The 113,977-nt window shown below is 60.0% G+C and carries 108 protein-coding genes, 1 tRNA gene and 1 pseudogene (1 of these 110 cut by a window edge); 80 read left to right on the top strand and 30 right to left on the bottom strand.

The genetic code is table 11. The annotated features are described in order from the left end of the window. A protein-coding gene (locus tag AAEZ10_RS20860) for an efflux RND transporter periplasmic adaptor subunit (protein WP_071174527.1) crosses the window boundary here: on the top strand, positions 1–232 show its 3' end. It extends 869 nt beyond the left edge of the window; the window shows 232 of its 1,101 coding nt (coding positions 870–1,101); its start codon lies off the left edge, out of view; it ends in the stop codon at positions 230–232. 6 nt (positions 233–238) lie between these two features. Further along, entirely contained in the window at positions 239–3,307 is a 3,069-nt protein-coding gene (locus AAEZ10_RS20855) for an efflux RND transporter permease subunit (RefSeq protein ID WP_350570800.1), read from the top strand. Positions 3,308–4,053: 746 nt separating this feature from the next. Here the strand turns inward: AAEZ10_RS20855 and AAEZ10_RS20850 are convergent. The 3 genes from AAEZ10_RS20850 to plsB all read right to left on the bottom strand — a co-directional run bounded on the left by AAEZ10_RS20850 (position 4,054) and on the right by plsB (position 7,790). Beyond that, positions 4,054–4,743, bottom strand: coding sequence for a DUF4197 domain-containing protein (locus AAEZ10_RS20850; RefSeq protein ID WP_110645885.1), 690 nt, complete (start codon positions 4,741–4,743; stop codon positions 4,054–4,056). 27 nt (positions 4,744–4,770) lie between these two features. Beyond that, entirely contained in the window at positions 4,771–5,169 is a 399-nt protein-coding gene (locus tag AAEZ10_RS20845) for a YbaY family lipoprotein (protein WP_282384473.1), read from the bottom strand. Between the two features lie 119 nt (positions 5,170–5,288). Beyond that, positions 5,289–7,790 carry a glycerol-3-phosphate 1-O-acyltransferase PlsB gene (plsB, locus tag AAEZ10_RS20840; RefSeq protein WP_350570797.1) on the bottom strand — a complete coding sequence of 834 codons (2,502 nt, stop codon included), beginning with the start codon at positions 7,788–7,790 and terminating at the stop codon, positions 5,289–5,291. Between the two features lie 236 nt (positions 7,791–8,026). Between plsB and AAEZ10_RS20835 the strand changes: the two genes are divergently transcribed. Beyond that, positions 8,027–8,236 (top strand): cold-shock protein, encoded by a 210-nt coding sequence (locus tag AAEZ10_RS20835; RefSeq protein ID WP_016771489.1) that lies wholly within the window; start codon positions 8,027–8,029, stop codon positions 8,234–8,236. A gap of 91 nt (positions 8,237–8,327) precedes the next feature. On the opposite strand, the gene AAEZ10_RS20830 is transcribed toward AAEZ10_RS20835, so the two are convergent. The 4 genes from AAEZ10_RS20830 to AAEZ10_RS20815 form a co-directional block, all read right to left on the bottom strand. Further along, positions 8,328–8,705 (bottom strand): hypothetical protein, encoded by a 378-nt coding sequence (locus tag AAEZ10_RS20830; protein ID WP_016771488.1) that lies wholly within the window; start codon positions 8,703–8,705, stop codon positions 8,328–8,330. Between the two features lie 75 nt (positions 8,706–8,780). Further along, positions 8,781–9,590: a putative RNA methyltransferase gene (locus AAEZ10_RS20825; RefSeq protein WP_350570794.1), complete on the bottom strand. Its 810-nt coding sequence runs from the start codon at positions 9,588–9,590 to the stop codon at positions 8,781–8,783. Further along, a complete protein-coding gene (gene dapE, locus AAEZ10_RS20820; protein ID WP_071174532.1) occupies positions 9,590–10,741 on the bottom strand; it encodes a succinyl-diaminopimelate desuccinylase in 1,152 nt (383 codons plus the stop codon). Before dapE ends, AAEZ10_RS20825 begins: the two co-directional genes overlap by 1 nt. A 242-nt stretch (positions 10,742–10,983) precedes the next feature. Beyond that, positions 10,984–13,575, bottom strand: coding sequence for a glycosyltransferase (locus AAEZ10_RS20815; RefSeq protein ID WP_056783195.1), 2,592 nt, complete (start codon positions 13,573–13,575; stop codon positions 10,984–10,986). 214 nt (positions 13,576–13,789) lie between these two features. Between AAEZ10_RS20815 and tcdA the strand changes: the two genes are divergently transcribed. Next, entirely contained in the window at positions 13,790–14,608 is an 819-nt protein-coding gene (gene tcdA / locus AAEZ10_RS20810) for a tRNA cyclic N6-threonylcarbamoyladenosine(37) synthase TcdA (protein WP_039762445.1), read from the top strand. An 89-nt stretch (positions 14,609–14,697) separates the two neighbouring features. On the opposite strand, the gene AAEZ10_RS20805 is transcribed toward tcdA, so the two are convergent. The 4 genes from AAEZ10_RS20805 to AAEZ10_RS20790 form a co-directional block, all read right to left on the bottom strand. Continuing rightward, positions 14,698–15,102, bottom strand: coding sequence for a SufE family protein (locus tag AAEZ10_RS20805; protein ID WP_323167475.1), 405 nt, complete (start codon positions 15,100–15,102; stop codon positions 14,698–14,700). Continuing rightward, positions 15,099–16,304 carry an aminotransferase class V-fold PLP-dependent enzyme gene (locus tag AAEZ10_RS20800; RefSeq protein ID WP_350570791.1) on the bottom strand — a complete coding sequence of 402 codons (1,206 nt, stop codon included), beginning with the start codon at positions 16,302–16,304 and terminating at the stop codon, positions 15,099–15,101. The genes AAEZ10_RS20805 and AAEZ10_RS20800 overlap by 4 nt, the downstream gene beginning before the upstream one ends. Before the next feature lie 126 nt (positions 16,305–16,430). Further along, positions 16,431–17,465 (bottom strand): 2,3,4,5-tetrahydropyridine-2,6-dicarboxylate N-succinyltransferase, encoded by a 1,035-nt coding sequence (gene dapD / locus AAEZ10_RS20795; protein WP_073476070.1) that lies wholly within the window; start codon positions 17,463–17,465, stop codon positions 16,431–16,433. Positions 17,466–17,496: 31 nt separating this feature from the next. Then, on the bottom strand, positions 17,497–17,859 hold the full coding sequence (locus AAEZ10_RS20790; RefSeq protein ID WP_350570788.1) for an ArsC family reductase: 363 nt from the start codon (positions 17,857–17,859) through the stop codon (positions 17,497–17,499). A 292-nt stretch (positions 17,860–18,151) separates the two neighbouring features. Between AAEZ10_RS20790 and AAEZ10_RS20780 the strand changes: the two genes are divergently transcribed. Further along, a complete protein-coding gene (locus AAEZ10_RS20780) occupies positions 18,152–19,783 on the top strand; it encodes a Na+/H+ antiporter (RefSeq protein WP_016771480.1) in 1,632 nt (543 codons plus the stop codon). A gap of 45 nt (positions 19,784–19,828) precedes the next feature. On the opposite strand, the gene dapC is transcribed toward AAEZ10_RS20780, so the two are convergent. The 3 genes from dapC to map all read right to left on the bottom strand — a co-directional run bounded on the left by dapC (position 19,829) and on the right by map (position 24,776). After that, positions 19,829–21,028 carry a succinyldiaminopimelate transaminase gene (gene dapC, locus AAEZ10_RS20775; RefSeq protein ID WP_122603285.1) on the bottom strand — a complete coding sequence of 400 codons (1,200 nt, stop codon included), beginning with the start codon at positions 21,026–21,028 and terminating at the stop codon, positions 19,829–19,831. Between the two features lie 222 nt (positions 21,029–21,250). Then, positions 21,251–23,953 (bottom strand): [protein-PII] uridylyltransferase, encoded by a 2,703-nt coding sequence (locus tag AAEZ10_RS20770; RefSeq protein WP_042606977.1) that lies wholly within the window; start codon positions 23,951–23,953, stop codon positions 21,251–21,253. A 40-nt stretch (positions 23,954–23,993) separates the two neighbouring features. Then, the gene (gene map / locus AAEZ10_RS20765) at positions 23,994–24,776 is read right to left on the bottom strand and encodes a type I methionyl aminopeptidase (protein ID WP_024011828.1); all 783 of its coding nucleotides are present in this window, start codon (positions 24,774–24,776) and stop codon (positions 23,994–23,996) included. A gap of 372 nt (positions 24,777–25,148) precedes the next feature. Here map and rpsB point away from each other — a divergent pair, with 372 nt between their 5' ends. From rpsB to ispD, 23 genes are all read left to right on the top strand, one after another. Next, the gene (rpsB, locus tag AAEZ10_RS20760) at positions 25,149–25,886 is read left to right on the top strand and encodes a 30S ribosomal protein S2 (protein WP_003222119.1); all 738 of its coding nucleotides are present in this window, start codon (positions 25,149–25,151) and stop codon (positions 25,884–25,886) included. Positions 25,887–26,077: 191 nt separating this feature from the next. Beyond that, a complete protein-coding gene (gene tsf / locus AAEZ10_RS20755; protein ID WP_016771476.1) occupies positions 26,078–26,941 on the top strand; it encodes a translation elongation factor Ts in 864 nt (287 codons plus the stop codon). Positions 26,942–27,148: 207 nt separating this feature from the next. After that, entirely contained in the window at positions 27,149–27,892 is a 744-nt protein-coding gene (gene pyrH, locus AAEZ10_RS20750; protein WP_011332683.1) for a UMP kinase, read from the top strand. Next, positions 27,889–28,446 (top strand): ribosome recycling factor, encoded by a 558-nt coding sequence (gene frr, locus AAEZ10_RS20745; protein ID WP_130899905.1) that lies wholly within the window; start codon positions 27,889–27,891, stop codon positions 28,444–28,446. Before pyrH ends, frr begins: the two co-directional genes overlap by 4 nt. Before the next feature lie 14 nt (positions 28,447–28,460). After that, entirely contained in the window at positions 28,461–29,216 is a 756-nt protein-coding gene (uppS, locus tag AAEZ10_RS20740; protein WP_016771475.1) for a polyprenyl diphosphate synthase, read from the top strand. Next, positions 29,216–30,022 (top strand): phosphatidate cytidylyltransferase, encoded by an 807-nt coding sequence (locus AAEZ10_RS20735; protein WP_073476058.1) that lies wholly within the window; start codon positions 29,216–29,218, stop codon positions 30,020–30,022. Before uppS ends, AAEZ10_RS20735 begins: the two co-directional genes overlap by 1 nt. Next, the gene (gene ispC / locus AAEZ10_RS20730; protein ID WP_350570783.1) at positions 30,019–31,209 is read left to right on the top strand and encodes a 1-deoxy-D-xylulose-5-phosphate reductoisomerase; all 1,191 of its coding nucleotides are present in this window, start codon (positions 30,019–30,021) and stop codon (positions 31,207–31,209) included. Before AAEZ10_RS20735 ends, ispC begins: the two co-directional genes overlap by 4 nt. 54 nt (positions 31,210–31,263) lie before the next feature. Next, positions 31,264–32,616 carry a sigma E protease regulator RseP gene (gene rseP / locus AAEZ10_RS20725; protein ID WP_110600137.1) on the top strand — a complete coding sequence of 451 codons (1,353 nt, stop codon included), beginning with the start codon at positions 31,264–31,266 and terminating at the stop codon, positions 32,614–32,616. A 74-nt stretch (positions 32,617–32,690) separates the two neighbouring features. Continuing rightward, a complete protein-coding gene (bamA, locus tag AAEZ10_RS20720) occupies positions 32,691–35,066 on the top strand; it encodes an outer membrane protein assembly factor BamA (protein ID WP_073476050.1) in 2,376 nt (791 codons plus the stop codon). Between the two features lie 45 nt (positions 35,067–35,111). Further along, positions 35,112–35,615 (top strand): OmpH/Skp family outer membrane protein, encoded by a 504-nt coding sequence (locus AAEZ10_RS20715; RefSeq protein WP_003222140.1) that lies wholly within the window; start codon positions 35,112–35,114, stop codon positions 35,613–35,615. Positions 35,616–35,618: 3 nt separating this feature from the next. Continuing rightward, the gene (lpxD, locus tag AAEZ10_RS20710) at positions 35,619–36,674 is read left to right on the top strand and encodes a UDP-3-O-(3-hydroxymyristoyl)glucosamine N-acyltransferase (RefSeq protein ID WP_256810352.1); all 1,056 of its coding nucleotides are present in this window, start codon (positions 35,619–35,621) and stop codon (positions 36,672–36,674) included. A 106-nt stretch (positions 36,675–36,780) separates the two neighbouring features. Beyond that, positions 36,781–37,221, top strand: a complete 441-nt coding sequence (gene fabZ / locus AAEZ10_RS20705) for a 3-hydroxyacyl-ACP dehydratase FabZ (RefSeq protein WP_016771469.1) — start codon at positions 36,781–36,783, stop codon at positions 37,219–37,221. Beyond that, positions 37,218–37,994 (top strand): acyl-ACP--UDP-N-acetylglucosamine O-acyltransferase, encoded by a 777-nt coding sequence (gene lpxA / locus AAEZ10_RS20700; RefSeq protein WP_073476048.1) that lies wholly within the window; start codon positions 37,218–37,220, stop codon positions 37,992–37,994. Before fabZ ends, lpxA begins: the two co-directional genes overlap by 4 nt. A 2-nt stretch (positions 37,995–37,996) precedes the next feature. Continuing rightward, positions 37,997–39,127, top strand: coding sequence for a lipid-A-disaccharide synthase (lpxB, locus tag AAEZ10_RS20695; protein WP_056783217.1), 1,131 nt, complete (start codon positions 37,997–37,999; stop codon positions 39,125–39,127). An 11-nt stretch (positions 39,128–39,138) separates the two neighbouring features. Next, entirely contained in the window at positions 39,139–39,765 is a 627-nt protein-coding gene (gene rnhB / locus AAEZ10_RS20690; protein WP_016771466.1) for a ribonuclease HII, read from the top strand. A 76-nt stretch (positions 39,766–39,841) separates the two neighbouring features. Next, positions 39,842–43,363 (top strand): DNA polymerase III subunit alpha, encoded by a 3,522-nt coding sequence (gene dnaE / locus AAEZ10_RS20685; protein WP_110645898.1) that lies wholly within the window; start codon positions 39,842–39,844, stop codon positions 43,361–43,363. Positions 43,364–43,502: 139 nt separating this feature from the next. Next, positions 43,503–44,450, top strand: coding sequence for an acetyl-CoA carboxylase carboxyltransferase subunit alpha (locus tag AAEZ10_RS20680; RefSeq protein ID WP_016771465.1), 948 nt, complete (start codon positions 43,503–43,505; stop codon positions 44,448–44,450). Positions 44,451–44,581: 131 nt separating this feature from the next. After that, positions 44,582–45,910, top strand: coding sequence for a tRNA lysidine(34) synthetase TilS (gene tilS, locus AAEZ10_RS20675; protein WP_350570778.1), 1,329 nt, complete (start codon positions 44,582–44,584; stop codon positions 45,908–45,910). Positions 45,911–46,184: 274 nt separating this feature from the next. After that, on the top strand, positions 46,185–47,816 hold the full coding sequence (gene pyrG / locus AAEZ10_RS20670) for a CTP synthase (RefSeq protein ID WP_016771462.1): 1,632 nt from the start codon (positions 46,185–46,187) through the stop codon (positions 47,814–47,816). A 4-nt stretch (positions 47,817–47,820) separates the two neighbouring features. Continuing rightward, entirely contained in the window at positions 47,821–48,666 is an 846-nt protein-coding gene (gene kdsA / locus AAEZ10_RS20665; protein WP_073476037.1) for a 3-deoxy-8-phosphooctulonate synthase, read from the top strand. A 155-nt stretch (positions 48,667–48,821) separates the two neighbouring features. Beyond that, positions 48,822–50,111, top strand: a complete 1,290-nt coding sequence (gene eno / locus AAEZ10_RS20660; RefSeq protein ID WP_041478121.1) for a phosphopyruvate hydratase — start codon at positions 48,822–48,824, stop codon at positions 50,109–50,111. Between the two features lie 169 nt (positions 50,112–50,280). Then, the gene (gene ftsB / locus AAEZ10_RS20655; RefSeq protein ID WP_016771460.1) at positions 50,281–50,559 is read left to right on the top strand and encodes a cell division protein FtsB; all 279 of its coding nucleotides are present in this window, start codon (positions 50,281–50,283) and stop codon (positions 50,557–50,559) included. Continuing rightward, complete coding sequence (gene ispD, locus AAEZ10_RS20650) at positions 50,556–51,263, top strand: 2-C-methyl-D-erythritol 4-phosphate cytidylyltransferase (protein ID WP_122691745.1); 708 nt, start codon at positions 50,556–50,558, stop codon at positions 51,261–51,263. Before ftsB ends, ispD begins: the two co-directional genes overlap by 4 nt. 143 nt (positions 51,264–51,406) lie before the next feature. Here ispD and AAEZ10_RS20645 read toward each other — a convergent pair whose 3' ends face one another. Next, a complete protein-coding gene (locus AAEZ10_RS20645) occupies positions 51,407–52,303 on the bottom strand; it encodes a LysR substrate-binding domain-containing protein (protein ID WP_073476033.1) in 897 nt (298 codons plus the stop codon). Between the two features lie 116 nt (positions 52,304–52,419). On the opposite strand from AAEZ10_RS20645, the gene AAEZ10_RS20640 reads away from it, so the two are divergent. From AAEZ10_RS20640 to rpoS, 8 genes are all read left to right on the top strand, one after another. Then, positions 52,420–53,532, top strand: coding sequence for an S-(hydroxymethyl)glutathione dehydrogenase/class III alcohol dehydrogenase (locus AAEZ10_RS20640; RefSeq protein ID WP_007908835.1), 1,113 nt, complete (start codon positions 52,420–52,422; stop codon positions 53,530–53,532). Between the two features lie 88 nt (positions 53,533–53,620). After that, positions 53,621–54,466 carry an S-formylglutathione hydrolase gene (gene fghA, locus AAEZ10_RS20635; protein WP_350570773.1) on the top strand — a complete coding sequence of 282 codons (846 nt, stop codon included), beginning with the start codon at positions 53,621–53,623 and terminating at the stop codon, positions 54,464–54,466. A gap of 43 nt (positions 54,467–54,509) precedes the next feature. Then, positions 54,510–54,983, top strand: coding sequence for a 2-C-methyl-D-erythritol 2,4-cyclodiphosphate synthase (gene ispF / locus AAEZ10_RS20630; RefSeq protein ID WP_039762489.1), 474 nt, complete (start codon positions 54,510–54,512; stop codon positions 54,981–54,983). Beyond that, a complete protein-coding gene (truD, locus tag AAEZ10_RS20625) occupies positions 54,980–56,038 on the top strand; it encodes a tRNA pseudouridine(13) synthase TruD (protein ID WP_110645902.1) in 1,059 nt (352 codons plus the stop codon). The genes ispF and truD overlap by 4 nt, the downstream gene beginning before the upstream one ends. Continuing rightward, entirely contained in the window at positions 56,026–56,775 is a 750-nt protein-coding gene (gene surE / locus AAEZ10_RS20620) for a 5'/3'-nucleotidase SurE (protein ID WP_024011837.1), read from the top strand. The genes truD and surE overlap by 13 nt, the downstream gene beginning before the upstream one ends. A 38-nt stretch (positions 56,776–56,813) precedes the next feature. Further along, positions 56,814–57,449: a protein-L-isoaspartate(D-aspartate) O-methyltransferase gene (locus AAEZ10_RS20615; protein WP_160768345.1), complete on the top strand. Its 636-nt coding sequence runs from the start codon at positions 56,814–56,816 to the stop codon at positions 57,447–57,449. Positions 57,450–57,660: 211 nt separating this feature from the next. Next, on the top strand, positions 57,661–58,530 hold the full coding sequence (locus AAEZ10_RS20610) for a peptidoglycan DD-metalloendopeptidase family protein (RefSeq protein ID WP_073476023.1): 870 nt from the start codon (positions 57,661–57,663) through the stop codon (positions 58,528–58,530). 106 nt (positions 58,531–58,636) lie between these two features. After that, complete coding sequence (gene rpoS, locus AAEZ10_RS20605) at positions 58,637–59,644, top strand: RNA polymerase sigma factor RpoS (RefSeq protein WP_016771451.1); 1,008 nt, start codon at positions 58,637–58,639, stop codon at positions 59,642–59,644. 530 nt (positions 59,645–60,174) lie between these two features. On the opposite strand, the gene fdxA is transcribed toward rpoS, so the two are convergent. After that, positions 60,175–60,498: a ferredoxin FdxA gene (gene fdxA / locus AAEZ10_RS20600; RefSeq protein ID WP_125918009.1), complete on the bottom strand. Its 324-nt coding sequence runs from the start codon at positions 60,496–60,498 to the stop codon at positions 60,175–60,177. A gap of 163 nt (positions 60,499–60,661) precedes the next feature. After that, positions 60,662–63,244 (bottom strand): DNA mismatch repair protein MutS, encoded by a 2,583-nt coding sequence (gene mutS, locus AAEZ10_RS20595; RefSeq protein ID WP_122704937.1) that lies wholly within the window; start codon positions 63,242–63,244, stop codon positions 60,662–60,664. A gap of 202 nt (positions 63,245–63,446) precedes the next feature. Here mutS and AAEZ10_RS20590 point away from each other — a divergent pair, with 202 nt between their 5' ends. The 38 genes and pseudogenes from AAEZ10_RS20590 to recX all read left to right on the top strand — a co-directional run bounded on the left by AAEZ10_RS20590 (position 63,447) and on the right by recX (position 94,263). Beyond that, positions 63,447–64,190, top strand: coding sequence for a LexA family transcriptional regulator (locus tag AAEZ10_RS20590; RefSeq protein WP_056783238.1), 744 nt, complete (start codon positions 63,447–63,449; stop codon positions 64,188–64,190). A gap of 525 nt (positions 64,191–64,715) precedes the next feature. Then, positions 64,716–65,054: a phage holin family protein gene (locus AAEZ10_RS20585; RefSeq protein ID WP_024011844.1), complete on the top strand. Its 339-nt coding sequence runs from the start codon at positions 64,716–64,718 to the stop codon at positions 65,052–65,054. Between the two features lie 71 nt (positions 65,055–65,125). Continuing rightward, the gene (locus AAEZ10_RS20580) at positions 65,126–65,647 is read left to right on the top strand and encodes a hypothetical protein (RefSeq protein ID WP_350570768.1); all 522 of its coding nucleotides are present in this window, start codon (positions 65,126–65,128) and stop codon (positions 65,645–65,647) included. A gap of 3 nt (positions 65,648–65,650) precedes the next feature. Further along, complete coding sequence (locus AAEZ10_RS20575) at positions 65,651–66,259, top strand: phage baseplate assembly protein V (protein WP_122704941.1); 609 nt, start codon at positions 65,651–65,653, stop codon at positions 66,257–66,259. Between the two features lie 14 nt (positions 66,260–66,273). Beyond that, positions 66,274–66,606, top strand: coding sequence for a phage baseplate protein (locus AAEZ10_RS20570; protein ID WP_073476009.1), 333 nt, complete (start codon positions 66,274–66,276; stop codon positions 66,604–66,606). Beyond that, the gene (locus AAEZ10_RS20565; RefSeq protein ID WP_350570766.1) at positions 66,603–67,598 is read left to right on the top strand and encodes a baseplate J/gp47 family protein; all 996 of its coding nucleotides are present in this window, start codon (positions 66,603–66,605) and stop codon (positions 67,596–67,598) included. The genes AAEZ10_RS20570 and AAEZ10_RS20565 overlap by 4 nt, the downstream gene beginning before the upstream one ends. Further along, on the top strand, positions 67,595–68,230 hold the full coding sequence (locus AAEZ10_RS20560) for a phage tail protein I (RefSeq protein WP_350570764.1): 636 nt from the start codon (positions 67,595–67,597) through the stop codon (positions 68,228–68,230). Before AAEZ10_RS20565 ends, AAEZ10_RS20560 begins: the two co-directional genes overlap by 4 nt. Beyond that, a complete protein-coding gene (locus AAEZ10_RS20555) occupies positions 68,231–69,844 on the top strand; it encodes a phage tail protein (RefSeq protein ID WP_350570762.1) in 1,614 nt (537 codons plus the stop codon). It begins immediately after the preceding gene. A gap of 9 nt (positions 69,845–69,853) precedes the next feature. Beyond that, positions 69,854–70,432, top strand: coding sequence for a phage tail protein (locus AAEZ10_RS20550; protein ID WP_237143809.1), 579 nt, complete (start codon positions 69,854–69,856; stop codon positions 70,430–70,432). Between the two features lie 231 nt (positions 70,433–70,663). Then, on the top strand, positions 70,664–70,849 hold the full coding sequence (locus tag AAEZ10_RS20545; protein WP_039762525.1) for a hypothetical protein: 186 nt from the start codon (positions 70,664–70,666) through the stop codon (positions 70,847–70,849). A 2-nt stretch (positions 70,850–70,851) separates the two neighbouring features. Beyond that, positions 70,852–72,018 carry a phage tail sheath protein gene (locus tag AAEZ10_RS20540; protein WP_110645911.1) on the top strand — a complete coding sequence of 389 codons (1,167 nt, stop codon included), beginning with the start codon at positions 70,852–70,854 and terminating at the stop codon, positions 72,016–72,018. Next, entirely contained in the window at positions 72,018–72,524 is a 507-nt protein-coding gene (locus AAEZ10_RS20535; protein ID WP_039762530.1) for a phage major tail tube protein, read from the top strand. The genes AAEZ10_RS20540 and AAEZ10_RS20535 overlap by 1 nt, the downstream gene beginning before the upstream one ends. 152 nt (positions 72,525–72,676) lie before the next feature. Then, the gene (locus AAEZ10_RS20530) at positions 72,677–73,258 is read left to right on the top strand and encodes a phage tail assembly protein (protein WP_110645912.1); all 582 of its coding nucleotides are present in this window, start codon (positions 72,677–72,679) and stop codon (positions 73,256–73,258) included. 128 nt (positions 73,259–73,386) lie between these two features. Beyond that, positions 73,387–75,648 carry a phage tail tape measure protein gene (locus tag AAEZ10_RS20525; protein WP_350570758.1) on the top strand — a complete coding sequence of 754 codons (2,262 nt, stop codon included), beginning with the start codon at positions 73,387–73,389 and terminating at the stop codon, positions 75,646–75,648. Further along, the gene (locus tag AAEZ10_RS20520; RefSeq protein ID WP_073475991.1) at positions 75,648–76,031 is read left to right on the top strand and encodes a phage tail protein; all 384 of its coding nucleotides are present in this window, start codon (positions 75,648–75,650) and stop codon (positions 76,029–76,031) included. Before AAEZ10_RS20525 ends, AAEZ10_RS20520 begins: the two co-directional genes overlap by 1 nt. After that, positions 76,024–76,236, top strand: a complete 213-nt coding sequence (locus AAEZ10_RS20515) for a tail protein X (RefSeq protein WP_073475989.1) — start codon at positions 76,024–76,026, stop codon at positions 76,234–76,236. The genes AAEZ10_RS20520 and AAEZ10_RS20515 overlap by 8 nt, the downstream gene beginning before the upstream one ends. A 9-nt stretch (positions 76,237–76,245) precedes the next feature. Then, positions 76,246–77,274 carry a phage late control D family protein gene (locus tag AAEZ10_RS20510; protein WP_122704950.1) on the top strand — a complete coding sequence of 343 codons (1,029 nt, stop codon included), beginning with the start codon at positions 76,246–76,248 and terminating at the stop codon, positions 77,272–77,274. 172 nt (positions 77,275–77,446) lie between these two features. After that, entirely contained in the window at positions 77,447–78,031 is a 585-nt protein-coding gene (locus AAEZ10_RS20505) for a phage tail terminator protein (RefSeq protein ID WP_350570755.1), read from the top strand. Further along, a complete protein-coding gene (locus AAEZ10_RS20500) occupies positions 78,028–78,210 on the top strand; it encodes a DUF2635 domain-containing protein (RefSeq protein WP_016771429.1) in 183 nt (60 codons plus the stop codon). The genes AAEZ10_RS20505 and AAEZ10_RS20500 overlap by 4 nt, the downstream gene beginning before the upstream one ends. Beyond that, entirely contained in the window at positions 78,210–79,706 is a 1,497-nt protein-coding gene (locus AAEZ10_RS20495; protein WP_122747621.1) for a phage tail sheath subtilisin-like domain-containing protein, read from the top strand. Before AAEZ10_RS20500 ends, AAEZ10_RS20495 begins: the two co-directional genes overlap by 1 nt. Before the next feature lie 67 nt (positions 79,707–79,773). After that, entirely contained in the window at positions 79,774–80,121 is a 348-nt protein-coding gene (locus AAEZ10_RS20490; protein ID WP_007908779.1) for a phage tail tube protein, read from the top strand. Then, complete coding sequence (locus AAEZ10_RS20485) at positions 80,118–80,414, top strand: phage tail assembly protein (RefSeq protein ID WP_073475981.1); 297 nt, start codon at positions 80,118–80,120, stop codon at positions 80,412–80,414. Before AAEZ10_RS20490 ends, AAEZ10_RS20485 begins: the two co-directional genes overlap by 4 nt. Before the next feature lie 130 nt (positions 80,415–80,544). Beyond that, positions 80,545–82,444, top strand: a pseudogene (locus AAEZ10_RS20480) (phage tail tape measure protein). Then, positions 82,431–83,666: a DNA circularization protein gene (locus tag AAEZ10_RS20475; RefSeq protein WP_350570749.1), complete on the top strand. Its 1,236-nt coding sequence runs from the start codon at positions 82,431–82,433 to the stop codon at positions 83,664–83,666. Before AAEZ10_RS20480 ends, AAEZ10_RS20475 begins: the two are co-directional and overlap by 14 nt. 4 nt (positions 83,667–83,670) lie before the next feature. Next, positions 83,671–84,714, top strand: coding sequence for a phage baseplate assembly protein (locus AAEZ10_RS20470; RefSeq protein WP_350570747.1), 1,044 nt, complete (start codon positions 83,671–83,673; stop codon positions 84,712–84,714). A gap of 142 nt (positions 84,715–84,856) precedes the next feature. Further along, the gene (locus AAEZ10_RS20465; protein WP_110645920.1) at positions 84,857–85,366 is read left to right on the top strand and encodes a phage baseplate assembly protein V; all 510 of its coding nucleotides are present in this window, start codon (positions 84,857–84,859) and stop codon (positions 85,364–85,366) included. After that, positions 85,366–85,764 carry a phage GP46 family protein gene (locus AAEZ10_RS20460; RefSeq protein WP_110645921.1) on the top strand — a complete coding sequence of 133 codons (399 nt, stop codon included), beginning with the start codon at positions 85,366–85,368 and terminating at the stop codon, positions 85,762–85,764. The genes AAEZ10_RS20465 and AAEZ10_RS20460 overlap by 1 nt, the downstream gene beginning before the upstream one ends. After that, complete coding sequence (locus AAEZ10_RS20455) at positions 85,754–86,797, top strand: baseplate J/gp47 family protein (protein WP_122704964.1); 1,044 nt, start codon at positions 85,754–85,756, stop codon at positions 86,795–86,797. The genes AAEZ10_RS20460 and AAEZ10_RS20455 overlap by 11 nt, the downstream gene beginning before the upstream one ends. Next, on the top strand, positions 86,785–87,384 hold the full coding sequence (locus AAEZ10_RS20450; RefSeq protein WP_122704966.1) for a YmfQ family protein: 600 nt from the start codon (positions 86,785–86,787) through the stop codon (positions 87,382–87,384). Before AAEZ10_RS20455 ends, AAEZ10_RS20450 begins: the two co-directional genes overlap by 13 nt. Positions 87,385–87,396: 12 nt before the next feature. After that, positions 87,397–88,950: a phage tail protein gene (locus AAEZ10_RS20445; RefSeq protein WP_122704968.1), complete on the top strand. Its 1,554-nt coding sequence runs from the start codon at positions 87,397–87,399 to the stop codon at positions 88,948–88,950. A 1-nt stretch (position 88,951) separates the two neighbouring features. Then, positions 88,952–89,419: a tail fiber assembly protein gene (locus AAEZ10_RS20440; RefSeq protein ID WP_277419426.1), complete on the top strand. Its 468-nt coding sequence runs from the start codon at positions 88,952–88,954 to the stop codon at positions 89,417–89,419. Positions 89,420–89,562: 143 nt separating this feature from the next. Further along, positions 89,563–90,450, top strand: a complete 888-nt coding sequence (locus AAEZ10_RS20435; RefSeq protein ID WP_122704970.1) for a gp53-like domain-containing protein — start codon at positions 89,563–89,565, stop codon at positions 90,448–90,450. Next, positions 90,451–90,897 carry a tail fiber assembly protein gene (locus AAEZ10_RS20430; RefSeq protein ID WP_350570743.1) on the top strand — a complete coding sequence of 149 codons (447 nt, stop codon included), beginning with the start codon at positions 90,451–90,453 and terminating at the stop codon, positions 90,895–90,897. It abuts the gene before it with no gap. A gap of 113 nt (positions 90,898–91,010) precedes the next feature. Next, the gene (locus AAEZ10_RS20425) at positions 91,011–91,577 is read left to right on the top strand and encodes a glycoside hydrolase family 19 protein (RefSeq protein WP_350570741.1); all 567 of its coding nucleotides are present in this window, start codon (positions 91,011–91,013) and stop codon (positions 91,575–91,577) included. Further along, positions 91,556–92,074 (top strand): lysis system i-spanin subunit Rz, encoded by a 519-nt coding sequence (locus AAEZ10_RS20420; protein WP_122704976.1) that lies wholly within the window; start codon positions 91,556–91,558, stop codon positions 92,072–92,074. Before AAEZ10_RS20425 ends, AAEZ10_RS20420 begins: the two co-directional genes overlap by 22 nt. A gap of 67 nt (positions 92,075–92,141) precedes the next feature. Next, complete coding sequence (locus tag AAEZ10_RS20415) at positions 92,142–92,642, top strand: CinA family protein (RefSeq protein ID WP_038861108.1); 501 nt, start codon at positions 92,142–92,144, stop codon at positions 92,640–92,642. Between the two features lie 83 nt (positions 92,643–92,725). Next, entirely contained in the window at positions 92,726–93,784 is a 1,059-nt protein-coding gene (recA, locus tag AAEZ10_RS20410; RefSeq protein WP_024011876.1) for a recombinase RecA, read from the top strand. 8 nt (positions 93,785–93,792) lie between these two features. Further along, a complete protein-coding gene (gene recX, locus AAEZ10_RS20405; RefSeq protein WP_041478085.1) occupies positions 93,793–94,263 on the top strand; it encodes a recombination regulator RecX in 471 nt (156 codons plus the stop codon). A 58-nt stretch (positions 94,264–94,321) separates the two neighbouring features. Here the strand turns inward: recX and AAEZ10_RS20400 are convergent, their stop codons facing one another. Next, positions 94,322–95,437 (bottom strand): LOG family protein, encoded by a 1,116-nt coding sequence (locus tag AAEZ10_RS20400; RefSeq protein WP_282385495.1) that lies wholly within the window; start codon positions 95,435–95,437, stop codon positions 94,322–94,324. A 339-nt stretch (positions 95,438–95,776) separates the two neighbouring features. On the opposite strand from AAEZ10_RS20400, the gene AAEZ10_RS20395 reads away from it, so the two are divergent. Further along, positions 95,777–95,974 carry a hypothetical protein gene (locus AAEZ10_RS20395; RefSeq protein WP_016770569.1) on the top strand — a complete coding sequence of 66 codons (198 nt, stop codon included), beginning with the start codon at positions 95,777–95,779 and terminating at the stop codon, positions 95,972–95,974. Here AAEZ10_RS20395 and AAEZ10_RS20390 read toward each other — a convergent pair whose 3' ends face one another. Continuing rightward, on the bottom strand, positions 95,975–96,400 hold the full coding sequence (locus tag AAEZ10_RS20390; protein ID WP_007908738.1) for a PA3611 family quorum-sensing-regulated virulence factor: 426 nt from the start codon (positions 96,398–96,400) through the stop codon (positions 95,975–95,977). A gap of 189 nt (positions 96,401–96,589) precedes the next feature. On the opposite strand from AAEZ10_RS20390, the gene AAEZ10_RS20385 reads away from it, so the two are divergent. The 3 genes from AAEZ10_RS20385 (at position 96,590) to AAEZ10_RS20375 (ending at position 98,647) form a co-directional block, all read left to right on the top strand. Next, a complete protein-coding gene (locus AAEZ10_RS20385) occupies positions 96,590–97,336 on the top strand; it encodes a tRNA-uridine aminocarboxypropyltransferase (RefSeq protein WP_243241824.1) in 747 nt (248 codons plus the stop codon). Positions 97,337–97,559: 223 nt separating this feature from the next. Then, positions 97,560–98,210, top strand: a complete 651-nt coding sequence (gene erdR / locus AAEZ10_RS20380) for a response regulator transcription factor ErdR (RefSeq protein WP_073475945.1) — start codon at positions 97,560–97,562, stop codon at positions 98,208–98,210. 74 nt (positions 98,211–98,284) lie between these two features. Further along, complete coding sequence (locus AAEZ10_RS20375) at positions 98,285–98,647, top strand: diacylglycerol kinase (RefSeq protein ID WP_016771411.1); 363 nt, start codon at positions 98,285–98,287, stop codon at positions 98,645–98,647. On the opposite strand, the gene AAEZ10_RS20370 is transcribed toward AAEZ10_RS20375, so the two are convergent. Beyond that, positions 98,644–99,570, bottom strand: a complete 927-nt coding sequence (locus AAEZ10_RS20370; RefSeq protein ID WP_024011881.1) for a LysR family transcriptional regulator — start codon at positions 99,568–99,570, stop codon at positions 98,644–98,646. The two genes, AAEZ10_RS20375 and AAEZ10_RS20370, sit on opposite strands and share 4 nt — an antisense overlap. Positions 99,571–99,702: 132 nt before the next feature. Here AAEZ10_RS20370 and fpr point away from each other — a divergent pair, with 132 nt between their 5' ends. Then, positions 99,703–100,482 carry a ferredoxin-NADP reductase gene (fpr, locus tag AAEZ10_RS20365; protein WP_007908723.1) on the top strand — a complete coding sequence of 260 codons (780 nt, stop codon included), beginning with the start codon at positions 99,703–99,705 and terminating at the stop codon, positions 100,480–100,482. Positions 100,483–100,654: 172 nt separating this feature from the next. Here fpr and tsaA read toward each other — a convergent pair whose 3' ends face one another. The 6 genes from tsaA to rimO form a co-directional block, all read right to left on the bottom strand. After that, positions 100,655–101,353, bottom strand: a complete 699-nt coding sequence (gene tsaA / locus AAEZ10_RS20360; RefSeq protein WP_350570735.1) for a tRNA (N6-threonylcarbamoyladenosine(37)-N6)-methyltransferase TrmO — start codon at positions 101,351–101,353, stop codon at positions 100,655–100,657. A gap of 166 nt (positions 101,354–101,519) precedes the next feature. Beyond that, positions 101,520–102,290: an SDR family oxidoreductase gene (locus AAEZ10_RS20355; protein ID WP_243241826.1), complete on the bottom strand. Its 771-nt coding sequence runs from the start codon at positions 102,288–102,290 to the stop codon at positions 101,520–101,522. A gap of 129 nt (positions 102,291–102,419) precedes the next feature. Beyond that, the gene (locus AAEZ10_RS20350) at positions 102,420–102,890 is read right to left on the bottom strand and encodes a YehS family protein (RefSeq protein WP_056783315.1); all 471 of its coding nucleotides are present in this window, start codon (positions 102,888–102,890) and stop codon (positions 102,420–102,422) included. Between the two features lie 70 nt (positions 102,891–102,960). Next, positions 102,961–103,671, bottom strand: coding sequence for an rRNA pseudouridine synthase (locus AAEZ10_RS20345; protein WP_076566200.1), 711 nt, complete (start codon positions 103,669–103,671; stop codon positions 102,961–102,963). Between the two features lie 191 nt (positions 103,672–103,862). After that, the gene (locus tag AAEZ10_RS20340) at positions 103,863–104,336 is read right to left on the bottom strand and encodes a GNAT family N-acetyltransferase (RefSeq protein WP_110645929.1); all 474 of its coding nucleotides are present in this window, start codon (positions 104,334–104,336) and stop codon (positions 103,863–103,865) included. Positions 104,337–104,657: 321 nt separating this feature from the next. After that, positions 104,658–105,995: a 30S ribosomal protein S12 methylthiotransferase RimO gene (rimO, locus tag AAEZ10_RS20335; RefSeq protein WP_024011887.1), complete on the bottom strand. Its 1,338-nt coding sequence runs from the start codon at positions 105,993–105,995 to the stop codon at positions 104,658–104,660. A gap of 349 nt (positions 105,996–106,344) precedes the next feature. Between rimO and AAEZ10_RS20330 the strand changes: the two genes are divergently transcribed. Continuing rightward, a complete protein-coding gene (locus tag AAEZ10_RS20330) occupies positions 106,345–108,186 on the top strand; it encodes a potassium transporter Kup (protein WP_437182198.1) in 1,842 nt (613 codons plus the stop codon). Positions 108,187–108,384: 198 nt separating this feature from the next. On the opposite strand, the gene AAEZ10_RS20325 is transcribed toward AAEZ10_RS20330, so the two are convergent. The 4 genes from AAEZ10_RS20325 to AAEZ10_RS20310 form a co-directional block, all read right to left on the bottom strand. After that, positions 108,385–108,714, bottom strand: a complete 330-nt coding sequence (locus AAEZ10_RS20325; protein WP_350570731.1) for a DUF3077 domain-containing protein — start codon at positions 108,712–108,714, stop codon at positions 108,385–108,387. A 685-nt stretch (positions 108,715–109,399) separates the two neighbouring features. Next, the gene (locus AAEZ10_RS20320; RefSeq protein WP_350570729.1) at positions 109,400–110,695 is read right to left on the bottom strand and encodes a virulence factor family protein; all 1,296 of its coding nucleotides are present in this window, start codon (positions 110,693–110,695) and stop codon (positions 109,400–109,402) included. Beyond that, a complete protein-coding gene (gene mprF / locus AAEZ10_RS20315) occupies positions 110,695–113,334 on the bottom strand; it encodes a bifunctional lysylphosphatidylglycerol flippase/synthetase MprF (RefSeq protein WP_151550978.1) in 2,640 nt (879 codons plus the stop codon). Before mprF ends, AAEZ10_RS20320 begins: the two co-directional genes overlap by 1 nt. A 279-nt stretch (positions 113,335–113,613) precedes the next feature. Further along, positions 113,614–113,690, bottom strand: a tRNA-Met gene (locus tag AAEZ10_RS20310). Positions 113,691–113,977 lie beyond the last annotated feature (287 nt).

Here is a 113,977-nt window from a genome sequence, read left to right as displayed (position 1 = left end):
GCTGACCGCTGAAAACGGTGCGACTTACGTCTGGGTGGTCAACGGCAACAACACGTTGAAGAAAACTCCGGTACGGGTCGGTCCGTTCGGCGAGAAAAGCGTGGCGGTGCTCGAAGGCTTGAATGCGAGCGACTGGGTGGTGGCTGCCGGCGTTCACGTATTGCTCGACGGCCAGCAGGTGCGACCAGTGGATCGCTCCAATCGTGTGGTCAATCTGGCGAACAAGGAGTAAGCCCCGATGCGCTTCAACCTCTCCGAATGGGCGTTGCGTAATCGCCAGATCGTACTGTTCCTGATGCTTTTGCTCGCCGTTGTCGGCGCGTTGTCCTACACCAAACTCGGCCAGAGTGAAGACCCGCCGTTCACCTTCAAGGCGATGGTCATTCAGACCCGCTGGCCCGGTGCGACCGCGCAGGAGGTCTCGCGCCAGGTCACCGAACGGATCGAAAAGAAACTGATGGAAACCGGCGAGTACGAACGCATCATGTCGTTCTCCCGCCCCGGTGAATCCCAGGTCACCTTCATCGCCCGCGACTCGATGCACTCCAAGCAGATCCCTGATCTCTGGTACCAGTTGCGCAAGAAGGTCGGCGACATTCGCCAGACTTTGCCGCCGGGAATTCAGGGGCCGTTCTTCAACGATGAGTTCGGCACCACCTTCGGCAATATCTATGCGTTGACCGGCGACGGTTTCGACTACGCCGTGCTCAAGGATTACGCCGACCGCATCCAGATTCAGCTGCAGCGGGTCAAGGACGTCGGCAAGGTCGAACTGCTTGGGTTGCAGGACGAGAAAATCTGGGTCGAGCTGTCCAACGTCAAACTCGCCACTCTTGGCTTGCCGCTGGCGGCGGTGCAGCAGGCGCTGGAGGAACAGAACGCGGTGTCCACGGCGGGGTTCTTCGAAACCGGCAGCGAGCGCTTGCAGCTACGCGTCTCGGGGAATTTTCAGACAGTCGATGAGATAAAGAACTTTCCGATCCGCGTCGCCGATCGTACGTTCCGCATCTCCGATATCGCCGATGTGCGTCGCGGTTTCAGCGACCCACCGGCGCCGCGCATGCGTTTCATGGGCGACGACGCGATCGGTCTGGCCGTGGCGATGAAGGACGGCGGCGACATTCTGGTGCTGGGCAAGGCACTGGAGGGCGAGTTCTCGCGGATCCAGAAAAACCTCCCGGCCGGCATGCAGTTGCGCAAGGTGTCCGATCAGCCGGCAGCGGTAAAAACCGGCGTCGGCGAGTTCGTCCAGGTGTTGGTCGAGGCGTTGGCGATCGTCTTGCTGGTGAGCTTCTTTTCCCTCGGTGTGCGCACCGGCATGGTCGTCGCGCTGACCATTCCGCTGGTGCTGGCGATGACCTTCGCTTGCATGTATTACCTCGGCATCGGTCTGCACAAGATTTCCCTCGGTGCGCTGGTGCTGGCGCTGGGTCTGCTGGTGGACGACGCGATCATCGCCGTGGAAATGATGGCGATCAAAATGGAGCAGGGCTTCGACCGCATTCGCGCGGCGAGTTATGCCTGGACCAGCACCGCGTTCCCGATGCTCACCGGCACGTTGATCACCGCCGCCGGCTTCCTGCCGATTGCCACTGCGCAGTCCGGCACCGGCGAATACACCCGTTCGATTTTCCAGGTAGTGACCATTGCCTTGCTCGCCTCATGGGTCGCGGCGGTGATGTTCGTGCCGTATCTGGGGGAAAAACTCCTGCCGGATCTGGCGAAAATTCACGTGGCAAAACACGGCACTGGCGATGGTCAACCGGATCCGTATGCTACGCCGTTTTATCAGCGCGTCCGGCGTCTGGTGGAGTGGTGCGTGGCCCATCGCAAGACTGTGATCGTGCTGACTGTGGGCCTGTTCATTGCCTCGGTGATGCTGTTCCGTTTCGTCCCGCAGCAGTTCTTCCCGGCTTCGAACCGGCTGGAGTTGATGGTCGACCTGAAACTGGCCGAAGGCGTTTCGCTGGCCAACACCACCAGTGAAGTCAAACGCCTCGAAGCGCTGCTCAAGGAGCACGCTGGCATCGACAATTATGTGGCCTATGTCGGCACCGGTTCGCCACGCTTTTATCTGCCGCTGGATCAGCAACTGCCGGCGGCGAGTTTTGCCCAGTTCGTGGTGTTGGCAAAAACCATCGAAGAGCGTGAAGCGCTGCGCAGCTGGTTGATCGAAACCCTCAACGAACAGTTCCCGGCCCTGCGTTCGCGGGTCACTCGTTTGGAAAATGGCCCGCCGGTTGGCTATCCGGTGCAGTTCCGCGTCACGGGCGAGCACATCGAAGAAGTCCGTGCGTTGGCGCGCAAGGTGGCGGCAAAGGTTCGCGAGAATCCGCATGTGGTCAACGTGCATCTGGACTGGGAGGAGCCAAGCAAAGTTGTCTACCTGAATATCGACCAGGATCGCGCCCGCGCCCTCGGTGTGAGCACCGCCAATCTGGCGAAATTCCTGCAGAGTTCGCTGGTCGGCTCGACGGTCAGCCAGTACCGCGAAGACAACGAATTGATCGAGATTCTGCTGCGCGGCACCGTGCACGAGCGCACTGAATTGTCGTTGTTGCCGAGCCTGGCGGTGCCGACCGATAACGGTCGCAGTGTGGCGTTGTCGCAGATTGCCACGCTGGAATACGGCTTCGAGGAAGGCATCATCTGGCACCGCAACCGCCTGCCAAACGTGACCGTACGCGCGGACATTTATGGCAAGGAACAACCGGCGACGCTGGTCAAACAGATCATGCCGACGCTGGACCCGATTCGCGCTGAGTTGCCCGATGGTTATCTGCTGGATGTCGGCGGCACGGTGGAGGATTCCGAGCGCGGGCAGAAGTCGGTGAATGCCGGGGTGCCGATGTTCATTGTCGTGGTGTTGACCTTGCTGATGGTGCAGTTGCGCAGTTTCTCGCGCACGGCGATGGTGTTTCTGACGGCGCCGTTGGGCTTGATCGGGGTGACGTTGTTTCTGATGGTGTTCCGGCAGCCGTTCGGGTTTGTGGCGATGCTCGGGACCATCGCATTGTCCGGGATGATCATGCGCAATTCGGTGATTCTGGTCGATCAGATCGAGCAGGATATTGCTTCGGGGCTTAAGCCTTGGCAGGCGATTATCGAGGCTACGGTGCGGCGGTTCCGGCCGATTGTGTTGACGGCGCTGGCGGCGGTGCTGGCGATGATTCCGCTGTCGCGCAGTGTGTTTTTCGGGCCGATGGCGGTGGCGATCATGGGCGGGCTGATTGTGGCCACGGCGCTGACGCTGTTGTTTTTGCCGGCGTTGTATGCGGCCTGGTTCAGGGTGCGTAAGGAGGCTTGAGGTTTTTGTGTCGTGGCGGCCTTCGGGCCGACCATGACGTGGGGTTTTGGGTGTATATCCGTTGCTGTGGGTGTTGCTGATTACGGTTCCGCTCTTACGCCGTCACCTTTTTCAAACGCCGGAGTGCCGGCCCAGCAAAAAGGTAACCGAAAAGGCTTGCTCCTGCGTCCGTCCCTCGCAGGCTCGCGTTCCTTCGCTGCACCTCCTTCCGCTGTGTCTGGCTGCGCCAGACGGTCGCTGCGCTCCCACGCCGGATCAGTCCCTCCACTCAGCCTTCCGACGTCGCCGGTGGATCAAGATCAAGAGCAGGCGAGCTGACACTCGGCCTATTGAGTGGTGAAAAGCGTGGGTGTTCGGCTTTTGATTTGTGTTGTTGCTGCCCCTCACCCCAGCCCTCTCCCGAGGGAGAGGGAGCCGATTTTGGGCGTTCCAAAATCTGCATTCGACTCGGTATCGCAAGTCGGCGTATTTCGCCTAAACACCTCGGTCAGTCCCCTCTCCCTCCGGGAGAGGGCTAGGGTGAGGGGCTTTTGATCTGTTTCTTTTGCGGATACTGACTCGGTATCTCAAGCCGACGTTGCTCTGGTAATCAGCCCGACTTCCCGCTATGACTGCGCATCGGCAGAGGATTTCCCTTGCTGAACTGCGGTGAATCGTGTCCTCGGTCCGGTCGATCCACAAAGCGGATGCGCAAAAAAAACCGCTGAACCGAGGAAGTTGAGCGGGCTTTTTTTGTGGTTCGGAAATTACAACGTACCAAACACCTTCTTCGCCAGACTCGTCGCCGCAGCGGCCGGGTTCTGACGAATTGTTTCTTCCTGCTTGCCGATCATCTCGAACAAACCGTTGAGCGCCTGTTCAGTGACGTAGCTTTCAACGTTCGCGCTCTTCGCGTCCACCACGCCAAACGCAGCGGCCTGGCCTGCGAACGAGTTGTACTTCTGCGCGACGCCGACCTTGTCGGTGGCTTGCTTGACGATGGGCAGGAATTTCGCGCGGATCTGTTCGCGGCTGGATTTGTTCAGGTATTGGGTCGCCGAATCGTTGCCGCCGCTGAGGATGCCTTTGGCGTCGGCCACGCTCATTTTCTTCACTGCATCGACGAGGATTGGCTGGGCCTGGGTCACGGCGGATTCGGCCGCTTTGTTCATCGCGGTTTCCAGTTCTTCGACCTGGGCGCCCATGCCGAAGGCTTTCATCTTGCTTGCGGCTTTGCCGAGTTTGCCTGGCAGTTCGATTTTCACTTCGGGGTTATTGCTGAAGCCGCCCGGGGTGCCGAGTTGTTTCACGGCGATCTGTGCGCCTTGGGTCAGGGCGTCCTTGAGGCCGCCGGTGGCGTCTTGTTGCGACAGGTCGTTGAGCGACAAGGCCAAGGCGTTGGCGGAGATCAGCAGACCGGCGCAGGCGGCGGCGAAGCGAAGGGTAGGGCGGCGCATGGCGGCTTCCTTGTGGCGAAAAATGGATTAACGAACGGCGTCGACGCGGATTTTCAGCGGCTGCGGGTCGTTGCCGTCGAGCTGCACGGCATGGTTTTCGGTGGTGATGAACATCAACTCGCCGTTGACTTCAATACGTGCGCTGACCGAGTAACGGTGGCCGGATTTGACCTGCGCCGGATCGTAGCTCAAATGAAACGGCAGCGGCACCTGGCCTTTGATCGGGCCGTTCTGTTCAGCGAGGACGATGGCCGGTGCATCGGCCAGCGACACATCTTGCAGGCTCACGCTCAGAGTCGCGCTCGGGGGCAGGGCGATGCGTTGCAGGTAGAAGACTTCGCCGTCGAGGCTGGCCTTGCCGGCGGGGGTGGTTGATTGGCAGGCGCTGAGCAGGGTGGCGGCGGCGAGGGTCAACACTTTTTTCATGGATGAATCTCCTTTCAATGTGGGAGCGAGCCTGCTCGCGAAAGCGCTGGGTCAGTCAAACTAAATGTCGACTGACATTCCGTCTTCGCGAGCAGGCTCGCTCCCACAGGGGTAAGGCTTCAAGCCTCAGGCTGTGGCGTGATCTGATCCGCCGCATCTTCACTGCGGTGCAGCGCGACCTGGCGGATCGACAGGCGAATCTCCGCCGGCAACACGCGCTTGGCCGCGCCTTCGGCCAGCTCGCCGAGCAGTTCGTGGTAGCTGAGCTTGCCGGCTTCGTCGCGGCGCAGGACGTCGAGGTCGAGCAGGGTCTGGATGAAGTGGCGGAACAGACTCTTGTCGAAAAACTCTGGGGCGTTCAGGCCATGGAGGATCGACAGACGCTGGGCCATCACTGTGCACAGATCTTCCAGCTCTTCGGCGCTGATGCTGTTCTGGCCGCTGTTGAGCAGCAAAGATACGGTCATGTAGAACCGCTGCAGGGTCTGCGCGATGCTTTTCGACAGTAGTGTCAGCAGCACGAAATGCCGCGAACTCGGTGCCGGACGCAGGTACAGGTCTTTCTCGAAACGCAGCAGGCCCTGCTCGACGAACGCTTCCAGCCACTGATCGATCACCGCGTCGAGTTCGTCCAGGCTCCAGCGGATGAACAATTCCGATTGCAGGTACGGATACAGCGCGCGGGTGTAGCGCAGGATCTGCTCGCGGCTCATGCGCGAGGTGCTCTGGAAGAAACTCGCCAGCAACGACGGCAGAGCGAAAATGTGCAGGACGTTGTTGCGGTAGTAAGTCATCAGGACTGCGTTCTGCTCGTCCAGATACAGAATCTTGCCCAGCGCATCGTTCTGCTCGGCGAGCAGATCCATGTCTTTCACATGCTCGATCAGCGCCCGGCCATCGCCTTCCGGCAAGGTGGTGTGTGGCGAATACGGGACCTTGCGCAGCAGCGCCAGATACAAGTCAAGCACCCGCGCCATGGCGCGATCATCCAGCGCCAGGCGCGTGGTCGACAGCAGGGCCAGCGCTACCAGATTCACCGGATTGATCGCCGCCGCTTCGTTGAGGTGCCGGGCGACTTTCTCGCCGAGGCGGTTGGTGGTTTCGTTGAGCCACGCCGGTTTGAACTGCGGGCCGAGCTCCTGCTGGCGCCAGTCCGGTTGCTCGGCGTCGAGAAATTCCGCCAGTTTGATCGGCTCGCCGAAGTTCACCGCGACCTGACCGAAGCGCTGCTTGAGCGCGCCGATCACTTTGAAAATGTCGAAGATCGATTCTTTTTTCTTGCTCGCCCCACGCAGTTCGCCGAGGTAAGTGCGGCCTTCGAGCACGCGCTCGTAACCGATGTACACCGGCACGAAGACGATCGGCATCCGCGACGAACGCAGGAAACTGCGCAGGGTGATCGCGAGCATGCCGGTTTTCGGTTGCAGCATGCGCCCGGTGCGCGAGCGCCCGCCCTCGACGAAATACTCGACCGGGAAACCTTTGGTGAACAGCGTGTGCAGGTATTCGTTGAACACCGAGGTGTACAACGGATTGCCCTTGAACGTGCGGCGCATGAAAAACGCACCGCCGCGACGCAGCAGGCTGCCGATCACCGGCATGTTCAGGTTGATCCCGGCGGCAATGTGCGGCGGGGTCAGGCCGTTGCGGAACAGCAAATAGGAAAGCAGCAGGTAGTCGATGTGGCTGCGGTGGCACGGCACGTAGATCACTTCGTGACCCTGCGCGACGTTCTGCACGCCCTCGATGTGGTTGACCTTGATGCCGTCGTAGATCTTGTTCCAGAACCAGCTCAGCACCACTTCGAGAAAACGGATCGCAGTGTAGGTGTAGTCCGAAGCAATCTCGTTGCCATAGCGCAGGGCCTGAGCCTTGGCCTTTTCCGGGGAGATTTTTTCGCGCTCGGCTTCGTCGAGGATCGCCTGTTTGACCAGCGGCTGGTTGAGCAGGCCTTTGACCAGATTGCGCCGGTGGGAAATGTCCGGGCCGATCACCGCAGCTTTGAGATTGCGGAAGTGCACGCGCAGGATGCGCTGGGCCATGCGCACGGTGCGCTCGTGGCCCTTGTTGTGATCGATCAGTTCGCGCAGGTGAATCGGCGCGGAGAACTGCACGCGGGTTTTACGCCCGAGGACGATGATGCTCAGCAGTCGGCGCAGACGACCGGTGACCGCCCAGCTGTCAGCGAACAACAGTTTCCATGGACTGTTTTCGCTGTCTGGCGACTGGCCCCAGAACACGCTGACCGGAATGATTTGCGCGTCTTCGGCAGCGTTCTGCGTCAGCGCGCTGACCAGGCGGGTGAGAGTCGGCGGCGCGCCGCGTTTGTCCTGGCGACCGAGCCAGTCCGGGTCCGGTGTCAGATAAAAAAACGCCGCAGGTTCGATCAGCGTACCGACCGACACCGCCAGCACCGGGCGTGGCAAACCGGCCTTGGTGCACTCTGTGTCAACCACCGCCAGATCGGTCAGCGAGGGGTTTTGCAGGACGTAGAACACCGGACGACTGCGGTCGAGGTTGAGGGTGAACGACGACTGATTGATGGTCTCGGAGCGAACCCAGAGATACAACAGGCGGCGCAGGGTGCCAAACACAAGACGGCGGAACGGGGAACGGGTCATACGGCTTCTGCGTGAGTGAATAAAACCGAGCAGGCGCTCGGGGCGGACAGTTTGCCGTATTAGGCGAAAATCGGCAAAAAAGCGCCGAAGTAATCTCCTGTTGAGAGTTTCTGCGCCTGTCATATACTCGGCGCTCTGTTGCCGGTGCCCTGTCATGGACGTCGGACGCAGGCTGACGTTCCTCGAAGGCTTTCCTGCGAAAAGCCCGTTCAATAATAAAAAAGGAGTATGAACAGATGGCAACACGCGAAACCGGCAACGTGAAGTGGTTCAACGACGCCAAAGGCTACGGCTTTATCCAGCGCGACGACGGCGTGGACGTGTTTGTGCACTACCGCGCGATACGCGGTGAAGGGCACCGCTCGCTGACCGAAGGTCAACAGGTCGAGTACGCGGTGATCACCGGCGAGAAGGGGTTGCAGGCTGAGGATGTTGTAGGTCTGTAATCTTGAAGACCAAAAGATCGCAGCCTTCGGCAGCTCCTACAGATGTACACATGACCCTGTAGGAGCTGCCGAAGGCTGCGATCTTTTGCTTTCAGGCAGTTTTCCAGGTGATTTCTTCTTCACCGTCTTCGCTGATGCGAATCCAGCGATCAGCGGTTTCTTCACCTTCTTCTTCGACCCACGTTCCCGGTGCGCAGCGCACCTCGACGTTCAGTGCGGCAAAGGCTGCGCGGGCGCAGGCGATGTCGTCGTCCCAGGGGGTCTGGTCGCTTTCCAGGAACAGGCTGTTCCACTTGCCCACGGCTTTCGGCAGCCAGGTCACTGGCACGTTGCCGGCCTTGCACTTGTAGGTCTGGCCTTTCTGCACCCAGTCGCTGCACGGGCCCAGCGCTTGGCCGAGCCAGGCGGCGATGGCCTTGTGGTCGACGTCGGCGTCTTTCAGGTAAATCTCGATGTCCGGTTGGCGCATGGATGTCCTCACTGCGGGTCTGAAAAATCCATTCGCGGATTTAGCCGGCCCCGGGCCTGTGCCCGAGACCAAAAGTTATTGAAGAACGAAATAATCGTAGCGCATCGACACGGTGGTCTCGAACGGCTCGGCCTGTTCGATCACCGCAGCACGACGCTCGGCACTGGCACGCCAGCCGTGAGGCGTCATCGCCAACAGGTTGGCGCGGTCCTCGGGCTTGTCCAGGCTCAGCTTGAATTCCAGGGTTTCACTGTGCGCCAGCGCCATGCCTTCCGGCACTAGGGCCAGGTGCTTGTCGTCGGTGTACTCGCGCACTTCGTCGTACAGGCGTTCGCGCAATTCCATCAGATGGCCGCGGGTCGGGCCGACCTTCATCAGGCCGCCGCCGACGCTGAGCAGACGCTTGGCTTCCTCCCAGTCCAGCGGACTGAAGACGCTGGCGAGAAACTGGCAACTGCCTGAAGCCAATGGCACGCGGGCCATGCTGGCAATCAACCAGGTAATTGCCGGATTGCGCTTGCAGGCGCGTTTGACCGCTTCGCGGGAAATGTCCAGTGCATAGCCATCAGCGCTCGGCAAAGCTTCGGCGATTTGCGCGGTGTAGTAACCCTCGCCACAACCGATGTCGACCCAGCGCTCCGGCGCATAACTCGCCGCCAATTCAGCCAGACGCCTGGCCACTGGCGCGTAATGCCCGGCGTTGAGGAAATCACGCCGCGCCTCGACCATCGCTTGATTGTCGCCCGGGTCGCGGCTGTTCTTGTGCTGCACCGGCAACAGGTTCAGATAACCCTGACGCGCACGGTCAAACCGATGCCCGGCGGGGCAGACCACGCCGTTGTCGACCGCATTGAGCGGCTCACTGCAGATCGGGCACGCGAGCATCAGGCGAGCAACTTGATCAGGGTCTGGTAATAGATTTCCGTCAGCACATCGAGATCGGCTGCCAGCACGCGCTCGTTGACCTGGTGGATGGTCGCGTTGACCGGGCCCAGTTCAACCACTTGCGTGCCCATGGTCGCGATGAAGCGGCCATCGGAGGTGCCGCCGCTGGTCGACGCCTTGGTCTCGCGACCGGTGATGTCCTTGATGCTCGACGACACCGCATCAAGCAGCGCGCCCGGTTCGGTGAGGAATGGCAGGCCGGACAGTGCCCAGTCGATGTGCCAGTCCAGACCATGCTTGTCGAGAATATCGGCCACACGCTTCTGCAGGCCTTCGACGGTCGATTCGGTGGAAAAACGGAAGTTGAACACCGCCACCAGATCACCGGGGATCACGTTGGTCGCGCCGGTGCCGGAATTGAGGTTGGAAATCTGGAAACTGGTCGGCGGGAAGAAATCGTTGCCGTGGTCCCAGTGCTCGGCGGCCAGCTCTGCCAGCGCCGGAGCGGCGAGGTGGATCGGGTTCTTCGCCAGATGCGGGTAGGCCACGTGGCCCTGCACGCCTTTGACCGTCAGCTTGGCGCCGAGGGAGCCGCGACGTCCGTTTTTCACCACATCGCCGACCAGGGTGGTGCTCGATGGTTCGCCAACGATGCACCAGTCCAGGCGCTCCTTGCGCGCGACCAGACGCTCGACCACTGCCTTGGTGCCGTGATGCGCCGGGCCTTCTTCATCGCTGGTGATGAGGAAAGCGACCTTGCCCTTGTGATTCGGATAGTCGGCGACGAAGCGTTCAGCGGCGACTGTCATCGATGCCAGGCTGCCTTTCATGTCTGCCGCGCCACGGCCGCAGAGCATGCCATGTTCGTCGATCACGGCATTGAACGGATCGATCTGCCATGCGGTAACCGGACCGGTCGGCACCACGTCGGTGTGGCCGGCGAAGCACAGCACCGGGCCGTCGTTGTTGCCATGAGTGGCCCAGAAGTTATCCACATCTTCGATGCGCATCGGCTCCAGGGTGAAACCGGCATCGCCCAGGCGCTGCATCATCTGCTTCTGGCAGTCGGCATCGATTGGGGTCACGGAAGGACGGCGGATCAGGTCGATGGCCAGTTGAAGGGTCGGCGATAGGTCGGCGTGGGCCGTCATGGAAAACTCCGGGATCATGGGGTATGAGCTTGGGCTTCTAATGTGGGAGCGAGCCTGCTCGCGAAAGCGGTCTACCAGGCACCTTAAAGGTTGAATGTTACAACGCCTTCGCGAGCAGGCTCGCTCCCACAAGGGACAGGGGTGGTCAGTCAGACCGGTTATCACGCCAAGCCCCGCAAAATGGCGGTTATCTTAAAGCAAAACGGCGACCATTGGCCGCCGTTTAGTGCTGCGTTGCGGATTTAGACGACCGGTGCCGGCTCAGCCTTGGCCACAGGTTTGGGCAGCGACGACAGGAACGCCATGATCAGCGCCGCCAGATACGGCAGCGACTGCACCAGCAGCATGGTTACCCAGAAGCGCATGTCATTGCTCGGAATGCCCTGCACCAGGAAAATCCCCAGCGCCGCCCCCCACAGCAACAGCATGATGAACAGCTCCTCGCGAGCCTCGCTGATTGCCACCCAGAAGCCGTGGTTGTCGGCATTTTTCGGCGTGCGGAAAAACGGAATGCTGCTGGTGAAGAAACCGTACAGCACCGCTTTGGCGATGGTGTGCGACAACGCCAGCCCGGCCAGCGCCGCGCAGAACGCATCCTTCAGATTCACACCGACGGCGCGGCGATAAAGGAAGATGATCTTGCCGACCTTGAACACGAAAAGCGCCAGTGGCGGGATCGCGAAAATCAGCAACGGCGGATCGACCCGTTGCGGCACGATGATCATCGCCGCCGACCACAACAGCGCGCCAACGGTGAAGAAGATGTTCATGCCATCGGCGACCCACGGCAGCCAGCCGGCGAGGAAGTGATAACGCTGGCCACGGGTCAGTTCGGTGTCCTTGCCGCGCAGCAGGCTGCGGGTGTGGCGCTTGATGATCTGGATCGCGCCATACGCCCAGCGGAAACGCTGTTTCTTGAAGTCGATGAAGGTATCCGGCATCAGGCCTTTGCCGTAGCTGTCGTGGTAATACGCCGCCGACAGGCCCTTCTCGAACACGCGCAGACCGAGCTCGGCGTCTTCACATATGCACCAGTCAGCCCAGCCCAATTCTTCCAGCACGGAACGGCGGGTCATGGTCATGGTGCCGTGCTGAATGATCGCGTCACGGTCGTTGCGAGTGACCATGCCGATATGGAAGAAGCCCTTGTATTCGGCGTAGCACAGCTTCTTGAAGGTGCTTTCGTTCTGGTCGCGATAATCCTGCGGCGACTGCACTACGGCGATTTTTGGGTCGGCGAAGTGCGGCACCATGTGCTTGAGCCAGTTCGGGTGCACGCAGTAATCGGAGTCGATCACGGCAATGACTTCGGCGTCCTTGGCGGTGTGCGGAATCAGGTAATTCAGCGCGCCGCCCTTGAAACCGGCCAGCGGCGATACGTGGAAGAACTTGAAGCGCGGGCCGAGGGTTGCGCAGTAATCGCGCACCGGTTCCCAGACGGCCGGGTCCTTGGTGTTGTTGTCGATGATCAGGACTTCGAAGTCCGGATAATCAAGTGCGGCGAGGGCGTCGAGGGTCTGTTTGACCATCTCTGGCGGCTCGTTGTAGCAGGGCACATGGATCGACACTTTCGGCCGGTAATCAGAATCGCCCAGCACCGGCAGGAATTCCCGACGGCGCTTGTGAATCCACACCGCTTCGGCCAGTTCATGGGCCTCTGTAAGCAGGACGATGAATACCCCGAGCGCACCGAGCGCCAGGAGAAATCCGACCGTGAGGCTGAACCACGTGCTGTATTGCTGGCTGTAGTCGTAACCGATGTACACCAGCACCGAACCGCAGAGGAACGCGATAAACGTCAGGAACGTGCGACCGCGCTGGCGCAGCGCCGAGCCGTCGATCATCAGCAGGGTCAGCGACAGCAGCGCCAGCACCACCGAGCCGATGGCCAGCACGCGCCATTGCGGAATCGCCACCACCGGGCCTTCGAAATTGAATTTCTGCTGGCGCGCGGCGTTGAACACGCCCCAGTAGGCGCCGACCGAACCTTCATCGCTGGCCTTCCACGGCTGGTCGAACGCTTCGATCACGAAGTAGTTGAAGCCTTGGCGATTGAGCTTGTTGACCAGTGTGCGCAGGTAAATCGCCTGATCTGCCGGCGAGGCATCGGCGCCACCGCGCATGCGACCATTGCTCGGCCAGCCGACCTCGGAGAGCAGCAGCGGTTTTTTCGGAAAGAGTTTTTTCAGATCGCGGGCGCGGTCGAAGACGAACTGGCCGGCCTTGTCCACCGGAATGAATTCCCAGTAGGGCAGGACGTGGGCGGCGATCAGGTCAACGTGTTTGGCCAGTTGCGGGTATTTCTCCCAGATATGCCATTGCTCAGAGGTGGTCACCGGTACTTTGACCGCAGCGCGCACCCGATCCAGCAGAACGATCAGCGCTTCCGGGGTGATTTCTTCACGAAACAGCGCCTCGTTGCCGACCACCACGCGCACGACGCTTCTGGAGGTGTTGGCCAGTTCGATGGCTTTGGTGATTTCCCGTTCGTTGCGTTCCTGGTCCGGGCTGATCCAGATGCCGAGGGTGACGCGCAGGCCGAATTCCTCCGCCAGTTTCGGGATGTCTCCCAACGAACCGTCGACCGAATAGATACGAATGTTGTCGGTCAGCTTGCTCATGATTTCCAGGTCACGGCGCATTTCGTCGTCAGACGGATACTGATCCTTCTGTGGGAATTGCCCCTGCTGGAATGGCGAATACGAGAAGCCGGAGATTTGCTGCGGCCAGTTCGGCGCCGTGACCGGGCGATTGACCAGCGCCCAGAAACCGGTGAACAAGGCAGCGATGGCCAGCACCACCACCAGGTTGAGTCCAAATTTACGCGATGACATAGCTGTTTCGGGTTCCAAAGGCTGTGGAACGAAGGATCGGTCGGATAGACGCCCGAGGGGCGCGCATCCTACACCGGCGGTTAACCAGCCGTACAACTGACGGGAAAATGCCTGACATTGGGCAGCCGTCTCTGACTTAAGTTCTTACACTTGTCGCTTGCAGCTTAAAACTTGTCGCTGCGTAGCCCTATAATGCGCGCCGGTTTTTGGGGTAATGGTCATGAGTACAGAAGATCCGCGGTTTGCAGGCATCGCCCGTTTGTATGGCATCGAAGGCCTGGAACGCTTGCGCGCCGCCCATGTGGCGATCGTCGGCGTCGGTGGCGTCGGTTCCTGGGCGGCAGAAGCCATGGCCCGTTGCGGGGTGGGCGAGATTTCGCTGTTTGACCTCGACGACGTCTGCGTCAGCAATGCCAACCGCCAGTTGCACGCGTTGGACAGCACCGTCGGCAAACCCAAGGTCGAGGTGATGGCCGAGCGCCTGCGCGGGATCAACCCCGATTGCACGGTGCACGCCGTGGCCGATTTCGTTACCCGCGACACCATGGCCGAATACATCACGCCGAACATCGACTGCGTGATCGACTGCATCGATGCGGTCAATGCCAAAGCGGCGCTGATCGCTTGGTGCAAACGTCGCAAGATCCAGATCATTACCACCGGCGGCGCGGGCGGTCAGATTGACCCGACGCTGATTCAGGTTTGCGACTTGAACCGTACCTTTAACGATCCGCTGGCCTCGAAAGTCCGTTCGACCTTGCGCCGGGACTACGGCTTTTCCCGCACCGTGACCCGTCACTACAGCGTGCCGTGTGTGTTTTCCACCGAACAGCTGCGCTACCCGAAACCGGACGGCAGCATTTGTTTGCAGAAGAGTTTTGTCGGCGACGGCGTGAAGCTCGACTGCGCTGGCGGGTTTGGCGCGGTGATGATGGTCACGGCGACATTTGGCATGGTCGCGGCGACCAAGGCTGTGGACAAGATTGTCGCTGGTGTTCGGCGCCCGGCGGACCGGGTCAAACCTCAAGCCTGAGGGTATTAATGAGGGCCTCTTCGCGAGCAGGCTCGCTCCCACAGGGAAATGCATTTCCATTGTGGGAGCGAGCCTGCTCGCGAAGGCGATTAGCGCGCCAACTCATTCATCCGCTGGAGCACCGCATTCAGGCCATTGCTGCGCGAAGGCGACAACTGCCGCGACAGTCCCAGCTGATTGAACCACTCCGGCAGATCCAGCTGCTGCAACTCTGCCGCCGACAAGCCGTTGACCCGCAACAGCAGCAACGCCACCAACCCGCGAATCATCCGCGCATCGCTGCTTGCCTTGAACTGCCAGTGCCCGTCGCGCAAATCCCCGACCAGCCACACCTGACTCTCACAGCCATGCACCCGGTTGGCCTCGCACTTTTGCGCGTCATCCAGCACCGGCAAGCGATCGCCGAACTGCATCAGCAGCCGCGCCCGCTGTTCCCAGCCCGCCGCAGTCTGAAACGTCTGCAGCGCTTCGGCCGCTTCCACCGGCAGGCTCATCGCAACATCTCCAGGGCCTGATCCAGCGCCTCGAAAAAGCGCTCCAGATCTTCCGAGTCGTTATACAGCGCCAGCGACACGCGGATCGCGCCGGCCAGTTCGAAGCTTTTCATCAGCGGCATGGCGCAGTGATGCCCCGCACGCACGGCGATGCCTTGTTCGGTAAGCAGATGCGCCAGATCAGCGTTGTGCACGCCTTCGACGACAAAACTGGCCAGCGCCAGTTGCGGCTTGCCCAGCAGGCGAATGCCATTGCGGGCGGCGAGGCCGCGCAACAGGTAGTCGTGCAGCGCCGCTTCATGGGCAGATACGGCGTCCTGATCCAAACCGGCCAAGTAGTCGAGGGTCGCTCCGAGGCCGATGACACTGGCGATCGGCGGTGTGCCTGCCTCGAACCCCAACGGCGCCGGGCGGAAGCGCGAATCCTGATAGTTGGCGTCGAGCACCATCTCGCCGCCGAACTGCCATGGCTGCAATTGCTCCAGCGCCGCGTTGCGCCCGAACAGCACGCCGAGGCCATCGGGGCCGTAGAGTTTGTGGCTGGAAAACACATAGAAGTCGCAACCCAGCGCCTGCACATCATGCCGGCCGTGCACCACACCTTGCGCGCCATCGACTACCGTCAGCGCGTTCTGCGCCTTGGCCATGCCGAGCAAAGCGGTCAGCGGTTGCCAGGCACCAAGGACGTTGGACAGCTGACTGACTGCCAGCAAACGCGTGCGCGGGCCGATCAGATGCACGGCAGCGGCGAGGTCGATCAGGCCGTCGACATCCAGCGGCAAGATCACCAGTTTCAGGTTGCGACGTTGCGCCAGTTGCTGCCACGGCAGCAGGTTGGCGTGATGCTCCAGAGCGCTGATGACGATCTCATCGCCCGGCTGAAACAGAGGCTCCAGACCATAAGCCAGCAGATTCAGCGCGCTGGTGGCGCCGTGGGTGAAGATGATTTGCCCGCTGTCACCGGCATGCAGCCATTGGCCAACCTTGCGCCGACTGTCTTCGAACGCTTGCGTCGCGTGGGCACCGGGCAGGTGTTGCGCACGATGCACATTGGCCGCGCCGTTGGCGTAGTAATGCGTCAGTGCGTCGAGCAGGGCCTGGGGTTTTTGCGTAGTGGCGGCGCTGTCCAGATAGGTCTGGTCTTGCCGTTGCAGGGCGGCGATAGCCGGGAAATCGGCGCGCCAGGGGGAGGGGATCATCATGGGTTCAGCCCTGTGAAATTGGGCGGGGTGTACGCCAAACCTTGTGGGAGCGAACCTGCTCGCGAAAGCGTCATTGAGGACGCCAGAAGTTTCGCGAGCAGACTCGCTCCCACAGGCCTACAGCGCTTAGTTGTGAGCGTGCAGCGCTTCGTTCAGTTCGATCGCCGATTTGTGGGTCTTGCATTCCACAGCACCGGTTTCCGAGTTGCGACGGAACAGCAGATCAGTCTGACCGGCCAGCTCGCGCGCCTTCACAACCTTGACCAGATTGTTGTGCTCGTCCAGCAGCGCAACCTTGGTGCCAGCGGTGACGTACAGGCCCGATTCCACAGTGTTGCGGTCGCCCAGCGGAATGCCGATACCGGCGTTGGCGCCGATCAGGCAGCCTTCGCCGACCTTGATCACGATGTTGCCACCGCCCGACAGGGTGCCCATGGTCGAGCAACCGCCGCCCAGGTCCGAACCCTTGCCGACGAAGACGCCAGCGGAAACGCGGCCTTCGATCATGCCCGGGCCTTCGGTGCCGGCGTTGAAGTTGATGAAACCTTCGTGCATGACGGTGGTGCCTTCGCCGACATAGGCGCCCAGACGCAGACGTGCAGCATCAGCGATACGCACGCCGGCCGGTACCACGTAGTCGGTCATTTTCGGGAACTTGTCCACCGAGAACACTTCCAGCAGCTCGCCGCGCAGGCGCGCTTCGAGTTGCATTTCCGCCAGTTCGCTCAGGTCGATCGCGCCCTGGCTGGTCCACGCCACGTTCGGCAGCAGCGGGAAGATACCGGCCAGGCTCACGCCGTGCGGCTTGACCAGACGGTGCGAGAGCAGATGCAGCTTGAGGTAGGCCTCAGGCGTGGAGGTCAGTTGCGCGTCTTCGGCCAGCAGCGTGGCGACCAGCGGCTTGTGGCTTTCGGCCAGGCGGGTCAGCAGCTTGCCTTGCACGGCGTCTATGCCTTTCACGGCTTCAGCCAGTTGCGCGGCCTGGGCGGTGGTGAAGGTGATGGCCTGGTTGCCTTCGCTGTAACCGAGGATCGGCGCAACAGCCGCGACCAGTTCGGCCGAAGGGTTGAGCAGTGGCTGTGCGTAGAACACTTCCAGCCATGCGCCTTGACGGTTCTGGGTGCCGACACCAAAGGCGATGCTGAACAGGGAATTGGACATGTGAATACCTCTACAAAGAGTGACGGGCTGCTTACTTCAGAGCGGCCGCGTAGATATCTGGCTTGAAGCCAATCAGGGTTCGGTCACCGAGATCGAGCACCGGGCGCTTGATCATCGAGGGTTGTGCGAGCATCAGTTCGATGGCTTTCGCCTGGTCGAGATCGGCTTTGCGTTCGTCGTCGAGTTTGCGAAAGGTCGTGCCGGCGCGGTTCAGCACGGTTTGCCAGCCGTGCTCGTTGCACCACTGGGTCAGGTGCTCACGGTCAATGCCGGCGGTCTTGTAATCGTGAAAGTCATAACTGACAGCGTGTTCATCGAGCCAGGTGCGCGCCTTTTTCATGGTGTCGCAGGCTTTGATGCCGAAAAGGTGCAACGTTTTACTTGAAACGGCCAAGGAATCGCCCCCTTTACAGGTGCTGGAAAAAAATGGTGACGGATTATGCCATGACCGGACGGTTTCGTCGGCCACGGTTGTCGTAACGCTGTAAAACCTGTGGGAGCGAGCTTGCTCGCGAAGGGGGCCTTTCAGTCAATTTCTGTGCTGAATGACACACCGCATTCGCGAGCAAGCTCGCTCCCACATTTAGTCCGGCGTCTGGCCGTGCGACATAGGTGCAACGGTCAGCCACAGCCTAAGGCGCTAATATGGCAGTTCAACGCTGTCGATCGCCTGAGATTCTGGTTTTATGCAAACTGCTTACACCGTCCTCATCCTGCTGATGCTGGTCAGCGTCTCGCGACTGGTCGGGCGGGTTATCCCGCTGCCATTGCCGCTGGTGCAAATCGCCGCCGGTGCCTTGCTCGCCTGGCCGACCCTGGGGCTGCACGTCGCCCTCGACCCGGAATTGTTCCTGTTTCTGTTCCTGCCGCCGCTGCTGTTTTCCGATGGCTGGCGCATGCCCAAACGCGCCTTCTGGCAATTGCGTGGACCGATCCTGACCCTGGCCGTCGGTCTTGTTCTGTTTACCGTGGTCGGCGCCGGTTATTTCATTCATTGGCTATTGCCAACGATTCCGTTGCCGGTGGCCTTTGCCCTGGCAGCGGTTTTGTCGCCAACGGATGCCGTGGCGGTTTCAGCGATTTCGCAGAACCGACTCCCGACGCCGCTGATGCACATCCTTCAGGGCGAGGCGCTGATGAATGACGCCTCAGGCCTGGTGACCTTCAAGTTCGCCCTCGCTGCAGCGGTCACGGGGGTGTTTTCGCTGACCAATGCCAGTCTGACCTTCGTCGCGGTGGCGCTCGGTGGCCTGGCTGTGGGTGTGGCGTTGAGCTGGCTGGTCGGACGCCTGCGCGCGTGGATGATCGCCCGGGGCTGGGACGATCCGGCCACTCACGTGGTGTTCATGTTGCTGCTGCCGTTCGCCGCTTATGTACTGGCCGAACGTCTGGGCGCTTCAGGGATTCTCTCGGCGGTGGCAGCGGGGATGATGCAGAGCTGGCTCGATCTGTTGCCACGCCAGACCAGCACGCGATTGCTTAATCGCAGCGTTTGGGCGCTGCTCGAATTTGCGTTCAATGGCTTGATCTTCCTGCTGCTTGGCCTGCAATTGCCAGACATCATCAAGGCGGTGGTCAGCCATGAGCCGACGCTGTGGCCGACGCTGTTCTATCGCTGCCTCGATGTGTTGGCGATCTTCGTCGCGCTGGTGCTGCTGCGGTTCATCTGGGTGCAGAGCATCTGGCGCTTGTCGGTGTTGCTGCGCCGACTGCGCGGCAAGGGCGAGCTGACGCAAGTGCCGACGGCGCGTTCATGCTGGTTGCTGACGGTGGGCGGTGTGCGCGGGGCGGTGACGCTGGCGGGCGTGATGTCGGTGCCGATGCTGATCGGCGCCGAGGCTTTTCCTGAACGCGACTTGCTGATCTTCATTGCTGCCGGGGTGATTCTGCTGTCGCTGGTCTCGGCCTGTATCGCGCTGCCCTTGCTGCTGCGCGGCATCGACAAAAGTCCCGACGACAAGCGTCGTCAGGAAGTGCGCGACGCCTGGCGCAAGACAGCCGAAGCGGCGATTCACTCGCTGGAAAGCGAAGAGGTGGTCCCACAGGATGCCGCTCAAGCGGCGCTGGCAGCAGAGCTCAAGGCGCGGATCATGTCCGAATATCGCCATCAACTTGATGTGTTCAATGATTCCGCCGAAGCCCAAGCGCTGGCATTCCAGATGGATCTGCTTGAGCGTCGCCTGCGTTTGAAAGCGCTGCGCGCGCAACGTCTGGAACTCTACAGCCTCAGTCGTCAGCACCAGATCGGTGATGACGTGTTGCGAGAAGTGCTCGGGGAACTGGATTTGAGCGAGGCCAATCTGGGGCAGGTCAAATAGCCGGTTGAGCGCTTGTAGCAGGGGACTGCCGCAAGCGCTCCGCAATCACTTCTGGCGGGTGATGAAGTCGCGAATCCGTTCGGCGGCTTCGACGCATTCCGCCAGCGGCGCAACCAGTGCCATACGCACACGCCCGGCGCCAGGATTGACGCCATCGACATCGCGAGACAGGTACGAGCCCGGCACCACGGTCACATGCTCCTGCTCGAACAGATCACGGCAGAACGCCGCATCATCGCCCTGCACATTCGGCCACAGGTAGAAGCTGCCATCCGGGCGCTGTACGTCCAGCACCGGGCTGAGGATGTTCAGCACCGCATCGAACTTCTCGCGATACAGCGCGCGGTTGGCGCGCACATGCACTTCGTCATTCCACGCGGCAACGCTGGCCAGTTGAGTCTGCACTGGCATCGCACAGCCGTGGTAAGTGCGATAGAGCAAGAAGCCTTTGAGGATGTCGGCATCACCGGCAACGAAGCCTGAACGCAGGCCCGGCAGGTTGGAGCGCTTGGACAGACTGTGGAAGACCACGCAGCGCTTGAAGTCATTGCGGCCCAGTTCGACGCAGGCGCTGAGCAGGCCCGGCGGCGGAGTCTGTTCGTCGAAGTACAGTTCGCTGTAGCACTCGTCGGCGGCAATGACGAAGTCGTACTGATCAGCCAAGGCGATCAGCTTCTTCAGGGTCTCAACCGGAATCAGCGCGCCGGTCGGGTTGCCCGGCGAGCACAGGAACAGAATCTGGCAACGCTGCCAGATATCCGGTGCTACCGCGTCGAAGTCCGGGTTGAAGCCGTTTTCATCCAGGCATGGCAGGTAATGCGGCTTGGCCCCGGCGAGGAACGCGGCGCCTTCGTAGATCTGATAGAACGGGTTCGGGCTGACCACCAGCGCATCGTCGCCACGGTTGACCACGGTCTGGGTGAAGGCGAACAGCGCTTCACGGGTGCCGTTGACCGGTAGCACATTGCGCGCCGGATCGATCCAGCCGTTCGGCACGCCAAAGCGACGCTCGCACCAGCCGGCGATGGCTTCGCGCAGGGCCGGGATGCCGAGGGTGGTCGGGTACACCGCCATCTGATCCAGATTGTTCGCCAGCGCTTCGGCGACAAAACTCGGCGAACGGTGTTTCGGCTCGCCGATCGACAGGGCGATCGGGCGTTTGTCCGGGTTCGGCGTAACACTGCCGAGCAGGGCGCGGAGCTTTTCGAACGGGTACGGCTGGAGCTGGTTCAGAGCGTTGTTCATGGGGGCCTCTTTTAAATGCTCAAGAGCTTTCTGTGGCGAGGGGCTTTATCCCCGTTGGGCTGCGCAGCGGCCGCAAAACCATTCACTGCGGTTCAACTGAATGTCCGCATACACAGGTTTTACGACTGCTTCGCAGCCGAACGGGGATAAATCCCCTCGCCACAGGGGATTGTATGTACCGGAGGAAGGCATGGGCTGCATTCACACGGATAAACGGGTGATTCAGATACTGATCCGCGAAAGTTTGATATCCGGTTCCTGATTGACGCTCAGCTGTTCGACGATCGCATCCTGCAGACGGCTGCACAGCAGCGGATCGGACAGCGGCTGGTTGTGCGCGTCGGTGATGAAGAACACGTCTTCCACGCGCTCGCCCAGGGTCGCAATCTTGGCGTTCTGCAGCGACAGGTCGAACTCGAGGAAAATCCCCCCGACCCGCGCCAGCAGGCCCGGCCGGTCGGGCGCGGTCAGCTCCAGCACGGTCACTGGACGCTGGGCGTCGTTGTGAATGGTGACCTGCGGGGCGAAGGCGAAGTGTTTGAGCTGACGCGGCACCCGGCGCTGAATGATCGTCGGGTAGTCGTCCGGGTTGCGCAGGGCTTCGGTCAGGCCTTCGCGGATCTGCTTGATCCGCGCCGGGTTGTCGCCGATCGATTCGCCTTCGTTGTCGAGCACGATGTAGGTGTCGAGGGTGAACTGGCTGCTCGAGGTGATGACCCGGGCATCGTGAATGTTCAGGTTGAGCTGGTCCATCGCCGCCACGGTCACGGCGAAGAAATCATGCTGGTCCGGTGCATAAATGAAGATCTGCGTGCCGCCTTCAAACTCGCGCTGGGTGGTTTCCTTGATCAGCACCAGCGGCCCGCCATCCACCGGTTGCTGCAGGATCGCATCGCTGTGCCAGGCGACATCGCCGGCGGTGTGGCGCAGGAAATAGTCATCGCCCAATTGCGCCCACAGCTGCTCGACGTCGTCCGGATCGGTGCCGCCGCGCACCAGAATGTCCAGCGCCGCGCTTTGCGTCTGACGGATCTGTTCTTCGCGGTCCACCGGATTTTCCAGACCCCGGCGCAGGGCGCGCTTGGTTTCGGTGTAGAGCTGGCGCAACAGGCTGGCGCGCCATGAATTCCACAGCGTCGGGTTGGTCGCGTTGATATCGGCCACGGTCAGCACGTAGAGGTAGTCGAGGCGCGTTTCGTCGCCGACCGCTTGAGCGAAATCGTGGATCACCTGCGGGTCGGACAGATCCTTGCGCTGCGCAGTGGTGGACATCACCAGGTGGTTCTGCACCAGCCAGACGATCAGGCGGCTGTCCCACACCGGCAACTGGTGACGCTGGCAGAACGCCTCGGCATCGACCGCGCCGATCTCCGAGTGATCGCCATGCCGGCCCTTGCCGATGTCGTGGTACAGGCCGGCCATGTAGATCAGCTCAGGTTTGGGCAGCTTGGCCATGAGCTTGGCGGCCAGCGGAAATTTCTCCGAGACCTGGGTGTACTGCAGTTTGCGCAGGTGCTTGATCAGATTCAGCGTGTGCGCATCGACGGTATAGATGTGGAACAGGTCGTGCTGCATCTGCCCGACGATAAAACCGAACTCCGGCAGATAGCGCCCGAGAATGCCGTAACGGTTCATCCGCCGCAGATTGCGGTGGATGCCGATCTTGCACTTGAACAGCTCGATGAACAGGCTGGTGTTGCGGATATCGTTACGGAAGTTGTCATCGATCAGATGACGATGTTCGCGCAGCAGACGAATGGTGTCGGCGCGCACGCCTTTGATTTCCGGCTGCTGGGCCATCAGCACGAAAATTTCCAGCATGGCGAACGGCGTGCGGCGGAACACATTGTCATTGCGCGCCTCGATGTAGCCGTCATGCAGCTGGAAGCGTGAATTGATCGGTTGCGGCGGCGCCTCGTCTTCCGGAGCGAGGATGACTTCCTCGAAGTGCTGGATGATCAGATCGCTCAGTTGGGCGATGCTCATCACGGTGCGGAAGTACTGCTGCATGAAGTTTTCGACCGCCTGTTTGGCGTCGTCTCCTTCAAAGCCGAGCAGGCCGGCAATGGTGCGCTGATGATCGAACAACAAGCGGTCTTCCGAGCGACCGGCGAGCATGTGCAGCGCGTAGCGCACTTTCCAGAGGAATTCCTGGGAGGAGGCGAGCAGGGCGTTTTCGCTTTCGACCAGAAAGCCTTCGCCAGCGAGGGCGCGCAGGTTCAGGGTGCCGTACTGACGGCGGGCGACCCAGAGGATCGTCTGAATATCGCGCAGGCCACCGGGCGAGCCTTTAACGTTCGGTTCGAGGTTGTACTCGGTGTCGTTGTATTTGTGGTGACGTGCTTTCTGTTCCGCACGCTTGGCCAGGAAGAACTCCTTGGCCGGCCACATGTGCGCGGTGCTGGTCACTTCGATCATGCGCTGACGCAGACGCTCGGGGCCGCAGATGGTGCGGCTTTCCATCAGGTTGGTGACCACAGTCAGGTCGGCGCGGGCCTCTTCTGCGCATTCGTCGACCGAGCGCACGCTCTGGCCGACCTCTAGACCGATGTCCCACAGCAGCGTCAGAAAACGCTCGATGGAATCGCGGAAAACTTCGTGGTCGGCACTATCGAGCAGGATCAGCAGATCAATGTCGGAATACGGGTGCAACTCGCCGCGACCGTAGCCGCCCACTGCCACCAGAGCGATGTCGGCGTCTTCGCTCCAGTTGAACTGCTCCCAGGCCTTTTGCAGGATGTTGTCGACAAACCAGGCGCGGTCCTCGATCAGCCGGCGGATGTCGCGGCCATTGCGAAAACGCGTGTCGAGGACCTCGCGGGCCTGGCGGATCGCCTTCTTGAACGCCGCGATGGGACTCGCTTTGAGGGCCAGTTCAGCCTGGAACTGGCCGCGGTCGAAGAGTTCGGGATCCACCTGCGGCATCGATTGGCTTTCCTTCTATAGGCTGGGAGCGTTCTGGGTGTCAGGCCGAGATACGCGGGATGGTGTCATCGCTGCGCAAAGTGAAAATCTCGTAGCCGGTGTCGGTGACCAGCAGGGTGTGTTCCCACTGGGCCGAGAGCTTGCGGTCTTTGGTGATCGCGGTCCAGCCGTCGCCGAGAACCTTGGTGTCGGCCTTGCCCTGGTTGATCATCGGCTCGATGGTGAAGGTCATGCCTGCCTTCAGTTCCATGCCAGTGCCGGCGCGACCGTAGTGCAGGATCTGCGGCTCTTCGTGGAAGACCTTGCCGATGCCGTGGCCGCAGAACTCGCGCACCACCGAGAAACCGTTCTTTTCCGCGTGCTTCTGGATCACTTCACCGATGTCGCCGAGGCGGCAGCCAGGTTTGACGATCTCGATGGCCTTGTACATGCATTCCTGGGTGACCTGCGACAGGCGCTCGGCCCAGACCGGTACCTCGCCGACGTGGAACATGCGGCTGGTATCGCCGTGGTAGCCGTCTTTGATCACCGTGACGTCGATGTTCAGGGTGTCGCCGTTTTTCAGCGGTTTGTCGTTCGGAATGCCGTGGCAGACCACATGGTTGATCGAAGTGCAAATCGACTTCGGGTAGCCCTTGTAGTTGAGCGGGGCAGGGATGGCCTGCTGCACGTTGACGATGTAGTCATGGCAGATCTGGTTGAGCTGATCAGTGGTCACGCCCGGTTTGACATGTTCGGCAATCATTTCCAGCACATCGGCGGCCAGTTTGCCGGCGACACGCATGCCAGCGATGTCCTCGGGGGTTTTGAGGTTGACGGTCATACAGGCTCTCTCTGCGCTCGGCGGCGCTTACGGATACGAATTGGGTGGCAGGTGTATTTTTGCGACCCTGAAAAACGCGATTCTAACAGACGAGAGGCGCAAATCCGCGCCTGCATGTCTGGCTTGTGTCTATACAATGGTGCCCATCGAGCCGATTCCAAGGGGGCTGCGCCCATGTCCTTGGTGCGAATAAAGATTCCGGGTTCCGTTTCTGCGCACCCTGTGGTATAAAATGCGCCGCTTTCCGGGGATGCCCCGAAAAGCTTAAATCCACACACGTGTCGACACGATGACCTGGGTGCCTTGGGCTTTATGCCTCTGGTTGGTCATTGGGATACGTGGAGGCCAAACCCGACTTATCAAGGAACTATCATGTCCCAAGTCAACATGCGCGATATGCTGAAGGCCGGTGTGCACTTCGGTCACCAAACCCGTTACTGGAATCCGAAAATGGGCAAGTACATTTTCGGCGCGCGTAACAAGATTCACATCATCAACCTTGAAAAAACCCTGCCAATGTTCAACGAAGCTCTGACTTTCGTAGAGCGTCTGGCCCAGGGCAAAAACAAGATTCTGTTCGTCGGCACTAAGCGTTCCGCTGGCAAGATCGTTGCTGAAGAAGCAGCACGTTGCGGTTCGCCGTACGTCGATCACCGCTGGTTGGGCGGCATGCTGACCAACTTCAAGACCATTCGTGCTTCCATCAAGCGTCTGCGTGACCTTGAAGTTCAAGCCGAAGACGGTACTTTCGCCAAGCTGACCAAGAAAGAAGCGCTGATGCGCTCCCGTGATCTTGAGAAGCTGGATCGTTCGCTGGGCGGCATCAAGGACATGGGCGGTCTGCCAGACGCACTGTTCGTGATCGACGTTGACCACGAGCGCATCGCGATCACCGAAGCCAACAAGCTGGGCATCCCGGTCATCGGCGTTGTCGATACCAACAGCAGCCCGGAAGGCGTTGACTACATCATCCCAGGCAACGATGACGCCATCCGCGCTATCCAGCTGTACATGGGTTCGATGGCTGACGCAGTTATCCGTGGTCGCAACAATGTTGCTGGCGGTACTGTTGAATTCGCAGCTGAAGAAACTCAGGCTGCAGCTGAGTAATCGACGCCCCTGGCGTTGACTCAGTAAGCAAAAAGGGGGCTTGGCCCCCTTTTTGCCACCTCGAAAACCATTTGTCGGCGCCCACGTCTGTATTTGTCATGTGCGGCAGCCAACATGGGTGGTTCGGGAAGAATTGAACGCCCGTTCGATCGGGTGGAATGGTTGAAAACCTATCCAAGAGGAATTTGAAAATGGCAGCAATTACTGCAGCGTTGGTCAAAGAACTGCGCGAGCGTACCGGCGAAGGCATGATGGATTGCAAGAAAGCCCTGGAAAAGGCTGACGGCGACATCGAAAAAGCCATTGATGACATGCGTGCTTCGGGCGCCATCAAGGCTGCGAAAAAAGCTGGCAACGTTGCCGCTGAAGGCGCAATCGCCATCAAATCGAATGACAAGGCAGCCGTGCTGCTGGAAGTCAACTCGCAGACCGACTTCCTGGCCCTGCAAGACGACTTCAAGAACTTCGTTGCTGCCAGCGTAGAAAAAGCTTTCGACGAAAAACTGACCGACGCAGCTCCGCTGATCGCCGCTCAGGAATCGGCTCGTGAAGCGCTGGTTGCCAAAGTCGGCGAGAACGTCAACATCCGTCGTCTGGTACGCGTAGAAGGTGACGTTGTCGGCACCTACCTGCACGGTAACAAGATCGGTGTTGCTGTTGTCCTGAAAGGCGGTGACGTCGAGCTGGCCAAAGACATCGCAATGCACGTTGCTGCAAGCAACCCTGAGTTCCTGCTGCCTTCGCAAGTCTCCGACGAAGCGATCGAGCGTGAGAAAGCTGTGTTCCTGCAGCTGAACGAAGAAAAGATCAAAGGCAAGCCAGAAAACATTGTTGAGAACATGGTCAAGGGCCGTATCAGCAAGTTCCTGGCAGAAGCGAGCCTGGTCGAGCAGGCGTTCGTCAAGAACCCTGAAGTCAAGGTTGGCGAACTGGCCAAGAAAGCCGGTGCTGAAATCGTTTCCTTCACCTACTTCAAAGTAGGCGAAGGCATCGAGAAGCCGGTCGACAACTTCGCTGAAGAAGTTGCTGCCCAGCTGGCTGCCGCCAAGCAATAAGACGGTTTTCAACTGTCGCCCGAAAGAGGCTGCCCGCTAACGCGCGCAGCCTCTTTTCAGATGGGGTACCAATTTTTTATTGGTTTCCACCCGGAACTGACTTACAAAGCCATGTTCCGATGGCGCTGCAGCAGCGCCAAGCTAGAGTGAACGCCAGCTGTAAACAGCTCGCAAAGAATTTTAAATACGCCGCAGGAGAGATTCGCAATGGCTCAGCAGGGCAGTGGTTATCAGGCTCGCTATAAACGCATTCTACTCAAGCTTAGCGGCGAGGCCCTGATGGGCTCGGAAGAGTTCGGGATCGATCCGAAGGTTCTGGATCGCATGGCGCTGGAAGTCGGCCAACTGGTCGGCATCGGCGTGCAGGTCGGTCTGGTGATCGGCGGTGGCAACCTGTTCCGTGGCGAAGCCCTGAGCAAGGCCGGTATGGATCGGGTCACGGGCGACCACATGGGCATGCTGGCCACTGTGATGAACGCCCTGGCCATGCGCGATGCGCTGGAACGTGCCAATATCTCGGCCATCGTCATGTCGGCCATTTCCATGGTCGGTGTGACCGATCACTACGATCGCCGCAAAGCCATGCGTCACCTGAACTCCAAGGATGTCGTGATCTTCGCGGCCGGTACCGGCAATCCGTTCTTCACCACGGATTCGGCAGCCTGCCTGCGTGCAATCGAAATCGACGCTGACGTTGTGCTCAAGGCCACCAAGGTTGATGGCGTGTACACCGCAGACCCGTTCAAAGACCCGCATGCCGAGAAGTTCGATCATCTGACTTATGATGAAGTACTGGATCGCAAGCTGGGTGTAATGGATCTGACTGCTATCTGCCTGTGCCGCGATCACAAGATGCCGCTGCGCGTATTCAACATGAACAAGCCCGGCGCCCTGCTGAACATCGTGCACGGCGGCGCTGAAGGAACCCTGATCGAGGAAGTTCAACAATGATCAACGAAATCAAGAAAGACGCCCAAGAGCGTATGCAGAAGTCGGTTGAGTCCCTGGCTCACAACTTCGGCCGTATCCGCACCGGCCAGGCGCACCCAAGCATCCTGGAAGGCGTGATGGTGCCGTATTACGGCGCTGACACCCCGATCAAGCAAGTCGCCAACATCACTGTCAAAGACGCCCGTACCCTGCAGGTTGTCGCGTTTGAGCGCAACATGCTCGGTGCTGTCGACAAAGCGATCGGCAGTGCAGGTCTGAACTTGAACCCGACCAACCTGGGTGAGCTGTTGCTGATCAGCATGCCGGCGCTGACCGAAGAAACCCGTCGCGGCTTCACCAAACAGGCGCGTGATGTGGCTGAAGATGCTCGTGTTGCCGTGCGCAACATTCGTCGCGATGCCAACAGCTCGCTGAAGGATCTGGTTAAAGAGAAAGAAATCAGCGAAGACGAAGAGCGTCGCGCTGCTGGCGAAATCGACGATCTGACCAAGAAGTACGTGGCTCAAATCGACGCGAACCTGGCGCAAAAAGAAAAAGACCTGATGGCCGTATAAGGGTCGAGCTTTAAATGGACAAGACCAAGCAGACTGCGCCGTCCGCGGTGCCGCGCCATGTCGCGATCATCATGGATGGCAATAATCGCTGGGCGAAAAAACGCTTTATGCCGGGTGTCGCCGGGCATAAAGCGGGCGTGGATGCTGTGCGGGCGGTGATCGAGGTGTGCGCTGAGGCCAAGGTCGAAGTCCTGACCCTGTTCGCCTTCTCCAGTGAAAACTGGCAGCGCCCGGCCGATGAGGTCAGTGCCTTGATGGATTTGTTCTTCAAGGCGCTGCGTCGTGAGGCCAAGCGTCTCAACGACAACAACATCAGCCTGCGCATCATTGGCGATCGCTCGCGCTTCCACCCTGAGCTTCAGGCGGCGATGCGCGAGGCCGAGGCCATGACGGTCGGTGCCAACCGCTTTGTCCTGCAGATCGCCGCCAATTATGGCGGTCAGTGGGATATCGCTCAGGCCGCGCAGCGTCTGGCGCGTGAAGTCCAGGCCGGGCACTTGCGCCCGGAGGACATCACTCCGGATCTGCTGCAGACCTGCCTGGCTACCGGCGATCTGCCGTTGCCTGACCTGTGCATCCGCACCGGTGGCGAGCATCGCATCAGCAACTTCCTGCTGTGGCAGCTGGCCTACGCCGAGCTGTACTTCTCCGACCTGTTCTGGCCGGACTTCAAACACGACGCCATGCGCACCGCGCTGGCCGATTTCGCTTCACGCCAGCGTCGCTTCGGTAAAACGAGCGAGCAGGTCGAAGCTGGAGCCCGGGTTTAATGCTTAAACAACGAATCATCACTGCACTGATCCTGCTGCCGATTGCCTTGTGCGGGTTTTTCCTGCTCAAAGGTGCCGGCTTCGCGCTGTTCATTGGCCTGGTGGTGAGCCTCGGTGCCTGGGAATGGGCGCGTCTGGCCGGCTTCACCGCACAGTCGTTCCGCGTCGGCTTTGCCGCTGTGGTCGCCTTGATGTTGTTTGTCATGTATGTGCTGCCAGGCCTTGCGCCTTGGGTGCTCGGTGCATCGGTGATCTGGTGGGCGATTGCGACTTATCTGGTGCTGACGTATCCACGCTCCAGCGCGCACTGGTCCACGGCGGCAACCAAGCTGCTGATCGGCCTGCTGATCCTGCTGCCTGCGTGGCAGGGTCTGGTGCAGATCAAGCAGTACCCGCTGGGTAACTGGTTGATCATGGCGGTGATGGTGTTGGTCTGGGGCGCGGACATCGGCGCTTATTTCTCCGGACGCAAGTTCGGCAAGCGCAAGCTGGCGCCGCAGGTCAGTCCGGGCAAGAGCTGGGAAGGTGTTTACGGTGGTCTGGCGCTGAGTCTGGTGATTACCGCGATCGTCGGGCTGGTGCGCGACTGGACCGTGGCCGAGCTGCTCAAAGGCCTGGTCGGCGCGGCAGTGATCGTCTTCATTTCCGTGGTCGGTGACCTTACCGAAAGCATGTTCAAGCGCCAGTCCGGCATCAAGGACAGCAGTAATCTGCTGCCCGGGCATGGTGGCGTGCTGGATCGCATCGACAGCCTGACCGCAGCCATTCCGGTGTTCGCCGTATTGCTCTGGATGGCCGCACCGTGAGTCGTCCCCAGCAGATTACCGTGTTGGGTGCGACCGGTTCGATCGGTCTGAGCACCCTGGATGTGATTGCGCGTCATCCTGAGCGTTATCAGGTTTTTGCATTGAGTGGTTTCACACGCCTCAGTGAGTTGTTCGCCTTGTGCGTGCGTCATGTGCCGCAGTTTGCCGTGGTGCCTGAAGGTGCTGCGGCGCGTGGGTTGCAGGATGACTTGCGTGCAGCCGGTTTGCCGACTCGTGTGCTGGTAGGCGAGGAGGGCCTGTGTCAGGTTGCCTCCGCGCCTGAAGTCGACGCGGTCATGGCGGCCATTGTCGGTGCGGCGGGTTTGCGTCCGACACTGGCGGCGGTCGAGTCGGGCAAAAAGATTCTGCTGGCCAATAAAGAAGCGCTGGTGATGTCCGGCGCTCTGTTCATGCAGGCGGTGCGCAAAAGCGGCTCGGTGCTGCTGCCGATCGACAGTGAGCACAACGCGATTTTTCAGTGCATGCCAGCGGATTTCGCCCGCGGCTTGAGCTCGGTGGGTGTGCGGCGGATCTTGCTGACGGCCTCTGGCGGTCCTTTCCGGCAGACGCCGATGTCCGAGCTGGCGCATGTTTCGCCGGAACAGGCTTGCGCGCATCCGAACTGGTCCATGGGGCGCAAGATCTCCGTGGATTCGGCAAGCATGATGAACAAGGGTCTGGAACTGATCGAAGCCTGCTGGTTGTTCGATGCCAAACCGACTCAGGTCGAAGTGGTGATTCATCCGCAAAGCGTGATCCACTCTCTGGTCGATTACGTCGATGGCTCGGTCCTGGCGCAGTTGGGTAATCCGGACATGCGCACACCGATCGCCAACGCCCTGGCCTGGCCGGAGCGTATCGATTCCGGCGTACCGCCACTGGATCTGTTCGCCATTGCGCGACTGGATTTTGAGGCGCCCGATGAAAGCCGCTTCCCCTGCCTGCGTTTGGCCCGTCAGGCGGCCGAGGCTGGCGACAGCGCGCCGGCGATGCTCAACGCGGCCAATGAAGTGGCCGTGGCAGCGTTTCTCGACGGACGGGTTCGCTACCTGGAAATCGCGAGTATCATCGAGGAAGTCTTGAATCTGGAGCCGGTAGTGGCGCTGCACGACCTCGACGCCGTATTTACGGCGGACGCGAAAGCGCGATTGCTGGCCGAGCAATGGTTGAGTCGGCACGGCCGATAGTTTTTGCAACACAACGGCGACACGCGACACTGAACAGGATTGCGGAGAAAGTAGATGAGCGCGCTCTATATGATTGCCGGCACCCTGATCGCCCTGGGTGTACTGGTCACCTTTCACGAATTCGGCCACTTCTGGGTCGCGCGTCGCTGTGGCGTCAAGGTTCTGCGGTTTTCCGTGGGCTTTGGCATGCCGTTGCTGCGCTGGCATGACAAGCAAGGCACTGAATTCGTGGTCGCCGCGATTCCCTTGGGCGGCTACGTCAAGATGCTCGACGAGCGCGAAGGCGAAGTGCCGGTCGATCAACTCGATCAGTCGTTCAATCGCAAATCGGTACGTCAGCGTATCGCCATTGTTGCCGCTGGCCCGATTGCTAACTTCCTGCTGGCGTTAGTCTTCTTTTGGGTCTTGGCGATGCTCGGCAGCGAGCAGGTGCGTCCGGTCATCGGCGCAGTCGAGTCTGGCAGCATTGCCGCCAAGGCAGGTCTGAACGCTGGCCAGGAGATTGTATCGATCGATGGCGAGCCGACCTCGGGTTGGGCGGCGGTCAATCTGCAACTGGTGCGTCGTCTCGGTGAGAGCGGTGCGATTCAGTTGCTGGTGCGCGAGCAGGGTTCGACGGCAGAATCGCCGCGCACGCTGGCACTGGATAACTGGCTAAAAGGCGCCGACGAGCCGGATCCGATCCGCTCTTTGGGCATTCGTCCATGGCGTCCGGCGTTGCCGCCGGTGCTTGCCGAACTGGATCCGAAAGGCCCGGCTCAGGCAGCGGGGCTGAAAACCGGCGATCGATTGCTGGCGCTTGATGGCCAGCCGCTCGATGATTGGCAGCAAGTGGTCGATACCGTTCGTACGCGTCCTGATACCAAAATCATGCTGCGCATCGAGCGCGACAATGCTCAAATCGACGTCCCTGTGACCCTGGCGGCACGCGGTGAAAGCAAAGCGCCAAGCGGTTATCTGGGCGCTGGCGTCAAAGCCATCGACTGGCCACCGGAAATGATCCGCGAAGTCAGCTATGGCCCGCTGGCCGCGATTGGCGAGGGTGCCCGTCGCACTTGGACCATGAGCATTCTGACGCTGGATTCACTGAAGAAAATGCTGTTCGGCGAGCTCTCGGTAAAAAACTTGAGTGGACCGATAACCATTGCTAAAGTGGCGGGCGCTTCTGCCCAGTCGGGCGTCGCTGATTTCCTGAATTTCCTTGCTTATCTGAGTATTAGCCTGGGCGTTCTGAATTTGCTGCCCATTCCTGTACTGGATGGGGGGCATTTGTTGTTTTATCTGATCGAGTGGGTGCGTGGTCGCCCCTTGTCGGATCGGGTGCAAGGTTGGGGGATACAGATCGGTATCAGTTTGGTGGTCGGGGTGATGTTGCTTGCTCTGGTCAACGATCTGGGTCGACTGTAACGCTTCGCTGAATTGCGAATCTGCCGCATTTTGCGGCAGTTTGTTTATTGCCAGTTGGAATAAGAAAGGACTTCATGAAACGTCTGCTGCTAACTGCGGTTCTCACCGTATTGATGATCGCCGAAGTTCACGCCGAGTCCTTCACTATCTCTGATATTCGCGTCAATGGCCTCCAGCGGGTCTCCGCGGGTAGCGTCTTTGGTGCCTTGCCGTTGAACGTCGGCGAGCAGGCGGATGATCGTCGCCTGGTGGAATCCACTCGTGCGTTGTTCAAAACCGGTTTCTTTCAAGATATCCAGCTGGGCCGCGAAGGCAACGTTCTGGTCATCACCGTGGTCGAACGTCCTTCGGTCGCCAGTATCGAAATCGAAGGCAACAAGGCGATCTCTACTGAAGACCTGATGAAGGGCCTCAAGCAATCCGGTCTGGCCGAAGGCGAAATCTTCCAGCGCGCCACCCTCGAGGGTGTGCGTAACGAACTGCAACGTCAGTACGTCGCCCAGGGTCGCTACTCGGCAACCGTTGACACCGAAGTGGTTTCGCAGCCGCGTAACCGCGTGGGTCTGAAGGTGAAGATCAACGAAGGTACCGTTGCCGCCATTCAGCACATCAACGTGGTAGGCAATACGGTTTTCCCTGAGGAAGACCTGACCGACCTGTTCGAACTGAAAACCACCAACTGGCTGTCGTTCTTCAAGAACGATGACAAATATGCCCGCGAAAAACTTTCCGGTGACCTGGAGCGTCTGCGTTCCTACTATCTGGATCGCGGCTATATCAACATGGACATCGCTTCGACCCAGGTCTCGATTACCCCGGACAAGAAGCACGTCTACATTACTGTCAACGTCACCGAAGGCGAGAAGTACACCGTTCGTGACGTCAAGCTCAGCGGTGACCTGAAAGTCCCTGAAGACCAGATCAAGTCGCTGTTGCTCGTGCAGAAGGGGCAGGTGTTTTCGCGCAAGCTGATGACCACCACCTCCGAGCTGATCACCCGTCGTCTGGGTAACGAGGGCTACACCTTCGCCAACGTCAACGGCGTGCCTCAGCCGCACGATGATGACCACACTGTGGACATCCTCTTCGCTGTCGATCCGGGCAAGCGTGCCTACGTCAACCGCATCAATTTCCGTGGCAACACCAAGTCCGAGGACGAAGTGCTGCGTCGTGAAATGCGTCAGATGGAAGGTGGCTGGGCTTCGACCTACCTGATTGACCAGTCCAAGACCCGTCTAGAGCGCCTGGGCTTCTTCAAGGAAGTCAACGTTGAAACCCCGGCCGTGCCAGGTGTCGACGACCAGGTCGATGTGAACTACGCCGTTGAAGAACAGGCTTCCGGTTCGATCACCGCCAGCGTCGGTTTCGCGCAGAGCGCCGGTTTGATCCTCGGTGGTTCGATCACCCAGAACAACTTCCTCGGTACCGGTAACCGCGTCAGCATCGGCCTGACCCGCAGCGAATACCAGAGCCGCTACAACTTCGGCTACGTTGACCCCTACTGGACCGCTGATGGCGTGAGCCTGGGTTACAACGCGTTCTATCGCACCACCGACTACGATGAACTCGATGCTGATATTTCCAGCTATGCGGTAGACAGCCTCGGTGCGGGCGTAAACGTCGGCTACCCGATCAGTGAGACTTCGCGTCTGACCTTCGGTCTGTCTGCCCAGCAGGACAAGATCAACACCGGTCGCTATACCGTTGACGAGATTTTCGATTTCGTCGAGAAGGAAGGCGACAACTACCTGAACTTCAAGGCCTCGGCCGGTTGGTCCGAGTCGACCCTGAACAAAGGCGTGTTGCCGACCCGTGGTCGTTCCCAGAGCCTGACCCTGGAAACCACCATTCCTGGCAGCGACCTGTCGTTCTTCAAACTTGACTACCGTGGTCAGCTGTTCCAGCCGATCACCGAAAACTACACACTGCGCCTGCACTCCGAACTCGGTTATGGCGATGGTTACGGTTCGACCGATGGTCTGCCGTTCTATGAAAACTACTATGCCGGTGGTTTCAACTCGGTTCGTGGCTTCAAGGACAGCACCCTCGGCCCGCGCAGTACGCCGAGCCGTGGTAACAACCCTGGCACTATCGCCGACCCGGACCAGGATCCGCTGCCGTTCGGTGGTAACGTCCTGATCCAGGGCGGTGTAGAAGTTCTGTTCCCGCTGCCATTCGTCAAGGATCAGCGGTCCCTGCGTACTTCGGTCTTCTGGGATGTCGGTAACGTGTTTGACTCGCAGTGCAAGGACACTACGAACGCCAATGGTTCGTCGTCCAACACCAAGTGCAACGACATCAGCCTGAGCAACATGGCCAGTTCCGTAGGTGTCGGCGTGACCTGGGTCACCGCACTGGGTCCTTTGAGCTTTGCGCTGGCGATGCCGGTCAAGAAACCGGATGACGCTGAAACTCAAGTGTTCCAATTCTCCCTCGGCCAGACGTTCTAAGCGTCTGACCCAAGACAACGACAATGGATTTTGTAGGAGTGCATCGTGCGTAAGTTGACTCAATTGGTTCTCCTGGCCTCCGTACTGGTGGCAGGCCCGGCGTTCGCCGACATGAAAATTGCCGTGCTGAACTATCAGATGGCACTGCTGGAATCCGACGCGGCGAAGAAGTACGCCGTGGATGCCGAGAAGAAGTTCGGTCCGCAACTGACCAAGCTGAAAACCCTGGAAAGCAGCGCCAAAGGCATTCAGGACCGTCTGATGGCGGGTGGCGACAAAATGCAGCAGGGCGAGCGTGAGCGTCTGGAGCTGGAATTCAAGCAAAAGGCCCGCGACTTCCAGTTCCAGTCCAAGGAGCTGAACGAAGCCAAGGCCGTTGCTGACCGTGAAATGCTCAAGCAGCTGAAGCCGAAGCTGGACAGCGCTGTGGAAGAAGTCATCAAGAAGGGTGGTTTTGATCTGGTGTTCGAGCGTGGCGCAGTCATCGATGTCAAACCTCAGTACGACATCACGCGCCAGGTTATCGAGCGCATGAATCAGCTGAAGTAACCCATGACCGTGACTATCAGGCTCGGCCAGTTGGCCGAGCACCTCGGCGCCACCCTGCGTGGCGACCCCGAGACGCAAATTACTGGGCTAGCCACTTTGCAAGAGGCTGGCCCAGCTCAGTTGAGCTTTCTGGCAAATCCCCAATACCGCAAATACCTGGCCGGTTCTCAAGCAGCTGCACTGCTGCTCAAGGAAGCCGACGCCGAAGGTTTCGCAGGTAATGCCTTGGTGGTGCCGGACCCTTACCTGGCCTATGCACGCATCTCGCATCTGTTCGATCCAAAGCCAAAAGCGGCTGGCGGGATTCATCCGACAGCGGTGATCGCGGCGGACGCGGTGGTTGACCCGAGTGCCAGCATCGGTCCGTTCGTGGTGATCGAAGCCGGTGCGCGAATCGCTGCAGAGGTGACGCTGGGCGCGCATTGCGTAGTCGGCGCGCGCAGCGAAATCGGTGAAGGCGGCTGGCTCGCTCCGCGCGTTACGCTGTATCACGATGTGCGCATCGGCAAGCGTGTGGTTATTCAGTCCGGCGCAGTGATCGGCGGTGAGGGCTTCGGCTTCGCCAACGAAAAAGGCGTCTGGCAGAAAATCGCCCAGATCGGTGGCGTGACCATCGGCGACGATGTCGAGATCGGCGTGAACACCGCCATCGACCGCGGCGCTCTGGCCGATACCGTGATTGGCAATGGCGTGAAGCTCGACAACCAGATTCAGATCGCGCACAACGTCCAGGTCGGTGATCACACCGCCATGGCCGCGTGCGTCGGCATTTCCGGCAGCACCAAAATCGGCAAGCACTGCATGCTCGCCGGCGGTGTTGGTCTGGTCGGCCACATTGACATTTGCGACAACGTTTTCCTGACCGGGATGACCATGGTGACCCACTCGATTACCGAGCCGGGCGCCTATTCTTCCGGCACAGCCATGCAACCGGCGGCCGAATGGCGCAAAAGCGCGGCCCGCATCCGTCAGCTCGATGACATCGCGCGACGGTTGAAACAGCTGGAAAAGCGCGTTGGGGAAGTGACCCCTGACGGCAATGCTTCATCTGATGGCTGATACCATTTCCATATCAAGTGTGCACAGCCTCTGGACTGCCTCCTTGATTTGCTAGAGGAGTGCGCGTCAGTCGCGCTCCCAATCTTTACATAGGCTTTCCCCTGAAATGATGGACATCAACGAGATTCGCGAATACCTGCCTCACCGTTACCCGTTCCTGCTGGTGGACCGGGTGGTGGAACTGGACACTGAAGGCAAGCGAATTCGCGCCTACAAGAATGTCAGCATCAATGAGCCGTTCTTCAACGGTCACTTCCCTGCGCATCCAATCATGCCGGGCGTGCTGATCATCGAAGCGATGGCTCAGGCTGCCGGGATCCTCGGTTTCAAGATGCTCGACGTCAAACCGGCCGACGGCACCCTGTATTACTTCGTCGGTTCCGACAAGCTGCGCTTCCGCCAGCCAGTCAAGCCGGGCGATCAGTTGATCCTTGAAGCGACCTTCATCAGCTGCAAGCGCAAGATCTGGAAGTTCGAGTGCCAGGCTTCGGTGGACGGCAAGCCGGTCTGCTCGGCAGAAATCATCTGCGCGGAACAGAAAGTATGAGTTTGATTGACCCTCGCGCAATCATCGATCCGTCCGCCGTTCTGGCTGACGGCGTCGAGGTCGGCCCGTGGTCGATCATCGGCGCAGGTGTGGAAATCGGCGAGGGTACCGTGATCGGGCCGCACGTGATCCTCAAGGGGCCGACCCGCATTGGTAAGCACAATCGCATCTACCAGTTTTCTTCGGTAGGCGAAGACACCCCGGATCTGAAGTACAAAGGCGAGGAAACCCGCCTGGTGATCGGCGACCACAACGTCATCCGTGAAGGCGTGACCATTCACCGTGGCACCGTGCAGGACCGTTCGGAAACCACCCTGGGTGATCACAACCTGATCATGGCCTATGCCCACATCGGCCATGACAGCGTCATCGGCAACCACTGCATTCTGGTCAACAACACTGCGTTGGCCGGGCATGTACACGTTGACGACTGGGCGATCCTCTCCGGTTTCACCCTGGTGCATCAGTACTGCCACATCGGCGCCCACAGCTTTTCCGGCATGGGCACGGCGATCGGCAAGGATGTTCCGGCGTTCGTCACCGTGTTCGGCAACCCGGCCGAAGCGCGCAGCATGAACTTCGAAGGCATGCGCCGTCGCGGTTTCAGCGAAGACGCAATTCATGCGCTGCGCCGCGCCTACAAGACGGTCTATCGCCAGGGCCTGACGGTCGAGCAGGCGTTGGCCGAACTGGCCGAGTCGTCTGCGCAGTTCCCTGAAGTCGCCGTGTTCCGCGATTCGATCCAGGCATCGACTCGCGGCATCACCCGCTGATCATGGCCAATCTGCGTATTGCGCTGGTGGCGGGTGAGGCTTCCGGTGACATTCTCGGCGCCGGCCTCATGCGTGCGCTCAAGGCTCAGCATCCGGCAGTCGAGTTCATCGGTGTCGGCGGTCCGCTGATGCAGGCCGAAGGCCTGACCTCGTACTTCCCCATGGAGCGCCTGTCGGTCATGGGCCTGGTCGAAGTCCTCGGTCGGCTGCGTGAGTTGCTCAAGCGCCGCAAGGAGCTGATCGCCACGCTCATCGCCGCGAAACCGGACGTGTTCATCGGCATAGATGCGCCGGATTTCAACCTCAATATCGAACTCAAGCTGCGTCAGGCCGGGATCAAGACCGTGCATTACGTCAGCCCGTCGGTATGGGCGTGGCGGCAGAAGCGGGTGCTGAAGATCCGCGAAGGCTGCGATCTGATGCTGACCCTGTTGCCGTTCGAAGCGAAATTCTACGAAGAGAAAGGCGTGCCGGTGCGTTTCGTCGGTCACACCTTGGCCGATACCATTCCGCTGCAAGCCGACCGCGCCGCTGCACGCGCCGAGCTGGGTTTGCCCGACGGTCCGCTGGTAGCGTTGATGCCGGGCAGCCGTGGCGGTGAAGTCAGTCGCCTCGGTGCGCTGTTCCTCGACACCGCCGAACGTCTGCGCGCGATGCGTCCGGGCGTGCGCTTTGTCATGCCTTGTGCAAACCCGGAACGCCGGGTGCAACTCGAGGCCTTGCTTGCTGGCCGGGATTTGCCGGTAACCTTGCTCGACGGTAAATCTCATCTGGCCCTGGCCGCGTGCAACGCGGTGTTGATCGCCTCCGGCACTGCTACCCTTGAAGCGCTGCTGTACAAGCGGCCGATGGTGGTGGCGTATCGGTTGGCGCCGCTGACGTTCTGGATTCTCAAACGCATGGTCAAGAGCCCGTACGTGTCGCTGCCCAATTTGCTTGCTCAGCGCTTGCTGGTGCCGGAGTTGTTGCAGGATGATGCGACTGTCGAGGCCTTGGCGCAGACGCTGTCGCCATTGATCGATGGCGGTGATGAACAGACCCGTGGCTTCGACGAGATCCACCGCACGCTGCGGCGCGATGCTTCCAATCAGGCGGCGCAAGCCGTCCTTGACCTGATCGGCAAACCACAATGAGCAAGACAAGCATGCAAATGGGCCTGGATTTCACTCTGGTAGCCGAAGTCGAAGAACTGGTCGCCGGTGTTGATGAAGTCGGTCGTGGCCCGTTGTGCGGTGCGGTGGTGACGGCGGCAGTGATTCTCGATCCGAACCGGCCGATCCTCGGCCTCGACGATTCGAAAAAACTCACCGAAGCCAAGCGCGAAAAACTCTACGACGAGATCTGCGAGAAAGCCCTGAGCTGGTGCATCGCCCGTGCCGAAGTTGAAGAAATCGACGATCTGAATATCCTCCACGCGACCATGCTGGCCATGCAGCGCGCGGTTGCCGGTCTGCATATTCAGCCGAAGCTGGCGATGATCGACGGTAACCGCTGCCCGCATTTGCCGATGCGTGCCGAGGCGGTGATTCAGGGCGACGGCAAGGTGCCGGCGATCGCGGCGGCGTCGATTCTGGCCAAGGTCAGTCGTGACCGCGAAATGGCGGCGTTCGAATTGATCTACCCGGGCTACGGCATCGGTGGCCACAAAGGCTATCCGACGCCCGTTCATCTGGAAGCGCTGGCGCGGCTCGGCCCGACGCCGATTCACCGCCGCTCGTTCGCCCCGGTACGCCTGGCTTACGAGGCGCGGGAAAGCCTGACGCAGGTTTAGGCGCAAGGCTGATGTTTTATTCGAGGCCCGGTACAATCCGGGCCTCGTTGTCTCTATGTAACTGGACAGGATCACTATGCCGGCTTCATTCGTTCATCTACGCCTGCACACTGAATACTCCCTGGTCGACGGGCTGGTGCGGATCAAGCCGCTGGTCAAAGCGCTGACCGCCATGAACATGCCGGCGGTCGCGGTCACCGACCAGAACAACATGTGTTCCCTGGTCAAGTTCTATAAAAACGCCATGGGCGCCGGCATCAAGCCGATTTGCGGCGCCGACCTGTGGCTGGCGAACAAGGACCCGGATGCGCCGCTGAGTCGCCTCAGCCTGCTGGTGATGAACGCTCAGGGTTATCGCAATCTCACCGAGCTGATCTCGCGCGGCTTCATCGAAGGCCAGCGCAACGGCATGGTCATCGTCGAGCGCGAATGGGTGGCTGAGGCCAACGAAGGTTTGATCATGCTGTCCGCCGCCAAAGAAGGCGAGATCGGCATGGCCATGATCGGCGGCAACCCGGCGGAAGCCGAATCGCTGGCCCGCGAGTGGATGGCGGTGTTCCCGGATCGTTTCTATCTGGAAATCCAGCGCACCAACCGCCCCAACGATGAAGAACAGCTGCATGGCGCCGTGGCGCTGGCCGACAAGCTCGGTGCGCCGCTGGTGGCGACCAACGATGTGCGTTTCATCAAGCAGGAAGACTTCGCCGCACACGAAACCCGCGTGTGCATCGGTGAGGGCCGCGCCCTCGATGACCCGCGCCGCTCGAAGAATTACAGCGATCAGCAATACCTGAAAAGCGCCGAGGAAATGCTCGAGCTGTTCAGCGATATTCCCGACGCCATCGAAAACACCGTCGAGATCGCCAAGCGCTGCAACATCGAAGTGAAGCTGGGCACGCACTTCCTGCCCAACTTCCCGATTCCCGATGGCATGACCATCGACGAATATTTCCGCAAGGTCTCCTTCGAAGGGCTCGAAGAACGCCTGGCGGTGCTGCTGCCCAAGGACACCACCGAAGACTACGAAGCCAAGCGCCAGGTCTACGTCGACCGCCTGAATTTCGAGCTGGATATCATCATCCAGATGGGCTTCCCCGGTTACTTCCTGATCGTGATGGACTTTATCCAGTGGGCCAAGAACAACGGCGTACCGGTAGGTCCGGGCCGTGGGTCGGGTGCCGGATCGCTGGTGGCTTACGTACAGAAGATCACCGACCTCGACCCGCTGGAATATGACCTGCTGTTCGAACGTTTCCTCAACCCGGAACGGGTCTCGATGCCCGACTTCGACGTCGACTTCTGCATGGACGGCCGTGACCGGGTGATCGATTACGTGGCCGAGAAATACGGCCGCAATGCGGTGAGCCAGATCATCACCTTCGGTTCCATGGCCGCCAAGGCTGTGGTCCGTGACGTGGCGCGGGTGCAGGGCAAGTCCTATGGCCTGGCGGATCGTCTGTCGAAGATGATTCCGTTCGAAGTCGGCATGACCCTGGAAAAAGCCTACGAGCAGGAAGAGATCCTGCGTGACTTCATCAAGGTCGATGAAGAAGCGGCGGAAATCTGGGAGATGGCGCGCAAACTCGAGGGCGTGGTGCGTAACGTCGGCAAACACGCCGGTGGTGTGGTAATCGCGCCGACCAAACTGACCGACTTCTCGCCGATCTATTGCGACGAGGCCGGTGACGGTCTGGTGACCCAGTTCGACAAGGACGACGTTGAGGCCGCCGGTCTGGTGAAGTTCGACTTCCTCGGCCTGCGTACCCTGACGATCATCGACTGGGCGCTGAAAACCATCAACCGCGACCGCGCCAAGGTCAACGAGCCGCCGCTGGATATCGCCTTTATCCCGCTGGACGACAAGCCGACCTACCAGTTGCTGCAAAAAGCCGAAACCACGGCGGTGTTCCAGCTTGAATCCCGGGGCATGAAAGAGCTGATCAAAAAGCTCAAGCCCGACTGCCTGGAAGACTTGATCGCACTGGTGGCACTGTTTCGTCCGGGCCCGCTGCAATCGGGCATGGTGGACGACTTCATCAACCGTAAGCACGGTCGCGCCGAACTGGCGTATCCGCACTCGGACTACCAGTATGACGGCCTGAAGCCGGTACTCGCGCCGACTTACGGCATCATCCTGTATCAGGAACAGGTGATGCAGATTGCTCAGGTCATGGCCGGTTACACCCTCGGCGGTGCGGACATGCTGCGTCGAGCGATGGGTAAGAAAAAGCCTGAAGAAATGGCCAAGCAGCGCGGCGGTTTCATTGAGGGTTGCGCGACCAACGGGATCGATGCGGATCTTGCCGGTAACATTTTCGACCTGGTGGAAAAGTTCGCCGGTTACGGCTTCAACAAATCCCACTCCGCCGCTTACGGCCTGGTGTCGTACCAGACTGCCTGGCTGAAAGCTCACTACCCGGCGCCGTTCATGGCTGCGGTACTCTCGGCGGATATGCACAACACCGACAAGGTCGTGACCTTGATCGAGGAAGTGCGGACGATGAAGCTGCGCCTCGATGCGCCGGACGTGAACACTTCGGAGTTCAAGTTCACGGTGAACGACGACGGCCGCATCGTTTACGGCCTCGGCGCGATCAAAGGCGTCGGTGAAGGTCCGGTGGAAGCGATCACCGAAGCGCGTCAGGCCGGTCCGTTCAAGGATCTGTTCGATTTCTGCGCGCGGGTCGACCTCAAGCGCATCAACAAGCGCACCCTCGACGGACTGATTCGCAGCGGCGCGCTGGATCGCCTCGGCCCGTATTTCCACGACGAACAAAAGGCCTATCAAGCCAACATCGACCGTAACCGCGCGGTATTGCTGGCGGCGATGGAAGAGGCGATCAAGGCGGCCGAGCAGACTGCGCGGACCCACGACTCTGGTCACGCCGACCTGTTTGGCGGCTTGTTCGTCGAAGAAGATGCCGACGTCTACGCGTCCCATCGCAAGGCCAAGGAGCTGACTCTCAAGGAACGCCTCAAGGGTGAAAAAGACACCCTGGGCCTGTACCTGACCGGTCACCCGATCGACGAATACGAAGGCGAGATCCGCCGTTTCGCCCGCCAGCGCATCATCGACCTGAAACCGGCGCGTGACACGCAAACCGTAGCGGGGATGATCATTGCCCTGCGGGTGATGAAGAACAAGAAAGGCGACAAGATGGGCTTCATCACCCTCGACGACCGTTCCGGGCGGATCGAAGCGTCGCTGTTTGCCGATGCGTTCCATTCGGCGCAATCACTGTTGCAGACCGACGCGATGGTGGTGGTCGAAGGCGAGGTCAGCAACGACGACTTCTCCGGCGGCCTGCGCCTGCGGGTCAAGCGCGTGATGAGCATGGAAGATGCGCGGACCAATCTGGCCGAGAGCCTGCGCCTGAAGCTGCACACCCAGGATCTCAAAGGCGATCAGCTACGCTGGTTGGGCGAACTGCTCAAGCGTCATCGCGGCGCGTGCCCGGTGACCATGGAGTACACCAGCCCGGATGCGAAGACCTTGCTGCAGTTCGGCGAGACCTGGCGGATCGACCCGGCGGATACCTTGATTCAAGCCCTGCGTGACCAGTTCGGGCGAGACAACGTCTTCCTCCAATACCGTTGACCGGCAAGTGCCATCATTGCGCTTGCCCGCAACCTGAATTTTTAATCTCGACCTCAGCGCGCCTCTCCCTTAAGGTAGGGCGCGAATAGACAACCGGCCGGCCCAAGCTCACTTGGGACACGACCCAAGACGGACGCCTATGAACCCGAATTTTCTAGATTTCGAACAGCCGATCGCCGACCTGCAAGCCAAGATCGAAGAGTTGCGCTTGGTCGGTAATGACAATTCGCTGAATATCGGCGATGAGATCTCCCGCCTGCAGGACAAGAGCAAGACGCTGACCGAAGATATCTTCGGCAAGCTGACCAGCTGGCAGATCGCACGCCTGGCGCGTCACCCGAAACGCCCGTATACCCTCGATTACATCGAGCACATCTTCACCGAGTTCGACGAACTGCACGGCGACCGTCATTTCTCCGACGACGCTGCCATCGTTGGCGGTATCGCCCGTCTGGAAGACCAGCCGGTGATGATCATCGGCCACCAGAAGGGCCGTGAAGTGCGTGAGAAAGTTCGCCGCAACTTCGGCATGCCGCGTCCGGAAGGCTACCGCAAGGCCTGCCGTCTGATGGAGATGGCCGAGCGCTTCAAGATGCCTATCCTGACTTTCATCGACACCCCGGGTGCCTACCCTGGCATCGACGCTGAAGAGCGCAACCAGAGCGAAGCGATTGCCTGGAACCTGCGTGTGATGGCGCGGTTGAAGACCCCGATCATCGCCACCGTAATTGGTGAGGGTGGTTCCGGCGGCGCACTGGCCATCGGCGTCTGCGATCAATTGAACATGCTGCAATATTCGACCTACGCGGTGATCTCGCCAGAAGGTTGCGCATCGATCCTGTGGAAGACTGCCGAGAAAGCACCGGATGCCGCAGAAGCAATGGGCATCACCGCTGAGCGTCTGAAAGGCCTGGGTATCGTCGACAAAGTGATCAGCGAGCCACTGGGCGGCGCCCATCGTGACCCGGCTGCTGCCGCCGCTTCGATCCGCGCCGAGCTGAGCTCGCAACTGGCGATGCTCAAGCAGTTCGATAACGAAGCGCTGCTCAAGCGCCGTTACGATCGCCTGATGAGCTACGGTCTCTAATCAGACGCGTGCTATCCCTGTGGGAGCGAGCCTGCTCGCGAAACCGGTATGACAGTCGACGAAATTGTTGAATGTCAAATCGCTTTCGCGAGCAGGCTCGCTCCCACAGAGGACCAGGAAAAGGTGCAGATATGGGCCAGTCCCCGATTGATTTGCCATCCCGTCTTCTGCTGAACCTTGAGCCCTGGCGCCACGTCGCTCACTGGCGCATCGCCTTCTCCGGTGGCCTCGATTCCACCGTCCTCCTGCATCTGCTCGCCACCCTGGCGAACACTGAATCCCTCCCTGCGCTCAGCGCCATTCATATCCACCACGGCCTTCAGGCTGCGGCCGATGCGTGGCCGCAACATTGCCAAGACGTTTGCGATGCGCTGGGCGTGCCGCTGCAAGTGAAGCGGGTGACCGTAAAGGGCGGGGCGAGCCTGGAGCGGGCGGCGCGGGATGCGCGTTACGCGGTGTTCAGTTCGCTGACGCAGACCAATGACGTGTTGCTGACTGGCCAGCACCGCGATGACCAAGCGGAAACGCTGCTGTTTCGGCTGTTGCGCGGTGCCGGTGTACGCGGACTCGGCGCAATGCCGCAGCGGCGCCCAGTGGGGCAGGGCACGCTGGTTCGACCGTTGCTCGACGTCAGCCGCGCCGAGCTGGAAAGTTATGCACAGGCGCATCAGTTGCGCTGGATCGAAGACCCGTCGAATCAGGATCACCAGTTTTCCCGCAACTACCTGCGCCATCAAGTCATGCCGCTGCTGGCCGAGCGCTGGCCGCAAGCGCAGGCCAGCATGGCGCGAACGGCTGCGCATCTGCGTGAGGCGCAGGGCTTGCTCGATGAGCTGGCGCAGATTGATCTCGCCCAAGCCGAAACGCCCCATGAATTCGCTTGGCTGGGTGTGCCATCGCTGGAGCTGACACCATTGACGGCGTTGTCTGACGCGCGCCAGCGAAATGCCCTCAGCCACTGGCTCGAACCATTGACCCGGCTGCCGGATGCTGACCATTGGTCGGGTTGGACAACGCTGTGCAATGCCGGCGCCGACGCTTCTCCGATCTGGCGTCTGGCCGACGGCGAGCTGCACCGCAGCGCCGGGCGCGTCTGGTGGCTGAGCGGCAATTGGTTGCGCACGCCAGTGATCGGCGCCGACTGGCAGACCCCGACTTCAGCGCTACGCTTGCCGGATAACGGACGCGTCATGCTCCACGGGCAAGCTCCAGCCGGGCCTTTGCGTATTGCCTATCGGCAGGGCGGTGAGGTCATGCAACTGGCCGAGCGCGGTAGCCGGGATCTCAAGCGTCTGCTCAACGAGCGCGCGGTGCCGGCCTTCGTGCGTGGCAGATTGCCGCTGCTGTTTCGTGACGAAGAATTGCTCGCCGTGGCGAACCAGCCGGGTCTTGATGGTCAGATGGACGAAGGCTGGACATTGCACTGGCAGCCAACAGACGAAGATCAAGGTTTGAGCTGAAAGGAGCATTCCGGTAGACTACGCTCCCTTCTTGATACAACTTCTGTGGATTCGCCTGAATTGCAGGAGTTGCCGATTACCAAGCAGTCTTTGCTGGGCGATTCCAAAAAATGTGTAGCGAGCAACGTACCGGTGTTTCATCTGCCGGTCTGTCACAACGCGGCGGTTTTTTCGAAAGGTGCACTGTGATTAATGCAGGTGATCGGGGGCTTCGGCCTTCCTTCGCTTTCCCCGGCGGCTCGTTCCGCTTTAACGCAGACTTCTAGGGTTTTTCATGACGCGCTACATATTCGTCACGGGCGGTGTTGTTTCTTCATTGGGGAAGGGCATTGCCTCGGCTTCATTGGCGGCTATCCTGGAGGCGCGGGGGCTTAAGGTCACCATGCTGAAGCTGGATCCGTACATCAACGTCGATCCAGGCACCATGAGTCCGTTCCAGCACGGTGAAGTGTTCGTCACCCATGACGGCGCCGAGACCGACCTGGATCTGGGGCACTACGAGCGGTTCATCCGCACGACCATGACCCAGAACAACAACTTCACCACCGGCCGTGTCTACGAGCACGTGCTGCGCAAAGAGCGCCGTGGCGACTACCTGGGTGCAACCATCCAGGTAATCCCGCATATCACCGACGAAATCAAGCGCCGCATCATCAAGGGTGCCGGTGACGCTGACGTGGCGATGGTCGAAATCGGTGGCACCGTCGGTGACATCGAGTCGCAACCGTTCCTCGAAGCCATCCGCCAGTTGCGTTTCGAAGTCGGCGCCAAGCGCGCGATGCTGATGCATCTGACGCTGGTGCCGTACATCGCCACCGCTGGCGAAACCAAGACCAAACCGACCCAGCACTCCGTCAAGGAACTGCGTTCGATCGGTCTGCAGCCAGACGTGCTGGTGTGCCGTTCCGATCACCCGATCGACGTGTCCTCGCGTCGCAAGATCGCCCAGTTCACCAACGTTGAAGAGCGTGCGGTAATCGCGCTGGAAGACGCCGATACCATCTACAAGATCCCGGGCATCCTGCATTCGCAGGGTCTGGACGATTTCGTCGTTGAGCGTTTCGGTCTGCAGTGCGGCAGCGCCGACCTGTCCGAGTGGGACGCAGTGGTCGATGCCAAGCTGAACCCGGAACACGAAGTGACCATCGCCATGGTCGGCAAGTACATGGAACTGCTCGACGCCTACAAGTCGCTGATCGAAGCGATGAGTCATGCCGGTATCAGCAACCGCACCAAGGTCAACCTGCGCTACATCGATTCCGAAGACATCGAGAACCAGGGCACTGCGCTGCTCGAAGGTGTCGACGCGATTCTGGTGCCGGGCGGCTTCGGTCTGCGTGGCGTGGAAGGCAAGATCACTGCCGTTCAGTACGCTCGCGAAAACAAGGTTCCGTACCTCGGCATCTGCCTGGGCATGCAAGTGGCGGTCATCGAGTTCGCCCGTAACGTGCTGGGCTGGAAAGACGCCAACTCCACCGAGTTCGATCGTGCCAGCGGCCATCCGGTTGTCGGTCTGATCACCGAGTGGGAAGACGCCACCGGCGCTGTCGAAGTGCGTACCGAAGCGTCCGATCTGGGCGGCACCATGCGTCTCGGCGCACAGGATTGCCTGCTTGAGCCGGGCTCCAAAGTCCATGATTGCTACGGCAAGGACGTGATCGTTGAGCGTCACCGTCACCGTTACGAAGTGAACAACAACCTGCTGCCGCAGATCATCGAAGCCGGCCTGAAGATTTCCGGTCGCTCCGCCGATGCTGCGCTGGTCGAAGTGGTTGAAGCGCCGGATCATCCATGGTTCGTCGCCTGCCAGTTCCACCCTGAGTTCACCTCGACCCCACGCGACGGTCATCCGCTGTTCAGCGGTTTCGTCAAAGCCGCGTTGGCTCAACACCAGAAGAAGGCGTAACCCGATGGCACAGAAGATCATCCGCGTCGGCGACATCGAGATTGCCAACGACAAACCCATGGTCCTGTTCGGCGGCATGAACGTGCTGGAAAGCCGTGACATGGCCATGCAGGTTTGCGAAGAGTACGTGAAGGTCACCGAGAAACTCGGTATCCCTTACGTGTTCAAGGCCAGCTTCGACAAGGCCAACCGTTCTTCTGTGACCTCGTATCGCGGTCCTGGCCTGGAAGAGGGCATGCGCATCTTCCAGGACATCAAGCAAGCGTTCGGCGTGCCGATCATCACCGACGTCCACGAGCCGGATCAGGCTGCGGTCGTCGCTGAAGTCTGCGACATCATTCAGCTGCCGGCCTTCCTGTCGCGCCAGACCGATCTGGTTGTCGCGATGGCCAAGACCAATGCCGTGATCAACATCAAGAAAGCCCAGTTCCTCGCGCCTCAGGAAATGAAACACATCCTGAACAAGTGCGTGGAAGCCGGTAACGATCAGTTGATTCTCTGCGAGCGTGGTTCGAGCTTCGGCTACAACAACCTCGTGGTCGACATGCTCGGCTTCGGCATCATGAAGCAGTTCGAATACCCGGTGTTCTTCGACGTGACCCACTCGCTGCAAATGCCTGGCGGTCGTGCCGACTCCGCCGGCGGTCGCCGTGCCCAGGTTCTGGATCTGGCCAAGGCCGGCATGAGCCAGTCGCTGGCGGGTCTGTTCCTCGAAGCGCATCCGGATCCGGACAACGCCAAATGCGACGGCCCTTGCGCCTTGCGTCTGGACAAACTGGAGCCATTCCTGGCCCAGCTCAAAGCTCTGGACGAACTGGTGAAGAGTTTTCCGACGGTAGAAACCGCGTAACGCTCGATTCTCCGGTAAAGTACCGCACGATTTGTCGCTCATGCCCTCGGGCGTGAGCGTTGTCGTCTGCAAGTCTGCCCGCTGTACTTCGCTTGCCGACGATAAAGATTTCTTCTAGCTGCGTCGTTTTCGTCAACTTTGGAGTGTTTACAACAATGGCAAAAATCGTCGACATCAAAGGTCGTGAAGTTCTCGACTCCCGTGGCAATCCCACCGTGGAAGCGGACGTGCTTCTCGACAACGGCATCATCGGCAGCGCCTGCGCGCCGTCCGGTGCATCCACTGGCTCGCGTGAAGCGCTCGAGCTGCGTGATGGCGACAAGAGCCGTTACCTGGGCAAGGGCGTGCTCAAGGCGGTAGCCAACATCAACGGTCCGATCCGCGATCTGCTGCTGGGCACCGACCCGAGCGACCAGAAAGCCCTCGACCAAGCGATGATCAAGCTCGACGGTACCGAAAACAAAGCGACCCTGGGCGCCAACGCCATCCTCGCCGTGTCCCTGGCTGCGGCCAAGGCAGCTGCGCAGGATCAGGATCTGCCGCTGTACGCACACATCGCCAACCTCAACGGCACCCCGGGTGTGTACTCGATGCCGGTCCCGATGATGAACATCATCAACGGTGGCGAGCACGCCGATAACAACGTCGACATCCAGGAATTCATGGTCCAGCCAGTTGGCGCGAAGTCTTTCTCGGAAGGTCTGCGCATGGGCACCGAGATTTTCCATCACTTGAAAGCCGTGCTGAAGGCCCGTGGCCTGAGCACCGCCGTTGGCGACGAAGGCGGTTTCGCACCGAACCTGGCTTCCAACGAAGACGCGCTGAAAGTGATCTCCGAAGCTGTGGCCAACGCCGGTTACAAGCTGGGCACCGACGTGACCCTGGCACTGGACTGCGCCGCGAGCGAGTTCTACGAAGACGGCAAGTACAACCTGTCCGGTGAAGGCCAGGTGTTCACTGCTGAAGGTTTCGCCGACTACCTCAAAGGCCTGACCGAGCGTTACCCGATCATCTCCATCGAAGACGGTCTGGACGAATCCGACTGGGCTGGCTGGAAAATCCTCACCGACAAGATCGGCGAGAAGACCCAGCTGGTGGGCGACGACCTGTTCGTGACCAATACCAAGATCCTCAAAGAAGGCATCGATAAAAAGATCGCCAACTCGATCCTGATCAAGTTCAACCAGATCGGCACCCTGACCGAAACCCTGGAAGCCATCCAGATGGCCAAGGCTGCCGGTTACACCGCCGTGATCTCGCACCGCTCCGGCGAAACCGAAGATTCGACCATTGCCGACCTGGCTGTGGGCACCTCGGCTGGCCAGATCAAGACCGGTTCGCTGTGCCGCTCCGACCGCGTTTCCAAGTACAACCAACTGCTGCGTATCGAAGAGCAGTTGAACGGCAAGGCCAAGTACAACGGCCGTGCCGAGTTCCGCGGTTAAGCGCAACCTGATCAAAGGACACCGGATTGTGTCGGAAAAGTCGTGACAGCGATGGATTTGCCACTAATCTGATGCCTTAAGCACAAGCCTGGATCTTTCCAGGCTTCGTGCTATCAGATGCTGCAACATTATGCGTGGCTGTCTTTTTTCACTGGATACCTGATATTCGATGCGCAGTCCTTACTGGTTGTTTCTTGTTTTGCTCTTGCTGCTGGCCGGTCTGCAGTACCGCCTGTGGGTGGGCAATGGCAGTCTGGCGCAGGTCGCCGAGCTGAAACAGCAGATCGCCGAGCAACATGCCGAAAACGAAGGCCTGCTGGAGCGCAACCGGGTGATGGACGCTGAAGTCAGCGAGCTGAAGAAAGGCATGGAGACCGTCGAAGAGCGGGCTCGTCACGAACTGGGCATGGTCAAGGACGGCGAAACCCTTTACCAGTTGGCCCAATGATCGATTCCCTGCCGGCCTTCTGGGCCGTGATTCCTGCTGCGGGCGTCGGTGCCCGAATGGCCGCGGACCGTCCCAAGCAATATCTGCAACTGGGCGGGCGCACAATTCTCGAACACAGCCTCGGCTGTTTCCTTGATCACCCGAGCCTCAAGGGCCTGGTGGTCAGTCTTGCTGTCGATGATCCCTATTGGCCGAATCTGGCATGCGTCAACGATCCGCGCATTCAGCGGGTTGATGGCGGGGCGGAGCGTTCCGCTTCGGTGCTAAACGCCTTGCTGCATCTGCATGCGCAAGGTGCCGACGATGACGATTGGGTGCTGGTGCACGATGCGGCCCGGCCGAATCTGAGTCGCGATGATCTCGACAAGTTGCTTGCCGAACTCGCGGATGACCCGGTCGGCGGTCTGTTGGCGGTTCCTGCTCGCGACACGCTAAAACGCGTTGATGACAACGGACGTGTGGTTGAAACCGTGGATCGCAGCGTGATCTGGCAGGCGTATACACCGCAGATGTTCCGCCTCGGTGCGTTGCATCGGGCGTTGGCCGACAGCCTGGTTGCGGATGCCGTGATCACCGATGAAGCTTCGGCGATGGAATGGGCCGGTCTGGCACCGCGTCTGATCGAAGGGCGGGCGGATAACCTCAAGGTGACTCGGCCGGAAGACCTGGAGTGGTTGCGCCAGCGATGGGCTAACCGCCGCTGATTGCTGTGGCGCCCATTGCGCCGCCTTCGCGAGCAAGCTCGCTCCCACATTTGATTTGCGCCTGACACCAGATTTGCAGTCACTGCACGTCCACTGTGGGAGCGAGCTTGCTCGCGAAGGCGGCCGCACGAACAACCCATCACTCAGCTTCGATACTCCGCCCGCTCAGCCAACCCTTCTTTAAGAAAATCCACCAACTTGCGCACCTTCGGCGACAGATGCCGCTGCTGCGGATACAGCGCCCACACCGCCGTATTAGGCGGCTGATGCGCCTCGAGCAAGGAAATCAGCGCGCCGCTGTGCAGGTGCTCGAGCACGTAATAGTCCGGCAACTGACACAATCCGACACCCTGAAGCGCCGCATCCAGCACCGCCTGCCCACTGTTGCAACGCCAGTTGCCCTGCACCCGCTGGGAAAATTCCCGCCCGTTCTGTTCCAGTTGCCAGATATCCGAACTGCCGATCAGGCAATTGTGTCGACTCAATTCCGACAAACTGTGTGGGCGCCCATACCGTTCCAGGTAGGAAGGCGACGCGCACAGGTACATTCTCCGTGGCGCCAGGCGTGTCGCGACCAAGCGCGAATCCTGTAGCCGACCCAGACGAATTGCCAGATCCAGCCCTTCATGCACCAGATCCAGCTGGCGATTGCTCAGCTCGATATCGATACGCAGCTGCGGGTACAGCCCCATGAAGCGAGTCACCAGCGGCACGATAAAGCGTTCGCCGTAGGCCACCGCGCAGGTCATGCGCAGCATGCCTTTCGGTTCGCTGGTCAGATCGCCCACCGCGCGCAACGCTTCTTCGCGGCCGTCCTGCAGGCGCTGGCAATGTTGCAGGAAAGTCTGCCCGGCCTCGGTCAGCGTCACCCGCCGGGTGCTGCGGTAGAGCAGCCGCGTCTGCAAACGCTCTTCGAGCCGTACGATTTGTCGACTGATGTGTGAGGAAGAAACCCCAAGACGCTCGGCAGCGGCAGTGAATTGATTGCATTCGGCGACGGCAACAAACTCGTCGATACCTTCCCAGCGGTTTTCCGACACTTGGATTATCCCTGTATGGCAATAATGTTTTGCTTTGGTCCGGATTATTCCTCAGGAAGCGCTGAACTACACTGTCTGTCTGCTTTTTTATTTATTGGGTTCACTGGAGAGTCAGCATGATCAAGTCGCGCGCCGCCGTTGCCTTCGAGGCCAAGAAGCCGCTGGAAATCGTAGAAGTCGATGTCGCCATGCCCAAGGCCGGTGAAGTATTGCTGCGCGTTGTCGCTTCCGGGGTGTGCCACACCGATGCCTACACCTTGTCCGGCGCAGACCCGGAAGGCATCTTCCCGTCGATCCTCGGCCACGAAGGTGGCGCCATCGTTGAAGCGATCGGCGAGGGCGTGACCTCGGTTGCCGTCGGCGACCACGTCATTCCGCTGTACACCCCGGAATGCGGCCAGTGCAAATTCTGCAAGTCGGGCAAGACCAACCTCTGCCAGGCGATTCGCGCCACCCAAGGCAAGGGCCTGATGCCGGACGGCACTTCGCGCTTTTCCTACAAGGGCGAAACGATTTTCCACTACATGGGGACGTCGACGTTTTCGGAATACACCGTGCTCCCGGAAATCTCCGTGGCCAAGATCTCCAAAGACGCGCCGCTGGAAAAGGTCTGCCTGCTCGGTTGCGGCGTGACCACCGGTATCGGCGCCGTGCTCAATACCGCCAAGGTTAAACCGGGTGACACCGTGGCCATCTTCGGTCTCGGTGGTATTGGCTTGTCGGCCGTGATCGGCGCGGTGAAAGCCAAGGCTGCGCGGATCATTGCGATCGACATCAATCCGGCCAAGTTCGAAATCGCCAAACAACTGGGTGCCACCGATTGCGTGAACCCGAAAGACTTTGATCGTCCGATCCAGGAAGTAATCGTCGACATGACCGATGGCGGCGTCGACTTCTCCTTCGAGTGCATCGGCAATGTGCAACTGATGCGCGCCGCGCTTGAGTGCTGCCACAAAGGCTGGGGCGAGTCGGTCATCATCGGTGTCGCCGGTGCCGGTCAGGAAATCGCTACCCGTCCGTTCCAGTTGGTTACCGGTCGCGTCTGGCGCGGTTCGGCGTTCGGCGGCGTGCGTGGCCGTACTGAATTGCCGAGTTACGTCGACATGGCCCAGAGCGGCGAAATCCCGCTGGATACTTTCATCACCCACACCATGGGCCTGGAAGATATCAACAAGGCGTTCGACCTGATGCACGAAGGCAAGAGCATCCGCACCGTCATTCATTTCTAAGGAGCAGCGGCAAGCGACAAGCCACAAGCTGCAAGCAGGCGCAACGCCCTCTTGCAGCTTGAAGCTCGCAGCTTGCGGCTGAAGTGCTATGAATCTGGAAAACATTTCCTGTCAGAAGAGTTTCGGTGGCTGGCACAAGCGTTATCGCCATCGCTCCGAAGTGCTTGATTGCGACATGGTCTTTGCCGTGTACCTGCCGCCGCAAGCGGAGCAGGGCGGCAAGCTGCCGGTGCTGTACTGGTTGTCCGGGCTGACCTGCACCGATGAGAATTTCATGCAGAAGGCCGGTGCGATGCGCGTGGCCGCCGAGCTTGGTTTGATTATCGTCGCCCCGGATACCAGCCCACGCGGTCCGGATGTTCCGGACGATGCAGACAAGGCTTGGGATTTCGGTCTCGGCGCCGGGTTTTATCTGAACGCCACGCAGGAACCGTGGGCGCGGCACTATCAGATGCATGACTATGTCGTGCAGGAATTGCCTGCTCTGGTCGAAGCGCATTTCCCCGCGTCCGACAAGCGCAGTATCAGCGGTCACTCCATGGGCGGCCACGGTGCTTTGGTCTGTGCCTTGCGCAATCCTGGGCGGTATAAATCGGTTTCGGCCTTTTCGCCGATCACCCATCCGATCGATTGCCCGTGGGGTCAGAAGGCCTTTTCCAACTATTTGGGCGAAGACCGTTCGAAGTGGAAGGAGTGGGATGCCTGTGTGCTGATCGCAGAGGCGACGGAGAAGTTGCCGTTGTTGGTCGATCAAGGGGATCGTGACGATTTCCTCGCCACGCAATTGAAACCCGAGGCCTTGCAACACGCAGCAAAACAAGCGGCGCATCCGCTGGAGCTGCGCCTGCAACCTGGCTACGACCACAGCTATTTCTTCATCTCAAGCTTCATTGACGACCACTTGCAGCATCACGCACGCGCTCTGCGCGGTTAATGCAGGTAGAATCACGCCCTGACAAAAATCGGGGCGTTTTTTTATGCGTATTGGCCACGGCTACGATGTGCACCGTTTCGCTGAAGGCGATTTCATTACTCTGGGCGGCGTGCAGATTGCACACGGCTTCGGGCTGCTCGCTCATTCCGACGGTGACGTCCTGCTGCACGCCTTGAGCGATGCCTTGCTCGGCGCGGCGGCGCTGGGTGATATCGGCAAACACTTCCCGGACACCGATCCGCAATTCAAGGGCGCCGACAGCCGTGTGCTGTTGCGTCATGTGGTCAGTCTGATCCACGCCAAGGGCTGGAAAGTCGGCAACGTCGACAACACCATCGTTGCCCAGGCGCCAAAAATGGCGCCGCATATCGAATCGATGCGCGCGCTGATCGCGGCGGATCTTCAAGTTGAGTTGGATCAAGTGAACGTCAAAGCTACCACCACCGAAAAGCTTGGCTTTGTCGGTCGCGAAGAAGGTATCGCCGTGCACTCCGTTGCCTTGTTGCTGCGCGCATGAATGAACTGCAATTACTCGGCCCACGGGCCTATGGCGAACCCCTCGGCACAGCGGTACTGAAAGCCATCGCCGAAGATTTCCAGGTCGATGAAGTGCTGGATATTCCGTTCAGCGGTGACGGCGAACATCTGTGGATCTGGGTGGAAAAGCGCGGCCTCAATACCGAAGAAGCGGCACGGCGGATCGCCAAGGCAGCCGGCGTGCCGTTGCGCACCGTCAGCTATGCCGGCCTCAAAGACCGTCAGGCCCTGACCCGACAGTGGTTCAGCGTGCAACTGCCGGGCAAGGCCGATCCGGATCTGTCGGCGGCGGAAAACGACACGCTGAAGATCCTCAAGACCACGCGCCACAAGCGCAAGCTGCAACGTGGTGCGCATTCGGCTAATGGCTTCACCCTGCGCCTGACTCAATTCAATGGCGACAAAGATGCGATTGAACAGCGCCTGCAACTGATCGCCAAACAAGGCATCCCCAATTATTTCGGCGCTCAGCGCTTCGGCCATGATGGCGGCAACGTTGTCGATGCGCGGGCGTGGGCGGCGCGCAAGGCTTTGCCGGAACAGCGTAATGTGCGATCGCGGTTACTGTCGACGGCGCGCAGCTTTCTGTTCAACCAGGTGCTGGCGGCGCGCGTCGCCGATGGCACCTGGAACACCGCACTGGTGGGCGATCTGTTGGCCTTTACTGACAGCCGCAGCTTTTTCCCGGCCGGCGAAGCCGAATGCAGCGACCCGCGTCTGTCGATTCTCGACCTGCACCCGACCGGTCCGCAGTGGGGCGAAGGTGACTCGCCAACCGCTGGCGCAGTCCATGAACTGGAGCAGGAGATCGCCGCCCGCGAAGCGGATCTGCGTGACTGGTTGATCCACGCCGGCATGAGCCATGAACGTCGCATCCTGCGGCTGCCCATTGGCGGGTTGACGTGGCATTATCCCCAACCTGACATTCTGCAACTGGAATTCGTCCTCCCGGCCGGATGCTTTGCCACCGTATTGGTGCGCGAGCTCGTTGATCTGGTGCCGGTGGGGCAGACGGACAGCCCATGCGTATTCTGATTTCTAACGACGATGGGGTAACCGCGCCCGGTCTCGCCGCGCTTTATGCTGCGCTGGCGGATTACACCGAATGCGTGGTTATCGCCCCGGAGCAGGACAAAAGCGGCGCCAGCAGTTCGCTGACGCTCGACCGTCCGCTGCACCCGCAATACCTGGCCAACGGCTTTATCAGCCTCAACGGCACACCGACCGATTGCATTCACCTGGGCCTCAACGGCTTGCTTGAGCGCGAAGCGGACATGGTGGTTTCCGGCATCAACCTGGGCGCCAACCTCGGTGACGACGTGCTGTATTCCGGAACCGTGGCGGCAGCCCTTGAAGGACGATTTCTCGAGCGCCCATCGTTTGCCTTTTCACTGGTCTCGCGTCAGGTGGATAACCTGCCGACTGCGGCCTACTTTGCGCGCAAACTGGTCGAGGCCCACGCTGGGCTCGATCTGCCACCGCGCACGGTACTCAATGTGAATATTCCCAATCTGCCCATTGATCACATCCGTGGTATCCAGTTGACCCGTCTCGGCCATCGCGCCCGCGCGGCGGCGCCAATGAAAGTGGTCGATCCGCGCGGCAAGGCCGGTTACTGGATCGCCGCTGCCGGCGACGCTGAAGACGGCGGCCCGGGCACCGATTTTCATGCCGTGATGCAGGGCTATGTGTCCATCACACCGTTGCAGCTCGATCGCACTTTCAATGATGCCTTCAGAAGTCTTGATGGCTGGCTGGGGGGGCTGAGCTGATGCGTGAACATGACGACCGCCTGCGCAGCGGCATTGGCATGACCTCCCAGCGTACGCGCGAGCGACTGATCCAGCGGCTGTATGAAGAAGGCGTATCGAACGCCAAGGTGCTGGAAGTGATCCGCCGCACGCCGCGTCATCTGTTTGTCGACGAGGCGCTGGCGCACCGCGCTTACGAAGACACCGCGCTGCCGATCGGCAACAACCAGACCATCTCCCAGCCTTATATGGTGGCGCGCATGAGCGAGCTGCTGCTGGAGGCCGGCCCGCTGGATAAAGTGTTGGAGATCGGCACCGGTTCCGGCTACCAGACGGCGGTGTTGTCGCAACTGGTTGAACGGGTGTTTTCCGTCGAGCGCATCAAGGTGTTGCAGGATCGCGCCAAGGAGCGTCTGGTCGAGCTGAACCTGCGTAACGTGGTGTTTCGCTGGGGCGATGGCTGGGAAGGCTGGCCAGCGCTGGCGCCCTACAACGGCATCATCGTCACCGCCGTCGCCACCGATGTACCGCAAGCTTTGCTGGATCAACTGGCCCCTGGTGGGCGCATGGTGATTCCGGTCGGCTCCGGTGAAGTGCAACAACTGATGCTGATCGTGCGCGAAGAACATGGCTTTTCCCGACACGTTTTGGGCGCTGTGCGTTTCGTGCCTTTGCTCAACGGGCCACTGGCCTGAGCATTTGCGAGCAGGCGCTGAATTCCTTTCAACGGCGCCGGTCTTACACCGGCAGCCAGAGTTTAAACGCAGCGTACTTGCCCCTGGCAAACGTGTGCGTCCGGTGATTTCGCTTCATTAAAGGTAAAGCCGTTTCGGCCCGTTATACTTGCGACACTTCATGCCGCAGTGCGGCATTCAGAATTTTCAGCCACCACAAAGGGAGCGGCGGGTGAGTCTCACAGTCATTGCGCAGCGTATGGGTAACACGAGCTTTCAGCGCCTGGTGACTGGCCTTGTCTTGAGCACCTTGCTGGTCGGTTGCTCCAGCACCAAATCGAGCAACGTACGGGTTGTCGATCGCAATAATTCGGTCGCGCAACGTCCGACCGTTACTACCGGACAATATGTAGTCCGCCCCGGCGATACCTTGTTTTCGATCGCCTTTCGTTACGGCTGGGACTACAAAACCCTCGCCGCCCGGAACAATATTCCTACGCCGTATACGATCCATCCGGGTCAGACAATTCGCTTCGACGGGCGCAGCGGTTCAACGCCGACAGCGGTGGTGAGCAACTCCAGTTCTTCAGCTTCTTCGTCGAGTAAAACCACGGTAATCCGGCGCCAGGCGAATGGCACCACAACCACTACAACCACCGGTTCCAAAGGGGTTGTACCGTCCGTCGCGAGCAAACCTGCACCCGCTCCACTGCCTCCGGCAGGCCCGGCCCCGACCGGCTGGGGATGGCCATCTAATGGCGTTCTGATTGGAAAATTCTCTTCAAACGGTAGTTTGAATAAAGGAATTGATATCGCCGGAGATTTGGGACAGCCTGTTTTAGCTGCGTCTGATGGGACGGTCGTATACGCCGGGAGTGGCTTAAGGGGCTACGGCGAATTGGTCATCATCAAACACAGCGAAACCTACGTCAGTGCTTACGGACATAACCGCAGGCTGTTGGTTCGGGAGGGGCAGCAGGTCAAGGTCGGACAGACAATTGCCGAAATGGGGTCAACGGGTACAGACCGGGTGAAACTGCATTTTGAGATTCGCCGCCAAGGTAAACCTGTGGATCCGCTGCAGTTCCTGCCAAGACGTTGATTTGTAGGCCAGCCTGTTCCGTCGCGTAGAGGGGACAGGCTCCAGCGTTGCCAAGGATAAAGGCGTCGCTTGAGCTTGGGGTCGAACTCACCAAAGGACTATAACAATGGCTCTCAGTAAAGAAGTGCCGGAGTTTGACATCGACGATGAGGTTCTCCTTATGGAGACCGGCATCGATTCGGATTCGATGTTGAATGATGAAGGGGCTGCTCCACCTTCCGTTCGTTCCAAATCCAGACACTCCGCCACACTCAAACAACATAAATACATCGACTACACTCGGGCACTTGATGCCACGCAGCTGTATCTCAACGAAATCGGCTTTTCCCCTCTGCTCTCCCCGGAAGAAGAAGTTCATTTTGCGCGCTTGTCGCAAAGTGGCGATCCGGCCGGGCGCAAGCGCATGATCGAAAGTAACCTGCGGCTGGTGGTCAAGATCGCCCGGCGTTACGTCAATCGGGGGCTGTCGCTGCTGGATCTGATCGAAGAGGGCAACCTCGGATTGATCCGCGCGGTGGAAAAGTTCGATCCCGAGCGCGGCTTCCGCTTCTCGACCTACGCTACGTGGTGGATCCGTCAGACCATCGAACGCGCGATCATGAATCAGACCCGGACCATCCGGTTGCCGATTCACGTGGTCAAGGAGCTCAACGTGTACCTGCGGGCCGCACGGGAGCTGACGCAAAAACTCGACCACGAACCTTCACCCGAAGAAATCGCCAACCTGCTGGAAAAACCGGTGGGCGAGGTCAAGCGCATGCTCGGCCTGAACGAACGGGTTTCTTCGGTCGACGTCTCGCTGGGTCCGGATTCGGATAAAACCCTGCTGGACACCCTCACGGATGATCGTCCTACCGATCCGTGCGAACTGCTGCAGGACGACGACCTGTCGCAGAGCATCGATCAATGGCTGTCGGAACTGACCGACAAGCAGCGCGAGGTGGTGATTCGCCGCTTCGGCCTGCGCGGTCACGAAAGCAGCACGCTGGAAGATGTCGGCCTGGAGATCGGTCTGACCCGCGAGCGGGTACGGCAGATCCAGGTGGAAGGCCTCAAGCGCCTTCGCGAGATCCTGGAGAAGAATGGCCTGTCGAGCGAGTCGCTGTTCCAATAAGCGCCTGATCGACCGCCCGCAAAAAGCCCCGGCTGATTCAATCAGTCGGGGCTTTTTGTTTATGCCTGTCTCGTGCATCGCGTTGTCGGGCGAGGTGCCAGACGAGTGGTCAGCATTTTCTGAGTTTGTAGTCTCGCGCTGTAAGCCTTTGCTTACTGTGTCGTAAGTGTTCGTTATTTTTACACTTCGGTGGAAGGCGATCGCGCTAACTTGCAGTGAGCAACCTTTTGATTTTGTTAATTATTTCGTAAATGTTATGTCCTTGTGACAGAGTGCGCGTACGCCGAGGGCCAATTGCTCGTCTCCAGAAACTCTCTAATATCTCAACTGTGTCGACGGACAGACACGCCCTTCATGGAAGAGGGGAACGGACATCGCAGGAGGCGATTCATCAGGACGATGAAAAGGACTACAGGGAATAGGGAAAAAATGTGGGCGGGTCATACCGCCCCTTTTTTCGTCTGCAGAAAAGTAAAACCTGCAAAAGCAAAAAGGCCCACAAGGGGCCTTTCAGTCGAGCGCGGGGTAGATCAGCGTTCGAGTTGTTTGATCTTGCCTTCGACACCATCCCACTCTTCGGCATCCGGCAGCGATTCTTTTTTCTCGGTGATGTTCGGCCAGATATCCGCCAGCTCGGCATTGAGCTCGATGAAGTTCTCCATGCCAGCCGGGATTTCATCTTCCGAGAAGATCGCCACAGCCGGGCATTCTGGTTCACACAGCGCGCAGTCGATGCACTCATCCGGGTGAATCACCAGGAAGTTCGGGCCTTCGTAAAAGCAGTCCACCGGACAGACTTCTACGCAGTCGGTGTACTTGCACTTGATGCAGTTGTCGGTGACGACGAAGGTCATTTCTAATTTTCTCCTCAGGCGGCGGCAGCGTTGCCCCTTCACGGTTGGGGTCGCCAGGTTCGGGAGCGATACTTGCTGACCAGGCTATGAGCCAGCAGCATCCCGAACCGCGCGAGATTCTAACAGCTTGAAGCGATTTGCGTTATATCCGCTTCTTCAGTGCTTATATCCGGTTCTTCAGTGCATAGAGCATTTCCAGCGCACGCCGTGGCGTCATGTCGTCCAGATCCACTTTCGCCAATTCGTCGAGTACCGGATGTGGCAGCGAGGCGAACATGTCGCTTTGCTGCGGTGTCGACGGCTTGCCCTTGGCTGCCGATTTCGGCGCTTCGTGGGGCAGGGCGGTGTCTTCCAGACGGCTCAGATGCTCGCGCGCGCGCAAGATCACTTCGCTCGGCACACCCGCCAGTTGTGCGACTGCCAAGCCATAGCTCTGACTGGCAGGCCCAGGCAGAACATGGTGCAGGAACACGATTCGTTCGTTGTGCTCGGTGGCATTGAGATGCACGTTAGCTACCAGAGGTTCGGCTTCCGGTAGCACGGTCAGTTCAAAATAGTGCGTAGCAAACAGGGTGTAGGCGCGCAGATGAGCCAAGCGCTCGGCCGCCGCCCACGCCAGCGACAGACCGTCGAAGGTGCTGGTACCGCGCCCGACTTCGTCCATCAGCACCAGACTGCGCTCGGTGGCGTTATGCAGGATGTTGGCGGTTTCGCTCATCTCGACCATGAAGGTCGAGCGACCACCGGCCAGATCATCGCTTGAGCCGATACGGGTGAAGATGCGGTCGACCAGCGACAACTCGCAACTGGCGGCCGGTACGAAACTGCCGATATGCGCCAGCAACACGATCAAAGCGGTTTGCCGCATGTAAGTGGATTTACCGCCCATGTTCGGGCCGGTGATGACCAGCATGCGCGTGTTGTCATCGAGGCTCAGGTCGTTGGCCACGAACGGCGTGGTCAGCACTTGCTCGACTACCGGGTGACGACCCTGGGTGATGCGCATGCACGGCTCGCTGACGAAACGCGGGCAGTTAAGGTCGAGGTTCAAGGCACGCTCGGCGAGGTTGCTCAGCACATCCAGCTCGGCCAATGCGCCGGCGGTGTCCTGCAGCGGTGGCAGCTGGCTGATCAAGTCTTCGAGCAGCGCTTCGTAAAGCATTTTTTCCCGAGCCAGCGCGCGACTCTTGGCCGACAGCGCCTTGTCTTCGAATTCTTTCAGCTCGGGCGTGATGAAACGCTCGGCGCCTTTGAGCGTCTGCCGGCGGATGTAGTCGGCCGGCGCCGATTCAGCCTGCTTGCTCGGCAGTTCGATGAAGTAGCCGTGGATACGGTTGTAGCCAACTTTTAGATTGGCCAGGCCAGTACGGGCCTTCTCCCGGGCTTCGAGATCGATGAGGAACTGGCCGGCGTTTTCGCTCAGCGATTGCAGTTCGTCGAGTTCACTGTCGTAACCGGTTTTCAGCACGCCGCCGTCACGGATCACCGCAGGCGGGTTATCGATGATGGCTTTGGCCAGCAGCGCCGCCAGTTCTGGATAGGTGCTGGTGGTGGCCGCCAGATGCTGCAGGTGCGGCGCTTCCAGCTCGGTCATCGCCACTTGCAGTTCGGGCAGCGCGCCGAGTGCATCGCGCAGACGCGCGAGGTCACGTGGTCGCGCGTTGCGTAGACCGATTCGCGCCAGGATCCGCTCGATGTCGCCGATTTCCTTGAGCTGCGGTTGCAGCTTTTCAAAACGGTAGCCGTCGAGCAGGCAGCGGATCGACGTCTGGCGGGCGAGCAGCACTGTGAGATCGCGCAACGGTCGATTCAACCACCGAGTGAGCAAGCGACTGCCCATGGCGGTCTGGCAGCGATCGACCACCGATTGCAGTGTGTTGTCGCGGCCGCCGGCCAGGTTAGTGTCCAGCTCCAGGTTGCGCCGGCTGGCGCCGTCGAGCACCACGGTGTCGTCGAGACGTTCGTGACGCAGGCTGCGCAAGTGGGGCAGGGCGGTGCGCTGGGTCTCTTTGGCGTAGGCAAGCAGGCAGCCGGCAGCGCCGATGGCCAGGGTCAGGTTTTCGCAGCCGAAGCCTTTCAGGTCTTGGGTGGAAAACTGCTGGCAGAGACTTTTCAGCGCCGAATCACGCTCGAAATCCCACGGCGCACGACGACGTACGCCACGGCGCTTTTCCGCCGGCAGGTCTTTTGGCCAGTCATCCGGAATCAACAGTTCCACCGGGTTGACCCGCTCCAGTTCCGCCAGCAGGTTTTCCCAGCCTTTGATCTCAAGCACGGTGAAGTTGCCGCTGGTGATATCCAGCACCGCCAGACCGAACAGACGCTCATCGCCCAATACAGCTGCGATCAGGTTATCGCGGCGTTCATCCAGCAGCGCCTCGTCGCTGACTGTCCCCGGCGTGATGATCCGTACGACCTGGCGCTCCACCGGGCCTTTGCTGGTGGCCGGGTCGCCGACCTGCTCGCAAATCACCACCGACTCGCCGAGCTTGACCAGTTTCGCCAGGTAACCTTCCGCCGCGTGGTAAGGAATCCCACACATCGGAATCGCCTGACCCGCCGACTGCCCGCGCGCGGTCAGGGTGATGTCCAGCAACTTGGCGGCTTTCTTCGCATCTTCGTAGAAGATTTCGTAGAAATCGCCCATGCGATAGAACATCAGCTGGTCCGGGTGCTGATTCTTCAGGCGCCAGTATTGCTGCATCATCGGAGTGTGGGAGGACAGGTCGGAGACGGCTTTATTCATCGGATTGTCGGGCAACTCGTTAAAAGATGTAGGGCAAAGCGCGGGCATTGGCCGGGCTTTTCCGCGATGGGCGCAAGGTTACCATGGGCAGTCAGCCCGACGCAGGCACTGCTGTCGGGTGAGCCTTTGCTTGTGGAGAAAAGTTGATCTATGCACGATTTATGCAAATCAGCATTTGTCATCGGGAAAAACTTCAAGCACTATGCGCGTTATGCAAAAACGCAACGTTTCCTCCGTCTTAAGAGCACTGCTCGACCAGCACGGGATCTCCCCCACGGAGCTCCACCGTCGCACCGGCGTGCCTCAATCAACGCTCTCGCGGATTCTCAGCGGGAAGATTGTCGATCCTTCGGATAAACACATCTCGAAGATCGCTGAATATTTCAACGTCAGCACCGATCAGTTGCGCGGGCGCGCGGATGTCGCACCAACGGCGGCCGGCACTCGCGCTGACGTGCATGCGGAACTCAAGGACATAAGCCTGTGGGACGACGACACGCCCGTCGATGACGACGAGGTGTCGGTGCCCTTTCTACGCGAGGTTGAATTGGCTGCTGGATCAGGAAGATTCGTCATCGAAGAGAGCGAGCGCTCTAGCCTGCGCTTCGGCAAGCGCAGCCTGCGCCACAACGGCGTGCAATTCGACCAGGCCAAATGCGTGACGGTGCGCGGCAACAGCATGTTGCCTGTTCTTCGCGATGGCGCCACCGTCGGCGTCAACGCCGGCAAGTGCGGCATCGGCGACATCATCGATGGCGATCTGTATGCGATCAATCACAACGGCCAGCTGCGCGTGAAACAACTCTATCGCCTGCCCACCGGCATCCGTCTGCGCAGCTTCAATCGCGACGAGCATCCGGACGAGGACTATAGCTTCCAGGAAATCCAGGAAGAGCAGATCGTCATCCTCGGTCACGTCTTCTGGTGGGGCATGTACGCCCGCTAACTCTCGTTCATCCAACTGAAACCTGCCCCTCGGCAGGTTTTTTTTCGCCTGCACAAATCTCCCCACCCCTTGGCCCGCTTGGGTTTCATGCATAGGCGCAAATTTAATGCATAAATAAATGCATTTACGCATTGACTGTATATGCATCCATGCATATTCTTGCCACCAAGCCGCTCGACAAAGCGGCTGGCAAGACAAGCTCTTTAGTTCCACAAGAACAGGCAGCGATGAACCGGCCTCAACGGTTCAGAGGGTTGGCAACTGACCCGGGTGTGCAGCGTAAAGCACCAGAAGCAGTTATCCGGCGGGCAGGGACCGCGGTCGGAAAAACAATCTGAATGGACTCGTACCGCGCCAGTAGCGCCGAAAAGTCAGCTTCCTTCTCGAACACAGGATTGGAAGGAAGGCGAAGGAGCGCATTACTGAAAAGCCCGGTGTACAAGCGCCGGGCTTTTTGGAATGCCTGCCTCAAGAGAAACCGTTTGAACCAACCCATCACTCATCAATCACCCACGGAGGCGTGACATGACAAACGAGCAACAAGCGTTGGCGGACATGCCGATCTGGCTGGTCATCCTCCTCGCTGTCGTCGGCGGGGTGTCCGGCGAAATGTGGCGCGCCGACAAGGAGGGCGCACGCGGCTGGTCGCTGGTGCGGCGTCTGGCTCTGCGTTCCGGCGCCTGCATGATCTGCGGGGTGTCGGCAATCATGCTGCTGTACGCCGCTGGCATGTCGATCTGGGCCGCTGGTGCGTTTGGCTGCCTGACCGCCATGGCCGGCGCCGATGTCGCCATCGGCCTTTACGAGCGCTGGGCGGCCAAGCGCATCGGCGTCTGTGAAGTGCCCCCGCGCGACCAGCCTTAACCCTGAATATTTTTCCGTGCCGCCATGTCGGCGTCAGGGCTGCACGTGGACGAATGAAAAGGAGGTCATGTATGCCCACACCGATCCAGCAGCCGTCGCAACTGTTCACAACCATCGCGACGACACTGCGCAACACCGCCGGTCTCAACCTCAATGTCGGTAGTCACGCTGATTTCACAGCGGCGGGCGCTCAAGCCTGGGTACTGATCGACTTTGCCCGAAATGCGTCCGGCGTGCGTGGCGCTGATGGGCGTATCGCTCATGTAATGACGTTGTCACTGCAAGTTATCCCGGCGCTTTCTGCGACCGCTTTTGCAGCGTGCGATCTGATCGCCGTGCTGAAAAACCTGATCACCGACAACCGCTGGGGATTGCCCGGCGATCAATGCGATCTGCCCCTGAATATCGATGGCTTGCCATCGTTGCTTATCAGTGCTGATCAACAATACAAAGCCTGGACCCTGACCTTCGAGCAGACGCTCTACCTCGGCACGACCCTGCTCGACGATCCACTGGGCATGCCGAAATTCGCTCGCACCTGGGAAGTCAGCAACATCGACGACCCGGACCAGTACACCGCGCTGGAGGGCTGACCGATGTTCGATGCATTACTGCGCATGCAACTCGGCCCGATCATTGAGCGTCTGGCGGAAATGGAAGCGGAAATCGAAGACTTGCACCGCCGCGCCGAGAGTTTCTGTCGCATTGGCATCTGCCAGTCAATTGATGCGGCGAGCAATACATGCCAGGTCAGCCATGGTGGATTGCTCACCCCGGCGATCAAGTTCTTCAACCCTAGCGCCGGTGCGCAAAGCGAATCGCGCATCCCCACGGTGGGCGAGCAGTGCCTGCTGTTCAACTATGGCAGCGGTGAAAGCGGTGCGCAGACTGTGGCGTTGTTCGGCTTGAACAGTGACCGTTTCCCCCCGGCCTCGACTGTGCCGACGCTGACCCGTCGGGTACATCAGGACGGCAGCGAAAGCGGTTACGACGACGCCAGCCACGCCTTGCACTGGCTCAACGGACCCGCGCAATTCAACGGGTCTCGCGAGTCGCTCGAACTGAGCATCGGCCCTGCACGTCTGGCCATGACGCCACAACTGATCACCCTGCAACTGGGCGCCGTCGGCCTGAGCATCGACGCCTCGGGCGTGCACTTCAGCGGCCCCTTGGTCGATCACCAGGGCCGCGTCATCAGCCCCTGATTCAAGAGCCTCCCATGATCGGAATCGATAGAGAAAGCGGGGCCACGGTCGACGACTGGCTGCAATTCGTGCAGCGCGCGACCCGAGCCCTGACCACACCGCTGGGCACCCGGCAGAAACGACCTTTGTACGGTTCGCTGATTCCCACTCTCCTCGGGCAGAACCTCGGTGACGACATTCTGCTTCTGGCACAGAGCCACGCCGCGCAAGCGTTCTACAACTCGCAAAACGGCATCGACGATTTTCAGCCGCAAGTAATTGTCGCCAGTCGTTACGGCGACGGCCTGCTGCTGCGCTTCGCCGGCACCTGGAAAAACCGCCAACAAACCTTCGAGGTGCTGACATGAGCATGCTGATCCCTGGCCAGAATCAGCTGGCCGAACCCGCGCTGATCACGGTCGGAGCGTTCGAAGACTTGCTCGCCGAGTTCAAGACTTTCGTCATCGAATACGTGGGGGCTCGCTCGCCGGCCAGCGCCGTGAAACTAAAGGCGAGTCTGGAAAACGAAAGCGAATTGCTGACCCTCGCGCTGGAAGCGTTCTGCGTGCGTCTGCAAACCCATGAGCGTAAATACAATGCACGTATCAAGCAGATGCTGGCGTGGTGGGCGACCGGGAGCAATCTCGATGCGCGGCTGGCGGATATGGGCTTGGAGCGGCAATTGCTCGATCCCGGCGACCCGGCGGCATTTCCGCCAGTGCCGGCGATTTATGAAAGTGATGACGACGCTCGGTTGCGTTATTACCTGGCACCTCATGCACCGGCGGCGGGTTCGCGGATGCAGTATCGCCGCGAGGTGTTCACCCTCGGCGAGCGGCCCACGGTGCAGGTTGAGTCCACTGATTCCGGCGTGGTAAACGTCACCTACACCTTCGATCCCGACGGCCTCGCCGCGCAGGTCAAGGATGGCAACGGGCGTCGCACTGCGCCGGGCGAAGTGCAAGTCACCGTGCTTTCTCGAGACGGCGATGGCACGCCTTCCGAAGCGTTGCTCGAGGGCGTCCGTCAGCACTTTGCTCGTCCAGACGTGCGCCCGGAAACTGATCTCGTTACCGTCAAGGCTGCCGAGATCCAGCGCTACAAAATCCGCGTTGTCGCCAAGATCAATTCCGGCCCCGACTCGGGCCTGACCAAGGTCGCGGCGCAAGCACAATTGCAAGCGTATGCCGACAGTTGCCATCGCCTCGAAGGCCGGGTCGATCCGAGCTGGATCGACTACACGCTGCACAGCGCCGGCGCCGTGCAACTGCAGATTCTCGAACCGCTGGCGCCGATCGTGACCACCGCGTTTCAGGCGCCGTATTGCACAGCGGTCGAAGTTGAGGTGCTGACGCTATGAGTGAACAAACTCAGCGGCCGACCTTGCTGCCGGCCAACAGCTCGGCCCTTGAGCGCGGACTGGATCTGGGCTTCGGCGCCTTGCTCGATCGCATCACGCCGCCGTTTCCCGAACTGATGAATCCCAGCGAAACGCCGGTGGCCTTCCTGCCTTATCTGGCTGCCGATCGTGGCGTCGCCGAATGGAGCACTGATGCGCCGGTGGCGGAGAAGCGCCTCACCGTCGAACTCGCCTGGCCCACCGCGCGCCAGGCCGGCACTCGCAAGGCCCTGGAAAACGCCGCCAAGGGTTTGCAATTAAGACCCGAGATCCGCGCCTGGTACGAACAGACACCGCCCGGCGCGCCGTACAGCTTTTCCGTGCGTGCCTTCAGCGACCAACCCTACAGCGAAGAAATCGATGCACGTCTCGACCGCCGTTTGGCTGATGCCAAAAGCGAACGCGATGTGCTGACGGTCTCGGTCGGCTTGAGCGCGTTCGGCAATCACGTCATCGGCGCCGCGACGTTTTGCGGCGAACTGACCACGGTTTATCCGGTGTTCATCGAAGGCCTTGAAACCTCTGGCGGGGCATTTATGGCCGCTGCGTTGTACACCGTCGAAACATCCACTATTTATCCTCAGGGGGCCTGAATGGCTGACTATTACACCCTGCTCACCAACGCAGGGATTGCCTACGAAACGGCGTGTAAAGCCGCGGGCACGCCGATCAAGTTGACGCAGATATCCGTCGGCGACGGCGGCGGCACGGTCTACAACCCGGCCGCGACCGCCACTGCGCTGAAACGCGAAGTCTGGCGCGGGCCGCTCAATGCGCTGTTCCAGGACGAGAAAAACCCGAGCTGGCTGCTCGCCGAAGTGACTATTCCGCCGGATGTTGGCGGCTGGTATGTGCGCGAAGCAGGGCTGTGGACCGACACCGGCATTCTCTACGCCATCGTCAAATACCCGGAGTCGTTTAAACCGGTGCTGGCGACGTCGGGATCGGGCAAAGAGTTTTACATTCGCTCGATTTTCGAAACGAGCAATGCGTCTCTGGTGACGTTGTTGATTGATGACACGGTGGTTAAGGCTACGCGTGCCTGGGTCATGAGTTATCTGGCCGAAGAACTCGGCAAGCTCGATGGCAAGCAGTCGGTGCGCGTCGCTGCCACCGGCAATGTCGTGTTGAGCGGAGCCCAGCAGGTTGATGGTGTTGCCGTGGTGGCCGGCGATCGCGTGCTGTTGCCGAGCCAGACGCTGGCCAAGGACAACGGTCTGTGGATTGTTGCCAATGGCGACTGGGTGCGGGCCACCGATGCCAACAGCAGCGCCAAGGTTACGCCGGGTCTTACGGTCATGGTGGAGGAGGGCGTAGCGAATGGAGATTCGCTGTGGCACCTGACCACCAATGCGCCGATCACCCTCGGCACCACCGCGCTGCAATTCAAGATGCTCGCCGGGCGAACCGGGATTGCTGCCGGGACTTACAAGAGTCTGACCGTTGATGAATACGGTCGGGCGACAGCAGGTGCGAATCCGCAAACGTTGGCTGGGTTCGGCATCACCGACGCCCTCGGGATCAATAGCACAGCGGTTGCCGCTCGCAAGCTTGAAACGGCGCGCAGCATTGCCATTTCCGGCGCGGCTAGCGGTAGCACTTCGTTTGACGGCTCGGCAAACGCCAACATTTCACTAGCGTTGGCCGACTCGGGCGTTTCTGCCGGCACTTACACAAAAATTGCCGTTAATGCCAAAGGGTTGGCTACCAGCGGCGGGAACCTGATCGCATCGGATGTTCCCGCTCTGGACTGGAGCAAAATCAGCTCAGGAAAACCCAATACGTTGGCGGGCTACGGAATTGTCGATAGCTATACTCAAGGCCAGACCAACAGCGTTGTCAGCAGTGCTTTTGCGAACTTCTCTGCGCCTAACCTCCAGGTTCCAGCATTTATCAACGGCTTCACCGACAATCATTCCTCTCGATACTGGAGAGCCAATGGCAATATCTATGTGAGCCTCGATGTTGCTCGCTGGGTCAGTAGCGGTAGCGATGCATTGGTCATGTTCACGCTTCCACCAGGCTTTCGCCCCCTCAGCAGAATGAGCGGCGCAGGCGGTTGGGCGACCAGTGCTCAGCTTGGGTTCGGTTTGTTGTCATGGCGCGTGGAAACCACGGGCGAGGTCGTCCTGGATTACTCGATTGGATCCACGTCGGGTGTGGGTGGTTATCGCTGCCAATTCAGTTTCTGTGTCCAAGCGGCTTAAGGGGGCAACATGATTTTTGTCATTGATCAAACCGGGCGATTTCTCTATGCCACAGATACCCCGGGCGGGGCCGTAAATTGGACGGCTGTCCAATTGCCTCAACCTTGCTGGAATCCACGATTCAAAGGTGAGCGAATCAGTGATACCGGCGAGTGGAAAGGCCAATGGGAGCATGACGGTGAGCCTTTGCCTACCGCCGCTGACCTGTGCGCGAGGATTGATAACTTCGCCGACCAAGCGCGGCGGATTGCTGCCGGCGATCCATTCCGGGCGGTCGAACATGAACAAGCGGCGGCCGAAGCGCAAGCATTCAAAGACGCTGGCTATCCCGAAGATGTGGTACCACGCAGCGTTGCTGCCTGGGCAATCTCGGGCCGCACGCCTCAGGAGGCGGCCGACGGTATCCTGATCGAGGCCACCAGGTACGCGGAGGTCCTTTACTTGATCCGCGAAAGACGTCTGGAGGCGAAAGAACTGGTCAAGGCCAATATTGCAGTTGGTGCAATCGATGAAGCACGACAGATCGTCGACAAAGCAATCAAGGCTATTCAAGCGACTGTTGCTGGCATTGAGCGTGCGCAGGGTTAAAGGTGCGCGTCGTACGTTTTCAGTTCCGCATAGCGAATAGTCCGAGGGGCCTGGATCCGTGAACTCATTACCCAGACGGATCCTGGTACTGCAGGTACCAGCCCACTCGGCCTCAACCGGCACCTCATGAAACGCCCCGCCTATCGGGGCGTTTAATTTGACGGCCAAAACATTCAACACCCGCCAAGCCCCTCCCCACGAGGGGCTTTCCCGTTTATGGAGAAACGAAAAATGGCAACCCGCCAAACCTACACCGTGCTCGTCCCATTCCCCACCGGCGGTGGGCACTGGTCGAGCGTTGGTCAAGAACTCGATCTGCTCGATGTCGAGGCCAGTGCCTTGCACTTTGCCGGTCGACTTGAGCCGAAAACCCCTATCACCCAGGCCAAAAAGGCCGCTGCCAAGAAGGCTGACTGAACATGGCTGAGGTTCTGAACTTCGAGCACAACGGCATTACCGTCAATGCCACCGAATCCCCCGAGGCCATGGGTGGCCTGGGTGACAACGTTATCGGTCTGGTCGGCACTGCGCCGAAAGCCGATCCGCTGATTCCGCGAAACGCGCCGTTTCGCATCAACAGCTTCACCACCCATGCGCTGCTCGATCCGACCGGGTCGGAAGAGGGCACGCTGTATCACGCGGTTTACCAGATCCTCAAAGTGGTCAAGGTGCCGGTGTACGTAGTCATCGTCGAAGCAGGCGCGACGCCGGCCGACACGGTCAACAATGTGATCGGCGGTGTCGAGCCGGCCACGGGCCGCAAGCTCGGTCTGGCGGCGCTGGGCAGTGTCCCGGAAGACCTGACCATCATCGGCGCGCCGGGCTTCACCGGCAGCAAAGCGGTGGCCGGTGAGTTCGCCGCGTTCGGCAAGCGCATCAAGGCCCGCGTGGTGCTGGACGGCAAGGATGTGTCGGTGGCCGATCAGGTGCTGTACAGCCAGGAACTCGGCGGCGCCGAACTCGGTTTCGACCGTTGCCTGGTGGTGCACAACATGCCCGCCGTGTATTCGAAGGCTGCGAAGAAAAACGTCTTCCTGTCGCCCTCCAGTCTGGCGATTGCCGCGCTGGCCAAGGTCAAGCAGTGGGAGAGCCCGGGCAACCAGGTGACCTTCGCCGAAGACGTTTCGCGGGTCGTCGAGTACAACATCCTCGACACGTCCACCGAAGGCGATCTGCTCAACCGTTACGGCGTCAGCTACTACGCCCGCACCGTGCTTGGCGGCTTCTCGCTGCTGGGCAACCGCTCGATCACCGGCAAGTTCATCAGCTACGTCGGCCTCGAAGATGCGATCAGCCGCAAGCTGGTCAAGGCCGGCCAGAAAGCCATGGCCAAGAACCTCACCAAATCCTTCATGGATCAAGAGGTCAAGCGCATCAACGACTGGCTGCAGACCCTGGTCGCCGACGAAACCATTCCCGGCGGCAGCGTGTATCTGCACCCGGAACTCAACAGCGTCGAGAAGTACAAGAACGGCACCTGGTACGTGGTCATCGACTACGGCCGCTACGCGCCGAACGAACACATGGTTTATCAACTCAACGCCCGCGATGAAATCATCGAGCAGTTCCTGGAGGACGTTCTCTAATGTTTACCAACCGCGTAAGACAGGCCATCGCGGCCACCCTGCAAGGCCTGCCGTTGTCGGCGACCGTTGAGGAATTCACCCCGCCGAAAATCGAATTCGACATGGAAGAGATGCGCGGCGGGCGCTTCATCGTCGAAGAAATGGCCAAGGGCGGCAAAGCGCTCGGCGCCAAGCTGACCCTGCAAGGCCTCGGTGCCGAAGTACTGCTGGCGCTGGGCGTGAAGCTCGGCGACGACATTCTGCTGAACGTGCGTGAAGCCGGTCAGGATCAGGATGGCAACACCTGGTTCACCTACCACACCGTCGGCGGCCAGTTGAAATCCCTTGAGGAAACCGCAGTGAAAATGGGCGAGAAGCCCAAGACCAATCTGGAACTGTCCTGCCGCACCTACAACCGCCTTGAAAACGGCGTGCCGGTGATCGACATCGACGTGCGCACGCAAAAGTTCGTGCTCAACGGCGTCGACATCCTTGGTGATGCACGGCGCGCGGTGTTGATGCCGTAAACCTCGGTTTACCGGCAAATCACAAAACCCTGTGGGAGCGAGCCTGCTCGCGAAAGCGGTCATTCAGTTATATCAATTTCGAATGTGCCAAAGCCTTCGCGAGCAGGCTCGCTCCCACAGTGGATCTAAACGAATCACCAAGGAATTCATACATGCCGTGGATGCCACCCCAACACGAACTGCTGTCGCCGATCACCGGCGACGATGGCTCGCAGATCGAATCGATCCAGCTCAAACCGCTGCTCTACGCCGCACAGAAAGAAGCGCTGGAACGCGCCGGCGATGACGAAGACGATCAGTTCTTCGAGCTGGCGCTGCTCGCCACCGGCCTGTCGGTCAAGGAACTCGATCAGCTCAAACGCCCGGACTACGTGAGCATCGCCCAGTACGTCCATGAGATGTCGACCCGGCCGAGTTCGTACTTTCTCGACCAGATCGAGGACGCGGAGAAATTCGACGATCCCGATCAAGTGCAATTGCTGCAACCGCTCGCCGTCACCGGCCGCACCGTCGACTCGCTGAGCCTGGAAATGCCCGTGCTGCGCGCCACCAAAGTGATGAAGAAACTGAAAACGGCCAAGGAACGCGCCGAATTCATCACCGCCCACTGCACCGGCCTGATGATCCCCGATCTGGCCCAGCTCACCGTCCCGGACTGGACGCAATTGCAGGTGCGCATCGACGATTTTTTAAACCAGCCGGCGGCCTACTTTCGGAACGTGACATCGAAGTAATCCTCGATATCGTCCCGCTCATTTACCCGGTAAGTGAGGCGGAGATTCTGGAATGGGACGCCGAAAAGGCGTTGCGCCGCTACGACATAGCGATCACTCGCCTTGGCGTGAAACAGGAGTAGAGCGGCATGGCAGAGAGCAAATATGCGCTCACGTACGCCGGTGAGAGCGGCAATGCAACGGACGGATTTTCGTTGCCCGACAACCTCGGCAAACCGCTGCAGGATTTGAATGTGACGCTAGCGATGGCAAGCGTGGATATTCGTTTGCTGACCCAGGAACAGATCAAGCTGCGGGAGCTACTGGTCAGTCAGCAGTTGTTGTTCAAGGTTGGCGCCGCCGCCCCCGCCACGAGCGAACCAAAGTCAAAACTCAACGCCGGGATCGAGCAGCGTCCGCCGCCGAAGCTGATGCAGCCGGCGATGGCCAACGAGACTGCGCTGGTTGAACTCAATCAGTTGCTCAAGATCAGCAACGACCAACTGCAAACGCATTCACAACGCACTCTGGAACTCGCCAGCGAGAAACAGGTGGCGGCCAGTGGTGCCACCAACGCTGACCTGTTGCAAGTTCAAGTCGCCGCAGCACGATCCGGTATTGCCGATGGCGCCAGGGGTGAGCAACGGGCGAACGAGCTGAAGTGGTTCTCCCGTGATGCCGCGATCAACGCAGCGGCGTTCAGGATGGACGTCAAAACGGCTGGCGAGATGTTGGCGGCCTGGCGTTCATCGCTGAAGCTGGATCGCTATCAGAGCCAGGATCTGGCCGATGCAACGAGCTATCTCGGCAACAGTGGCCTGGATGCCAAGGCCGCCGACATCGGTTCGGTCGTGCAACGTTCCGGCGAGGCTGCAATTACTGCCGGTATGACTCCGGAACAAGCGGCCGCGTTTGCGGCGGCACTGCTCAACAGTGGCGCAGACAAGGAGGGCGCCAGCGCCGCGTTGAAGGGTATTGCTTCGCTGCTGGCGAAGGGCGCAGATGTATCGACGGAGCAACGTACGGCTCTGAGCCAGTTAGGGTTGAATCCCGAATCGTTGGCAGGAGAGATGCGCAAGGACGCTCCCGCTGCCATCAACTCGGTGCTTGCTGCACTCAATAAACAACCGCTGCAAGAACGGGCAACACTGACGAAGACGCTGTTTGGCGAAAACGACGTCAGAGTTCTTGAACTGCTGAAGAAACCAGAGGATGTAAAAAACGCATTCTCCCAAGTGGCCGACAAGCGCCAATACGCGACATCGGAACTGGGCGCCGATTCGGGGGCAGCCGCGAAATCCGCCGAAGTATTTGGCAATACGTCGCAAGGGCGCTGGAATGCGCTCGATGCGAGTCTGACCCGGATGACCACCGCATTCGGCACGGCATTGGCGCCGTTGGCCGATGGTGCCGCAGTGGTGCTCACCGCGATGGCCAATGGCGTGAGTACTGCGGCGCAGGCTTTCCCGGCGCTTACTGCAGGATTGGTTCTGCTTGGTGCCGCTGCTCTTCCTTTTGTTGGCGGGGCGCTGAAAACCGGCGTTGCGTCAGTCATCGACACCGTTTCCGCGAAGCTGTTACGTCTGGCGACGACGCGATTGCCCCCCGATATTGCTGATGCCATCGTCGGTGACGATGTCTCTGATGGCGGGCGGAAAAACAAACGAGCGGGTCGTCGACCGGGTCGACGCACGCCGGCCAGAACATCGGCGCGCACGACAGTTCCACGCGCCAGTGGGAGCACTCGTTTGGATGGGCTCACGGCCAAGGTCGCGCCTCTGTTTGATGACATCAAAACGGGCTTCAAACTGTTCGCCGATGGCCTGGGCAACAGCGAGATGGCATCGCGACTCAAAGGGCCCGTTGCCAAGCTTATGCCCCTGGTCGAAAGCGTTGGCGCCAAGGTCATGCCCAAAATCGCCCAAGCGCTGCCAGCGGTAAAACTGGGAGCGCCGCTGGCCATCGCGCACGCGGCCTATACCGGACTGAAAGGTTGGCGCGAAGGCGATGACCAAGCGGTCAAAGGTGCCGCCGGCGAGCTGGCCGGCACTGCCATTGGCGCCACGATCGGTACCTTCATTGCGCCCGGTATTGGGACATTCCTCGGTGGGACTCTGGGCGGAATGCTCGGTTCTTACGTCGGTGAACAATGGGGCAAGCCTGCCGAGGACAAACTCGCGCCTCCCGCGCAAGTGGCCAAGGACCTGAGCAACGCTCAGACGCAAAACCAGCAGATCACCTATGCGCCGTCGATTCAGATCAGCGGCAGCGAAATCGCCAGCTCGGAAAAAGTCGGCGCGGTGATCTCTCAAGTGATGCAAAACCATTTCAGTACTCAGTTCATGTCGACAATGAGTACCAACCCCCTCGCCACCCGCCGCGACGCGGCCCTGACCGATGGAGTCGCCTGATGAAACAACAAATGGCATTGGGCAGTTTCATCTTCGGCCTGTCGCGCAACTTTGCGTACCACCAGTTGCTGCGCAAGTCTGACGGCGGCTGGACCGAGATACAGATCCTCACCAGCAAACCCAAGTCCAGCCAGACCGGACAGAAACCGGAAACCCTGACCATTACCGGCAAGTCGATGTACGCCATAGCCATGGATCGGCTCGATGAATTGCGAGCTTTGCAGGCGCTGCGTATCCCGCTGCCGTTGATCGACGGGATTGGTCGAAACTGGGGCCTGTGGCGGATCAGTAGCGTGCAGGAAACCCAGACCCAGATCATCGATGACGGTACGGCGATGGTAGTCGATTGGGTCATCGAACTGGCGGAGTTCAACAATGCGTAAAGCACGAAGTGTGGCCGGTGATTCGGTGAATCTGCTGCTCTACCGCGAAACCGGTCGCAGTGATGACGCTGCCGAAGAAGCGCTGTGGAAGCTCAACCCGACCCTGGCCGAACACGGGCCGATTCTGCCTGCTGGTGTCTGGGTCGTGCTGCCGGAACTGGATGTGAAACCCGCCGTGATCAAGGCGGCGACGGCCTGGGATTAAGGAGGTTGCATGGCACTGGGATTCACGCCGGCAGTAAATATCTACGGGGCCAACGCGGCCCTGCTCAATCAGCGCCTGATCAGTTGGGAGCACATCGACGCCGCCGGTTTCGAGTCCGATCAACTGACGTTGACTATCGATCTGGAGGGGCTTGAGGGGTTGCCGAATCTGGGCGGCAAGATTGGCCTGCAAGTCGGTTATCGAGAAACCGCAATGGTCGATAAAGGCCTGTTCAAAGTGACGCGTCTGACGCCGACACTGTTTCCGTTTCGCCTCACCCTGGTGGCCACTGCGGCGCCATTCAGCAAGGATGATGAAACCGGCTTCAAGCAGCGCCGCACCGCCAGTCATGGGCCAACGACGTTGGGTGGATTATTTCGCAAGCTGGTGGAGCTGCACGGATTTTCGCCACGGGTCGCGCCGGAGATTTCGTTGATACGCATCGAGCACATCGACCAGTCCAACGAGACCGACATGGGGTTTGTCACGCGTCTGGCGAAAAAATACAACGTCGTTGCCAAGCCTTACGGCGATGTTTATGTGCTGGCGCGGCCCGGGCAGACCAAGTCGTTGTCGGGGCAGATTCTGCCGGACGTGACGCTGTCGGTTACCCACAACAATCGCCCCGGCGATCACGCATTCATCAGCGCCACGCTGGAAGAATCGGCCCGCGAGCAGGCCAAGGGCTGCAAGACCTGTTTCTGGGATGCGGCGGCCGGGGTGTTGCGTTGGGTCGAGACGGGCGTAGCGCCGTTCAAGACGCTGCGCCAGAAGCAGCCCAGCGAAGCGGATGCCATCGCAGTTGGCGAGGGCGAAGTACGCAAGATGTTGCGCCAGAAGTACAAAGTGAAAATCACCTGCCCGGGCGATCCGCGCCTGGCGGCCGAAGGTCTGCTGTTGCTCGATGAGAGCTGGCCGGACTTCATGCGCGGACGCTGGTCGATCGACAAGGTCACCGCCAGCGGCAGTCGCGAGAACAGCTATCGCTGCCTGATTGATGCGTCGTGCCTGGATCCGAAGGCCGATTCCAAAGACTGATTCACCTCAATTTCACAGCGGTGAAGATCCCTGTGGGAGCGAGCTTGCTCGCGAATGCATTCTGTCATTCAAAACACGATTCGACTGATACACCGCTTTCGCGAGCAAGCTCGCTCCCACAGGTGTTTGCAGTGATCTGCAGACCGCATTTGACTCAACTCTGGAACACCCCATGAAGATCACCCCGATCCTCACGCAACTGCGTGGGCAATGCCCTGGGCTTGCCAATCATATTTCGGTGGGTGTCGATCTGGCGTTGCTGCAAAGCAACACCGATCTACCGACACCCTCAGCTCACGTACTGCCGCTGGCCGATCTGGCCAGTCCTGGCAATGCACAAAACCTCACCACCCAACCGATCCGCGACCGCTTCGAAATCGTCCTGGTGCTTGACTCCACCGACGCTACAAAAGCGCTGGATCGGTTGCACGACCTGCGGGCCGAACTGTGGCGCGCGCTGGTGGGGTTCAAGCCCGATGCCAACTACAGCGCCATCTTCTACGACGGCGGCGAGCTGGTCTCGATCAACAGCAGCAGCGCCTTCTATCGGCTGCGTTTTTATGCCGAGTTCCAGCTCGGCCGCAATCTGCCAAGTCAGCCTGCGGAGAGTTGGCACGAGCGCGAACTGGACGCTTTGTCGTCCTTTACCGGGATGACGGTGCGGGTCGATGCGATCGATCCGGCCGACCCCAATCTGCAACGCCCGGGTCCGGATGGCCGGGTGGAAATGACTTTCTCTGGAGACGTAACCCCATGAGCAACCGCATCACCGTAGTGCCGGCCGCTGGCCGTGTCGTACCTGACCCGGAGGCGGGCGACCTGTTGCCGGCTGCCGGCCGTGACGTGCTGGACAGCGCCTGGTGGCGCCGGCGTCTGGCCGACGGCGATATCACACTCAAAACCGCAAAAGCGGCTAAACCACAGGGAGCCAAATAATGGCGATCGGATTCAGCAACATCCCGGCGGACATTCGTGTGCCGCTGTTCTATGCCGAAATGGACAACTCGGCCGCCAACAGCGCGACTTCGGCCATGCGCCGTTTGATCGTCGCCCAGGTCAACGACAATATTGCCCCGACTGAAGTCGGCAAGCTGGTGCTGGTTTCCAGCGTGGCGCTGGCGAAAAGCATCGGCGGCCAAGGCTCGATGCTCGCCTCGATGTACGAGACCTTCCGCAAGGCCGACCCGATCGGCGAGATCTGGTGCCTGCCGCTGCACAACACCGAAGGCGCCATCGCCAAAGGCGTGTTGACCCTGACCGGCACCGCAACTCAGGCGGGCATGCTCAATCTATACGTCGGCGGCGTGCGCGTGCAGGCCACCGTGGTCAATGGCGCCACCGCCGCGCAAGCGGCCACCGCACTGGCGCAGAAAATCAACGCCACTGCCGACCTGCCAGTCAGCGCTGCCGCTGCGGAAGGTGTGGTCACCCTGAACGCCAAATGGACCGGCGACAGCGGCAACGACATCAGCCTGCAATTCAATCGCCTGGGCAAGAGCAACGGCGAAGAAACCCCGGCTGGCCTGACCAGCGCAATCAGCGCCATGATCGGCGGCGCTGGCGTGCCAGATCAGATCGCCGCCGTCGCAGCACTGGGCGATGAGCCTTTCGAATTCATCGCCTTGCCGTGGTCCGATCTGGCCACCCTCAACACCTGGCAAGCGGTCATGGATGACAGCACCGGTCGCTGGTCGTGGGCCAAGCAACTGTTCGGTCACGTCTACAGCGCCAAACGCGGCACGGTCGGTACGCTGGTCGCCGCAGGCCAGGCGCGCAACGATCAGCACATGACCATTCAGGCGCTGGAGCCGGGCGTACCGCAACCGTTCTGGGTGCAGGCCGCCGCGCTGGCTGCGCGCACGGCGGTGTTCATCTCCGCCGACGCCAGCCGTCCGACGCAAAGCGGCAGCCTGCCGGGCGTTGACCCGGCGCCGGCCAGCGAGCGCTTCACCCTGACCGAGCGTCAGTCGCTGCTCAACTACGGCATCGCCACTGCTTACTACGAAGGCGGTTACGTGCGCATCCAGCGCTCGATCACCACCTACCAGAAGAACGCCTACGGCCAGGCCGACAACTCCTATCTGGACAGCGAAACCATGCACCAGTCGGCGTTCATCGTGCGTCGTCTGCAAAGCGTGATCACCAGCAAATACGGCCGCCACAAACTGGCCTCCGACGGCACCCGTTTCGGCGCCGGCCAGCCTATCGTCACCCCGGCGACCATTCGCGGCGAGCTGATCGCGCAGTACGCCAAGCTCGAACTCGAAGGCCATGTGGAGAACGCCGAACTGTTCGCCGAACACCTGATCGTCGAGCGCGACGTGCAGGACCCGAGCCGCGTGAACGTGCTGTTCCCGCCGGATTACATCAACGGTCTGCGCGTGTTCGCACTGCTCAACCAGTTCCGTCTGCAGTACGACGACGCGGCCTGATCCGCGCAGTCGGCGCTAAGCATGCAGCCCACCTCGCGTGGGCTTTTTATTTGAAGGGAGAAACACCATGGGTCAACTGATTGCAGGCACCTGCTACGTCAAGGTCGACGGCGCACAACTGACCATCAATGGCGGCTGCGAAGCCCCGCTGATGGCCGTCAAACGTGAAACCGTCGTGCCCGGTTTCTACAAGGAAACCGACATCGCACCGTCGTTCAAAGTGACCGCGCTGCACACCGCCGACTTCCCGCTGAAGAAGCTGATCGAAGGCACCGATATCACCGTCACCTGCGAATTCAGCAACGGCAAAGTCTACGTGCTGGCCGGCGCCTATCTGGTCGAGGAGCCAGTCTCCAAGGGCGACGACGCCACCATCGAACTGAAATTCGAAGGCATCAAGGGGACCTGGCAATGAGCAGCGCCGTGAAGCTTCAAGTAGCAATCGAAGCCCACGGCGAGCCTCTGACCGAACTCGTTCTGCGTCGTCCGACGGTGCAGGAAGTGCGAGCGATCAAGGCGCTGCCGTACAAGATCGACAAGAGCGAAGAAGTCAGCCTCGACATGGACGTGGCGGCCAAATACATCGCCGTGTGCGCCGGCATCCCGCCGTCGTCGGTCAACCAGCTCGATCTGGCTGACCTCAATGCGCTGAGCTGGGCCGTCGCGAGTTTTTTCATGAGTGCGGCGTCGGCGCCATCACCGACCTGATCGCCGTCGCCTATGACCTGGCCTGGTTCTGGAAGGTTGACCCCGAACAGATGATGGCCAGGCCACTGGATGTGCTCCGCGAATCGCTGGAGCACGCGCAACGGATCAATGCGATGCAGCAGGTGCAGTGATGGCAGACGAAGAGAAGAAAACCCCGAAACCGGTGCTGATCACCGGCATCGATGAACTCTCGCCCAAACTGGGCGCCCTGCGCATGAAGGTTGAGAGTTTTAAAAACAATCTCGAGCAGACCGGCCTCGGCAAACTGGACATCAGTGGTCTGTTCAACGGCGGCAGCGTGATCACGCCGTTTGTAGACGGCATCAAATCGGCCGCAGCGTTCCAGGGCAAATTGAGCGAAGTCAGCGACACGGCGAAAACCGTCGATCTGCCCGCCGCGCCGATTGCTGCCACGCGGAACATGAACGTGTTCAGTGCGTCGATGCAGAAGGTTTCGGCGGCGGTGGACGCTGCCCTGGTGCCGGCGGTGGGGGCTTTGGTGGTCGGACTGGAGCCGATGCTGACGCAGGTCGGCAGCTTGCTCGCCGACAACCCGAAACTGGTTGAAGGCCTGGCGGCGGGGGCAATTGCCTTCTCCGCTATGCAAACCGCGGTCACCGGTATGACGCAGGTGATGGACGTCATGAGCATCGTGCTCAAGACCAACCCGATCATGCTGATCGCCATGGGCATTGCCGTGGCGGCCGGTTTGATCGTGGCCAACTGGACACCGATCAGCGCGTTTTTCACAGGGATGTGGGAAGGCGTGAAAAACATCGGTGCGAGTGCGATGGCGACGTTGCGCTCGGTACTAGACTGGCGACCGCTGGCGGCACTGGCTGCGCTGTGGGAACCGGTCACGGGATTTTTCTCGGCCATCTGGGACAAGGTCACGGTCGTGACGGCGCCAGTGATCGACTTCTTCAAGTCGGTTTTCGCGTGGTCGCCTGCGGGGATGATCATCGAAAACTGGGGGGCGCTGACCGGTTTGTTCTCGGCGATCTGGGAATTGCTCGAGGCCTTGAGTGTGCCGGTGATGGCGTTTCTCAGAAACCTGTTCGATTTCTCGCCGATGCAGATGATTACCGATGCGTGGGGTGGTGTCGTGAGGTTCTTCGAACCGATGTTCAGCGGCCTGCTAGAAGTCGCGCTACCGGCTAAAGAATTCCTCGTGTCGCTGTTCGACTTCTCGCCAATGCAGATGATCACCAGCGCCTGGGGAGGCGTTGTTGCGTATTTCCAGCCGATATTGACGATGCTGCAATCGGCTGTGCAAAGCACCCGGGATACTTTGCGGGCACTGTTCGATTTTTTCCCGATGCAAATGCTCACCAGCGCCTGGGGTGGGGTTGTCGGGTTTTTCGAACCGATCTGGATGGCGCTGCAAACGTCTGTGCAGCGGGTCAGAGGCTTTTTCACCAGCCTGTTCGAGTGGTCGCCGCTGGAGCAGATTGCCCAATATTGGCAGCCAGTCGGTGAAGTCTTTTCGGCGATCTGTGGCGTTGTGTTGGCGCTGTCCGCGCCGGTCGCGGACTTTCTGCACAGCCTGTTCGAATGGAAGCCTCTGGATCAGATCATCGAGAGTTGGGGGCCGATCACCGAGTGGTTCGGCGAGTTGTGGCAAAAGCTGCAAACCCTCATTGCGCCGATCAAGGAGTTGTTCGACGGTGGCTTCGCCGGACTGATCGCCAAGGTCACCGGCAAGGTTGAAACGCTGACCCAAGCGCAACGCGAGACCAATGCCGAAGGCAAGGGTGAGCTGGCGCCGGCGTTCTTCGCTGCCAGCCCGGGAGCTGTCGGCAACGGCACACTGCAAAGCGGCTCGTTGCCACAAACCTCCAGCGCGCTGATCCAGCAAAGTGCCGCCAACAACCGTACGCAACTCGAAGGCGGTCTGACCGTGCGCTTCGAAAATGCGCCGGCGGGCCTGCGCACCGAACAACCGCAAACCAATCAACCTGGCCTGGCCGTGTCTTCACGCATCGGCTATCGCTCGCTGTCGATGGGAGGTTCCCAATGAACTGGCGTGACCGTTTATTGCCGGCATCCTTTCGCGGTGTCGGTTTCTGGATCGACCAGGCGAAAACCCCGGTCGGTCGCAAAGGGCAGTTGCATGAATACCCGCAACGCGACCTGCCGTTTTTCGAGGACCTCGGCCAACAGGCCAAGACCCACGATCTGACCGCGTTCATCATCGGCCCTGATTGTCTGGAGCAGCGCGACAAGTTGCTCAAGGCGCTGGAGCAGGGCCGTGGTGAGCTGGTGCATCCGTGGCTCGGACGCCTGCAAGTCAAGGTCGGCGAGTGCGACATGACCCACACTCGCCAGGACGGTGGGTTGGTGACGTTCGCCTTGAAGTTCTATCCCGACCAACCCCTGCCGTTTCCGACAGCCACGGTCAGCACGCAGAAAGTGCTGCTGGCCAAGGCCGACGGACTGCTGGGTTCGGCGGTGGCGCGTTTCGAACAGGCGATGACTTTGATCAAGGCTGCGCGGATCGGCATCACCAACCTGCGCAACAGCCTCACCGGCGTCTATGACGTGATCAAGGAGCAACTGAAACCTTTGATCGAGCAGTACCGGCAGATCACTGAGCTGGTCAACGCCGTAAAGGAACTGCCCATGGAAGTGGCGGCGGAATTCAAGGGTTTGCTCGGTGATATCAAGGAGCTGAAAGCGTTCGCCAAGGAAGGCTACCGTGGCGTGATTGCTGACGTGTCGCAGCAACTCGAAGCGATTCGCAAAGCCGATGCGCCGAAGATCACCACGGGCAAGGACACCAATGCCGCCGCGCAGGCGATGGCGGATCTGGTGCAGGACACGCTGCTGGTCAAAGTGGCGCAGTGGGTGGCGTCGATGCCGGTGGCGACCACGCCGGTGAAGCTGGCGTCGACACCGTCGGTGGCTCAACAGTCGACGTCGCCGGTGAGTCGTCAGGAAGTTCCCGTCAGCGATGACATGCAAGCGCTGCGCACAGCGGTGACTGCAGCGATCGACCCGATGCTGGCGAAAGCCGGACCTGCGCACTTCCAGGCCATCAACGATGTAAAGGAAGCGCTCGTGGCTCATCTCAAAGCGGTGGCGTCCTCCGGCGTGCGTCAAGTCAGCAAATCGTTTCAGGAAAGCTTTCCGGCAGTGGTCGTGGCCTACAAACAGTTTGGCGACGCCACGCGGGTCGAAGAAGTGACTCAGCGTAATGCGATTACCCATCCCGGTTTCTCGCCCAACGATGTGAAAGTCTCGCGGGAGTGACGCCATGAACGAGATGGACAATCACGTCACGCTGACGGTCAACAATATGGAATACGGCGGCTGGAAAAGCGTCGAAATCACCGCTGATCTGGAGCGTCAGTTCCGCACTTTCAAACTCGACATCACCTGGCAATGGCCAGGGCAGGCCGTAGACCAAAGGATCAAACCCGGCGACCCCTGCGAGGTAAAAATCGGCAAGGACCTGGTGCTCACCGGTTACGTGTTCAAAGCACCGACCCGCTATGACGGGCGGCAGATCAGCCTGACCATCGAAGGCAGTTCCAAGACCCAGGATCTGGTCGATTGCGCCGCTCGCAACCTGCCCAGCCAATGGCAGCAACAACCCTTGCTGACTATCGTCCGCGATCTGGCGAGCGAATATGGGCTGTCATTGGTCAACGAGATCAGCGAAACCACACGCCTGACCAAACACACCATCGTGCCGGGTGAAACGGCATTCCAGTCGATCGACCGATTGCTCTCGCTGCTGCGGGTGTTTTCCACCGACAACGAGCTGGGCCAGTTGGTGTTGGCCAAACCCGGCAGCGGTGGCCGCGCCAGCGATGCGCTGGAGCTGGGCAAGAATATCCTGTCGGCCAATGCGCCAATGGATTTCAGCCAGGTGTTCTCCGAGTACCGGGTGATCGGCCAGCAAAAAGGCTCGGATGCGAAGAGCGGCGCGGCGGTCAGCGAAGTCGAGTCGACCGCGGCCGATCTGAGTTTCAAACGGCGGCGCACCACGGTGATCAATGAAGGCACGCAACTGACCTTTGAGTTGGCGCAGCAGCGTGCCCAATGGGAAAGCGCGACCCGCATGGGCCGCGCACAGACCACCACCTATCAGGTGCAGGGCTGGCGGCAGAGCAATGGCGATTTGTGGCGCCACAACACGCTGGTGAAGGTCAAGGATCCGGTGCTCGATTTCGATGGTGACATGCTGATTTCCAAGGTCACTTATTCGCTGTCGGCGCAGGGATCGGTGACCACGCTGCAAGTTGCCCCGCCGCATACCTTTGATCCTGATCCGACTCCCCCGAAAAAAACCTGAGCCTGACCCCGAACCCTGTGGGAGCGAGCCTGCTCGCGAAAGCGTCGCCAGCCTCAACATCACAGCGCCTGACCCGCCGCGTTCGCGAGCAGGCTCGCTCCCACACTGATCCCATTCGGGCGACTCTTTTCAAGGACACCCCATGAGCCTACTGACACGCCTGCTGGCGCGCGGCACTGTCGTGCTCGCCAATTCGGCTTCGAAACTGCAATCGCTGCAAATGCGCCTCACCGCCGGTGAAATCAACGACGACCTCGAACACTTCGAACCCTACGGTTTCACCAGCCATCCGCTGGCGGGAGCCGAAGGGGTCGTCACCTTCATCGGCGGCGACCGTTCCCACGCCATCGCCCTGGTCATCGCCGACCGTCGCTATCGCCTGCAAGCGCTCGCTGCCGGTGAAGTGGCGATCTACACCGACGAGGGCGACAAAATTCATTTCAAGCGCGGGCGGATCATCGACATCGAAACCGCCACGCTGAACATCCGCGCCAGCAGCGCGGTGAACTTCGACACGCCGGTGATAAACCAGACCGGCAAGATCGTTTCCACCGGTGATCAACTGGCTGGCGGCATCAGCCAGATCAAACACGTGCATGTTGGCGTGCAGGCCGGCAACGGTCAGACCGGCGCGCCGGCAGGAGGCCAGTGATGTTCATCAGCCAGAACCTCCACGCCGCGCTGACCCGCGCCGTGCTCATCAGTCTGTTCACCTGGCGTCGCGCCGCTGATGACGACGCCCTCGATGACGAAGAGCGCTTCGGCTGGTGGGGCGACAGTTTCCCCACGGTTGCCGACGATCGCATCGGCTCGCGGCTGTGGCTGCTGCGCCGGGTCAAGCTGACGCGGCAGACGCAAATGGACGCCGAATTTTATGCCCGCGAAGCCCTGCAATGGCTGCTCGACGACGGCCACTGCAGCGCCATCGACATCATCAGCGAACGCCTCGACGCCCAGCGCCTGAAACTGCGCACGGTCCTGACCCTGGCCGACGGTGAGCGTCTGGACATCAACCCCGATAACAGTTGGCAGGTGATCTATGCCGTTTGAAACCCCTTCGCTGCCGGTGCTGATCAAGCGCACCCAAAGCGACCTGGCCGGCGATTCGCTGCGCCAGTCCGATGCGCAAGTGCTCGCCCGCACCCTCGGCGGCGCCGCTTATGGTCTGTACGGTTATCTCGACTGGATTGCCGAGCAGATCCTGCCCGACAAGGCTGACGAGTCGACTCTGGAACGCATCGCCGCGCTGCGCCTGAACCAACCGCGTAAAGCTGCGCAGGTGGCTACCGGCAGCGTCAGTTTTACTGCAACTGCTGGCGCCGTGCTCGACGTCGACACGCTGCTGCAAGCGAACGATGGCCGCACCTACAAAGTCACCACCGCGCGCACCACGGTCAATGGCAGCAACAACACCACAATTGCCGCGTTGGAGGCCGGCAGTCTGGGCAACGCTGATGCGGGTTTGACGCTGACCCCGGTGCAACCGATTGCCGGGATTGTCGGCAACAGCTTCGTGGTGCTGGCGCCGGGCCTCAGCGGCGGTGTGGCGCCGGAAAGCCTCGAATCGCTGCGCTCGCGGGTCATCCGTTCCTACCGCGTGATTCCCCATGGTGGCGCGGCCAGCGACTACGAAACCTGGGCGCTGGAAGTGCCGGGTGTGACGCGGGCGTGGTGCCGGGGCGGCGAAGGCGGCATGGGCATTGTCAGCCTGTTCATCATGCGCGATGACGATACGCAGCCGATTCCCGGGGCTGAGCAATTAGCCGAGGTTCAGGCCTATATCGAACCGCTGCGTCCGGTGACCGCCGAAGTCCATGTGCTGGCTCCGGAGCAGGTCCCGGTCACCTATAAAATACGCTTGAGTCCCGATACCAGCGCCGTGCGGGCCGCGGTGCAAGCGCAACTGCACGATTTGCACAACCGCGAGGCCGGTCTGGGCGACACCTTGCTGCAAAGTCATATTCGCGAAGCGATCAGCAGCGCCACCGGTGAGTATGACCACCAACTGATTGCGCCCGTTGGCAATGTCGTGCCGACCGAGAACCAGTTGCTGACCTTCGGGGGGTGCATATGGGAGGCATAAGAACTGCGGTGCAATATCAGGCCCAGTTACGCAATTTGCTGCCCAGTGGTCCGGCCTGGGACCCGGAGCGAGTACCTGAACTGGACGCAGTGCTCGTGAGTATTTCCCAAGAGCTGTCGCGTCTGGACGCCCGCGCCGTTGATCTGCAAAACGAAATGGATCCTGCCGGCGTCAGCGAGCTGGTACCCGATTGGGAGCGGGTCATGAATTTGCCTGATCCCTGCCTTGGACAGAAGCCTTTGTTCGACGACCGTCGTCTGGCGGTGCGCCGACGCCTGCTCGCAGTCGGCAGCCAGACCATAGGCTACTTCGTCGAAATCGCCAGAACTCAAGGCTATCCCAACGCCACCGTGACTGAGTTGAGAGCACCACGAATGGGGCGCTCACGTTTCGGTAAGGGGCACTTTGGCAGTTGGCAGGCGCAGTTCATGTGGACGCTCAATACCGGTGGTCGGCAATTCATCGGCCGGCGTTTCGGCGCCAGTTATTGGGGCGAGCGCTTTGGCGTAAATCCCGGTAGCGCCCTGGAATGCCTTATCCATCGCAGTGCACCTGCGCATACCCGTGTGCACATCAATTATGACTAGAGGTTAGAAAGTATGGATTACCCGAAAAACACCCCCGGTGTCGGGCTGGTGAATGGACAGTTTGTGGACGAGAACCCGGTCGCAGGAACACCTGGGTCTTTGATCCCGGCAACTTGGGGCAATGCTGTTACCCAAGAGATCCTGAACGTGATCAAAGCGGCGGGGATGGAGCCCGAGGAAGATGTTTCAACGCAGCTGCTGCAAGCCATCCAGAGTTTTGCCGCTCATGACTTCAAGAACTCGGTGCGGGTAGCGACCACGGGAACAATTGCCCTCAGCGGTTTGCAGAACATCGATGGTGTACAACTGGCCGTTGCCGATCGAGTGCTGGTGAAAGATCAGGCCAATGCATCGCAAAACGGTGTTTACGTGGTGGCTGCCGGCTCATGGTCGCGCGCAGTGGATGCCGCGCAGGACTATCAAGTGACCAGCAGCTTTATCATTGCGACCGATGAAGGTGTGGTGAACAGGTCCCGTCTTTGGCAACTGACCACACCCGGTCCGATCAAGGTCGGCACTACTGCGCTGACGTTTGAATTGCTGGCGGGGTACACCGGGGTCGCATCTGGCGAATACCGCAAGGTCATGGTTAATGCACGGGGGCAAGTAACAGCCGGCTCTAATCCGACAACCCTTGATGGGTACGGCATAGTGGATGCGTACACGAAAGTGGCTGCCAACAGCGCATTTGTGAAACAAGGCGGTGGCGCCGGGCAACTTGGCAATACCGTGTCCATTGGCTGGGACGGCAAGAACATCCTGATCCAGGTGGACGCTACCAGTTTTGGCAACCTGTGGTGTTCGGCCAACTTTGACCCCGGGACCAAGGCCAATGTCGCGGACGTTTACAGCAAGAGTGCGACGAATGGCTTGCTGGACGCCAAAATCGCTTCGGATGCGTGTTCGGTGGCCGGTTTCGCAGGTGGGAGCTCCGCTTCTCCTTATATGCGAAACAAGAACAGCAACGAAGTCGTGATGCTGGCGAAAAGTGCCTCGACACTTGCGGGCTATGGCATCACGGATGGCATGACGCGTGCCGAGATCACCGGCCAAGTCAGTGCTCGCGTGCTCAGTGACGGCATTACCTGGGCAGGGTTTGCCAGTAATGATCCGAATCAGCCCTATATGCGGCGTACTTCCGATAACGGCGTTTATCTTTTGCAGCCCCGTCTGGGGTTTACCCCGGTTCGCCAAGGCGGAGGAAACTTCCAGTCGAACAATACGGTAATGATCGGCTGGGCGGCTGACAGTACGTCTCTGCGGGCACAAGTCGATGCAACTGATCTGGGCAGCATCTGGACCGACGGCATCGGTAATGCGAAAGCGGTCGCTGCGCAATCAACCGCCGAAGCAGGGGTGGTCGGTTCTTATGCCTTGTTGGTCGTTGGCGGAGGAGGCGCTACAGGGCCGGGCGCACTTGCTGCCGGTGTCAACTGCCGGTTCACGGCCACCGACGGCTCTGCCTGGGGCGGCGCACCTGCCGGCACCTGGCGAATCATGGGGGCTATCCGAAATGCCGACGGTGCCAGCCCTGACTCCACTGTTCTATGCCTGAGGGTTTATTGAAATGATGACAATTCTGAGTGCGCGTCAGCCTTGCTGGAACGACGTGGAACATACCTCGTTGAACCTGTTGGTGACTTTCGAGGAGACCAGAGATTCATTGGGTGAAGTACCCTTTACGGCTTCGCCGAAAGATCCGGAGACTCACGGTCGAGAATTGTTTGAACGGGCAGTTGCTCTGGAATACGGCGACATTGCCGAACCCGACGAAGAACAACTGAAAGATGCAATGCGCATGAAATCTTCCGCGCTCTCGGCATTGGCTTCCTCGATGATCGCAAAGTTGCAGAGTGACCTCAGCACTCTGCAGGACTCCGTGGCATTGGGCATGGCAACAGATGAGGAATCCACGCAGTTGCCAATGACCCAGGCGCAACTTGATCTCTGGAGAAAGTACCGGGTACTGCTTTCCAGAGTCGAAAGTCAGCCCGCTTTCCCTCGCGCGATCGATTGGCCACCGCAGCCTGATTGAATGCTTCAGTGCTGGAGTCGAGTGCGTCAGCCGCGAAAACAATCTGCAAGTGCTCAGTATTTTTGCTGAATGCAGATGCGTTCGAAAGACCGGGCTGGCTGTGTGCGCACTCGGCATCGAATGAATACAGCCGGAGACTAAAAATGGATTATCCAAAGAGTGTGCCCAATATCGGACTGGTCAACGGCAGGTTCGTGGATGAAAACCCTGCAAGCGGAGCGCCGGGCTCGCTGATTCCAGCGGTGTGGGGAAATGGTGTAACGCAGGAAATTCTTAGTGTTGTTGAGGCGGCGGGTTTAACGCCGGAAGAGACGACCAACGATCAATTGCTCGGCGCACTTCGCAGCCCGGCGCTGTTTTTGACTGCCGCCCAGTTTGATAAAAGTCGGTCGGTGGCCACTGCTGAGTTTGTTCAGCGTGCATTAGGCAGTTACGCAAGTGCAAGGGGAGTATCCGCCGCAACGCAACTGTCGATCGCTGATGTCGGCTGCTCGATCGGAATGGGCGGGACCGTTTCCTATACCGTTACCCTGCCTGACGTGGCCTCGGTACCTGATGGCGCGAGTATTGGCCTGCACTGCCGCAACAGCGCACCGGTCACGGTTGCGAGTAAGTCCGGTGCGCAGATCAGCCCCCAAGGGGCCTATCTGACCTCGATTGTGATGAACAGCGGGGAGAGCGCCAACTTTGTCAAAGAGAGTGGCATCTGGACGGTTTACGGGACCGCCAGTTTGAAATACGCCGCGCTGTTTTCCGGAATGGTCAGCAATCCCGGGTATCAAAAACACGCTAGTGGCAACATCGATCAGTGGGGCACGGGGATATCGAACGCCGAGGGGGATGTCTACGTGACATTTGCGATGACTTTTCCCAAGGCATATTTCTCGCTGGTAGCGACACATACGGGGGGCGATGCGGCGATGGTTGCGGTAACAGCGTACAGCGCAAAGGGCTGCACGCTGAGAATTCGCAATGCTGCTGGTCAAGTCAGCGCCGGTTGGTCGGTGAATTATTTTGCAAAGGGCTACTGAATGAATCCCTTCACTGTTTTATTCAGCGCCAGCACCCAAGGCGCGTATGTGCCGGGTATCAACTCGACGGACATTCCCGATGACGTAATCGAGATTCCTCAGGGCTATTGGATCTCATTACTGCAACAGTTGGCGGTCACGCCAAAAATGATCGGCGTGAGCGCCACTAACGGTTATCCGATTCTCGTCGATCCCCCGCCACCCTCGCCGGATGCAGCTGCTGACGCCGAGCGCGCCTGGCGTACGGCCCAGCTGGCCGCCACTGACGGTTTGGTGGCGCGTGACCGGGACGAACTCGAGGACGGCGGCGGTACCACGCTTACTACCGAGCAATACGCACAGTTGCAGGCCTATCGTCGTGACTTGCGTGAGTGGCCGCAGGGATCATTTTTTCCGTTCAGCGAGCATCGGCCAGTGGCTCCCGTATGGTTGGCCGCTGCACTCTGAGGCCGTTTTGATCGAACGGTTCATTACCTGAAAACTCCGGAAAAAAATGGCTGGCAAGCATCAACCGCCAGCCGTGATTCAATCGGGACAACATCCAGGGAGGATCAAGCATCATGCAATTAACTGAAAAACACCTTATCGACATCATGCCCAACGCCCGCTCCCAAGCGGGCGTTTTTGTTTCGCCACTCAACACCGCGATGGCCAGGCATCGCATCGATACGCCAAAACGTATCGCGGCTTTTCTGGCACAGGTCGGTCACGAGTCGGGCCAATTGCGTTACGTGCGCGAACTGGGCAACAACCAGTACCTGAGCAAATACGACACCGGCACGCTGGCGCTGCGTCTGGGCAATACTCCGGAAGCCGACGGCGACGGGCAAAAGTATCGCGGGCGAGGACTGATTCAGATCACCGGCCGGGCAAATTATCGTCAGTGCAGTCTCGGCTTGTTTGGCGATGAGCGTCTGTTGGCATTGCCCGAATTGCTCGAGCAACCGCAATGGGCGGCCGAATCGGCGGCGTGGTTCTGGGCGCAGAAGGGCCTGAATGAACTGGCCGACGCGGACCAGTTCAACACCATCACCCGCCGGATCAACGGCGGGTTGAATGGCTTGCAGGATCGCCTGGAAATTTGGACACGGGCGAGGGCGGTGCTATGTCCGGCTCCTGGCGGGTGATTGGCCTGTTGTTGCTGGTGGCGGGGGCTTTCGCCGCGGCGTGGCAGTTTCAGGACTGGCGTTACGGGCGGCACTTGGCCGACCAAGCGCGGTTAAACGCCGAAACCCTCAATCAACTGACGCTGACCGCCGCCACCGCGCAACAGGCCGAGCAGGACAAACGCCTGGCGCTGGAGCAACGGCTCGCAGCGAGTGAACAAACCCATTACCGAGCGCTGAGCGATGCCCAACGTGATCAGGATCGTCTGCGCGATCGCCTTGCTACTGCCGATGTGCGGCTGTCAGTCCTTCTCGATGCCGGCGACGTTGCCCACGGCTGTGCGGTGCCAGCCACCGCCGGCACCGGCGGCGTGGATTCTGCAGCCGTACGCGCCCGACTTGACCCGGCGCATGCTCAACGAATTATCGCCATCACTGACACCGGCGATCGTGGATTGATTGCGTTGCAGGCCTGTCAGGCCTATGTCAGAGCGCTGGCGCCCGAACATCTTGAATGATTCTGTGTATTGAAAGCATGGCCGGCTCGTGTACGGTGAAGGCATTCCACACGATCCGGAGCTCGCCGTGAAAGAGACCACCCAACTGGCCGCAGAACTGGGCCGACGTCTGCAAGTGCTCAATGCCCATGTCACTACCGCCGAGTCCTGCACAGGTGGCGGGATTGCCGAAGCGATTACGCGGATTCCGGGCAGTTCGGCCTGGTTTGAAGCGGGGTACGTGACGTATTCCAATCGGCAGAAGACCCGGCAGCTGGATGTGCCGGGCGATTTGTTCGAGACGGTAGGGGCGGTCAGTCGCGAAGTGGTCGAGGCCATGGTGCGCGGTGCGCAGCAGCACAGCCTGGCGCATTTTGCCGTGGCGGTCAGCGGTGTCGCCGGCCCCGACGGTGGCACACCGAACAAGCCAGTCGGCACGGTATGGCTGGCCTGGGGTGTTGGCGACGAGGTTTACAGTGAGGTTCAGCACTTCCCCGGCAACCGTGATGAAGTCCGCCGACAAACGGTGAAGGCCGCGCTAGAGGGGCTTGTGCGACTAGCGGCACGAGAAATCGAAAATCAGGGGTAGGCGATCTTCGAACGCTGTGGAATAATACTGGCTACTTATACAGGTGTTGGCCGTCAGGCCTTATTGATTACGTGAGGACTTTAATGGACGACAACAAGAAGAAAGCCTTGGCTGCGGCCCTGGGTCAGATCGAACGTCAATTCGGCAAGGGTGCCGTAATGCGTATGGGCGATCAGGACCGTCAGGCGATCCCGGCCATCTCTACTGGCTCTCTGGGTCTGGATATCGCACTCGGCATCGGCGGTCTGCCAAAAGGCCGTATTGTTGAAATCTACGGTCCTGAATCCTCCGGTAAAACCACACTGACCTTGTCCGTGATCGCCCAGGCGCAGAAAGCCGGCGCGACCTGCGCATTCGTCGACGCCGAACACGCACTCGATCCAGAGTATGCCGGCAAGCTCGGCGTCAACGTCGACGACCTGCTGGTTTCCCAGCCGGACACCGGCGAACAGGCCCTGGAAATCACCGACATGCTGGTGCGCTCCAACGCCGTTGACGTGATCATCGTCGACTCCGTGGCGGCACTGGTACCGAAGGCTGAAATCGAAGGTGAAATGGGCGACATGCACGTCGGCCTGCAAGCACGTCTGATGTCTCAGGCGCTGCGTAAAATCACCGGTAACATCAAGAACGCCAACTGCCTGGTCATCTTCATCAACCAGATCCGTATGAAGATCGGTGTGATGTTCGGTAGCCCGGAAACCACCACCGGTGGTAACGCGCTGAAGTTCTACGCTTCGGTTCGTCTCGACATCCGCCGTACTGGCGCGGTGAAGGAAGGCGACGAAGTGGTCGGCAGCGAAACTCGCGTCAAGGTTGTGAAGAACAAGGTGGCTTCGCCGTTCCGTCAGGCCGAGTTCCAGATTCTTTACGGCAAAGGCATCTACCTCAACGGCGAGATGATCGACCTGGGTGTGCTGCACGGTTTTGTCGAGAAGTCCGGCGCCTGGTACGCCTACGAAGGCACCAAGATCGGTCAGGGCAAGGCCAACTCGGCCAAGTTCCTGGCGGACAACCCGGAAATTGCCGCGAAGCTCGAGAAGCAGCTGCGTGACAAGCTGCTGTCGCCAGCTGTGATCGCGGACTCCAAGGCCTCGGCGGTCAAAGAGACCGAAGACGACCTGGCCGACGCTGACCTCTGATACCAGCGATGACCACCGCCGTACTGGATACCCTCGTCGCGGTGCGGCGAACCGCTATGGACCTGCTCGCACGTCGCGAGCATGGTCGAGTCGAGTTGACGCGTAAGCTGCGTCAGCGCGGCGCCGAGGCGGAGCTGATCGAAACAGCCCTCGACCGTTTGACGGAAGAGGGGCTGCTTTCCGAAGCCCGTTACCTTGAAAGTTTTGTCTCCTACCGTGCCCGTTCCGGCTATGGCCCCCTGCGAATTCGCGAGGAGCTCAGCCAGCGGGGTTTGCAACGTACCGATATCGAAATCGCCCTGCGCGAAAGCGGTATCAATTGGCAGGCGCAGCTTCAGGATACGTGGCAACGCAAATTCTCCGGGCATCTACCGATTGATGCGAAAGAGCGGGCCAGGCAAGGCCGGTTTCTGGCGTATCGTGGGTTCTCGATGGAGATGATCAACCGCTTGTTCAGCGGTCGAGGGATGGACGATTAGACCGATTCGACAAAAAAGGCCCGCTATTTTTTAGAAAATAGCGGGCCTTTTTTTGCCTTCAAATCACGTTGAAAGGCTCGCGTGAGCGTTGTGCAGTGGGCGGTTTTGAATCGGCCCAGTTTTCCGGCAGATTGATAAAGTCCACCAACTCCCTCAGACGACCATGGGTGCGGCCATTGAAGGCAAACGCCAGCCGCACCAGATGGCTGAACTGCGCATCGTCGTGTTCTTCGCCGCTGTAGGCATGTTGATGAAACTCGTCGCTCAGGCACAGGTCGGTGAACTCTTCCTGCATCTGCGTCAGTGCCTGGTCGCTGAGCTTGTGGTTCATGCGAATTACAAATTGCCGCTTGAGCCAGCGGCTGGAGTGGAAGTTGCTATAGAACTGATTGATCTCGTCCACCGCGTCTTCAACGCTGTAAACCAGTCGCATCAGCTTCATATCGGTCGGCAGGATATAGCGGTTTTCTTCCAGCTGATTGCGGATGAAGTCCAGCGCACCTTGCCAGAAGGTACCGCCCGGAACATCCAGCAACACCACCGGCACCAATGGGCTTTTGCCGGTCTGAATCAGTGTCAGCACTTCCAGCGCTTCATCAAGGGTGCCAAACCCGCCCGGGCACAGTACCAGCGCGTCTGCCTCTTTGACGAAGAACAGTTTTCGGGTGAAGAAAAAGTGGAATGGCAACAGATTGTCGGTGCCGTCGACGGTGGGGTTGGCATGTTGTTCGAAGGGCAGGGTGATGTTGAACCCCAAGCTGTGATCTCGACCGGCTCCTTCGTGGGCGGCGGCCATGATGCCGCCGCCGGCGCCAGTGATGACCATCATCTCTGCACGCGTCAGCGCTGCGCCGAGTTCGCGGGCCATCGCGTATAGCGGATGTTCCACTGGCGTACGTGCCGAGCCGAACACGGTGACTTTGCGCCGGCCCTTGAATTGTTCGAGCACGCGGAACGCCTGCTCCAGTTCACGCAGGGCTTGCAGGGTGATCTTGGCGTTCCAGCGGTTGTGGTCTTCCTGAGCCATGCGCAGCACGGTCAGGATCATGTCGCGGTAGATGGGGATGTTCGGGCTGTTGGTGGAAACACGGTTGAGTTGGGCTTCGACTTGGCTGATGAGGTCGCCGCTTTCCTGAAAATGACGGCTCAAGAGGTCATTCGGTTGATAAGGCATTCAACGTCTCCTTCTGTACAGAGCGGGTAGCCCGGACAACCAGCGTCCGGGTCGCACTGCAAAAACACACAGGGCCGGCAGTTCCATTTCTGCCGTTAACGAATGATCGGGAATACTCTCAATCTAGACCCTCGCACGCATTCGCGCTGACTTGAACAGTGCGCTGTAACGTTTTGTCTGGCAACCGCTTACTGATTTGCGCTAAAGCCCCGCCGCTCGTCTGAACGTGTCGCAAAGGGCCATCACTCTGATTTACTCAAATACAGACGTCGCAAGACAACCTTGCGTTTGCAAGGCAAAGCAATTCAAGGATTCGTGGGTGGCAAGGAGGCGGGATGCATGGTCAGAGTGGTTCTGGAGATCGATACTCAGCTGTATCGAATGTTGCAGGAGTCGGCCGAGACGCATCAATTGAGTCTCGAAGAAGAGTGCTGCCGACGATTGGCCGGCGGCGAACGCCGCTCGCGCTATCTGCAGGCGCTGGTGGCAGAACTGCGCGCCGAGGATGAACAGCGGCGCGCCAAGGCTTCGCGCTGATTACTTCTTTTTCGCTGGCGCGGCTTTCGGGCAATCGGATTCCTGATAGCTGGCCGAACCGATGGCTTTGTTGGTTTTCACTTCGGTGAAGTCGTAACGCATGATCGCGCCCTTGGCCATCAGCTTGCGGTACGACGGGTTGTTGCACACCGACGCGCCCAACTGGAAATACACAGCCTTGGGATCGGCGCGCATCTTGTCGGCGTGGCTCTTTTGCACGCTCAGATGGTTGATCAGCTGTGTGCCTTCGACGGTGTAGCCTTGATCAAGAATGTCTTCATTGATCGCCCGTGGCGTGCCGACGCTGCTTTGGGCGGCGACGTTGCGCAGCTCTCGGTTCAGATTCTGCTCACTCAGGGACGCAGCCTGAGCGGTAAAGGACGACGCCAGCAGAATGGCAGCGGTGGGAACGATAAGGCGCAGCATGAAACTCTCCTGATTCGGTGACTGGTGCTTCGACCCGTCACGGGGCGGTGCGTTCAGTGGCGGCGAATTATAGGTGAGCCGGTCTGGACGGTACAGGCTTGTGGCCGTCGCTCTGGTAAACTGCCGGCCTTTATTGCCCTGCCGAGTGTCGTTCGTGTCGAGTTTCCCTGTCTGCCGGTGTTGCCTGCGATGAACCATGCCCCCAACGCCGTGGCCCGCCTGCGCGATCAGCGCGAGGACGAAGGTATCAAGCCGATTCAGGCGCGCGGCTTTCGCTCCGAGCGTTGCCGCGATTGCCGGGTCATCATCAGTCATTGCCTGTGCGCGTGGCGGCCAAGCGTCGACACCCGTTCCGGCGTGTGCCTGATCATGACCGGCAAGGAAGTGTTCAAGCCAAGCAACACCGGTTGGCTGATTGCCGATGTGGTGCGCGACAACCATGCGTTCATCTGGTCACGCACCGAGCCCGACCCGCAGATGCTTGCACTGCTCAACGATCCGCAGTGGCAGCCGTATCTGGTGTTTCCGGGTGAGTATGTCGAACCGTCGCGGGTGACCAACACGGTGACAGTCGATAGCAGCAAGCGCCCGCTGTTCATACTGCTGGATGCGACCTGGACCGAGGCGCGCAAGATCTTTCGCAAGAGTCCGTATTTCGACCGCTTGCCGATCCTCAGCCTGCTGCCCGACAAGCTCTCGCGCTATCGCTTGCGCCGTTCGACCCGCAGCGAGCACCTGTGCACCGCCGAAGTCGCGGCGTTGTGCCTGGAGCTGGCCGGTGACAGCGCTGCCGCTTCGGCGCTGGACGCCTATTTCGATGTGTTCAGCCAGCATTACCTCGGTGCCAAGCAGCAACTGGACATAAATGAATCAACGCCCGCTCACGCCGAGCTGTTGCCCTATATACGAAAGCCGCAGCCGGAGTTGGCCCGATAGTGGCCCATACTGTCGACAGCGCTGGCCATCTTGCTTGACCACCCCGGCTGCGCTGGGCATGCTTGGCGCCGATTAGGGTGCGGCCAAGGTTTGAGACGCCGTGTTTGCTGTTGATTGGCGTTGAACGTGCCCCTGTGGATAGCGCTTCCAAGCGTTGTCTCGAGTTGCTTTGGCCAGACCGGAATCTACCGCGTCTGCCATCAAAAACAGGATCATTTGAAAAATGGCCACATACGACATCCTGATTGCCGATGATCACCCCCTGTTTCGCAGCGCGCTGCACCAAGCGGTGACGCTGGGCCTTGGCCCGAACGTGCGGCTGGTGGAAGTGGCGAGCATCGCCGAACTGGAAGCCCGCCTGACCGAAAAGGCTGACTGGGATCTGGTCCTGCTGGATCTGAACATGCCCGGCGCCTACGGTTTTTCCGGGCTGGTGCTGCTGCGCGGGCAGTATCCGCAGATTCCGGTGGTGATGGTCTCGGCCCAGGAAGAAGCTTCGGTGATGGTCAAGTCCCGCGAGTTCGGCGCCAGTGGCTTCATTCCCAAGTCCAGTGATCTGAGCGTAATTCAGGAAGCGGTGCGCAAGGTGCTCGATGGCGACGTGTTCTGGCCGCCGCAAGCGTTCGAAGCGGTGAGCGTGTCGGATGAGGCGAAAGCTGCCAGCGATGGCCTTGCCAGCCTGACACCGCAACAGTTCCGGGTGCTCACCATGGTCTGCGAAGGTCTGCTGAACAAGCAGATCGCTTATGAGCTGAGCGTGTCGGAAGCGACCATCAAGGCCCACGTCACCGCGATCTTTCGCAAATTGAACGTGCGCACTCGCACGCAAGCGGCTTTACTGCTGCAACAACTTGAGTCAATTCCGAGCCAGTGATGGCTGGCGGTTTCACGCTTTTTTGACTTTCGTTGATCTAGCTTCCCCACACCTTTTTGGCTGGTTTCTTTCTTATGTCACCTTTCAAGGGCCAGACCGGCCTGAAACGCATCCTCAACGCGTCCGGCTATTCGCTCGATGGCCTGCGCGCCGCCTTCACTGGCGAAGCGGCATTCCGCCAACTGGTGCTGCTCAACGTGGTGCTGATTCCGCTGACATTCTTCCTCAATGTCAGCCGGGTCGAGCAGGCGGTGTTGATCGCGGTTTGCTTGCTGGCGCTGATTGTCGAGCTGCTCAACTCAGCGGTGGAAGCGGCCATTGACCGCATCTCGCTGGAATTGCATCCGCTATCAAAGAACGCCAAGGACATGGGCAGCGCCGCGCAATTCGTGGCGCTGAGCATGATCGGACTGGTGTGGGCGGTGATTCTGCTTTAAGCAATGGTCGGCAAGACGATTTCGTCGCTGCGTTGCACTCCGGCGGTGAACGCGCGACACAGCTCGAGAAACTCGCGCATGGCCGAGGTCTGGTATTTCTGTTTGTGCCAGATGAAATAGAACTGCCGGGCCAGGTCCAGATCCGGCGTCTCCACCGGCACCAGACTGCCGCGCCGGAAGGCATCGCGCAGCGCCAACCGCGAAATGCAGCCAATTCCCAAGCCTGATTCCACCGCGCGTTTGATCGCCTCGGTGTGTTCCAGCTCCAGGCGAATATTCAGCGCGCTGCGATGGTGACGCATGGCCTGGTCGAAGGTCAGCCGCGTGCCGGAACCCTGTTCCCGCAGAATCCATGCCTCATGGGTCAGCTCTTCCATCGTCGCACTGCCACGTTTGGCCAACGGATGCTGCGGCGCGCAAAACACCACCAGCTCATCCTCGACCCAACTCTGCACTTCGATGTCCGGGTGGCTGCAATCGCCTTCGATTAGACCCAGATCAATTTCGTAGTGGGCGACCTGCTGCACGATATTGGCAGTGTTCTGCACGTGCAGCTTGACCTGACTTTCGGGGTGGCGCTGCATGAAGCTGCCGATCAGCAGGGTGGCCAGATAGTTGCCAATGGTCAGCGTCGCCCCCACTGATAGAGAGCCGAAACCGGATTTGCCATTGAGCAGGTCTTCGATTTCCTTGGCCTGGTCGAGCAGGGCCACCGCTTGCGGCAACAGTTGTTTGCCGAGGGCGTTGAGGCTCAGGCGTTTGCCGGCGCGGTCGAACAGCTGGCAGCTGGACTGGCGCTCAAGCTCGGTGATCGAAGTGCTGGCCGCCGATTGCGAGAGGTTGAGCAGACCCGCAGCACGGGATACGCTTTCCTGCTGGGCGACGGCGACGAAGACTTGCAGTTGACGGAGAGTAAATCGCATATCGATATAACCGATAACCCTTATCTTAATAATCCAGTTAACAGATATTGTCGTCGCTATTAGAATGCGATGCAATTGCGCACGTTGAGCCTCATTGAGCCGCGCAGACCAATCTCCAGGAGTCAAACGTACATGAGCAACATGAACCACGAGCGTGTCCTCAGTGTTCATCACTGGAACGACACTCTGTTCAGCTTCAAGTGCACCCGCGATCCGGGCCTGCGCTTCGAGAACGGTCAGTTCGTGATGATCGGCCTGCAACAGCCCAACGGCCGCCCGCTTATGCGCGCTTACTCGATCGCCAGCCCGAACTGGGAAGAGCATCTCGAATTCTTCAGCATCAAAGTGCAGGACGGTCCGCTGACCTCCCAGCTGCAGCACTTGAAGGAGGGCGACGAGATCATCATCTCGAAGAAGCCTACCGGCACGCTGGTTCTTGATGACCTGAACCCGGGCAAGCACTTGTACCTGCTGAGCACCGGCACTGGTCTGGCGCCGTTCATGAGCGTCATTCAGGACCCGGAAACCTACGAGCGCTTTGAGAAAGTGATCCTGGTTCACGGTGTGCGTTACGTCAACGAAGTCGCTTACCGCGAATTCATCACCGAGCACCTGCCGCAGAACGAGTTCTTCGGCGAAGCGCTGCGTGACAAGTTGATCTACTACCCGACCGTGACCCGCGAGCCGTTCGAGAATCAGGGCCGCCTGACTGACCTGATGCGCAGCGGCAAGCTGTTCAGCGACATCGGCCTGCCACCGATCAACCCGCAGGACGACCGCGCGATGATCTGCGGCAGCCCGAGCATGCTCGACGAGACCAGCGAAGTGCTCGACAGCTTCGGCCTGAAAATCTCGGCGCGGATGCGCGAGCCGGGTGATTACCTGATCGAGCGTGCGTTCGTCGAAAAATAACCTGCGATAACTGTGGGAGCGAGCCTGCTCGCGAATGCGGTCTGTCATCAACGTTGATGTTGCATGACACGATGCCTTCGCGAGCAGGCTCGCTCCAACAGTGGTTTTTCGGTGTGACAGTAAAAGCCCGCGTTGCCTGAGAAGGCAGCGCGGGCTTTTTCGTTTGCGGGTTTTATGCCTCGGCCGGGATGACTTCCAGCACGCGGATCTGTTCGGGCGTCGGGTAGTGCCAGCGCACGTCCAGGTCCCAGAACTGCGCACCATATTCACGTTCCGGCGCCGGCGTCTGATACGCCGGGCGCGGATCCTGCGCCAGGCACTGCTCGATCAGCTCAACCAACGGCTCATCGAGGCGCTGAGCGTGGGCGTGCGCCTGTTTCAAAGCCGAATCCGCCCACTGCACGTCGATCAGCTGCGGCGCGGCGCTGGCGATGTCATTGGTCGCCCCGGGGATGATGTCGGCATACGGCACATAGGGTTTGATATCCAGCACCGGCGTGCCGTCGAGCAGATCGATCCCGGAGATAAACAGCCGATTACCTTCGACTTTGTCCAGCTTCACCACCGACTGGCCGATGCCATTGGGGCGGTGCGTGGCGCGGGTGGCGAACACGCCCATCGACTTATTGCCGCCCAGGCGTGGCGGGCGCACTTTCAGGCGCGGTTTGTCTTCCAGGGCTTGGTGGAACAGAAACAACAGCCAAACATGACTGACCTGCTCCAGCCCCTGCACGGCGTCACCCTGATCGAACGGCGCGACCAGTTCCAGCACGCCACGGGCGGCCGGTGCCAGTTGCGGCTGGCGAGGGATGGCGAACTTCTCCTTGAAGCAGGAGCGCACGAAGCCGATGGGGGAGACGCTGTAAGTCATGGTCTGGGATCGAAGCGGGTAGGGCGGGCATGATAACCCGTCCCGTCTCAAGTCTGGTGGTGGCAGGGCTGGCCTATTCGCGAGCAAGCTCGCACCCACATTGGATCTATGGCGTGCACAAGATCCCTGTGGGAGCGAGCTTGCTCGCGAAGGCCGCGCCGCCGATCTACAGACTGAATCCGCCATCAAGAGGAATAATATTCCCGGTCATATAAGCCCCCGCCGTACTCGCCAGGCTGATCGCCAGCGCCGCCATCTCTTCCTCACGCCCCCAGCGCTTCATCGGAATCAGCGCGGTGTCCTCAGCCAACGCCTGCTCATCATTACCAATATGCTGGGTCATCTTGCTCGGAAAGCGACCCGGCGCAATCACGTTGACGTTGATGTGCTGGCTCACCAGTTCCCGCGCCAGAATGCGCGATAACTGATGCAGAGCCGCTTTGCTCGGCCCATAGGCATACGCCTGCTCGCCAAACGATGAAATCCCCGCCACCGAACCGATATTGATGATCCGCGCCGGATTTGCCGCCGAACCACCCTTGCGCAGCAACGGCAGAAACTGCTGGATGCAACTGAACACCGAGGTCACGTTGAGCTGCATGACTTTCTCCCAGCCCTTGACCGGATAACTCTCCAGCGGCGCGCCCCACGTGGTGCCGGCGTTGTTCACCAGAATGTCCAGATGAGTGATCTGCTCACCCAGACGCGCGGCCAGTTCCCGCACGCCTTCTTCGGTCGCCAGATTCGCCGCCACGCCGTGGCAAGTGCCCATGGCGCCGAGTTCTTCGGCGGTTTGCTGGCAGGCTTCGACGTCGCGCGAGCACACGTAGACATGGGCGCCGGCCTCGACGAAGGCCTTGGCGATCATCTTGCCGATACCACGGGTTCCGCCTGTCACCAGAGCGGTGCGGCCTTGCAGGGAAAAGTAGGGATGCATGGCGAGTCCTGAAGATTAGGGATCAGTACACCCTAGTCGTCAGCCGCGAAAAGCGGAGCCATTATTTTTGCAGGGAATGAACGGTCATGCGTTGCGGCGGCGACTATCGATCGCCACCGCACAAGGGCATCAGGCAGGGCGGACGCGCAGGGTCAGGCCCTTGAGGAAGTTACGCAGCAACTGGTCACCACACGGACGGTAGTTGGTGTGGCCGACCTTGCGGAACAGCGCGCTCAGTTCGGGTTTGGATACCGGAAACTCGGCGGCTTTGAGGATCGCGTGCATGTCGTCTTCTTTCAGTTCGAAGGCCACGCGCAGTTTTTTCAGGATGATGTTGTTGGTCACCGGCACTTCGATCGGCTGTGGCGGACGGCTTTCGTCCTTGCCGCGCTTGAAGATCACCAGACCGTCGAGGAAATGCGCGATGACTTCGTCCGGGCAGCGCACGAAGCCTTCTTCGTCTTCTTCTTTCTTGTCGAGCCAGGTGATGACATCGGCGAGCGTGACGTCCATGCCGCCCAGTTTGATGATTTCGACAACTTTCTTGTCGCTGATGTCGAGCATGTAGCGCACGCTGCGCAGTACGTCGTTATGAACCATGTCGGTATTCCTGATGCGTTGTGGGCAGCGCTCGTAGGCGCTGCCGAAATGTATGGCGGCAGTGGAAGTGCTAGAACTTCTCTTTGCCGGACAGGTAGCGCCATTGGCCGAGCGGGACCTTGCCGATCGACACGCCGCCGATGCGGATGCGGCGGATGCCGATGACCTTCAGGCCGACCGCTTCGCAGAACTGCGCGATGATTCCCGGCTGCGGGTTTTTCATGGCGAAGCGCAGACGGTTTTCGTTCTGCCAGCTGGCCTTGACTGGCGGCAGCTCCTTGCCCTTGTGCGTCAGGCCATGCTGTAAACGGTTGAGGCCGTGGGCAGCCATCTCACCTTCGACTTCGACGATGTATTCCTGCTCGATCTTCGCCGCGTCGGCGGTGAGCTTGCGCAGGATTTTCCAGTCCTGGGTGAACACCAGCAGGCCGCTGGCCTTGGGCTGCAGGTCGGCGCTGGCGGTCAGGCGCAGGAAATGCCCGCGCAACGGACGCTTGCCGTAGCGATGCTCTTCGCTGAGGGTTTCCGCGCTGAGCGTTTGCATGGCGCTGTCGACATCCATGCCGGCGGGCGCGTTAAGCAGGATGGTCACCGGCTCCGGCGCGGTGGCCTTGGCGTCCTTGTCGAGCTCGACCTTTTGCTCGCCGACCTTGAATTGCGGCTCATCGATGACTTCGCCGTCCACGGTGACCCAGCCGCCCTCGATGAACAGCTCGGCCTCCCGGCGGGAGCAACCGACCAGTTCGATGAGGCGTTTGGAGAGGCGAATCGGGTCAGTCATGACGGGGCCGTAACAAAAAAGGGGTGGGCATTGTACCTGTGTGGAAGCGGTTAAGCCCGGTTCCATTTGCAGGCGCTGTATTCAATGTGGGAGCGAGCCTGCTCGCGAAGGCGTCCTGCCAGTCAATGTTTGCAGTGACTGGTACACCGCATTCGCGAGCAGGCTCGCTCCCACATGGGTTTCATAGTGTGTCAGCCGTTGCCCGAGCGCTGTTGGGACTGCCGCAAGCGCATATGCAGCAGCGGATACGGCTGGCCCATGCCATCGACCTCGGAGCGGCCGATCACTTCAAATCCCTGCTTTTCATAAAATCCCAAGGCTTGCGGGTTCTGCTCATTGACGTCGAGTTCATCGGCGTTGAGCCGTTCGATCGCATATCGGAGCAGCTGCTTGCCCAAGCCTTGGCCACGATGATCAGGATCGATGAACAACATTTCAATCTTGCCCGCCGCCACACCGGCAAACCCGGTAATGCGCTGCTGGCGGTCCTTGGTGCAGATCAGCATGACCGCATCGAGATAGCGGGTGAGCACCAGATTGCGCAGCAGCTCGATGTAGCTGTCCGGCAGGAACTGGTGAGTCGCACGGACCGAGGCCTCCCAGACCCGGGTCAGTTCTTCGTAATCGCTGATTTTCGGTGTGTGGATAACCGAATGCTGACGCATGTGCGTGTGCCTCTTGTGCGGTTCAAGGGAGTCCGTCCCCCGCTAAACGATAGCCGCAAAAAAGCCCCGTATCTCGGAAAAGAGCGGGGCTTTTTGGATTTGTTGCGGTGTCTGGCTGGCTATTTCTGTCGCCAGCAAGATCTCTCCCCCTCACCCCAACCCTCTCCCCCAGAGGGGGCGAGGGGGAAGGGAGCTGAACTTCGTGCTTTTCAAACCTGAGTTCGACCGGATAGCTCAGGTCGATGTACCTAGAAAGAACAACACGGTCAGCCCCCTCTCCCTCTGGGAGAGGGCTGGGGTGAGGGGCTTTTGATCTTCAGATCAGATCTGCTCAGCCCACAGATCATATTCGTCAGCGTCAGTCACCTTGCACCAGACCTTGTCGCCCGGCTTCAGGTTGCTGCCATTGTCGATAAACACGTTGCCATCGATTTCCGGGGCGTCGAAGAAGCAACGGCCGACCGCACCTTGTTCGTCAACCTCGTCCACCAGCACTTCAATCTCACGACCGATGCGCATTTGCAGACGTGCCGAGCTGATCGCCTGCTGGTGCGCCATGAAGCGCTCCCAACGATCCTGCTTGACGTCGTCCGGTACCACTTCCAGATCCAGATCATTCGCTGGCGCGCCGTCAACCGGCGAGTACTGGAAGCAGCCGACGCGGTCGAGCTGGGCTTCGGTCAGCCAGTTGAGCAAGTACTGGAAGTCTTCTTCGGTTTCGCCCGGGAAGCCGACGATGAAGGTCGAACGGATGATCAGGTCCGGGCAGATTTCGCGCCAGTTCTTGATGCGCGCCAGGGTCTTGTCTTCGAACGCCGGGCGTTTCATCGACTTCAGGACTTTCGGGCTGGCGTGCTGGAACGGGATATCCAGGTACGGCAGGATCTTGCCGGCGGCCATCAGTGGAATCAGCTCGTCGACGTGCGGGTACGGATAAACGTAATGCAGGCGGACCCAGACGCCCAGCGTGCTCAGCGCTTCGCATAGCTCGGTCATGCGGGTTTTCACTGGCGCACCGTTCCAGAAACCGGTGCGGTATTTCACATCAACGCCGTAAGCGCTGGTGTCTTGCGAGATCACCAACAGCTCTTTAACGCCGGATTTGACCAGGCGCTGGGCTTCGTCGAGCACATCGCCAACCGGACGGCTGACCAGTTTGCCGCGCATCGACGGGATGATGCAGAACGAGCAGCTGTGGTTGCAGCCTTCGGAAATCTTCAAATACGCGTAGTGGCGCGGGGTCAGCTTGATGCCTTGCGGCGGCACCAGGTCGATCAGCGGGTTGTGATCCTGACGCGGCGGCACCACTTCGTGCACGGCGTTGACCACTTGCTCGTACTGCTGCGGACCGGTCACGGCCAACACGCTCGGGTGCACGTCGCGGATATTGCCTTCTTCCACGCCCATGCAGCCGGTAACGATGACCTTGCCGTTTTCCTTGATCGCTTCGCCAATCACTTCCAGCGACTCAGCCTTGGCCGAATCGATGAAACCGCAGGTGTTGACCACTACGACGTCGGCGTCCTGATAGGTGGACACCACGTCATAGCCTTCCATGCGCAGCTGGGTCAGGATGCGCTCGGAGTCGACCAGTGCTTTCGGGCAACCCAGAGATACAAAGCCAACCTTTGGATTGGCCGGCGCAGGAGTGGTGGACATGTCTAACCTCGGTGTTTTGTGACGTCGCTTGCTTGGTGCGCAAGCCGACGGATGGGCGCTTAGGGCGCGCCTCTGATCAAAAAGTGCGCAATTCTAGCGGCGGGCAACGCACTTGACCAGCTTTATACGGGGAAATACGACGAGTGCTGCGCTATGCTTCGCGCCGTTGAGCTTTACCGATTTCGTGCAGTCAATCATTGGTCTGTAACAACAGGTAAAACAGCGCATGCTGCAACTCAAAGCATAGTGCTTCCTTCAAAGAAGCCGGTATCGAGATCAGGAGTGTTGGATGGGTCAGGCAAGTAGTCATGCGGCGGGCGCCGAGGGTTCGGCAAGCAGACCGCTGAGCATGCTGGTCGCGGCAGTCGGGGTGGTTTATGGCGACATCGGCACGAGCCCGTTGTACACCCTCAAGGAAGTGTTTTCCGGCGGTTATGGTGTGCCGGTCAATCACGACGGCGTGCTGGGCATTCTGTCGTTGATCTTCTGGTCGCTGATCTGGGTGGTCTCGATCAAGTACATGATGTTCGTCCTGCGCGCCGACAACCAGGGCGAGGGCGGCATCATGGCCCTGACGGCACTGGCACGGCGGGCAGCGGCGGGGCGCAAGCGCCTGCGCACGCTGTTGGTGGTGTGCGGGCTGATTGGTGCGGCGCTGTTCTACGGCGACAGCATGATCACCCCGGCCATTTCGGTGCTGTCGGCGATCGAAGGCCTCGGCCTGGCGTTTGAAGGCATCGATCACTGGGTGGTGCCGCTGTCGCTGGTGGTGCTGGTCGCGCTGTTTCTGATCCAGCGCCACGGCACCGCGCGGATCGGCATTCTGTTCGGGCCGATCATGGTTACCTGGTTCCTCGTCCTCGGCGCGCTCGGTGTGTACGGCATCAGCCACACCCCGGAAGTGCTGCACGCGCTGAACCCGATGTGGGCGGTGAATTTTTTCGTCGTGCACCCGGGCATGGGCGTAGCGATCCTCGGCGCGGTAGTGCTGGCGCTGACCGGCGCCGAAGCGCTGTACGCCGACATGGGCCACTTCGGCCGCAAGCCAATCGCTCGCGCCTGGTTCCTGCTGGTGCTGCCGGCGCTGGTGCTCAACTACTTCGGCCAGGGCGCATTGCTGCTGGAAAACCCGGACGCAGCGCGTAACCCGTTCTACCTGCTGGCACCGAGCTGGGCGCTGATTCCGCTGGTCGGCCTGTCGACCCTGGCCACGGTGATCGCCTCGCAAGCTGTGATTTCCGGCGCGTTCTCCCTGACCCGTCAGGCGATCCAGCTCGGTTACATCCCGCGCATGTACATTCAGCACACCTCCAGCGACGAGCAGGGCCAGATCTACATCGGTGCGGTGAACTGGGCGCTGATGGTCGGCGTGGTGTTGCTGGTGCTCGGCTTCGAATCGTCCGGCGCGCTGGCTTCTGCCTATGGTGTGGCGGTGACCGGCACCATGCTGATGACCACCATTCTGGTGTCGGCGGTTATGTTGCTGCTGTGGAAATGGCCACCGATTCTCGCGGTGCCGGTGTTGCTTGGCTTCCTGCTGGTGGATGGCCTGTACTTCGCTGCCAACGTGCCGAAGATCGTTCAGGGCGGCGCTTTCCCGGTGATCGCCGGTATCGCCCTGTTCGTGCTGATGACCACCTGGAAGCGCGGCAAACAGCTGCTGGTCGAACGCCTCGACGAAGGCGCGCTGCCGCTGCCGATCTTCATCAGCAGCATCCGCGTGCAACCGCCGCATCGCGTACAGGGCACCGCCGTGTTCCTCACCGCCCGCTCCGACGCCGTGCCCCATGCCTTATTGCACAACCTGCTGCACAACCAGGTGCTGCATGAGCAAGTGGTGTTGCTGACGGTGGTTTACGAAGACATCCCGCGCGTACCGCCATCGCGGCGCTTCGAGGTCGAAGCGCACGGAGAGGGTTTCTTCCGGGTGATCCTGCACTTCGGCTTCACCGACGAGCCCGACGTGCCGCAGGCGTTGAAGCTGTGCCACCTCGAAGACCTCGACTTCAGCCCGATGCGCACGACCTACTTCCTCAGCCGTGAGACGGTGATTGCCTCGAAACTGGAAGGTATGGCCCGTTGGCGAGAGGCGCTGTTTGCGTTCATGTTGAAGAATGCCAATGGGAACTTGAGGTTCTTCAATCTACCGCTGAACCGAGTGATTGAGTTGGGGACGCAGGTGGAGATGTAAGCCTGGCCTCAACTGAAAAGCCCCTGTCAGCCTTGTGGTTGGCGGGGGCTTTTTTGTGCCTGTGCCCAATCCCTCAAACCACCGCCGATTCCCTGTGGGAGCGAGCCTGCTCGCGAAGGCGTAGTGTCAGTCGAAGCATGTGGTGGCTGAACCACCGCATTCGCGAGCAGGCTCGCTCCCACAGGGTATTGGGTTGAATCAAGAGGTGCGTTCAGACAGATCAGCTTCAGATTCAGTCTTCGTCCGCGCGGGTCGTGGGATCAGCGCTTGGATCACGTCATCAATCAAGGCCTTGCCCATCACCGTCAGGTAATGCGCAGCCCAGGCGTGGCGGTCGGTGTCTTTGATGAAAGCAGCATCCTCGGCGAAGGATTTGGCGAGGGACAGCAGGTCGGAGGATTGGGACAAGGCATTGATGATCGGGACGCCGGAGCGGACGTTGAAGAACGCTTGATCCGAGTTGTAGAGGAAAGGGGTGAAGCCGATGGTTTTAACGCTTGCGAGTCCGTGCAGATCAGGTTCGGTCATCGTGTTACTCCTTAGTTCGAAGCGCCGCGACTTTCGTGACCACGCGAAAGGGAGGCAACTGTACGCAGGGTGGTAAACCGGGAACCAAGGAAACCGGCACGCCCGAAAGCGTCCCACGCACAGCCGCCATAACTCGAGGAGCGGGCTGTTGCGATGGTTTCTCCGGGTTACCACACCCGATCGCTGAATGGGTCAGCGACGTCCAGAGAGTATCCCGTCAAAAAACAGCGCAATAGAGCGGCAAAGCGCCCCAACACGAGTTTCGGAGTTTGCCTACAAGGTCTGTGGGCGTCATCTGATATTGCGAGACCAGACGTAAACGAAACTAAACGTTGCTGGCGGTTACGTGGGTATTTGTTCGGTAGATGAATGAGTGTGGAGTTGACGATTCGATAATGCCAATCAAGCAGGTGTCCACGTTTTATGGAATGTGGACATTTGGTGATTTTAGCTTCCTGAAGAGTCAAGACATTTACGAGCTTCGGCACAAAACCTCTGAGTCCAGCGCAATTCCCCTGTGGGAGCGAGCTTGCTCGCGAAGGCGTAGTGTCAGTCGGCGAATGTGTTAACTGACCTGCCGCTTTCGCGAGCAAGCTCGCTCCCACAGGGATTGTGGTGGCGGCTGGAATGTAAAAAGCCCCCGCAACTGTGAAGTTGCGGGGGCTTTTTGTGGGCGTGGCTCAGATCACTCTTCAGCCACCGAATCCTTGCTCTGGCGCTTCTGAATCAGCTCGACCAAGCGCTTGGCCAGCGCTGGATAGTTTTCATCAAAGTGATGCCCGCCGGGCAGTTTCACCGCTTCGCCGACAGCAGTCTTGTCGGTGCAGCCGCTCTCGTCGGTCTCTTCTTCACCATAAATGCACACAACCTTGGCCGCCGGCAGCTTGGCCATTTCCGGGCCGGTCGCGGCTTCTTTGCCGGCGTTACCCAACCAGCCTTCGACTTCGATTTCGAAGCTGCCGGTGCGGGCGAAGGCGAGCAGGATGATCGCGTCGACGCGTTGCTGTTCGTTCTCTGGCAGGCGGTTGTAGATCGCCGGCAGGACGTCAGCGCCGAACGAATAACCGGTGAGGATGAAGCGTTTGGTGCCCCATTTCTGCCGGTAGTGCTGCATCAGTTCGGTGAGGTCGAGTGCGCTTTGCTCCGGGCTCTTGTGCTGCCAGTAGTAGCGCAGGGTGTCGATGCCGACCACCGGGTAGCCGATCTTGGCCATTTCGCCCGCCACGTCGCGGTCGAGGTCACGCCAGCCGCCGTCGCCGGAGAGGAACAGGGTCACGGTGTCGTTGGCCTGGCCGGCCGGCACTTCCACGACCGGAATCGCCAGGCCGCCGTTGGCCTTGTCGCCGCCGACGAGGATTTTGCGCAGTTCGTTGTTCAGCACTTGCGGCAGGTTGATGTCGTAGTCGCTGATGCTGGTTTCGGCGTTCGGCTGATCGCGCACGAAGCCTGCGCTGGCATCGTCCGGGTTGTCGTTCCACGCCACCAGCCAGTGGCCGTGGGCGGCGGATTTCGGCAATAGGTGAGTGCAGCCACCTTTTTCCAGGGCGAGGTCGACGGAGACGGCCTGGGCCTTGTCGTCTTTCTGTTCCGCCAGCCAGCGCCACGCCAGTACAGCGCCCGGGCCGATGCCGCTGACCAGGGTGGCCGGGCCATTCAGTTCGCGCAGGCCTGATTGCAGGGCGCGGCTCTGCAGCAGGCAGTCCTTGGGCAGAATCACCTGAACGATCTGCGCCGAGGCGCTGCGGCTGAGGGTGGTCAGTTGTTTCTCGGAAAGCTTCTGTTCGTCGGTGACGGCCACCAGCACCTGAGCCTTCGGCTTGCTGCCGGGGATCACGCGGGTCATGGCTGTGCCATCGGCGGGTTTCAGTTGTTCGACGGTCGGTTCCGGTGCCGGGCGTTTGAGGTACCAGTAACCGCCGCCGGCAATCACGGCCAGCACCAGCAGGGCGGCCAGGATGTACTTCAGGGAGCGTTGAATCATCAGCGTTTCACCAATCCAGTCAAGCCGCCCGCGATCAGGGCAGCAGTGTCGGCCAGCGCCACGAGCGGATCGAGTCCGGCGGGCACGGCCATATAACGGGGTTCCCAGTCAGGCTGGAACTTGTCTTTGAAACGGCGCAAACCTTGGAAGTTGTACAGCTGCTCACCACGGCGGAAAACCATCGAGCCCAGGCGCTGGGTCAGCGGTGCGCCGCGCCGGGGTTGCAGCCCCGACAACGGCACCATGCCCAGGCTGAAGCGCGCGTATCCGTGACTCTTATAGTGTTGAATCAGGCCGACCATCATGAATTCCATGGTCAGCTTCGGCGCTTCCGGGTGCGCGCGCATCAGGTCGAGACTGGCCAGGTCGTGGCTGTAGGTCTCAAGCAGATTGGCGAACGCTACCGGGCGGCCTTCGAAGCGAATCACCGCAATGCGGAAATGCTTCAGGTAATCGTCGCTGAAACGGCCGAGGGAGAAGCCTTTCTCGCGCACGTTCTTGCCGGTCAGCCAGGCATCGGAGATCACTTTCAGCTCGTCCATCGGCGCCTGCCCGGGCTCATGGATTTCCAGCGACAGTCCATCGCGGGTGCCACGGTTCCAGGTGTAGCGCAGATCCTTCATCTCCTTGCCCTTGGCTTCCAGATCGAAGCGCAGCAGATCGACCCGGGCTTCTTCGCCGAGCTTGATCGCTGTCAGGCCGATGTCCATGTAGTACGGCAGATTCTCTGCGCGTACCTGATAGAAAACCGGGCGAGTGTGGTGGATGTCGCAGAGGTCGCGAAATTGCCAGATCATTTCCGCACGTTGCTGGCTCGGCCCGATCGGGTCGTACAGCGCCACCAGACTGCGGCCACGACGGGCGTACATCAGGAACGCCTCATCGTTGGGATGAAACAGCAACGCCTTGTCACCGGTCAGCGCGAGGCCGCCGTCGGGTTGTGACGAGGCCATGAGGATTTTTGCCGCGCGATCCAGTTCGTCCGGCGTCGGCAAATGAATCACCGGGCGCGCGGTGCGCAGCAGCCAGGTCAGGGAGATGATCACCAGCAACACCGCCGCGCCGAGCAGCGAGCGCAGGCCACGCGGCGCGTCAGCATCGAGGGTGAACTGCCACCACAATTGATGGCTGTAGGGCACGTCCTGATAGGCGAACAGCAGCAACCAGGCCGAAGCGCCCAGCACGCAGAGACTGGCGACCAGATACAGCGGAGAAAACGGCAGTTCGGTCAAACGGCTCGGGCGATAGAAGGAGCGGCGGAACACGCCGAGCAGCGCGGCCGTAAACGTCATCAGCGTGGCTTCTTCCCAGTCGAAGCCTTTGAGTAGCGAGAGCAGGGCGCCGACCAGCAGCAGAATGGTGGTCAGCATCCACGCCGCCGACAGGCGTCGGCGCAGACCTTGTGCGAGCAACAGGCAGAGGACGCCGATCAGGCTGGCGCCGAAGTGCGACGCGTCGACCAGGCGATGCGGGATCAGAAAACCGATGTGCTCTAGGCGCGTGTCGATCTCCGGGGTCGCGCCGGAAAACAGCAACACCACGCCAGACAGAAACACCAGCACCGCCAGAACCGGCGCGGCCAGACCGGACGCCGCGCGCATGGTCTGGGATTGAAACAGGCGCTGGCCTTCGTTGATCAGCAGCAGTACGCAAGCGACCAGCAGCGGCAGCACCACGTAGATCAGGCGATACAGCAGCAGTGCGGCTGCCAGCGGCGCGGCGCCGAGCTTGTCGGCAAACGCGGCGAGCAGAATCGCCTCGAACACGCCAACACCGCCCGGTACATGACTGAGTACACCGGCGGCCAGCGCCAGCAGATACACAAGCAGGAACGGCGCAAACGGCGGCGCTTCCGGCAGCAACAAATACAGAACGGTGGCGGCAGCCGCGACATCGAGAGCGGTGATCACCAGTTGCAGGAACGTCAGGCGCCGACCCGGCAGACGCAGGGTGCGCCGCCCGGCACGAACCAGAAGATTGTCGGGGTAAGGTTGTTCCGGCAGACGACGGCGATAGATGCCGATTGCCAGCACAGCACCGAGGATCAATACGCCAGCGGCGACGGAGCCGAGCAAGACTTCGGACAGTCCCAGCGCTTGCGAGGCGGCGGGCAGGTTGCTCAGCGTGGCCAGCGCTGCCAGTGGCGGCAATGCGCAGCCCAGCGAGAGGCTGGCAAATAGCGTCATGTGCGCAACTTCCGACGCACCGACGCCCAGTCGCGCATATAAACGATAACGAACCGAGCCGCCGGACAGCAGCGACAGACCAATGGCATTGCCAATCGCAAAAGCGGTGAAGCCGCCGAGGGCAAGCGTGCGCGGCGGCAGTTTCACACCGGCGTAGCGGCTGGCCGACCATTCATAGCCGAGCAGAATGATGAAACCGACCACGGTCGCGCCAATAGCGCCGAGCAGGGCCGGTTTCGGCACGTCGAGAATCGAGTCATGCAATGCGTCGAGATCAAGCTCGGCGAGCAGATGGCGGCAGGCAATCAGGGCAATGGCAAACAGCAGCAACGTGACGGCCAGACCGATCGGCTGACGGTATTTGCTTAATCGATCCAGCCAGCGCAAACGCTCGGGTTTGATCGGTTGTTCTGCTGTAACGGTGTCTTGTGGATCAGACGAGTTGGCGCGCATCAATCACCTCTTGGATTGTGCGCGACAGGATGGAGGTATCCAGCCAAGTTACCAATCCCTGTAGAAAAAAATAATCACAAAATACTACGCCTCTCGTCGGGCATCGGCGAGGGCAGTTCCTGGATTGCAGAAACCCTGTCTGCGACTCAAGCATAGTCGCAAGTCAGTGGTTCTGATGATCCCCAGCGGTTCACTGCACAGTGACAGATCATTGTTGCGAAAGGACTTTTTCAACAGATACAAAAAAGGCCACTCTTTCGAGTAGCCTTTTTTGATGTTTGGTTGCGGGAGCCGGATTTGAACCGACGACCTTCGGGTTATGAGCCCGACGAGCTACCAGACTGCTCCATCCCGCGTCTGTGTGGCGGCATTCTACAGGCGAACGACGAGGTGTCAACCGCTAATCCCGGAATGGGCCAAATAACTGCGAAATCGCGGCAAACGGTCGCAGGTGATGCGTAAGTTTCGGAAATGCAACGAATTGCCGTTTCGCTAGCGATTGAGCAGGGCGCCCGTTTGCAAAACAGACGCGCACAAAAAAGGCCACTCTTTCGAGTAGCCTTTTCTGATGTTTGGTTGCGGGAGCCGGATTTGAACCGACGACCTTCGGGTTATGAGCCCGACGAGCTACCAGACTGCTCCA

Origin of the sequence: Pseudomonas sp. H26/SER47-MNA-CIBAN-0231, from assembly GCF_040310465.1 — a bacterium.
GTDB lineage: Bacteria > Pseudomonadota > Gammaproteobacteria > Pseudomonadales > Pseudomonadaceae > Aquipseudomonas > Aquipseudomonas atacamensis.
Note: the sequence above shows the minus strand (reverse complement) of the source record. Positions and strands in the feature narration are given on the sequence as shown.

Bases quoted from the DNA above. Each gene is read 5' to 3' on its own strand.
- AAEZ10_RS20390 (WP_007908738.1), bottom strand. From the start codon at position 96,400: ATGCTGCGCCTTATCGTTCCCACCGCTGCCATTCTGCTGGCGTCGTCC.
- AAEZ10_RS20350 (WP_056783315.1), bottom strand. From the start codon at position 102,890: ATGGTTCATAACGACGTACTGCGCAGCGTGCGCTACATGCTCGACATC.
- bamA (WP_073476050.1), top strand. From the start codon at position 32,691: ATGAAACGTCTGCTGCTAACTGCGGTTCTCACCGTATTGATGATCGCC.
- AAEZ10_RS20340 (WP_110645929.1), bottom strand. From the start codon at position 104,336: ATGCGTCAGCATTCGGTTATCCACACACCGAAAATCAGCGATTACGAA.
- AAEZ10_RS20450 (WP_122704966.1), top strand. From the start codon at position 86,785: ATGGGAGGCATAAGAACTGCGGTGCAATATCAGGCCCAGTTACGCAAT.
- map (WP_024011828.1), bottom strand. From the start codon at position 24,776: ATGACCGTCAACCTCAAAACCCCCGAGGACATCGCTGGCATGCGTGTC.
- AAEZ10_RS20490 (WP_007908779.1), top strand. From the start codon at position 79,774: ATGGGTCAACTGATTGCAGGCACCTGCTACGTCAAGGTCGACGGCGCA.
- fghA (WP_350570773.1), top strand. From the start codon at position 53,621: ATGAATCTGGAAAACATTTCCTGTCAGAAGAGTTTCGGTGGCTGGCAC.
- AAEZ10_RS20770 (WP_042606977.1), bottom strand. From the start codon at position 23,953: ATGCCGCAGGTGGATCCCGAACTCTTCGACCGCGGCCAGTTCCAGGCT.
- AAEZ10_RS20780 (WP_016771480.1), top strand. From the start codon at position 18,152: ATGCAAACTGCTTACACCGTCCTCATCCTGCTGATGCTGGTCAGCGTC.
- AAEZ10_RS20500 (WP_016771429.1), top strand. From the start codon at position 78,028: ATGAGCAACCGCATCACCGTAGTGCCGGCCGCTGGCCGTGTCGTACCT.
- AAEZ10_RS20580 (WP_350570768.1), top strand. From the start codon at position 65,126: ATGCCCACACCGATCCAGCAGCCGTCGCAACTGTTCACAACCATCGCG.
- AAEZ10_RS20370 (WP_024011881.1), bottom strand. From the start codon at position 99,570: ATGCGATTTACTCTCCGTCAACTGCAAGTCTTCGTCGCCGTCGCCCAG.
- AAEZ10_RS20440 (WP_277419426.1), top strand. From the start codon at position 88,952: ATGATGACAATTCTGAGTGCGCGTCAGCCTTGCTGGAACGACGTGGAA.
- AAEZ10_RS20640 (WP_007908835.1), top strand. From the start codon at position 52,420: ATGATCAAGTCGCGCGCCGCCGTTGCCTTCGAGGCCAAGAAGCCGCTG.
- pyrG (WP_016771462.1), top strand. From the start codon at position 46,185: ATGACGCGCTACATATTCGTCACGGGCGGTGTTGTTTCTTCATTGGGG.
- uppS (WP_016771475.1), top strand. From the start codon at position 28,461: ATGGACAAGACCAAGCAGACTGCGCCGTCCGCGGTGCCGCGCCATGTC.
- tsaA (WP_350570735.1), bottom strand. From the start codon at position 101,353: ATGACTTACAGCGTCTCCCCCATCGGCTTCGTGCGCTCCTGCTTCAAG.
- AAEZ10_RS20615 (WP_160768345.1), top strand. From the start codon at position 56,814: ATGACCTCCCAGCGTACGCGCGAGCGACTGATCCAGCGGCTGTATGAA.
- AAEZ10_RS20855 (WP_350570800.1), top strand. From the start codon at position 239: ATGCGCTTCAACCTCTCCGAATGGGCGTTGCGTAATCGCCAGATCGTA.
- dapD (WP_073476070.1), bottom strand. From the start codon at position 17,465: ATGTCCAATTCCCTGTTCAGCATCGCCTTTGGTGTCGGCACCCAGAAC.
- truD (WP_110645902.1), top strand. From the start codon at position 54,980: ATGAATGAACTGCAATTACTCGGCCCACGGGCCTATGGCGAACCCCTC.
- AAEZ10_RS20345 (WP_076566200.1), bottom strand. From the start codon at position 103,671: ATGACTGACCCGATTCGCCTCTCCAAACGCCTCATCGAACTGGTCGGT.
- plsB (WP_350570797.1), bottom strand. From the start codon at position 7,790: ATGACCCGTTCCCCGTTCCGCCGTCTTGTGTTTGGCACCCTGCGCCGC.
- AAEZ10_RS20475 (WP_350570749.1), top strand. From the start codon at position 82,431: ATGAACTGGCGTGACCGTTTATTGCCGGCATCCTTTCGCGGTGTCGGT.
- AAEZ10_RS20385 (WP_243241824.1), top strand. From the start codon at position 96,590: ATGAACCATGCCCCCAACGCCGTGGCCCGCCTGCGCGATCAGCGCGAG.
- lpxA (WP_073476048.1), top strand. From the start codon at position 37,218: ATGAGTTTGATTGACCCTCGCGCAATCATCGATCCGTCCGCCGTTCTG.
- AAEZ10_RS20525 (WP_350570758.1), top strand. From the start codon at position 73,387: ATGGCAGAGAGCAAATATGCGCTCACGTACGCCGGTGAGAGCGGCAAT.
- kdsA (WP_073476037.1), top strand. From the start codon at position 47,821: ATGGCACAGAAGATCATCCGCGTCGGCGACATCGAGATTGCCAACGAC.
- lpxD (WP_256810352.1), top strand. From the start codon at position 35,619: ATGACCGTGACTATCAGGCTCGGCCAGTTGGCCGAGCACCTCGGCGCC.
- rpsB (WP_003222119.1), top strand. From the start codon at position 25,149: ATGTCCCAAGTCAACATGCGCGATATGCTGAAGGCCGGTGTGCACTTC.
- AAEZ10_RS20575 (WP_122704941.1), top strand. From the start codon at position 65,651: ATGTTCGATGCATTACTGCGCATGCAACTCGGCCCGATCATTGAGCGT.
- recX (WP_041478085.1), top strand. From the start codon at position 93,793: ATGACCACCGCCGTACTGGATACCCTCGTCGCGGTGCGGCGAACCGCT.
- AAEZ10_RS20565 (WP_350570766.1), top strand. From the start codon at position 66,603: ATGAGCATGCTGATCCCTGGCCAGAATCAGCTGGCCGAACCCGCGCTG.
- AAEZ10_RS20400 (WP_282385495.1), bottom strand. From the start codon at position 95,437: ATGCCTTATCAACCGAATGACCTCTTGAGCCGTCATTTTCAGGAAAGC.
- AAEZ10_RS20845 (WP_282384473.1), bottom strand. From the start codon at position 5,169: ATGAAAAAAGTGTTGACCCTCGCCGCCGCCACCCTGCTCAGCGCCTGC.
- rimO (WP_024011887.1), bottom strand. From the start codon at position 105,995: ATGTCCACCACTCCTGCGCCGGCCAATCCAAAGGTTGGCTTTGTATCT.
- AAEZ10_RS20355 (WP_243241826.1), bottom strand. From the start codon at position 102,290: ATGCATCCCTACTTTTCCCTGCAAGGCCGCACCGCTCTGGTGACAGGC.
- tcdA (WP_039762445.1), top strand. From the start codon at position 13,790: ATGGTCATGAGTACAGAAGATCCGCGGTTTGCAGGCATCGCCCGTTTG.
- AAEZ10_RS20470 (WP_350570747.1), top strand. From the start codon at position 83,671: ATGAACGAGATGGACAATCACGTCACGCTGACGGTCAACAATATGGAA.
- AAEZ10_RS20510 (WP_122704950.1), top strand. From the start codon at position 76,246: ATGGCACTGGGATTCACGCCGGCAGTAAATATCTACGGGGCCAACGCG.
- fdxA (WP_125918009.1), bottom strand. From the start codon at position 60,498: ATGACCTTCGTCGTCACCGACAACTGCATCAAGTGCAAGTACACCGAC.
- AAEZ10_RS20455 (WP_122704964.1), top strand. From the start codon at position 85,754: ATGCCGTTTGAAACCCCTTCGCTGCCGGTGCTGATCAAGCGCACCCAA.
- ispF (WP_039762489.1), top strand. From the start codon at position 54,510: ATGCGTATTGGCCACGGCTACGATGTGCACCGTTTCGCTGAAGGCGAT.
- AAEZ10_RS20850 (WP_110645885.1), bottom strand. From the start codon at position 4,743: ATGCGCCGCCCTACCCTTCGCTTCGCCGCCGCCTGCGCCGGTCTGCTG.
- rseP (WP_110600137.1), top strand. From the start codon at position 31,264: ATGAGCGCGCTCTATATGATTGCCGGCACCCTGATCGCCCTGGGTGTA.
- AAEZ10_RS20550 (WP_237143809.1), top strand. From the start codon at position 69,854: ATGATTTTTGTCATTGATCAAACCGGGCGATTTCTCTATGCCACAGAT.
- dnaE (WP_110645898.1), top strand. From the start codon at position 39,842: ATGCCGGCTTCATTCGTTCATCTACGCCTGCACACTGAATACTCCCTG.
- mprF (WP_151550978.1), bottom strand. From the start codon at position 113,334: ATGCGCGCCAACTCGTCTGATCCACAAGACACCGTTACAGCAGAACAA.
- AAEZ10_RS20465 (WP_110645920.1), top strand. From the start codon at position 84,857: ATGAGCCTACTGACACGCCTGCTGGCGCGCGGCACTGTCGTGCTCGCC.
- tsf (WP_016771476.1), top strand. From the start codon at position 26,078: ATGGCAGCAATTACTGCAGCGTTGGTCAAAGAACTGCGCGAGCGTACC.
- AAEZ10_RS20485 (WP_073475981.1), top strand. From the start codon at position 80,118: ATGAGCAGCGCCGTGAAGCTTCAAGTAGCAATCGAAGCCCACGGCGAG.
- AAEZ10_RS20535 (WP_039762530.1), top strand. From the start codon at position 72,018: ATGTTTACCAACCGCGTAAGACAGGCCATCGCGGCCACCCTGCAAGGC.
- AAEZ10_RS20325 (WP_350570731.1), bottom strand. From the start codon at position 108,714: ATGACCGAACCTGATCTGCACGGACTCGCAAGCGTTAAAACCATCGGC.
- AAEZ10_RS20375 (WP_016771411.1), top strand. From the start codon at position 98,285: ATGTCACCTTTCAAGGGCCAGACCGGCCTGAAACGCATCCTCAACGCG.
- AAEZ10_RS20680 (WP_016771465.1), top strand. From the start codon at position 43,503: ATGAACCCGAATTTTCTAGATTTCGAACAGCCGATCGCCGACCTGCAA.
- AAEZ10_RS20540 (WP_110645911.1), top strand. From the start codon at position 70,852: ATGGCTGAGGTTCTGAACTTCGAGCACAACGGCATTACCGTCAATGCC.
- ispD (WP_122691745.1), top strand. From the start codon at position 50,556: ATGATCGATTCCCTGCCGGCCTTCTGGGCCGTGATTCCTGCTGCGGGC.
- dapE (WP_071174532.1), bottom strand. From the start codon at position 10,741: ATGACGGCCCACGCCGACCTATCGCCGACCCTTCAACTGGCCATCGAC.
- AAEZ10_RS20320 (WP_350570729.1), bottom strand. From the start codon at position 110,695: ATGATTCAACGCTCCCTGAAGTACATCCTGGCCGCCCTGCTGGTGCTG.
- AAEZ10_RS20830 (WP_016771488.1), bottom strand. From the start codon at position 8,705: ATGCGCCAACCGGACATCGAGATTTACCTGAAAGACGCCGACGTCGAC.
- AAEZ10_RS20435 (WP_122704970.1), top strand. From the start codon at position 89,563: ATGGATTATCCAAAGAGTGTGCCCAATATCGGACTGGTCAACGGCAGG.
- fpr (WP_007908723.1), top strand. From the start codon at position 99,703: ATGAGCAACATGAACCACGAGCGTGTCCTCAGTGTTCATCACTGGAAC.
- AAEZ10_RS20430 (WP_350570743.1), top strand. From the start codon at position 90,451: ATGAATCCCTTCACTGTTTTATTCAGCGCCAGCACCCAAGGCGCGTAT.
- surE (WP_024011837.1), top strand. From the start codon at position 56,026: ATGCGTATTCTGATTTCTAACGACGATGGGGTAACCGCGCCCGGTCTC.
- eno (WP_041478121.1), top strand. From the start codon at position 48,822: ATGGCAAAAATCGTCGACATCAAAGGTCGTGAAGTTCTCGACTCCCGT.
- AAEZ10_RS20495 (WP_122747621.1), top strand. From the start codon at position 78,210: ATGGCGATCGGATTCAGCAACATCCCGGCGGACATTCGTGTGCCGCTG.
- AAEZ10_RS20520 (WP_073475991.1), top strand. From the start codon at position 75,648: ATGAAACAACAAATGGCATTGGGCAGTTTCATCTTCGGCCTGTCGCGC.
- AAEZ10_RS20800 (WP_350570791.1), bottom strand. From the start codon at position 16,304: ATGATGATCCCCTCCCCCTGGCGCGCCGATTTCCCGGCTATCGCCGCC.
- lpxB (WP_056783217.1), top strand. From the start codon at position 37,997: ATGGCCAATCTGCGTATTGCGCTGGTGGCGGGTGAGGCTTCCGGTGAC.
- dapC (WP_122603285.1), bottom strand. From the start codon at position 21,028: ATGAACAACGCTCTGAACCAGCTCCAGCCGTACCCGTTCGAAAAGCTC.
- AAEZ10_RS20330 (WP_437182198.1), top strand. From the start codon at position 106,345: ATGCTGGTCGCGGCAGTCGGGGTGGTTTATGGCGACATCGGCACGAGC.
- AAEZ10_RS20585 (WP_024011844.1), top strand. From the start codon at position 64,716: ATGACAAACGAGCAACAAGCGTTGGCGGACATGCCGATCTGGCTGGTC.
- pyrH (WP_011332683.1), top strand. From the start codon at position 27,149: ATGGCTCAGCAGGGCAGTGGTTATCAGGCTCGCTATAAACGCATTCTA.
- tilS (WP_350570778.1), top strand. From the start codon at position 44,582: ATGGGCCAGTCCCCGATTGATTTGCCATCCCGTCTTCTGCTGAACCTT.
- AAEZ10_RS20395 (WP_016770569.1), top strand. From the start codon at position 95,777: ATGGTCAGAGTGGTTCTGGAGATCGATACTCAGCTGTATCGAATGTTG.
- recA (WP_024011876.1), top strand. From the start codon at position 92,726: ATGGACGACAACAAGAAGAAAGCCTTGGCTGCGGCCCTGGGTCAGATC.
- AAEZ10_RS20445 (WP_122704968.1), top strand. From the start codon at position 87,397: ATGGATTACCCGAAAAACACCCCCGGTGTCGGGCTGGTGAATGGACAG.
- mutS (WP_122704937.1), bottom strand. From the start codon at position 63,244: ATGAATAAAGCCGTCTCCGACCTGTCCTCCCACACTCCGATGATGCAG.
- AAEZ10_RS20515 (WP_073475989.1), top strand. From the start codon at position 76,024: ATGCGTAAAGCACGAAGTGTGGCCGGTGATTCGGTGAATCTGCTGCTC.
- AAEZ10_RS20815 (WP_056783195.1), bottom strand. From the start codon at position 13,575: ATGTCATCGCGTAAATTTGGACTCAACCTGGTGGTGGTGCTGGCCATC.
- erdR (WP_073475945.1), top strand. From the start codon at position 97,560: ATGGCCACATACGACATCCTGATTGCCGATGATCACCCCCTGTTTCGC.
- AAEZ10_RS20825 (WP_350570794.1), bottom strand. From the start codon at position 9,590: ATGCTCGCGTGCCCGATCTGCAGTGAGCCGCTCAATGCGGTCGACAAC.
- AAEZ10_RS20805 (WP_323167475.1), bottom strand. From the start codon at position 15,102: ATGAGCCTGCCGGTGGAAGCGGCCGAAGCGCTGCAGACGTTTCAGACT.
- rpoS (WP_016771451.1), top strand. From the start codon at position 58,637: ATGGCTCTCAGTAAAGAAGTGCCGGAGTTTGACATCGACGATGAGGTT.
- AAEZ10_RS20545 (WP_039762525.1), top strand. From the start codon at position 70,664: ATGGCAACCCGCCAAACCTACACCGTGCTCGTCCCATTCCCCACCGGC.
- AAEZ10_RS20425 (WP_350570741.1), top strand. From the start codon at position 91,011: ATGCAATTAACTGAAAAACACCTTATCGACATCATGCCCAACGCCCGC.
- fabZ (WP_016771469.1), top strand. From the start codon at position 36,781: ATGATGGACATCAACGAGATTCGCGAATACCTGCCTCACCGTTACCCG.
- AAEZ10_RS20560 (WP_350570764.1), top strand. From the start codon at position 67,595: ATGAGTGAACAAACTCAGCGGCCGACCTTGCTGCCGGCCAACAGCTCG.
- AAEZ10_RS20420 (WP_122704976.1), top strand. From the start codon at position 91,556: ATGTCCGGCTCCTGGCGGGTGATTGGCCTGTTGTTGCTGGTGGCGGGG.
- AAEZ10_RS20570 (WP_073476009.1), top strand. From the start codon at position 66,274: ATGATCGGAATCGATAGAGAAAGCGGGGCCACGGTCGACGACTGGCTG.
- frr (WP_130899905.1), top strand. From the start codon at position 27,889: ATGATCAACGAAATCAAGAAAGACGCCCAAGAGCGTATGCAGAAGTCG.
- rnhB (WP_016771466.1), top strand. From the start codon at position 39,139: ATGCAAATGGGCCTGGATTTCACTCTGGTAGCCGAAGTCGAAGAACTG.
- AAEZ10_RS20735 (WP_073476058.1), top strand. From the start codon at position 29,216: ATGCTTAAACAACGAATCATCACTGCACTGATCCTGCTGCCGATTGCC.
- AAEZ10_RS20505 (WP_350570755.1), top strand. From the start codon at position 77,447: ATGAAGATCACCCCGATCCTCACGCAACTGCGTGGGCAATGCCCTGGG.
- AAEZ10_RS20555 (WP_350570762.1), top strand. From the start codon at position 68,231: ATGGCTGACTATTACACCCTGCTCACCAACGCAGGGATTGCCTACGAA.
- AAEZ10_RS20460 (WP_110645921.1), top strand. From the start codon at position 85,366: ATGTTCATCAGCCAGAACCTCCACGCCGCGCTGACCCGCGCCGTGCTC.
- AAEZ10_RS20590 (WP_056783238.1), top strand. From the start codon at position 63,447: ATGCGCGTTATGCAAAAACGCAACGTTTCCTCCGTCTTAAGAGCACTG.
- ftsB (WP_016771460.1), top strand. From the start codon at position 50,281: ATGCGCAGTCCTTACTGGTTGTTTCTTGTTTTGCTCTTGCTGCTGGCC.
- AAEZ10_RS20835 (WP_016771489.1), top strand. From the start codon at position 8,027: ATGGCAACACGCGAAACCGGCAACGTGAAGTGGTTCAACGACGCCAAA.
- AAEZ10_RS20530 (WP_110645912.1), top strand. From the start codon at position 72,677: ATGCCGTGGATGCCACCCCAACACGAACTGCTGTCGCCGATCACCGGC.